This window comes from Luteolibacter rhizosphaerae (assembly GCF_025950095.1).
GTDB classification, from domain to species: Bacteria; Verrucomicrobiota; Verrucomicrobiia; order Verrucomicrobiales; family Akkermansiaceae; genus Haloferula; species Haloferula rhizosphaerae.
Window position 1 is genome coordinate 1 of record NZ_JAPDDR010000008.1, and the last position, 114,506, is coordinate 114,506.

Here is a 114,506-nt window from a genome sequence, read left to right on the forward strand (position 1 = left end):
GCTTCAAGCGGGTCTTCCAACTGACGGAGAACGTGGACCCGGACAAGGTGGAGGCGCGCTATCGCAACGGTGTGCTGGAGGTGCACGTGGGCAAGAGCGAGGTATCCAAGCCTCGCGTGATCCAGGTAAAAACCGACTGAGGAAAACACAGGGGGGCCCCCTGGCGGGCCGGGGTGGCCTCCCTATCCATCCCCACTTTGCCATGAAAAAGCAAAAACGTGCACCCTTGTCCGCCGTGCGGGACGCGATCCGCGAATGCCGCGTGATCCGGTTCAGCTACGAAGGGCAGAGCTACACCGTGAAGCCGGTGGAGCTGGGACGCTCCACGGGAGGATCCCTGATCGTGAAAGCCTGCGTGAGGGAAGGGCCAGCAGATGGCCTTAGGGGCTGGGCAAACTTCTACTACTGGAAGATCCGCAGCCTTGAAATCCTGCCGGAGCGGTTTGATCCCGGGACGGGGCCGGAGTCTCTTCACCCGGTGGCCGCATAAGAGGACGGAACAAAAGGGCGGAGCAATCTTTCCGAGCGAAAACGATGAAAAACAACGGATTCAGTGAGGTCATTGCCTCCGCCCAGCTCCGTGCCAGCGAGCGCGAGGCTGGGAAGGCGGCGCAGAGGGAAAGTCTGGGCGAGGCCATACGCTCCAAGCACGAGGTGCTGCACGGCGTGGTGCACCGAACCCTACTGGAAGCATGGCGAGGACTGGAGGCTGCGGGCGTGAAGGCGACGGTGAACACGGATGCCAACCCGCGAGGAGAGTGGCAAATCTCGCTCAAGCTGCTGGAGAAGCCGGAGGCCCCGCGCCTGGTGTTCTCGGTGATCACGGGCTTGGCCGCCCACTTGGTCTGTAGCCGGGAGGGAGCGGGTGCGCAGGGCGAGTTGGATTACCAGATGCTTGATGATGCAACGCCGGCGGAGATTGCGCGGATCGTGGCGGACTATCTGGCGGAAGTGCTTGGATAAAAGGGATATTAGCAACGACGAGCACCATATGGGAACACCGCGAAAGCGCGCCCTTTCAATGATTGTGCCCGCGAAGACGGGACCCCATAGGTCATGTGTGGACATTTTCGCCGAAGCGGAGGGTTACCTCGAACTTGGAATGCATGCAGAGGCCTGGGAGTCTCTCACGGCATTGTCTGGCGACGTTGTGAGCCATCCGCGAGCTCTGCGCGTGAGAATGTTCTGCGCCTTCCAAGCCCGCCACTATCGGATGGCGGAAACCCTCGCGCTCATGCTCTGCTGTGCCGGCAGGGAAATCAAAGCGGCGGCGGGGGTGATTCTGCACCAGTTGGCGGCGATCTATAACATCGCGGGTAATCAGCGGCAGGCGAGATTACTTGCCAAAGCTGCGATTGAAGCGGACCCGCGGCGGGAAGGCTTGATACGGAGCGATCCCCAGTTTCCGCCGGACTTCGTCGAAAAGGCTCTGCGGTGATCTACGCAAACGCGTCAAGGACACTTGTCACTCCGCCCGATTCGGTTTGTAGCTGCAACGGCATTCTCCCGCGCCGCTACACCTCATACTATGGCTATTCCGGAAGAATGTCGCAATCTGATCGTCGCTGCCTCTCAGTCCTTTTTGCTCGCCATTGGTATGGAGGACGTCTCGCTCCTCGAAGGACTATCGGACGGGCGGAGACTCCACATTTCGGTGACAGTGCTGCCGCCCATCGACGAGGACAGCAAGGGCGCACTTGCGATGAAGCCTGAGCACTACGAGGAAAGCGGGATGGCGACGCGGGTAAGGGTGAATGGGGGTTGCTAAGTTGGTGGCTTGCCGGCTGGCGGCCAGCATTCCCGTTCGTCTGGATCGGCGAGCGGGATTCAGGCGATGGAGATGACCTTTAAGGCACTTGTCGGGGGAAGTATCTCCCAGAACTCCTTACCCTCCGCCCGGCTCCGTGCATTCTTGTGTCTTGAAGTCCCGGTGTCCCATGTTCGACATGATCCTCTCGCGTGACCCGGCCTTGCCGCGGTTGGCCGCCTCCCAGTAAGAGTCGTAGCTGTGCCGGGTGATGTCGTGGCCCCAAGGAACGAGTTGCTTCCACTTCGCTTCATCGGCGAGCGTGGCACCGGGTGTGGTGTAGTAGCCGTAGATGAGCCGCCGCCGGCGTTTGGCGAAATTGTCGGGCACGATCGGCCCCTTGCGCCTCATCCACGATCGTAGCCAGGCGCGGAGCGGCTTCTCGATCTCCACGTAGCGATTGGGGCCGTCGTTGGTTTTGGTGACGTCAACCTTGATGTGGCCTTCCTTCCAGTCGATGTGCTCGAAGCGGAGAGCACGTGCCTCCGAATCCGGACGCAGGCCGGCGAAGTAGCAGATCGCGAAGTACGGGACCATCTCTTGATCGTACTCCCAAGCAGTCAGCAGGAGCTTCCGGACGTCGGCGGGAGCTGAGACCGGTTTCTTGCGCTTTCCGTCGTTGATGCCGGGGAGATCGTCAAGGGGATTCCGCGGATGGGCCTTCTTGGCCGCGGCTAGTTCGAAGAGCGACCGGATGCCGCCGAGCTGCTGGTTGTAGGTCTCGGGGCCCGGCTTCGCGGTTTTGCGCCAGCCTGCCAGCCATTCGCCAAAAAGCCTCGTCCATGCCGGAGATCAAGTTCTCCTCGATTTCGTGCAGACGCTTGCGGAAAGGCTTCCACCGCTTGCCATAATACTGACTCGACCAATTAGGTCGGTGGTCGCTTTCAAATGCGTCCAGCAGCAGCACCAGCTTCGGCGACTGGCTGGCTTTCTCCATTTCGGCGAACTTCACCGTGCAAAAGTGATCCAAGCCGTGAAAGCCGAACTCGATGGCAGACTCGTTCCACTTCACGGCCGCTTCCATGAACTCGGCACGGATGCCCTTGGCCCGGTCTTTGAAGTTGTCTTTGGCCTCTTTCAGCCGCCGGGCGTGCTCCTTGGCTTCCTCCTCGCCTCCCCGCTAAAAATAGATCCGCTGGCGCTTCCCGTCCGCCGAGAGGCCGGCGGGGACGTTGAGCACCCACTTGCCGCGCTTGTGGTCGTAGCGGGGAATGAGCTTCGGAGTGCGGGCCATGAAGGCAAATGGCGCGGAAACGGGCAGGTTTGCTAGCCAAATTCGGGCGCATTCGGGCGAAATTCGGGCGCAGCCGGAAAACGAAAATGGCCAGCAGAAGCTGGCCAAGTCGTTGAGAGAGAATGGAGCGGGCGATGAGATTCGAACTCACGACATCCACCTTGGCAAGGTGGCGCTCTACCACTGAGCTACGCCCGCGTCGCGAAACGCGTGCGCGGTTTCTACACGGGGGCCGACGATCGGCAAGAGAAAACTTGCATCAAAATTGAGTGGGTTTGAGGAGGGCTCGGTGGAACGCGTGTTCCACAGAAACGGCAGCCCCTGAAATAATTCGTCCGCACACGCTATGTGTGCGGACTACGTGGCGAGCAGATCGCTCGCGGTCCGGGTGACCCGGAGAAAGCTGAATCTAATCCAAGGGAAACTCTCCATCCTCGCCGATGCCGATCCAATTCAGGCGGCCGAAAGCGCGGAAGATCGCCGGAGTCAGTTCGTCGCCGTCGTCTTCAGCATGCTCGACGGTGGCGGAGCTGGTGAGACCGCGCATCGACTCGATGCTGATCACGGTGCGGTATCCTTCGAAGTGGATCCAATCGCCCCAGTTCTTCGACTCGTGGCGGGGGAAAAGCTTCTCCTTTCGAAGCGCTTCGACGACTTCTTTGATGGTGCAGGGATCTTCGGATTCGGGCAGTTGCAGGACAGTTTCCATGTGGCGGGCGGGAAGCGTGCAGGGGATTATTCGCGAATGGAAGCTTCGCATAGCCGGGAATACAAGCCGCCTCTTGCGAGAAGGTCTTCGTGTTTTCCGCACTCCACGAGTTTTCCGTCCTGTAGCACGCAAATCAGGTCGGCTTTGCGGACCGTCGAGAGACGGTGCGCGATGACAAAGGAGGTGCGATCGGCGCGGAGATTCTCGAGCGCTTGCTGCACGAGACGTTCGGTTTCGTTGTCGAGAGCGGAAGTCGCTTCGTCTAACAGGAGGAGCGGAGGGTTCTTCAGAAGGGCACGGGCGATCGAGAGACGCTGCTTCTCTCCACCGGAGAAGCGCACGCCGCGCTCGCCGGCCACGGTGTCGAGCTTCTCCGGTAGATCTCGTACAAAGGGTGCGGCATTCGCGTTATCGAGCGCGGCCCAGATCTCGTCATCGGTGGCGTCCGGTTTTGCGAGTCGCAGATTCTCGCGCAGGGTGGTATTGAAGAGGAAGCTCTCCTGGGTCACGTAGCCGGTGTGGTCGCGCAGCCATTCCTTCGAGAGGGTTTCGATCGGATGGTCGTCGAGGAGGATGCGGCCTTGGTCGGTTTCGTAGAAGCGGGTGAGAAGATTGAGCACCGTGGACTTGCCCGCACCGGTGGGTCCCACGAGGGCGACGGTCATGCCGGGCTCCGCAATCAGTGACACGCCTTGGACCGCAGGTGAATCGGGATCGTAGGAGAAGCCCGCGTTCTCGAACACCACCTTGCCCTTGAACTCGGCGGGGCGCTCGCCCTCGGTGAGATTTGTTTCATCCGGCAGGTCGAGGATATCGAAGACGCGCTTCGCAGCGACCTTGCCGCTCACGTAGAGCTGGGTGAGATTGTTGATCCGCGAGATGGGATCGAAGAGAAAGCCCCAGGCAACCAGGAAGGCCATGGGTGTGCCTTTCTCCATCTTGCCCTCCAGAACCCACCAGGCACCGCAGGCGAGCATGAGGATGATGCCGGACTCTGCGAGCAGGGAGACGCCGGGCCAGACGAGGGCTTGGCCCTTCATCACGCGCATGTGCTTTTCTCCGACATGACGGCTGGCGGCATCGAAGCGATCGAGCGCTTCCGGCTCCACGGTGTAGGCCTTGATCTGGCGGATGCCCGCGAGGTTGTCGTGCAGCAGGGCGTTGAGTGCGGCGGACGCTTCGGAGGATTCTCGCCAGCGGGGTTCGGCCCGCTTTGAGTAGATGGTGGTGATCAGCCCGATGATCGGCAGCGGGGCCAGCGTGACGAGTGCGAGCTCCCAGCTATTGTAGAACATCCAGCCCGCCATGATCAGGAACTGAAGGACGGCAGGGATGGCTTGGTCGATCGTTTCAACGATTACCCGGTCGGTGGAGGGGACGTCGCTCGCTACGCGGGACATGATCTCGCCGGAGGAGTTCGTATCGAACCACTTGATCGGGAGACGCTGGAGTTTGTCGTAGAGTTTCTTGCGGAGGTCGTGGATCAGGCGCTGCTCCAGCGCGTTGTTCCCGTAGGTGCGGAGCATGAAGAGCGTCTGGCGCAGCAGGATGGCCCCGATGCCGAGGGAAGCAGTCTGGAAGAGCAACTCGCGGCGACCCTTGTCCATCACCTCGTCCACCAGCACCTGAGTCACGGTGGGGAGCACCAGTACGAGCACGGTGCAGATGACCGCCATGACCAGCGAGGTGGCGGCCCGGCCGGGATAGTGCAGGGCGAGGGAGAAGACGCGCTTGAGTACGGCCATGTTGTCACCAAAAAGCGCCCGGAATTGCCATCATGCAAGGAAGATGCTTCGCGTCCTGAGATTCCCGTGTTAGGAAGAGAGTGAAGCCCCATGCCTCGAACCCATATTCTCGCGCTCGATCAGGGCACGACCTCCTCCCGTGCGATCGTATTCGATCATGAGGGGCGGCAGGTCGCTGTGAGCCAGAAGGAGTATCCGCAGATCTTCCCGCAGCCGGGTCAGGTGGAGCACGATCCGCTGGCGATTTGGGCGAGCCAGTGGTCCACGGCAGTGGATGCGATGGGGAAAGCCGACTTGGAACCGCAGGACATCGCGGCCATCGGGATCGCGAACCAGCGGGAAACCACGCTCGTCTGGGACCGGGACAGCGGCAAACCGGTTTATAATGCCATTGTCTGGCAGGACCGGCGGACGGCAGGCGAGTGCGCGCGCTTGCGGGCCGAGGGGTTGGATCAGCTTTTCGCGGAGCGCACCGGGCTGCGGCTAGATCCCTACTTCTCCGGGACCAAAATCCGCTGGATCCTGGAGAACGTGGAGGGTGCGCGGGCCAAGGCTGACGCGGGCAAGCTGATGTTCGGCACGGTGGATAGCTGGCTGCTGTGGCGGCTCACCGGACGGACCGTGCATGCGACCGATGCGACGAATGCCTCCCGCACCCTGATCTACGATATCCATCGTGGCGATTGGGACGATGAGCTGCTGGGAATCCTCGGCATCCCCCGCTCGATGTTGCCGGAGGTGAAGGACAGCAGCGGGATTTTCGGCGAGTCGCAGGAAGGCATCCCCATCGCGGGGATCGCAGGCGATCAGCAGGCGGCGCTTTTCGGCCAAGGTTGCTTTTCGCCGGGAATGGCGAAGAACACTTACGGAACCGGTTGCTTCATGCTGATGAACACCGGCTGGGAAGCCGTGGCCTCCACCAACAATCTACTTACAACAGTGGCTTGGCGGATTGGCGGGAAGACGGAGTATGCCTTGGAAGGCTCGGTCTTCATGGGCGGAGCGGTGGTGAAGTGGTTGCGTGATGACTTGCAGTTGATCCGCACGGCGGAGGAGTGCGAGCAGGTGGCCGCCACGGTGGCGGATAGCGGCGGGCTTTACTTCGTGCCGGCCTTCACCGGCCTCGGTGCCCCGCATTGGGATCCCTACGCGAGGGGCGCGGTCTTCGGAATGACGCGCGGAACGAAGCGGGCGCATTTTTGCCGCGCCGCGCTCGAATCGATCGCATTCCAGAGCGCGGAGTTGGCGGGCTGCATGGTGAAGGATAGTGGCATTCCGCTGAAGCGCTTGCTGGTGGATGGCGGTGCCGCGCGCAGCGACCTGCTGATGCAGTTCCAGGCAGATCTCCTCGGCGTGGAGGTCATGCGGCCCAAGGAGGTCGAGACCACCGCCACGGGAGCGGCGTGGTTGGCCGGTCTCGCGGTTGGTTTTTGGACAAGCCGCGAGGAACTGCTGAAGCATCAGGAAGCGGGCAAGGAATTCCATCCCTCACGCCCCGGGGAAGACATGAGCCGCATGATGGACGGCTGGAACCGCGCGGTGGAACGCTCGAAAGGATGGGCCGATGATACGCTCTGAGCATCTCGCCGCGCTGGAGTCGGAAGTGTTCGACATCTGCATCGTGGGCGGCGGCGCCACGGGCTTGGGTGCGGCGGTGGATGCCGCATCGCGCGGACATCGTGTAGCCTTGGTCGAGCAGGCGGACTTCGCGAAGGGAACGTCATCGCGTTCTACCAAGCTCGTGCATGGCGGAGTGCGCTACCTAAAGCAGGGGAATATCCCGCTGGTCATGGATGCCCTCCACGAGCGCGGGCGGATGGCGCGGAATGCACCGCATCTGGTGCATGATCTGGCCTTCGTGATTCCCACCTATCACTGGTGGGAGGGTCCCTTCTACGGGATCGGGATGAAGGTCTACGATGGGCTGGCAGGGAAGCTGGGATTCGGCGCCAGCCGGGGGCTTTCGAAGGAGGAAACCTTGGAGCAGATCCCCACTATCGAGCCGGAGGGGCTGACGGGAGGAGTAGTCTACCACGACGGACAGTTCGACGATGCACGCTTGGCGATCCATCTCGCGATGACGGCGTCGGAGCATGGCGCCAAGCTGGCAAACGGGGTGAAGTGCACCGGCCTCGTGAAGGAGGAAGGAAAGGTCCGTGGCATCGAGGCCAAGGACATGGAGAGCGGGCGTGCCTTCACGATCCGCGCGCGCAGCGTGATCAATGCGACGGGTATTTTTGTCGATGACCTGCGGCGCCGGGATGAAGAGAACGCGGAGAAGATCGTGGCCGTGAGCCAAGGCGTGCATTTGGTGCTGCCGAAGGAGTTCCTGCCGGGTGATGCCGCGATCATGATCCCGAAGACTGCGGATGGCCGCGTGCTTTTCGCCGTGCCATGGCATGACCGCGTGGTCGTCGGCACCACCGATACACCCTTGTCCGGGCGGTCGCTCGAACCTCGTGCCCTGCCGGAAGAGATCGCTTTCATCATGATTCACGCGGCGCGCTATCTGACGCGCGATCCGGGGCCGGAAGATGTGTTGAGCGTCTTCGCGGGCTTGAGGCCGCTGGTGAAAGCGGGGAGCGGATCGAACACGGCAAGCTTGTCCCGCGATCATACGATTCTGACATCCGAGAGTGGCTTGATCACCATTACCGGTGGCAAGTGGACGACGTACCGCAAAATGGCGGAGGATGTGATCAACCGGGTGGAGGAGGTGGCTGCCTTGGAGAAGCGGCCCTGCCGTACCGAGGATCTGCGGATCCACGGCGCCACGAATGAGGAAATCCCGGAAGCTCATCTCCAGGTGTATGGGAGCGATGCCATTGCGATTCGCGGAATGGGCGAAACCAGCAAGGTCCATCCGGCGCTGGAGCTCACGGTGGGCGAGGTGCGCTGGCACGCACGAAAGGAAATGGCCCGGAGCGTGGAGGACGTACTGGCGCGGCGAAGCCGGAGTCTCCTGCTCGATGCGAGGGCCTCGATCGCGGCGGCTCCGACGGTGGCCCGGATTCTGGCGGAGGAACTGGGGAAGGGGAGCGCTTGGGAATGGGCCCAGACAAGCGATTACACCGCGTTGGCCCGCGGCTACGTCTTTGGCGATCCGTCGAGCACCGGGTGATGTTGCCTCGTGCGGTTATGCTCTGTTAGCGTGAGCGCGTGCTGATCCAGATCTGGGAGAATGTGGGGACCTTTGTGTTCTGCGTCTCGGGAGCCATCGCCGCCCGGGAAAAGGCGATGGATTGGTTCGGCATGTTCGTGCTGGCCTTCCTGACCGGGGCTGGCGGCGGGATGATCCGGAGCGTTTTGATCGGGGATGTGCCGCCGTTGTTCCTGAAGGATCCTCTGACCTTCATTCTCGCGATGGCGGGAGCTGCACTCGCGTTGGTGGGGGCGAAGTGGTGGGCGAAGTTCCACCGGATCGTGTCCTTCTTCGATGCGATCGGTATCGGCCTGTTCACCGTGGCGGGCATCCGGATCGCGCAGTCGCACGGCTTGCCATGGTGGTCCTGTCTCGCTCTCGGCGTGATCAGCGCGACTTTCGGCGGCTTGCTTCGCGACGTATTGCGGAACCAGATTCCGCTGGTGCTGCGGAAGGAGATCTACGCCACCGCCTGCATCATCGGCGGTTTGGCCCTGTTCGGTTTGGATCGGCTCGGTCTACACGAGGGCGTGGTGCTGGGCGTCACGACGGGGATCATCGTCAGCATCCGCCTGTTGGCGATCCGCTATGCAATCCACCAATCGGTCGGCTGAGGATCAGCTTGGGCTCAGTTCGCTCGAAAGATCCCTGATCGGACGGATCCAGTTCGGATCGCATTCGGCGACCCTGAGGTTCTTCTTTGCCGAAATGAAGAAGAGAGTGGTTTTCTCGGTGCCGTACTTGTAATCCACCCAGCCGTGCGTCTCGGTCGCAAGCAACCGGTTATGAAGGACGATCGCGAGGTTCTCCGCAAGCTGGACCAAGCTGTAGTCGAAGTTGTCCGGGTTGCCGTCGGAAGGTGGGTAGAGCGCCTCCGCATCGGTCCAGAGCGAGATCTCGTCGCAGATCGCGGTCTCCTTGTCGAAGCCGAGTATCATCCCCCAAGTTTGTTCAAAGATGGAGCATTCGTCATCCTCGTTCCAGCCGTAGCCGTTGAAGTCCCTGCCGAAGTTCAACGTGAGTAAGTCGTGGGACCGGATGAGCTTCGCGAAGTCGTCGAAACGCCCGTCGAGATACTCGGTGTCGACCGAGAAAACCCTGCTGCGGGCCCATAGCGCCTTGGCAAGGTTCAACGTGCCGCGGTTGTCGCTGTCGAAGTCAAACTGACCGGGATGAAAACCGAACTGCGCCATGGTCTCGCGCAACATGGCGGCAAACTCGGGCGTCAGCGTCGTCGGCGGGATGGTGAAGTCCGCGACGAGGCGTTGGTAAACTTTCGGCATGGGCTTGGGGATCAGGCACCGGTGCCGAAGAAGTGTTCGAGTGCCTCCGCACAGCCTTCGCTATGGGTCAGCAGGCAGACGTGCCCTCCGCCTTGGCTGACGTGGGCTCGGATGTCGGGCACGGCATTCGCGGGGCAGGCGAACATCGCCGCCACATCCGGGCTGAGCATCTCGAAATCGTTGTGGCTGTCGCCGATCGCGAAGACGCGGTCCGTGGCGACGCCGAAGTGACGCGCCACCTCTGCCAAGCTACTGCCTTTCTGGTAGTCCTTGTGGCCGAAGCGGAGCCAGATGGAGTTCCGCTGCCAGCCCAAGTGCGGAGTGTTCGCGGTCAGCGCTTGGACACGTTCCATGATCCACGCCATCTCCTCCTCGGTGCGGGCGACGAGGCCGGCCGGATCACCCGGCTGTTCGATCCAGGTGGCACCGGTGTGCTCTTCCACCTCGTTGCGGATGGCATCGAGCACGTCCTGCACCTCGGCGAAGAAGCGGGCGAGATTGGCCTCGCACTGCTTGTTGTAGGGCTCGTGGGAAACCCAACGGCCTTTCTCGTTCGGTAACCAGACCTCGCGCTCGCGGGCCACCACCCAGTCCGGAGCGAAAGGAAAACGACCGTCGACCAAGCCCTCTGCGACGTGGCCGATCGAGCGCCCGGTATTGATTCCCCAGAGCGCGCCATGCTCGCGGCGCAGGCGTTCCAGATTCTGGAAAAGGCGCGGACTGACTGGAGGATTCTCCGCCGGGTGGTAGAGCGTTCCGTCGAAATCGAAGGAAAGGATCGCTCCAGGGCGGGCAGGGGAATCAAGCGGCTGCACCCCCCGGGGATAGCTGCGGCACGGGCAGGGTCAAGGCCGGGTGCCTACTCTTCCTCCACCGGTTCGGCGCGGAGCGGTTCCAGCTCGGAGGCCTTCGGGGGTTCTTCCTCAACGGGTTCTGCCTTCGGGGGATCTTCTTCCACCGGCTGCGCGCGCGGCGGGGCAGGGGCAGGGGCAGGGGCAGGAGTTGGCGCTTCATCCACCATGCGGGCCTTCGGAGTCGGCTCGGGAGTGCTGGCCGGGGGCTCTTCGTCCACCGGCAGGGCACGCATCGGCTTCACCAGCACCGGGTTCGGTGGAATAGCCGGGGGCGGAGCCGTCTGAGGCTTGGTCGGGGCTTGAGCGGTGGTTTGGGCCGGGGGCGTCGTGCGGCGCATGCGGATCTCCACGCGGCGGTTCGGCGCTTGTTCTTCCACCGTGCCGGTCGTGACTAGGGGTTTGCCCATCCCGTAGCCGCGCGGCACGATCTTAGCCCCTTCGAGGCGAAGGGTGTTCACCAGATACTCCCGCACTGCATTCGCACGGCGGCGGGAGAGATCGAGGTTGTAGGCCTCCGAGCCGTAGAGGTCGGAATAGCCCTCGATCCAGCAATAGAGATTCGGGTTCCGGTCGATGATCAGCGCGAGCTTCATCATGCCGACGCGGGCGCTTTCACGGAGTTCGGCGCTGTCGTATTCGAAAAGGAGGTCGCTGGGCAGCATCGTTTTCTTGCCCACCAGCACGTCCGGCGAGAGCCCGGCCATGTCGTCGAGGGTCACCACGCCATCGAGGCTGCCCTGCTGGACCAAACCTCCGGCGCCCTTTTTGAGCAGGTCTTCGGCGAAACGGTCGAGATTCGAGTCATCGGCCACACTGGCGCCGGGATCCACGATGACCTGGGAGTCCGCGGCCAGCGGCAGGGTGTCGTCCGTGCGGCCGAGCTCGGGCAGAGAAGTATCCAGATCGATGCCCGCGGCGGGATCCACAACCACGCCCTGCGGATCACCCTCCATCGCGGGATTCTCCAGCCTCACCGCGAACTCCGGCTCGGCCAGATCCGGCTGGATATCCAGCTCGGTGTTCTCCGGGAGCTTGGCGAGCATGTCGATCTCCTCCAGCAGGTTGGCTGCGGGTGGTGGCGGTTCTACCACATCCTCCGGCACGACCAGATCCTGATCGGGCGGCAGCACCTCGACCGGCTCCAGATTGATGTGCTCGGTGACGATCTCTTGGGCCGGCATCGTGCCCTGCGAAATCTTGATGTGGCTGAGCGCGAAGAAGGCGGCCACGTGCAGGATCACGGCGACGAAGAACGCCGCTGCCACCCACCAGCCCATATTATCGGGGCCGGGAAGGCGCATCGGGGTCTCGCGCGCGGCGCGCCATCCGTAGCTGTTTTCCACGGGCGGACTATACGCCCGGGACAAGCGCTGACAATCACCGGCTTGCGGAACAGCCTTGCCGCTTGGCACCGGGTCTGCTCGACTAGGGTGTCATGCCTGCCAAAAAAGCTGCGAAGAAAGCGGCCAAGAAGGCCGCCTCCGAGGCCCCCGCCAAGAAGGCTGCGAAAAAGGCCGCCAAGAAAGCGACGGCCAAGAAGGCCGCCAAAGCGAGCGAGGCCACTCCGCCGGACGTCGCAAAAGCCGCTTATTTGAACTACAAGAGCCGGGAGGAGCAGGGGATCTATGGGGATCAGCTCGGAGATTGGCTGGCGGCGGAGAAATCCGAAGACACCTGACCCGCTTTGCGCTTTTCCGCGGGCCGCCGTCCCCTGATGGTCGCGCCCGTGAATTGCAGCTCTCTTGGTATCGGTCTCGCCGGTCTCGGCACGGTGGGTTCCGGCGTGGTCCTGGCCCTTGAACGCAATGCGGGCCTGATCTGCGACCGCACCGGCGGCGTGGTGAATCTGGAAGTGGCCAAGGTGCTGGTGCGCGACTTGAACAAAGTGCGCCCGGTGAACTTGCCCGCAGAGAAGCTGACGACCTCTTGGCAGGAGCTCGTCGCCGATCCGGCGGTGGACATCGTGGTGGAGCTGATCGGTGGCACCACCGATGCCTATGAGATCGTGTCTGCGGCCCTGAAAGCCGGGAAGCCGGTGGTCACGGGGAACAAGGCCCTGCTGGCCGAGCGCGGGGTGGAGCTTTTCGCTCTCTCCAAGGAGCACGATGCTCCGATCCATTTTGAAGCGGCGGTGGCCGGAGGCATTCCGATCATCAAGACGGTGCAGGAGTCCTTCATCGGAAACCGCATCCATTCGATCACGGGGATCATCAACGGCACCTCGAACTACATCCTGGAGCGCATGACGACCGCGGGCTTGGAGTTCTCCGCCGCCCTAGCCGAGGCACAGGCGCTGGGCTACGCCGAGGCGGACCCGGCGCTCGATGTGAATGGCTGGGATGCCGCGCACAAGGCGATCCTGCTGGCCTCGCTGGCCTACGGCTTCCCGATCGACCCGGCGCAGGTGCATGTGGCCGGGATCGAGCAGGTCCGGCCCATCGACATCGAGTTTGCAACCCGCCTCGGCTACGTGGTGAAGCTGCTGGCGGTGGTGCGCGAGCACCCGGGCGGCGAAGTGGAGCTGCGCTTGCAGCCCTCTTTCATCCCGAAGAGCCACATCCTGGCCAGCGTGCACGGCGTCTTCAACGCAGTGGCAGTGCATGGCGATGCTGCGGGCGAATCACTCTTCTATGGCCGCGGGGCCGGCCAAGATCCGACCGCCTCGTCCGTGGTGGCCGATCTCGTGGAGGCGGCGCGCTCGCTGCGCCAGACCACGGGTCATCGCGGCTTCCTGCCCTATCGCGAGAGCGGCGTGCTGCTCCCGGTGGAGGATACGGAAACCGCCTACTACGTGCGCTTCGATGTCACCGACCGCCCCGGCGTGATCGCCGAGGTGGCACGGGTCCTGGCGGATGCGGGCATCGGCATTTCCGGCACCCATTCGCCGGTGAAGCCGGACCAGCCGGACGCGGCCTTCCTCGATATGGTTTTCCTGCTCCACACCTGCCGCTTCGGCCTGCTGCAGGAGACCCTCGACAAGATCGAGGCTCTCGACTGCATCAACAGCAAGCCGGTGGTGTTCCGGATCGAAAAGCTCTGATCACAGCATCCGGCAGGGCGTCATACCCTCGCGGATGCTGCTCCACGGAGCTTGCGAGGAAACGTCCTTGGGGTCCTCGGCCTGGTCTTCCGGAGAAGGAAGGACGGCCGGGGAGAGGATGGCGTGGAAGACGAGCGTCTCGTCGAAGGGATTGTAGGTGGCGTGGACCACTCCGGCCGGGAGATGCGCGATCTCGCCGGGCCCGAGGATGCGGTATTCATCGCCTACCCATTGCTCGGCGCGGCCCGAGACAACGTGGATGATTTCCTCACGGTGGGGGTGGAGATGGAAGGGGTGACAGTGCCCCGGCGGCATGGTGGCGCGGACCATCAAAAGCTTCTCGGCGGGAACCAGGTCCGGACGGCAGAGCCACTCGTTATGGGTCCAGGCATTGGTCTCGCAAATGGGCTCGCCGGTCTGGACGAATCGCTTCTTGGTCTCGCTCATGGGTTATCTGATCTGCACTTCTACGTTTCCAAGATGGCGCGACAAGCACCGGAAGCGCAACTGAGGATATCTGAAATCCACATTTCGCGAGCTTGATTGGCGGCGGGATGGGAATAGCTTGAGGGGATGCCTGTAGCCACTCTGCCCGATGTGACCCGCAGCCACGTGGTGCGGGGCGACGAGCAGGATGATCGCGGATGGATCCGCGAGAGTCCGCTCTGTCCTCTCCTCGCGCAGCATCACATCGCCCATGTGGGGGTGCTGGAGGCTCGCGAGCCCTTCGGGATTTCGCGTCCCGATCAGTCCGGGACTTTCATGCTGGCCTGCTTCGGAGGCAGCGGCTTGGTGCGGGCGGACGGGCAGTGGAAGAAAGTCTCGGCGGGGAATGCCTGCCTGCTGCCGCCTTTCGTGACGAATGCGATGAAGGCGACAGGGAGCGAGCCATGGCGGATCTGCTGGGTGCGCTACCGGGAATCGCGCGAATCCAATCCGGTGGTCTCAGCGGCTTCGCCGGTGCTGGGAACCTATGACCCGATGCCTCTGCTACACGCGATCCAAGGTCTGCATGCGGAGATGAAGGGCAGCGCGACGCCAGCGGTGCAGCACCTGTGGACCGAGCTGATCCAATCGTATGTCTTGCGCTTCGCCCAGCCGCATCAGGCGGACTCGCGTCTGTGGAAGCTTTGGGAGTCGGTGCAGAAGTCTCTCGATCATCAGTGGACCTTGGAGGAACTCGCGAGCCGTGCCTGCGTGTGCAAGGAGCACCTCCGCCGCCTCTGCCGGAGCGAGCTCGGCCGTAGCCCGATGCAGCATGTGACCTTCCTGCGCATGCAGCACGCGCGGCATCTGTTAGCCACGACCGATGAGAAGGTCGAATCGATCACCCGCGAGATCGGCTACACGAACCCGCACACGTTTTCCAATACCTTCAAGAAGTGGATCGGCTGGCGCCCTTCGGAGCACCGGCGGTGAATCCACATGTCCGTATTCCTTCTGCTGTCCGCGCGAGGAAGTCCTTCAAACCCACGTCTAGGGAGCCAATGTCAGCGGCTCTCACCTGTATCATGAAACCCCGATCTATCCGTCGCTCGCTCGAATCATTGGCGATGCTTGCCGTTCTGAGCGGCTCTGCCTTGGCCGCGCCTCCGGAACTATTCCAGCAGTCGAAGGAACCCTTGATCTCCGGCACGACCGCGAGTGCGGCCCTGCCGGGCGATGCGGAGCTGGCGAAGGCGAAGGTGGTGTTGCTCACGGGCGGAGCACCTTGGAGCGCGGCAGATCGCCAGCGGCTCGAAGCTTACGTCGAGAAAGGCGGCGGCCTCGTGCTGGTTCATGATGCAATCCCGGCATCCGGATGGGTGGAGGGTGAAGTGAGCCGCTGGTCCGGCGTGGTGCCGCTGTTCTTCACCCCTCCCGGGCGGGAGGATGCGGTAAGCAGCGGGATCTCGAATTTTGATATCGACGACGAGATGATCTACGGCCTGCGCACGCCGCAGGACGCGAAGGTGCTGGCTACGACATGGACGCCTAACAGAAAGCACCTGAAGGGCACCGATCCTCAGCCCTACGTCTACGGTGTCTCGCCGATGGTGTGGTCGCAGACCAAAGGCAAAGGTCGCATCGTCTTCTTCGTGCCGGGTAAGAACGAGGCGACATGGAAGCATCCGGCGATCCGCACGATGCTACGTCGCTCGGTGGCATGGGCTTCGCAGAATGACAAGGTGGACGAATGGTCGGAGAAGGATGACCTCGCCGCGCTGGTCTATCCTCCCGGCGGCCCGCTGGCACCGCAGAAGGCTGTGGATACCCTGCAGATTCATCCGGAGTTCAAGGTGGATCTGGTCGCTGCCGAGCCCCTGATCTCAAAGCCGCTGAACATTGATTGGGATCATCGCGGGCGCATGTGGGTGGTCGAAAGCCTGGAGTATCCCGAGGGCAAGCGCGGTGGCGGCCCGGAGTCGATGCACACCGTCTGGCAGCGGGACACCCCGCTCGACAAACCGGCGGCGACCGATCGCCCCGGTCGCGACCGGATCTCGATCCTCGAAGATAGCGATGGGGACGGCGTGATGGATCGCAAGCAGGTCTTCGCCGAGGACCTCGATCTCGCGACCAGCTTCTGCTTCTACAAGGATGGCGTGGTCGTGGCCCAGCCGCCGCATATCTACCTGATCCGCGATACGAATAATGACGGGAAAAGCGATCGTCGTGAGATCCTCTATACCGGCTTGGGAACCTTCGACACCCACGCGGTCCTGAACAATCTGCGCTGGGGCCTGGATGGCTGGATCTATGCCACGCACGGCTACTCCAGCTCGAACAAGGTCACTTCAGGCGACGGCAAGAAAGACTTCGGAGCGATCGGTTCTGGGGTCATCCGCTTCCGTCCGGATGGCTCGGCGATCGAGATGTACAGCGCGAAGAGCGGCAATTGCTGGGGCGTGGACATGACTTCCGAAGGCGAGATGTTCTTCACCCAGCCGACTTCCGGCGACTTGGTGATGCACGTGCCCGTCTCCGACAAGTTGATGGCGGCGGGCGGCATGGCCCGCGATCCGTCCTGGCAGGTGATGGTGCACCTCCGCCCGGTGAAGCCGCTCATGAGCTGGGAGGAAATCGTGGAGAACCAGCCGAACGACGTGATCGGTTCCTTCACCGCGGCCTGCGGTTGCGCGGTCTATGAGGGCGGAGCTTGGCCCGATCAGTGGACGCGCGGCTACTTCACGGCCGAGCCCACAGTTCACATCATTCACCATGAGGCCTTGAGCGTGGACGGTCCGACCTTCTCCGCCGCCAAGACGCGTGAGGAAGAGTTCTCCGCCACCCGCGACTTCTGGAGCCGCCCCATCGACACCCGCGTGGGTCCGGATGGCCAGCTCTACGTGATCGACTGCTACAACCAGGCGATCCTGCACAACGATCCCCGCGGCCCGATCCATCTCTGGAATCATCAGGCTGCGCGTCCGGACCGCGACCACTTCTTCGGTCGTATCCACCGCTATCATCACAAGGATTCAAAGCCGCTGCCGAAGGCCGATCTCACCAATCTCGAAGGCTGTCTCGCCGCCCTCTCCCATCCGAATCGCGAGATCCGCTTCCGCGCCCAGCGCATGATCGAAGAGGGCGACCTCAAGGCCGCTGCCACCAAGCTGGCGGGTGCCAAAGGCGTGACCAAGCTCCACTCGCTCTGGATCCGCGCCGCCGCCGGTGTGCTGAGCCCACAGGAAATCACCGCCGCGCTGGAAGATCCGGATACCGCCGTGCGCGTCACCATCGGTCGTGTGATCGGCGCCTATCCGAAGCTCGTGAACGCCGATGTGGTTGCCACCGTGGCGAAGCATCTGCCTGCCGAGAACGATTCCCGCGTCCGCCTGCAATGGCTGGCGGGATTGCCGGAAGATGCCGTGCTGTCGGCGGACGTTCTGGTTGGCCTGCAAGCGAAGGCCGAAGACATTTGGACTCGTGCCGCGATCGGACGCCTTGCGAAGAACCGCCCGGCCGAGGTGCTGGCCACCGCGCTCGCCGCGCCGGCCCCGGAGAAGCAAGCGCCGCTGGCCGCGCTCCTCTTCGATGCCTTCGGCAAGGATGGCAAGACCTTGGCCTCGATGCTTGAGGCGATCGGTCAATCCGGAGCGAAGGGCACCGCGATCGCGACTGCCTCGCTGCGCTCCTTGCGGAACCGCGAACTGCCTGCCGATGCGAAACTCGATGAAGTGCTCGCGAAGCTGGCGGCAAGTCCTACCCCGCAGATCGCTGCATCAGCCCTGCCTCTCGCGGCGGCGCGCTGGAACGAAGCCGAGGCCAAGCAGAAGCTGCCGCCCCTGACGGACAAGTTGCTCGCGGCAGCCCCGAACGATCCCGAGGTGCTCGGCCCGCTCGGTATCCTGCCCGCCTTCGATGAGAAGCTGGAAAAGGCGCTCGCCGCCGCGGTGTCCAGCGGTGATGCCGCCCTGCGCGGACCGGTCTTGGAGGCCGTGGTCAGCAATGGCTCCGCCGATGCTGCCGCTCTGATGATTGAAGTGCTTCCCGCTCTGGCCACCACGGACAAGGCCCGCGTGATTGAAGCCGTGCTCGGTCGTCCCGCCTCGGCAATCCTCTTGGCCCAAGCTTTGGACAAGGGTGACATCACGGTCGCCGTCGCGGGCACCCAGGTGCTCTCCCGCCTCGCCGACCATGCGGATCCCGGCGTCCGTGAGAAATCCGCTCCCATGATCAAGCGCCTGCGCGGTGCGGTGGAAGCGAAGGACGCACTGATTACCCGCCTGCTGCCGGAGGTGAGCAAGCCGGGCAACGCGGAGGCGGGCAAGGGCCTCTATGCCGCCTGTGCGGTCTGCCACGTTTTCCATGGCGAGGGCGTTACCATTGGTCCGGTCCTCGAAGGCATCGGCGTGCACGGGGTGGAGGCGCTGCTGACCCACATCGTTGACCCGAATCGCGAGGTGGAGCCGAGCTACCATGTCTGGAACATCTCCACGAAAGACGGCCGCACCCTCGCGGGCTTCATCAGCCGCGAGACCGAGGGCAGCATCTTCGTGAAAAACGCCGCCGGTGAGACCGAGGTGGCGCGCGACCAGATCGCGAACCGCACCGATACCGGCAAGTCGCTCATGCCCGAAGGCTTCGAAGCGCTCGGGCCCGAAACCCTGCGCGACCTTATCACCTATCTCCGTTCCGGTGAGCAGCGCTTCCACACCGTGGCTTTCGGCAAGGCGGCGACGGCAGATGGCAGCCGCGGAGTCTATATGTCCGCGGAAACCGCAGGCGATCGCGTCGGCCTGAAGCGCTACGGCATGGTCGAGGAGCGCGGCGTTCCTTTTCAGTTGCCCGATCCTGCCACCACCTCCGGTGGTAAGAACGTGATCGTCCTGAAGGGCGGCATGGAGCCCCGGTCTCTGAGCCAGACGATGCCGAAGCAGGTCGAGATCCCCGTGAATCTCGCCGCGGGCCGCCTGCACCTTCTTGGTGCCGTGGCAGGCTGGGGCTTCCCGGTGGCCAATGACCAGGAGCCCTTGGTGAAGATCGAGGTCCGCTACAGCGATGGATCTACGGAGAATGTCGTACTACGGAACGGCGTGGAGTTCTCCGATCACGTGGCACGGGTTGATGTTCCGGGCTCGGCTTGGACCGATCTGACCAACCACGGCCAGATGCGCTACCTGTGGCGCGATCTCAAGAAGCCCTCCGCCACGATCGAGAAGCTCATCCTGACCAGCGCCGACCGCGGTCCCGCCCCGATGATCGCGGCGATCACCTTGGAATCCGCCGGCAAGGACGGCAAGATGGCGGCCGCCCCGGCCGAAGGCGGTCCTGTCCCCGGCAGCAATGCAAGCCTGTCGGACAAAGCCACGCCGGGAACCCTGCGGGTGCTGCTGGCCGGTGGTGGCAGCTCGCACGACTTCGGCCAGTGGTATGATCGCGAGGACCAAGCGATTCTGAAAGAGGCCGGCGGCATCGTCAGCATCTACACCACCAGTCCGGAGACCGCCGCCGAGCAGCTCGCCAATACCGACGTCCTGCTCTTCAGCTCGAACGACGCCGGCTACTCGAAGAGCAAGGCCTTCCGCGAAGCCTTCGAGGCCTTTGCGAACCGCGGCGGCGGCATGGTGCTCCTGCATCCGGCCACTTGGTACAACTGGGTGGACTGGGCGCAGTACAACATCTCCTACGTCGGCGGCGGTTCCCGCGCCCATGACCCGCTGGGTGAGTTCGGTCTCACCGTGCTCAAGCCCGACCATCCGGTGGTGAAGGGCCTGAATCGTGACTTCAAGATCCACGACGAGCACTACCAGATCGGCATCGATCCGCGTGCCCGCGTGGAGGTGCTGATCGAGACTTCGGTGTCCGGGCAGACCGGGAAGAAACATCCCTCGGTGTGGACCGTGACCCACCCGAAGGCGAAGATCGTGTGCATCGCCCCGGGCCATGACGAGGCCGCGCATAAGCATCCGGACTTCCGCAAGCTGCTGGTAAACGCCGTGAAATGGGCCGGGGCGAAATAGCGCCAAGGCGGTCCAGCGTGGTTTCGTGACCATTCCGTTGATTGAAGAAATTGCACGGATGCGCAGTATCAGAGGTTCATGAATCTCTCCTCGCGTCCGCTGTTTCCTCTCGATTCCCCGCGACTGAAACGCCGCTCATTCCTGGGTGCTTCCGGCTCGATGCTGGTGGCGCTCGGGGCCAGCCGGGCATGGGGGAACGCCCCGGTGGCGAAGGAGCGTCCCTCCTTCCAAGCCTATCCTTTCCAGCTCGGGGTCGCCTCCGGTGATCCCTCCGCGGATGGCTTCGTGCTGTGGACCCGTCTCGCGCCGGAGCCCCTGCAGGGCGGCGGCATGCCGGATCTCCCGGTGTGGGTTCACTGGCGCGTGGCGGAGGATGAGGCGATGACCAAGGTGGTCGCCAAGGGCAAGGAAGTGGCCAGCCCGGATTGGGCCCACTCCGTGCACGTGGAGGTCACCGGCCTGCGCCCGGACCGTTGGTATTGGTATGAGTTCCGTGCCGGTGCCGAGATCAGCCCGCGTGGCCGGACCCGCACTTTGGAGAGCCCGGACCGCGCCGCGGCGGAGACCTCGATGCTGAAGATGGCCTTCGCCTCTTGCCAGCATTGGGAGGCCGGTTTCTTCACCGCCTACCAGCACATGCTCGCGGAGAATCCGGACATCGTCTTCCACCTCGGCGATTACATTTACGAGGGCCGCGCGAAGGAGGATCAGATCCGCAAGCACAACAGCGCGGAGATCGTGAGCCTGACCGACTACCGCAACCGTCACGCCCAGTACAAGAGCGATCCCTCCCTGCAGGCGATGCACCGGAATGCGCCTTGGGTGGTGACCTGGGATGACCACGAGTTCGACAACAACTGTGCCGGCGACTGCTCGGAGGAGAAGAACATCGATGTCACCGCCTTCCTCGCCCGCCGCGCGGCTGCCTATCAGGCCTACTACGAACACATGCCGCTGCGTGCGGCCTGCGTGCCGAAGGGCCCGGGGATGAAACTCTACCGCAGCGTCCGCCACGGCAGCCTCGTGGATTTCCACGTGCTGGACACCCGCCAGTACCGCACCGATCAACCGAACGACGACGGCCTGAAAGCGCTCGGCACCGCCGCCATGGACCCGAATGCCACCCTCCTCGGCAGCGTCCAGAAGGAGTGGCTGCTCGGTGAACTCGGCAAGTCCCGCGCGACATGGAATGTCCTCGCCCAGCAGGTGATGATGGCCCGCGTGGACCGACATGAGGGCGAAGAAGAGCGCTGCAGCATGGATCAGTGGCCGGGCTACGAGGTCGAGCGGCAGGCCCTCCTCAACGCCTTCTGCCAGATGAAGGTTTCCAACCCGATCGTGCTCACCGGGGATATCCACACCCACTGGGCGAACGAGTTGCCCTGCATCCCGGGCCAGCCGGATTCGCAGATCGCGGGGGCGGAGTTCGTTTGCACCTCCATCACCTCGGGCGGCAATGGCAAGGCCCAGCCGCCCTACATGGATCAGCTCAAGTCGGAGAACCCCTTCGTGAAATACCACGCCACCCAGCGCGGCTACGTGAGCTGCACGATCGACAAGGGCGTCTGGCGCACGGACTTCCGCACCGTGGATTTCGTCACCCGCCCGGGTGCGAAGCTCCACACACCGGCATCCTTCGTCGTGGAGAGCGGGAAGGCCGCGGTCGTCCCGGCCTGACGCGACAGGGGCTAACTTGCGGTTTGCGTCGCGGGGAGGCCCGAGCCTAGCCTCTCCGCATGTCCGTGCCGCGCATTGTCGTCAAAGTCTTCCTTTACCAGATCACCCCGCAGATCTGGCGGCGCTTCTCGGTGCCCGCGTCCTTCACCTTCCTGCAGCTGAATGACGCGCTGCAGGATGCGATGGGCTGGGAGAACAAGCACCCGCACGAATTCCGCCACGGCTCCGGCAAGAACTTGAAAGACGTCATCGGCCCGGTCGGCTTGGCGGATCAGGTGCCGAAGGGCGGTGAATTCCAAGACGAGACCAAGGTCACGCTGGCCGACTTCATCGGCAAGAAGCGCCTGCCGATGCGGATGCTCTACCGCTACGACTTCGCGGAGGACTGGCTGCACGAGATCGTGCTGGAGAAAAAGGAAGAGTCCGAGGAGACCGGCCCGATCATGATCGACGGCGCGCGTGCCTGCCCGCCGGAAGACTTCGGCGGCGCCTTCCAATACATGGAGGCCCTGACCGGCCAGATCGGCTGGTACCGCGGCGAGTACGATCCCGAAGCCTTCGATATCAAGGAAGTGATCTTCGGCGGCAAGAAGCGGAATCCGAAGAAGCGCAAGCTGCTCTAAGCCCGCTCAGGGAGCGAGGGTACTCTCCAGGCGGAGAAAACCACGACCGCCGGGCGTTACCGGGATCCGTGCACGGTAGAGCCCGTCGCTGCCGATGGTCGGCGCGGGCGCGATCCGCGTGAAGGGCGCAGCAAGTCCCGTCGAACTCGTGGCTTGCAGCGTGAAGCGCGTCGAGCTCGGCAGCCGCTTCGGATAGGCCAGTTCGAGTTGCGATCCTCCCGATACCCTCGTGCTGGCGATCTGATCTGCGTCAGGAAGGGTTGGGTTCAGGCCAAGCGCGAACTCCGCACCGGCCTTGATGCCATCGCCATCAGCGTCGCTGTTCTCGCCTTGTCCGCTCAGGCCGAAGCCCGTCATCCAGTTGGCGAAGCTCATGTCGATCTGGACGGCGGATTTGCCCAGCCTGTTGCCGAGCATCTCGGTGGCACTGAGCGGGGCGATGCCGGTCTGATAGCGTTTGTTGAAGCCGCGGATGATCTCGTTCGCGATCACCAGTTGGGCATTGGTGTTCGGGTGGAAGTTCGCGCTGAACTCGCCATTCAACCACAGGTAGTCGAGATCGCCGGTGGCGGTGCCGGAATTCGCAAAGGGAATCCCGTGAATGCCGTAGGAGCTTGAGTCCAGCAGTGAGAGGGTGGGGGTGAAAATGTCCGCGAAGCCGCCGCCCTTTTGCTTGGCCAGTGCCTCGAGACGGGCGTTCAAGTCCTGCAGCATGGCCGTCACCCGCGGCGTCTTCACCGGATCGGTGGGGCAGGTGCTCTTGATGTCCGGCGTGATGCCGATGTGCGGGACCGCCACGACCAGCAACTGGATGTTCGGGTTCTTGGATCGCACGTGATCGAGGACCGCCGTGGCATCGGCCATGAAGTCGTCCACGAAACTGCCCACCGGGTTGCCCTCGTAGATCGATTGGTAAACCCCGCGCACGTCATTCCCGCCGATGAAGAACACCAGCCGCTCGGCATTACTGGTGATCTGGGTGTTCATCTCGGTCACGTTGAACTGGTTCGCTTGATTGAAGTTGGAGACCAACGGATTGCCCAAGGCGTCGGCCAGCGGCGCGAAGTCCGGATCCGCGGCGAGAAGCTGGAGGAAGGTCTTCTGACCTAGGACGAACTCCCGCAGCTGATCCACTTTCAACCCGGGAATGGCCCAGTTGAAGCGGTTGCGCAGGAAAAGGGTGTAGGTGTTTCCGCCGAGGAGGGCGAAGCTCAGACGGAAGGTCACCCGCGCGCCTTGGTCGAAGTGGGCATTGCGATAATTGGTGGAGCTCAGAGTCTCGATCCAGTTGCGCACCGTCGCGGGCATGTTGTCGCCGTAGGTGCCAGCGGATGATCCCGCCGCGGGCGGCACGGTGATCCGGAAGCAGAACTCGCCCTCGTAGCCGTAGGTCAGGGAGTCCCCGAGAGTGACCACTTGGTCGGCGGCTTGTAGCGGAAGGTGCAGGCCGAGCATCAGCGAGAGCAGGAGGGGGAGTTTCACGCGATCATGCATAGCTTTTGGTTCCAGCGAGTCCAGCCCCCCGGCTACGCGGAAACCGGACCGAATCGTCATGGACGCCGCCTTGCTTTTCCCCGAGCCTCCCGGGCATGGCCCATATCGGCGAGCGCGCCACCCTTACCATTCTCCGCGAGCAACCCTTCGGACTCTTCCTCGATGCCGGGGACGAGCTGGGCGAGGTGCTGCTGCCGCGCCGCGAGATGCCGGTGAAATGGCACGTGGGGGGCGAGGTGGATGTCTTCCTCTACCACGACTCCGAGGATCGCCCGGTCGCGACCATGAAGCACCCCAAGGTGATGCCTGGGGACTTCGCTTACCTCGAGGTGCTTGCGGTGACCGGTGTCGGCGCCTTCCTCGATTGGGGCCTGCCTAAGGATCTGCTGTTGCCTTTCCGCGAGCAGAAGGAGCGGCTTGAGGTGGGCAAGTCCTACGTCGTCCATGTGCATGTGGACCCGGCCAGCGGCCGCATCGTCGCGACCCGCCGCCTGAACAAGTTCCTCAACCAGACCAAGCCGGACTATAAGGAAGGCCAGGAGGTGGAGCTGATGCTCTATGGTAAGACGGAGCTCGGCTACAAGGCGATCATCGAGGGCAAGCACTCCGGCGTTCTCTTCGCCAATGAAGTGTTCCGCCGCTTGCGTGCGGGGGAGAAGACCAAGGGCTATGTGGTGCAGGCCAGACCCGATGGGAAAATCGATCTCTCGCTTTATCCTCCGGGCCGCGCCCGCATCGATGACCTCGAAACCCGCATCGAGGACGAACTCAAGCAGCGCGGCGGCTTCTGGGCCCTCAGCGATTCCAGCCCGGCGGAAGAGATCCACAAGGCTCTAGGCGTGAGCAAAAAGGCCTTCAAGCAGGCGACCGGAGCGTTGTTCAAGAAGCGCAAGATCGCCCTCAGCGACGAGGGGATGCGCTTGGTCGAGTAGCTGCGGTGACAGACTTCCCCCGCGCGACCGGAAAGATGGGCGGTATCCTGCACGTCCCGTCCTTCCGATCCCATGAAAGCCGTCGCGTTGCTCCCTTTCCTCGCCCTCGCGTGTCTCCATGCCGAGGAGTCTTATCCGGTCGATCCCGCCTCGCAGCGGCAGGAGGGTGTGCCGAAGGGGGTGACCACCAAGCACAGCTTCAATGCCAGCAAGGTCTACCCCGGCACGGAGCGCACCTACTGGCTGCATGTGCCGGCCCAGTATGATCCGGCCAAGCCGGCCTGCCTGATGGTCTTCCAAGACGGCGGCGGCTATGTGAACGAGGGCGGCGCGAACAAGATCCCGATCGTCTTTGATAACCTGATCGCGAAGAACGAGATGCCGGTCACCATCGGCCTCTTCATCGATCCGGGCGTGGTGCCCGCACCGAACGATCAGGCCCAGCCCCGCTTCAACCGCAGCTACGAATACGACGCCTTCAGCGGGGACTATGCGAAGTTCCTGATCGACGAGCTGATCCCTGAGGTGGCGAAGAACTACAACCTGAGCACCAACCCGGACCACCGCGCGATTTGCGGTGCTTCCTCCGGTGGCATCGCGGCCTTCAACGTGGCATGGCAGCGACCGGACGCCTTCCGTCGCGTCTACTCGATGATCGGCACCTTCGTCGGCCTGCGGGGTGCGGACGAGTTCGAGACATTGGTCCGCAAGACCGAGCCGAAGCCGATCCGGGTCTTCCTGCAAGACGGCTCGAACGATCTCAACATCTATTGCGGCGATTGGTGGATGGCGAACCAAGCTATGCTTACCGCGCTGAGCTTCTCCGGCTACGAGGTGAATCACAAATGGGGTGAAGGCCCTCACTCCCACCAGCACGGCGGCGCGATCATGCCGGAGGTGTTGCGCTGGTTGTGGAAGGATTTCCCGAAGCCGGTGACCGTGAACTACGAGGCCTGCCGCGGTCGGGCGAAGGACATGCTCATCCCCGGACAGGATTGGCAACTCATCAGCAGCGGCCACGGCTTCACGGAAGGGCCGATCGCGGCGGCGGATGGCAGCGTCTACTTCACCGATATCCCGAAGAGCACGATTCATCGCGTCGCTCCCGATGGCGGCGTTTCGGTCTTCCTCGAGAACACGCAGGGAACCAACGGTCTCGCCTTCGGTCCGGATGGACGGCTCTACGGCTGCCGCACGGGCAGCGGTGAGATCGTCTCTTGGGACATCGCCACCAAGGACGAAAAGGTCCACGCGAAGGACATCAAAGCAAACGATCTGGTCGTGGCGAACGATGGAACCATCTACGCGACGGAGCCGCAGAAGAAGGCCGTGTGGATCATCCGCCCGGGCCAAGACAAGGTGATGGGCACCGACCGTTGCAATGGCGTGAACGGTGTAACCCTCACCCCTGACCAGACCCGCCTGGAGATCGCTGATCCGGGCGGCCGCTACATCTGGTCGGCCACACGGGCGGCGGATGGTTCGCTGACCAATGTTCAGCCTTACCATCATCTGCACCTGCCGCCCGCCGATCCCGATCCGCGGAGCCGGGCGGACGGTCTGAAGGTTACCCGCGATGGCTGGCTCCTCGTTGCCACCGCGATGGGCATCCAGGTCTGCGACCAACCCGGTCGGGTGAACCTGATCATCCTGATGCCCGCGGGCTCTCGCGCTCCTTCCAATCTCTGCTTCGGCGGGCCGGAGCAAAAGACCCTCTACGCCACCGCAGGGGACAAGGTGTTCAAGCGCGAGACCAAGCTCACGGGAATCCGTGCCTGGGAAAAGCCCGTGATGCCGCCCAAGCCCGGCCTCTGATCGCGCCCATCACTTCGCCGCCTCGATCGCCGCGACCCGTTCCTTGATCCACTTGCTCTCCGCTTCCATGCCATGCTTCGCGTGGAAGCGATCGAGCAACCCATAGCGCTCCAAGGGATCGAAGCGAACGGCGTGGTAGAGCTTTCTCAAACACACCGGGCAGAGCTCCATCGGCGTGGAGTCCGCTTCCTCCAGATGGTTCGCCCCGTTCATGTTGCACTCGTAGTGAACGCAGTGCCGGATCCCGAACATGTGCCCCATCTCGTGGGTGAGGATCTTCGCCGCACGCCGTAGCACCAAGTTGCGCGTCCCTTCGTCAGCTTCGCCGCCGTCCCATGAGGGATGATAGCGCGCGAAACTGAAGACCCCCGTTCGTTCCCGGAGCGAGGCCTGCCCGAAGACGAAGTTCCATGCCTCCTCCGGATAGAGATCGGTCATCGTGACCGCGATCATCGCATAGCCATCGGCAGGAAGCTTCGCCTTCAACCAATCGAGGATGTCGGTGCTTTTCCACTGCTTCTTCGCGGAGATCCGGTTGATGCGCTCCGTCGCAGGGACCTCCTTGTCCCCGATCACCGGAAGCATGCCAACCTCCAGCGGATGATAGTAGGCCGCCGTGTATTCCCGCAGCAGATCCAGATCGGGAGCGATACCCTTCTCGAAGTTTCCAATCGGCAGGATATAGAGCTTCCTCCGGCGTCCGTTCGGCAGATTGGGACGCGATGAGATGTATTGGTTGAAAGTCTGTCCGTCCTCCTGATGGAGGGTAAGCCAATCGTTGAAGGCCGGCTCCTTCTTTGCTTGGAACTCACCGGTGTCGCTAAACACACGTCGCAGCTTCGGATCGAGCGAGACGAGCGATCCCACCGCCGCGGTCCGGGCTTCCTTGTTAGGTGATTCGAAAGCCGCGAAGGCGAAGCTGCCGAGCGCGACGAGCAGGGGAATCAGGGCGCGGAACTTCATCGTCCCATCCCAAGCGAACATCGCTGGCCTTCCAAGCCGAAAGGATAATCACGCTCAGCTTATCGCTTCCGACCCGCCCGCCCTTTCTTCGGATAGCTCACCTTGTCGCGCGGCGCGGCCGCCGCAGGTGTTCCCGATTTCAGCGCCGCGATCTGGTCGCGCAGGTGTGCTGCCCGTTCGAATTCCAGCTTGGCGGAGGCATCGAGCATCTCGCGCTCCAGTTCGGCCAGCACCCGCACCTTGTCATAGGCCTCCTCGTCCTCGGCCACCATCGAGCGATTCAGCTTGTCCGCGCTGTCGCGCTGGTTCGAGTAAAGCTGCAGGCTCTCCTGCACCGCACGTTTCACGCTCTGCGGCGTGATCCCGTGCTTCTCGTTGTGCTCCATCTGCCGGCTGCGGCGATACTCCGTCACATCGATGAGCCGCTGGATCGAATCGGTGACCTCGTCGCAGAAGAGCACGCACTGGCCGTTCAGGTGCCGCGCTGCCCGTCCCGCCGTCTGGATCAAGCTGGTTTCGTTGCGTAGGAAGCCCTCCTTGTCCGCATCGAGAATGCAGACCAGCGAGACTTCCGGCAGGTCCAGTCCCTCACGCAGCAAGTTGATTCCGACCAGGATGTCGAAAGCCGCGGCCCGCAGCTGCCGCAGGATCTCCACGCGCTCCACCGTGTCGATGTCCGCATGGATATACCGCACCTTCAGCCCGGTGCCCTGCAGATACTCGGAGAGATCCTCCGCGGTCTTCTTCGTCAGCGTCGTAACCAGCACACGCTCGCCTTTCTCCACCCGCTGGCGGCAGAGCTCGATGGTCTCGTCGATCTGGTGCTTGAGCGGTCGCAGCACCAGCGTGGGATCGAGCAGGCCGGTAGGCCGGATGATCTGTTCCACCACCAACGCCTTACCCGAGCGTTCCGGATCGAAGTCCGCAACCGGCTCGGCACTGCCGCTCGGCTTGACCCGCATCTGCTTCAGATCGATGTGCGTGAAGCCGCGGTCATCGCCGCGTCCCTTCACCGGGATGTAGCGCTTGTTATCCGGGCGCGAATTGACGATCTCGAAGGGCCCCGGCGTCGCGGAGACGTAGAGCCGCTGGTGAGTCATCTGCATGAACTCGTCGAACTTCAGCGGCCGGTTGTCGAGCGCGCTGGGCAGGCGGAAGCCGTGATCCACCAGCACCGTCTTGCGGCTCTTGTCGCCCTCGAACATCCCGCCGATCTGCGGAATCGTCGCGTGGCTCTCGTCGATCATCAGCAGGAAGTCGCGCGGGAAGAAATCGAGCAAGGTGTGCGGTCGCGATCCCGGCGGGCGCCCGGTCAGGTGCCGCGAGTAGTTCTCGATCCCTTGGCAGAAACCCATCTCCTGCATCATCTCGATGTCGTAGTCGGTCCGCATCCGCAGCCGCTGGGCCTCGATCAGCTTGCCCTCCTTCTCGAACCAAGCCACGCGCTCCTCCGCCTCCTTGCGGATCTCCACGATGGCGCGCTTCATCTTCTCGCCCGGCGTCACGAATTGCTTCGCCGGGAAGAAGGTGTGCTTGTCCACCCGGTCGATCGTCGCGCCGGTCAGCGTGTCGATCGTGGTGATGCGGTCGATCTCGTCGCCGAAGAACTCGATCCGCACCGCCGTCTCGTCGAGGTAGGCCGGATGCACTTCGACCACGTCCCCGCGCACCCGGAACTTGCCACGACCGAAGGCGATGTCGTTCCGCTCGAAAAGGATCGCGACCAGCGATTGCAGAAAGTCGTCGCGGCGGAGCTCCTGCCCCACCCACACCGGCACCATCATCCCTTGATAATCGTCCGGCGATCCCAAGCCGTAGATGCAGGATACCGACGCGATCACAATCGTGTCCTCGCGGGTCAGTAGTGAACCCATCGAGGACAGGCGCAAGCGCTCGATCTCGTCGTTGATCGACGAGTCCTTCTCGATGTAGGTATCGGTTCGGGGAATGTAAGCCTCCGGCTGGTAGTAATCGAAGTAGGAAACGAAGTACTCGACCGCGTTGTGCGGGAAGAAGTTCTTGAACTCCGAGTAAAGCTGAGCCGCCAGCGTCTTGTTGTGGCTCATGATCAGCGTCGGTTTCCCGATCTGCTCGATCACGTTCGCCATCGTGAAGGTCTTCCCGGAGCCGGTAACCCCGAGCAGCGTTTGATGGGTGTTTCCCGCGCGGATGGACTTCACCAGCTTGGCAATCGCCTGAGCCTGATCGCCTTGGGGGGAATACTCGCTGTTCAGTTGGAATGCCATCCGGCCCCCTGTCTAAACCCGGAATCGGGTTGCCGCAAGGGCACTCGCACGGAGGCCTAGGACTCCCTTGCTTCCGCGGAGTGCTCCCTCTGCCAAGCAACGATTCTGGGATGGATGGCCGCCAGATCATCGTCCTTCAGAGCCATCTCCAGGAAAGTTTTCTTCTCCTCCGCGGGTAACCGGGAAAGCAGCGCGAGCGCTTCCTCCACCCGGCCTTGCACACAGGCATAACAGGCCAGGTTGTAGTGAATCAGCAATTGCTCAGGGTGCTGCTTCTGCCCGCGTTGCAAGATCGCCTCCGCCGCCGCGATCGAGTCCGCCCGGCGCGTTGCGAAGGCTGCTTGAATCCACCATGCGGGATCTCCGGGATCCTGCTCCAGCATCGGCAGGCAGACCTCCATCGCCTCGCGCCACTGGCCCATGCGGAACATTGCATCCACACGCAGATGCAGCACCACCCGGCTCTCTTGGGCTTCCTGTGGCAGAGCGTCGAGTTCCTCCATCGCATCCTCCGCCAAGCCGAGCTCCAGATAGCCGGTGACGCGCAGGAAGGAGGCAGCGATCTCGTCGTTCACGGCAACCAGATTCCACGCTTCGGAACCGGAGAAAAGTCCCGAAGCGGGAATCTCATGTCGAGAGGAATTCCGCAGCCCGCCGCTCGGACCAGTATTCATCCGGTCCGCCGCTGAAGCCGCAGTGACCCCCATCGGCAGGGATCTCCAGATGAAAAGTTCGGCTCGCCTCCGCTTCCTCGCGCGGGAAGCAACCGGGTCCTAGAAAGGGATCGTTCGCCGCATTCACCAGCAGGGCGGGAATCGTGATCCGCGGCATGAAGGGTCGCGAGCTCGCCCGCGCCCAGTAGTCCGCGGCATCCCGGAATCCGTGCAAGGGTGCCGTGAAGCGGTCGTCGAACTGCCGGAAGTTCCGCACCCCGCCGATTCCTGTTAGATCGATCTCGCCGGGAAAGTGCGGCTGCTTCTCCGCCAGCTTCCGCCGCAGCGAGCGCAGGAAACGGTCCATGTAAACCCGGTTCGTCCGCGTCGACAGACGCCGCGAGGAGCAAGCCAGATCGCAAGGCACCGAGAATGCCACCGCCCGATGGAGTCGCGGCGAGACTGGTGCCCGTTCGCCCAGATACTTCAGCGTCATGTTACCACCGAGACTGAAGCCAACGAGATCGATCCGCGCGGCCGGGTGCACCCTGAGCGCATGAAGCACCACCTCATGGAGATCGTGGCTCGCTCCACTGTGATAGAACGGCAGCAGGCGATTCAGCTCGCCGCTACAGCCGCGATAGTTCCACGCCAGCACATCCCAGCCGCGCCGCTGGAGCGCTGTCGCCATGCCTTGGATGTAGGGTGCCTTCGAGTCGGCCTCCAATCCATGCGAGAGGATCGCCAGTCGTTCCCGTCCTTGGGTGGACCAATCTAGGTCGAGGAAGTCACCATCCGGAAGTTCCAGCCGCTCGCGCCGCGTCGTTATGAATGGCATCCGTCGGAATAGCGCCGGATGAATGGTCTGCAGATGCCCGCCCGGCAGATAGGCCGGTGCACGGTAGGCGGATTCGAGCAGCGGCACACCGCGAGTATGGAGCCGCCCAATCCCATGACAAGAGCGGCGGAGCCGCAGATTCCGCGCTTCGCACTACCCACGACCGATCCTTCTGCTACTTCGCGGCATGGCTTTCACCCTGCATCCCCGGCTTGAAGCGGGCGGATTCGATCTCGGAACCTTGCGCGGCTGCCGCGTGCTGCTGAAGAACAACGCACTCTTCCCATGGATCATCCTCGTCCCGGAAGTGGAGGAGGGGATCGAAGATCTCCACCAACTCGAGCCGGAGCGATTCCGGGAAGTCACCGGGCTGATCCGTGAAGTCTCCTGCTTCGTCTCCGATCACTTCCAGCCGGACAAGCTGAACGTGGCCTGCATCGGCAATCAGGTCCGCCAGATGCACATCCACATCGTCGGGCGCTCGCCGGGAGATCCGGCGTGGCCCGGGGTTGTGTGGTCTTTCGAGGGCAAGGAGGCTTACACCGAGGATGCGATAGCCGCGGTGAAGCGAGCTTTTGCGGACCGCTTCGTCTGATAGCTCACTTGCCGGCGACCAACGGATTGGCGGTCACGGCATCGCCTTCCTTGAGCATCGCGTTCGGGCTGATGATCACCACGCTGTCCGCCTTCAGGGCGGCGGAGGTCAGCTCCATCTGCGGTCCGAGGTTGCGGCCCGGCAGCACGTCGATGAACTTCACCTTGCCGCCTTCGACCACGCCCACCGTGGACTTGCCTTCTCTCAGCACCAGCGCGTTGTTCGGTAGCAGGAAGGTGCCGGGAGCGGGCGGCAGCTTGAAGGTCACCGTGCCGGTGAGGCCGGCGGGTAGGCTCAGGTCCGCGTTGTCGAGCAGGAGCTCCACACGCATCGTGCCGGAGCTGGTGTCGAAGTAATTGCTCGAGCGGGTCACCTTCGCCGGGAAGGCCTTCCCGGGCAGCTCCGGGAAGCGCACGGATGCCTCGGTCTCGCTCGTGAGGCGCAGGCCCACATCCGGCGTCGCGGCCACCGCGAAGCGCAGCTGGTTCAACCGCGCGAGATGGAAAGCCCACTCCGCGGTCGTGGCGGAGTCGCCCCGCACGAAGTCACCGCGATCGATGCGGCGCGCCACCACGGTGGCCCGGAAGGGAGCCCGCACCACGGAGAACTTCTGCAGCTCCTCCAAGCGCCTCACCTCCGCAAGCGCCATGCGGACCGCGGCTTCCAGTTCGGCGGCGGATGCTTGTCGTTGTTCGGACTCTTCCTGCGAGACCGCCTTCGCCTCGGCCAGTCCGGCGGAGCGCTTCGCCGTGCTACGGGCGATCTCGGCACGCGCTACCGCCTGCTCCACCGCGGCCTTGGCCGTTTCCAGTTCCTGCTCGATTTCCGGGATGTCGATCACGGCAAGCGTGTCGCCCTCTTGCACCCGGTCGCCGATGTCCACCGGACGCTCCTTCACCGTGCCGGTAGCGCGGGAAAAGATGCGCGCCTGTTCGACCGGTTCGGTGCGGCCCGGGAGTTCAAAGCTGCGGGTGCCCGGAGCCGGAGCAGGAGCTACGGTCCGGACCGTGGCCGGTTCCTGCGCGCTGGCAGCGGCAATCATCAGGATGGGAACAAAGCGGCGGATCATGGCAAATGGAAGATGGATGAAAGGCGTGGGGAAAAGCTCAGGTCAGTTCGGGCAGACCTTCGGGTTCGATATCGGAGTCGGATTCCGTTTCGGTTTTCTGGGCACTCTTGGCCGTCAGACCGCGCACGAAGGCAAAGGCCACCGGCACCACGAAAAGCGATGCCATCGTGCCGAAGACGAGACCGCCGATCACGGCGCGTCCCAGCGGTGCATTCTGTTCACCGCCTTCCGCATGTCCGAGCGCCATCGGGATCACGCCGAGGATCATCGCCAGCGCGGTCATCATCACCGGGCGCAGACGCGTGGTCGCGGCTTCGATCGCGGCATCCATCGCGGTCTCTCCCTGATCGAAGCGATCACGAGCGAAGCTGCTCACCAGCACGCTGTTCGCGGTCGAGACGCCGACCACCATGATGATGCCCATGAGGGCGGGAACGCTGAGCGGTGTGCCGGTGACCCAGAGCCCGAAGAGCGCTCCGGACACGGCCACCGGAAGCCCGCTGATCGCGACAAAAGGCAGGGTCCAGGATTGGAAATTCACCACCATCACCAGGAAGACCAGCACGGCTGCCAGACCCAGGCCTCCGATCAGCTCGGAGTACGCGGAGTTCATCAGTGCCGCCTGCCCAGTGAGCTCGATCTTGTTACCCGGCTTCTGCTGTGCGCGCAGGCCGGTAGCGGCCACCGCATCTTTGCCGTCGAGTGCAGGCTTCGCCTCTTGGCCGATGATGCCGTTCAGCTCCTTGGTCAAGCTGCCGAGGTCGCGGCCATCGGCATTTGCCACCACGGTGAAGGTCGGTTGCAGCGTGGTCCGCGAAACACTTGCAGGTGAGCGCTTCTCGACCACCGTCGCGAAGGCGCGCAAGGGCACCGGGAGCCCGCCCCCGACTGAAGGCCGGATCGGCAGGTTCAGCAGCTGCTCGACGGAACCGAGGGTCGAGGGTGGAGCGATCACCTGCACGTCGTAGGAGGCACCGGTGGTAGGATCGGACCAATAGTTGGGCGCGATCGAGCCACCGCTGCCCAGAGCGGCGAGCATCGCGTTCGCCGCATCTTGCTGGGTGATGCCGAAGGTGGCGGCGCGGGAGCGATCCACGCGGATGGCGTAGCCGGGTTGATCGAGCACCTCGCGCAGCGTCACGTCCACCGCGCCGGGAACCTTTGAGAACTTCTCGCGGAGTTCCTTTGCCAGCGCCAGGTTGCCGGGAACATCACGGCCCATGAAGCGGACTTCAAAGGTGGTCGGCGCACCGGAGGCCAGCGTCTGGCTGGTGGCGTCTGCAGGACGGAAGAAGGACTGCACCTCCGGGAATTTCTCGGCGAGCATCTCGCGGATCTTGCGTTCGTAGCCCGCGCTGGGGCCGTGCTCACCTTGGAGCTGCACCAGGATCTCGCCGTCCGCGGAGCTGATCGAGGTGGTCTCCACCCATGCTTGGTTCACGGATGACGGCGCACCGATGTTCTCCACTACGAACTGCAGCTCCTCCTTCGGGATGATACTGCGCACCTCGCGCTGGATGTCCGCCATCACCCGGGCGGTATCCTCGATGCGGATTCCGCTCGGGATGCGGACGAAGAGACGGATAAGACCGGCATCGGTTTTCGGGAAGAACTCACGGCCCGAATTGAAGGCGGAGAACACACCGATGGACGCAGCAATGAAAATCGGCACCAGGATGAGAACCTTCCAGCGCATCAGGAACTTCAGGATGCCGCCTTGGAACTCCGCCACCTTGTCCACGCCGTGCTCGATGCCGTGGTGGATTCTCGAAAGGCCGCGCGGCGGCAGCCCCGCCCGCTTTTTCTCTGCGCGTGCTTCCGCCGGCAGGATGATCGAGGCCAGCGTCGGCACCAAGGTACGGGCCAGGAGATAGCTCGCGATCATCGCGAAAACCACCGCCAGCGCTAGCGGGCGGAAGACATAGGAGGCGGTGCCGCTCAGTAGGAAGATCGGCAGGAAGACGATACAGATCGAGATCGTGGAAACGAACTCGGGGAAGGCCACCTCCTTCGCACCGTCGATGATCGCCTGACGCACGTCCTTGCCCAGCGATATCTGCCGCTTGATGTTCTCGATCTCCACCAGCGAGTTGTCCACGAGGATGCCGATGGCCAGCGCGAGACCGCCCAGCGTCATCAGGTTGAAGGTCGCACCGACCAGGCTCAGGCCCACGATCGAGCACAGCAGCGCCAGCGGGATCGAGGTGAGCACGATCATTGTTGAGCGCCAGGAACCGAGGAAGAGCAGCACCACGGCCGCTACCAGGCCGCCGACCAGCAGGATCTCATGCTCCACACCCTTCACCGCCGCACGCACGAAGACGGATTGGTCGAAGATCGGCTCGATCATCATCCCCGGAGGCGCGGCTTTCCGGACTTCGTCCATGCGCGCCATGATCCCGTCGATGATGTCCACCGTGGAAGCATTCCCGAGCTTCAGGATCGAGATCATCACCGCGTTCTGGCCATTGAGGCGGGCGATGTTGGAGCTCACGGCCTCGCCGTCCCGCACGTTTGCCACGTCGCGCAGCAGGATGGTGCGGCCATCGACCGAGCGCAGCGGCAGATCGAGGAAAGCCTGGATGTTCTCCGGGCTGGCATTCAGCTCCACCGGCAGCTCGCGGCCACCTTCGCGCAGCGAGCCGGAGGGCAGCGTGAGATTCTGGCGACCCACCGCGGTATTCACTTCCGCGGCGGACATGTCGAAGGCATTCAGTGCTTCGGGATCCAGATCCACCATCACCTGACGTGCCGCGCCGCCGTAGGGCAGCGAGATCCGCATGCCCGGTATGCTCTGGAGCTGGGCACGCAATGCCAGACGCGCGTAGTCGAAGAGTTGCCCCCCGGTCATCGTGTCCGAGGAGATGACCATTTGCACGATCGGCACGCTCGAAGGACTGGTCTGAACGATCAATGGCGGCGTTGTCCCCGCGGGCATCCGTCGCAGGATCGTTTGCGATACACCGGTAGACTGGGCCAGCGCCGTGTTGATGTTCACGTAGGGCTGGAACTTCAGCTTCACCAGGCCGATGCCGTTCGAGGTTTCCGAGCGGACTTCCAGCAAGTCGTCCACGTTGTTCATCGTGGCGATCTCGGAGAAGGAGGTAACCTTCGAGGCCATCTCCGCCGCGTTCAGGCCGTTGTAGGACCACACCAGCGTGATCTCGGGGCTATCCACCTTCGGCAGGATGTCCGTCGACATCTTCCGCGCAGACATGACCCCGAAGAGCAGGATCAAAATGCCGAGAACGCCGATGGTATACTTGTAACGGAGTGCAAAGAGAACGATCCACATGACTTTATCGGAGTCCCGCGCCCCTCGCAGGGGCTTGATTTGACGAAGCACCGGATGCCCGGGACCTGTGCGGTATTCCCGAATTCGTCCGGCGCCAGGTCTTTTCCCGGCAGCGCGTTTCGCGCCACCTTAGTTCGATAATCATCAAACGTCGCCGTCTTTTTGGTTTGAAACACTTTGTGCTAAGAAATGATGTTACTCGGTGTCACGTAGCCAGTGCCGATCATGAAACCCGCTCTATTTCTTTTTCCTCTCCTCTTCGCATCCGCTCTTGCTGAACCGGAAGCTCTCTTTAATGGCAAGGACCTCAGCGGCTGGACCGCCGATGTCCCCGAGGCCGACAAGAAGCCGGACATCAAGCCGAGCTTCATCGTGCGTGATGGCAAGCTCGTCTCGCTCGGCACGCCCCTCGGGCATCTCGTGACCGATAAGGAATACGCGAACTACCGCCTGACCGTGGAGTATCGCTTCACCGGTCAGGGCGGGAATTGCGGCGTACTGGTCCACAGCTCGAAGCCGCGCATGCTCTACGGGATGTTTCCGCAATCGATCGAAGTCCAGATGCAGTCAGGCAATGCGGGAGACTTCTGGTGCATCGGCGAGAACATCGACGTGCCGGACATGGAAAAGCGTCGCCCGCACAAGGAAGGCCAGAAGTTCGGTGGCGGTCCGGAGGACGCGCGGAACATCAAGAACCTCACCGACGGGTCCGAGAAGCCCCTCGGTGAGTGGAACACCATGGTGATCACCTGCAAGCAGGACACCATCAAGGTGGAGGTGAACGGCACCGAAGTGAACTTCGGCAGCAAGGCCACCGCGGAGAAGGGTAAGATCGCCCTGCAAGCCGAAGGCACCGAAGTCGAATTCCGCAAGGTCGAGCTGGAACCGGTGAGGTGAGACCACGGTTCACCGCGATCGGGTGTTTTTTGCTGGTGCTGGGAGCGGGCTGCAAACGTCCTGCTCCGGCACCGGCCCCCGCGGTGTCAGTCACGGTGTCCGAGTCTTCCTTCTGGGTCTGGCATCGCTCCAGTGATTTGAGCGACGGCGAAATCGCCGCCTTGAGATCGGTCGCTGCACCCCGCCTCTACTGGCAGATTGCCGAGTTCGGGTGGCGTGATGGCAAGTGGACTCCCCGGTCTCTGGGGAAACCGCCGGAACCCTTGCCGGACGGTGGTCCCGTGATCGTTCCGGTCGTCCGCCTCGATCCCGGGGCGGACAGCCTGCTCAAGCCGGAGGCCGCCGCATCGCTCGTCCGTTGGCTGCGTTTCCATTATGGCGATGCCCCACCGCGCATCCTCCAACTCGATTACGATTGTCCGCTGCGGCTGCTTCCCCGCTATGCCGGGTATCTCTGGGAGCTGAAGTCTCAGCTCGGTCTGGAAGAGATCTCGGTCACCGCCTTGGCTTCGTGGATCGATTCACCGGCATTGGCGGATCTTGGAGAGGTCGTGAGCGAACTGGTACCGATGTTCTACGACATCGCTCCGGATCCTCCTGATCAGGTGAGCCGTGGAACTTTCGTTCCCATGGCGGGTGCGGAAGCGGAGAAATGGATCGGACGCTGGAAGGCTTGCCGGACTCCGTGGCGGGCGGGTCTTCCGAATTTCGAGCGGCTCACTCTGTTCGAAAGTGATGGCAATCTTGTAGGCCACCTGCGGCAGTGGAGTCCTGAATCGCTCGCCGCCTCTTCTCTTTTCGAACCGCTCGATCAAGCTCCGGGCCTTGCCTCCTACCGCGTCATTCGTGCCGGTTCGCTTGATGGCACCGCGCTCGAACCCGGACAGATCCTCGCTTGGCGCGCACCGGGGGAGGACTCCTTGCGTCGATTGCTCGCGGCCTCCACTTCATCCGGGTCACGCGGCATCGTGTGGTTTGCCCTGCCCGGGCCCGGGCTGCGGGCGAGTTACTCGCCCTCCCATCTCTCCGCGCTTTCAAAGGGCAGCGAGTTGCTTCCGTCCCTCCGCATGCGCATCGATGGGGATGGTCGCGTGGTGCTCCGGAATGATGGGCCTGCAGATCTCTCGATCAAGCCGGGTGAAGCACCGCACCGTTTGGTTCTGGAGGCCAATCAGCCTCATACCTTCAAGGCGCGCGGGCCGGGCCGATTCTTCTCGCTTGAGCCGCACCCTGATTCAGCTCTCTCCATCGAATTTTCGCAAAGAATCGCGTTATCTTTTGTGGAGCTCCGCGTAGGATCGGAGATCGCAAGCGAATCGGGCCTGATCCCTTCCAGGGAAGGCCGCGAACTCCGGTGGTCCCTCGACGACTCCGCACCCGTACCCTTCGAATGAAACGCCGCGTCTTGCTGTTGACGCCTCTCCTCATCGCCTGTGGACCTTTCTTCTATCAGGCACCGCCTCCGCTCGAAAGCTATCCTCAGCGTATCCCCGGAAAAGGCTGGAGCGAGGTCCTCGAAGACTTCCGCCCTCTCGCGCCGGATGCCGCGAAGGAGTCGGAGCTGATCGAATCCTGCGTCGTCTTGATCGGGGAGCTGCCCTCGCTGGGCTCCGCCGAATGCCAGGCACGCATCGATGGAATGATCGCTCGCAATCGCGAGGGCGTCTTCAGCGCGAGAATCGCGGATCTTCTCAATGAGTTCCGCGAGTTGGCTGCCGACGATTCCCTGAGTGCTCCCGTCGCCACTTACCTGACGGAGCGCATCGAGCAGATCCGCACCGGGAGCGCGGATGCCACTCCGGCACCGGTCCGGAACTGGAATCAGACTCCTGATGAGTTTGCTCAAGCCGTCGAGGACCATCGGGTCCGGCAGGAGGCGGTGCTGACCCGCATGGATCTTGCGATGAAGGAGGCTCCTCCCGCCTTGCTGCCGAATTACGGGATTCGCCGCGCCCGCTACCTGTTCGATTGTGGTGACTATGCTTCGGCCCGCGCGGCCTTCGCGGATGCTGCCGTTGCCTTCCCGCGTCACCCGCGAGTCGAGATCGCCCGCTTCATGGTCGGGCGCTGTCTCCTTGAAAGCATGCGCAAGCAGAGGGCCGTCCTCAAGCCGCCCGGCCTTGGGAGTCCTGAAATGAGAAAGCTTCATCAGGAGGTGGTGGATTCCTTCCAAGCCTATCTCACCCAGTATCCTCAGGGCAGATTCGTTCCGGATGCCTACGGCTGGCTCGCGGCGGCGGAGGTGGAAGTAGGCAATCATGCCGCTGCGGTCGAGTTGCAGCTACAGCGCCTTGAGAGTCGTCCCTCGCGCGAGATCTTCCGTTCGGTTTTGCGCGAGTGCGATGGGCTTTTTGCCGCATTGCTCGCGGCTCCGGATGCGTCCTCCCACCGGGATTTCCAGGGCAATGCCCTGCCGTGGAGGACTCTTGCGAAGTACCCCGAAGTCGCCCGCATATTTGTCTATCAGGCCTTGGACCCGCTTGCCCGGTCGGGCTTCCCCGATCCACACGAGAATTTCACCAGCGATGCCAGCACCTTGGACTTCCTCCATCGCCGCGTCATCTCTCCGCGGCGCTTCACGAAGTCCGCGCTCAAGCAGCTTGGCGCGGCAGTAGCGGGAGTTCCTGGCAACAGTCCCGATCCGTTTATTCTCCTCGTTCTCGGCTGGGCATCGATCATGGAAGATGAACCCGGCCAGGCACTCGTCCTCTTCGGCCGCGCGCTTGCGAACCGCAAGTCGGATGATCTGCTCCAAGGCCGGGCGGTGGCTCTGACCGCATTGGGCCGTCACCGTGAAGCGGCGGCTGCCTATGGCGAGCTGATGGAATCCTTCCCCGCGAGCATTCTAGCGAAGCCTGCGGGCTTCGACCGTGCCACCGCCAGGTATCGCGGTGGCGAGGCGGGCGAAGCATTCCTGGACATGCTCGGGCTCGTTTCGGATTCCTACTCGGAGGATGCCGGACCCCGTCTGCATCCCGAGTTCGAACCGCGCCAATGGCTCGATTCCATCGCTCAGTTCGCTCCCTTGGATGAACTGGCGAAACCTCTGGAGCGTCTCGCCCCGGAGGAAGATGGCGCACGCTTGCTTCGCGCGGTGGTCCGCGGCCGGGCCATGGCGGTGGGCCGTTTCGATCTGGCCCGCCGTCATCTGGATCCTCCTCGCGCGGAGGATGATCGCGGGTGGATCTCGGTCTTCTATCTTCCCGACCGCCTCCATCTCGATGAAGCGGCTTGGGAGAAAGACGTCGCACCGCTGGCCGCCGCCCTTCAGCGCCTTCAGCAAGGAGACGGAAACGAGGCCGCCCTGCAACTTGAGGTCGGTCGCGCATGGAAAGCAGCCCGCGGCAGGCTCACCCTCCCGCTGCAGCAATTGTTCGATTACGCCCGCAGCGAGGGCGAGAAGCTGGATCTGCTGCGCCGCCGCAATGCCGCATTCCTCCGCATCCCCGCGGATGCAGTTGTGAAGGAACTGGATTCCAGGGATGAACTCCATCACGCCCTCCGGCACTTCCTCGCCGCCGCGGATCTCTCGAAGGATCCGGCGATTGTTGCCCCGGCGCTGGAAGAGGCGAACGAAGCCCTTTTCCGCCTCGCGGAGTTCTCCGAGTACCGCTTGTCGCGTGCCATCGAGACGGACGCAGCCGCCCTCTCTGCTCGCGCCGTGGAGCGCCTGCGCCATGAGTTCGCCGATCGCGCTGAAGCAGGCCGCGCCATTTCTTGGACGTTCACCCCGCCGATCATGCTCGGCCGCTGGATGCCTGGGGACTACAACGCGGCGAATTCCGCCGAAGCGATCTTGGCATCAGTGGCATCCCGACAAGGCGCCTCCGAGCAACTCCTCTGGTCCCTCTCCTCTCTAACAGCTCGGGACGGCCGCGATATCGGCGACATCCGCCGCACCCTCCGCGAATGGCGCGCGGATTTCGCTCGCAAGCGCCCGGGACTGGAGACGGATGAAATCAATCGCATTGGCGACGACTTGGATGACCTCTCATCCGCTGCCCTGGCACCGGGCATCACCATCGATCTCTTCCAGCGCTATGCCGAGCTGCGCTTGTCCCGCGGCGTCCCTCCCGCCGCTGAGGGCGAGTGGAAGCCGCTCGCGGCCCATCTCGCCTTCCTCGACCGGATCCGCGAAGTGGAAAATGAAGACGGATGGATGAGGCCCAACGGCAACACCATCGCGTCTTGGGAAGAATACCTGCGGATGTTCCCGAACGGTCCCAAGTCCCGCTCAGCCTCCTTCCGCCTGCTTCGCCTCAAGGTCCGCGAGATCGCACCCATACCTCAAGTCCGGGCCTTCTTCTTCCCGGAAGCCCCGATCCCCGGCGGCTACAAGCACTTGCTCCGTCCCTCGTCCGCTGTTCCCGAAAAGGTGGCCGCGCTGGAAGCCGAACTCGCCGCCCATGCCGCCCGCTACCCGGATCGCTACGTGGCGGATCTTGCCATGCTGCGTGCCGCCTTGGCTGCCCACCGCGGCGACTACACCATCGCCTTGGAGAATCTCAGCTCGGTTCTCGCCGATCCTGATCATCCCGAGCTCCGGATGGATGCCGCGCTCTACTTCTCCGAGATCAGCCTGCGCATTCTCGATCTCTCGGACCGCGCTTCCGTGATGGACGCCTTCCGCAAGGCACCCGCGGCCATGCCATGGCTCGAAAAGCTGGTAAATGGCGATACCTGCCTCTCGCGCCTTCGGCCGCTGATGCCTTGCTTGGACCAGTCCTGACCGGATTATTTCCCTGCCTGAATCGCGGTCGCATTGACCACGAGCAGATCGGCGGAGGAGCCTTCTGCGACCTTGCCGGTGACGGTCACCTTGGCGAGGTGGTCGAGCCCGGCCACGCCTTTCACACCCTCTTTCAACGGGCGCCCCTCGGCATCCACGATCTGCACGGTCGCCGTTCCCTGCTTCTTCTCCTCCGCAGGTTCGCAGCACACATCCCAAGGCGTGTCGCACTTGTCGCCCGGGATCTCGTCGCAGGAAGTCAGCAACTCCGGATCACCCAGGATGAAGACCGCTCGACCCTCCACGAAGGGCGAGGCATTCCCCATGATTTTGCCGGAGATCGTGATGGTATCCCCCGGTTTGGCCGTGGTCCGCACGGTATGGATGGCTTGGGCCGTTCCGCTCGGTGCGGTGGAAGTGACCTTGGTAACCTCCGCGCTCGGCGCGGCGGGTGCTGCGGTCGGGCTGCCGGAGGATGCGGCTGCCGCCTCCTTCTTCTCCCCGCAGGACGCGAGCAGGCAAGTGGCGAGGGCGATGGGAACAATGGCTTTCATATGGTTCGATTGGGTAGGGTTGAATGAGATCAAGTGGAACGAAGAGCTACGGGAAGCGCAGGCTTCAGGCAGCGGATGGCAGGCGGGATCGCCCCGACGAGACCGAGCAGGAATCCGGTCACGATGCCCGCCACCGCGACCTCCGGCCCGATCTCCATCGTAAAGGTGCCGATTGAAAAGGGCACCGCCACACCGTCCAGCAAAACGATGGCAATCACCGAGCCGAACAAGGCCCCGCAGAGACAGGCTAGAACGCTTTCCTGCACCAGGCTCGCCAGCAGGGACCCCCGGCCGAAACCGATTGCCTGTAGCGTGGCCATCTCCCGCACCCGGGAGGCGAAGGCGGCGTAGAGCGTGTTGATCCCGCCGAAGATCGCCCCGGCGCCGATCAGCGCGGCGGTGATCCAGGTCATCGCCCGCAGCGGCTGGAAGAAGGAACTAAGGCGAGCATAGTAGTCGCTCTCCCGCAGCGCGCTCAGCTCCAGGTCCAGACGTTGCTTTGCGAAGAGGTCCGCCTCCACGAAGTCCGCCGGATCGCTCAAGCGCAGCGTCACGCAGGAGACGGTATCGCGCTTCGCCAGCACCCGCAGATCGCTTAGCGTCGCCCACAGTTCGGACTCCAGCACCGTGCCCGGTGCCGAGAAGATCCCGGAGATCGCCAGCTTCTGTCCATCCAGCACGATGAAACTCCCGAGCTTCAGGCTCTCTGCGGTGATGCCGAGTTTCCTCCACGCCAGACGGCCCACCGCCACCTCGCCCGCACCGGGAAACTTGCCTTCGGCGATCCTCACCTCCGGATGGACTCGCAGCGCCTGGGGCGTCACACCCCTCATCAGGGCCTGCACGCGTTTCCCGTCTGCTAGATCCACCGGCGCCATGTAGTGAATCTCCGTCGATACGGCGCGCACCCCGAGTGCCTCCGTGATTCCGGGGACCGCTGCCTCCGCGATTCCTGCGGCCGCCTCGCTCACCTCGCTGCGCTGGATGCTCTCCTCCGAGCCCGCGCCCACCAGGATCACGTTGTGCGGCGAGCCGGAAGCGGAAAGCACCCGCTTCATCCCGGAGTTGATCGCCACCGCGGCCATCACCAGCAGCACTACCAGCGCGCTACCGCCGATCGTCTGGAGTAGCCGGCCCTTCGAGCGGAATAGATTCCGCACGGCATAAGTTAGAGGTAGCATCTCAGTTCCTCAGGTTCTTGACGATAGGTTGGCGGATCGCCTGGAAGGCGGGCCAGAGCGAGGCGAAGACCCCCAGCAGCAGCGCCGCCACGATGCCGCTCGCCACCACCAGCGCATCCGGCTGGACCGAAAGCGTCTGCCCTTCGTTCCCCATCGTGATGTTCTGCCATTTCAGGAATCCTGCGGAGAGCGCCACACCGGTCACGCCGCCCACCAGGCCCAGCATCCCTCCCTCGCTCACCACCAGACAGGCGATGGCACGCCCCGGATAGCCCAGCGTCCGCAGCACCGCATTCTCCTTCACCCGGCCGCGCACCACCAGCAGCAGCGCATTCGCCACCAGCGCCGCCACCGCGATCACCGCGCCGACACCGAGCCAGCGCGTGAACCCGATCAACTGGATCAGCTGTGCCGCAGACTCCGCGAAGAAGGCCTTCTCCGGCCGCGTGTCGGTCGGCTGCGCATCGGAGTGGAAGCGCTCGTCAATCGCCTTCGCCACCGGGCCGAGATCCTTCGAGGCATTCACCCGCACATTGAACTGCGTCACGGTGCCCAATCCCACCTTCGAGGCTCGCTGCAGGAAGGGCAACTTCACGTAGGCCACGTTGTTGTCCTGTGCGAAAGGCGAGCTGATGATCGCGGAGACAGTCACCGTCACCCCCGCACCATCGAAGCTGTCACCCGGCTTCAAGCCGCGCCGCTTCGCGAAGACCTCGCCGAGCAAGGCTCCGTCCCCGCGATCCTTCCACTGCTGCATGCTTCCTTCCAGCACTTGGATCTCCGGCGCGAACTTCTCCAGTTGATCGTCAGGAACCCCGCGGAACGTGATCACATCCAGCGATGCCCCGCAGTTGTTCACCACGATCTGCACCGGGATCACCTCGCGCACACCCTCGATCCGCCGGATCTCATCGGCATAGTGCTCCGGCAACTGGCTCGCCGAGGGGCAGTAGCGATTCTGGCGATACACCACCAGCGTGGTATCGGCCGCCGTCTCCTCCGTCGCCTTCGCGAGCGCCCGCTGCAGCGTCTCTACCGCGGTGAAGAGGAACATGCCCGTCGCCACCCCCAGGATCGTCAGCAGCGAGCGCACCTTGTGCCGCGTGAGCTGGATCCACGAGAGACGTAGTAGATTCAGGATCGCACTCATGACAGGATCAGCTGGCCTTTCTCCAGATGCAGCGTTCGATCGGCAGCCTCCGCCGCCTTCGGATCGTGCGTCACCATCACGATGGTCTTGCCATGATCGCGGGAAAGCTGGCGCAGCAGGTCCAGGATCCGGGTCGCGGATTCACGGTCCAGGTCGCCCGTCGGTTCGTCCGCTACCAGCAGCTCCGGGTTCGCCACCAGCGCCCGCGCGATCGCCACCCGCTGCTCCTGCCCGCCGGAAAGCTCGGATGGCGTGTGATGCATCCGGTCGGCCAGACCCACCAACGTCAGTGCGGATTCCACCCGCTCGCGGCGCTCCTTCTTCGACATCGGCGCGAGTAGCAGTGGCAGCTCCACGTTCTCGAAGGCGCTCAGCACCGGCACCAGATGGTAGAGCTGGAAGATGTAGCCCACATGGTTCGCCCGCCACTTCGTCAGCTCGCGGCGGTTGAGCTTCGCGATCTCGCGCCCGCCGATCACCAGCGAGCCCTCCGTCGGCGAATCGATCCCTGAAAGCAGGTTCAGCAAGGTCGTCTTCCCGGATCCGGAGGGACCCATCAGCGCGAGGAATTCACCCCTCGCCACCTCCAGGTCGAGCTTTTCCAGCGGGGTCACGATGGTGGTACCCTTGCGATAGCTCTTCGAGAGCGCGCGACATTCGATCATGATCTCCTTCATGGCAGCTTCGGGTTAACGCGTTGGCCCTCGCGCAGGCCTTGGGGTGAAAGGACGACTTGTTCTCCGGGGCGCAGTCCGTCCGCGATGCGGACCATCCCCTCGCGTGATTCGCTGCTGGCTTGCACCGCCCGCTTCGTCACGCGCTTCGTTTCCGGGTCGCACACCCATACGCTGCCGCCATCCACCGCCTCCTGCGGTGCCCATGTCGCCAGCGCACCGGCCGCAGCCGGCGTGGTCACGCTGCTCCCGCCACTCATGAATTCCACCCGGGACAGCATCTCCGGGCGTAGTTGCTCGGTGGGCTTCTCGATCCTCACCTTCGCTTGCAGCGTGTTGCGTTGCACATCCGCCTCGCCGGTGATGCGGGTCACCTCACCTTCGAAGATCGTGTCCGGCAGCAGGCTACAGCGCACCTTCGCCTTCTGCCCCACGCTCAGCTTCGCCGCATCCGCCAGTGGCACATCCACCCGCACCTGCAGCTTCGTGGGATCGTACAGCACCGCGATCGTCGAACTGTCGGGGTCATCCATCAGCAGCATCTTCTTCTGCCCCGGTGCCGCCGCCAGCCGCAGCACCCGGCCCGTGATGGGGGAGGGGATCCTCGTTCGGGAAAGCGCCAGCTTCGCTTGATCCACCGCCACCGCCGCCACCTCGATCTGGTCCGCCTTCGCTTCGGTCTCCAGGTTCACGCGGTTGATCTCCGCTTCCAGTTCCGCCGCCTCGGACTGCGTCGCCAGATGCAGCGAGCGCTCGCGTTCATACCGCAGCCGCGCGGATACCACATCCGCCGCGGAGATCGCTCCCTTCAGATCCTTGATCCGTGAGTAACGGTCCTCCGCCTCGTCTTCGGACGTCTTCGCCGCCGTGATTCGCGTAGCCATTCCTTGCAGCCGCTTCTTCAGCGTCTCCACCATCGCCCGGTGCGCTGTGCATTCGGACTCCAGCGCCTTGTGGCTGCGCTCGGCAGAGGCCAGCACCAGCTTCGCATCGCTGTCGATCAGGGTGGCCAGAGCCTCGCCTTGCTTCACCGCCTGACCTTCCAGCACGTGGACCTGATCGATCACGCCGTCGATCAGCGCCGTCGCCTTCGTCGGCAGCGGATCCGGTTCGATCCACCCGCTGGCCTGGAACAGCATGCTGCCCCCGCTGCTGGTGTTGGTCGTCGTAGCGGTTTCCTCGCTGGCCGTGGCCAGCACGGTCGCCGTGGAGACATCGGGCGCAGGCAGCAGCCGGTCGCGGAAGAGGGCGAAGAATAAGAGCGCGAAGCACGCAAGCAGGCCGACCGGGATGATCCACGCAGGCACCCTCGGGGCTGCTTGGCTCTCCGGCTCACGGCGGGTGAGGGAATCGAGAGATGGGGTCATAAAAGGAATCGGGAGAGATGACACCCCGGTTAAGGGGCGGTAAATCGGCCGCACAAAGGCGCGACCGGGCAACGGCTCAAGGCCGATGCTTCACAGTCTCCAGACTCCAAGAATCGCCCGCTGTCGGCAGGGCTCGTCGGGACCGCGGATCGGCGTCGCCGCGGCATAGCTTTCCGTCGGCACGATCGCCACCGGTGGCAGCAGGAAGGGCTGCGGTGGCAGGTCCACCGCCATCAGCGGCGGCACCCCCTCCGGCGCGCCGATCGGTGGCGCATCCGGCAGTTCGTCCACCTGCACACAGCAGTGGGAATCGTGTTTCGTCTCCTTCTTGCACTTCGAGCAGCAGGCCTTCTCGCCTGCCGCTTTCAGTTCGTTCTCGATCAGACAGACGCGCACGGGGGCGGCTGCCAGCGGGACCATCATCCCGAGGCATGCCAGCAGGAACGCTGCAATGACCCGTCGCATCACGAAAACAAATCTCATCAGTGGGAGTTCAGGGTCAAGGGGATATTCCCCCGATTCCTGCCTGCCGCGGCCCGATAGCCGCGGCAGGTCGCCATCATCGGATCAATGCAGGTGCAGTTCGAAGCGCTCGGTCACCGCCTTCGCGTCGGCTGCCGTCTTCACCACCAGGATCATCGGCACGTGCGCACCGGCAGGCAGGGCCTTGTCGGAGATCAGCACGTTGGCATCCGCATCCTTGCCCTTGGCGAAGGCCAGCTTCACCGGGGCGGAGCGCTCGCCGCTCGTGCCGCTGATCGTCTGCGCCTCGATCGGCAGGGTCTTCTTGTCCTTGTCGAGGAACACGATCCGGGCCTTGCGCTCTTTGTCCACGACGACTTCGAGCGTGAAGCCGCCCTTGGATTCGACCAGGTGGCCGCCGTTAGGGCCCTTCTCGGCATGCTCGTGCCCTTCCTCGTCTTCATGCTCGTGATCGTGGTCATGCTTGGCATGCTCCTCCTTGCTCTCCTTGGAGTGGTCGTGATCGTGGTCATGCTTCTCTTCGGCGAAGGCAAGCGGGGTTCCGATCAGGGCGAGCAGGATCAACAGTTTCGGTTTCATTGGTCTTGGTATGGGGTTGTCGGTTTTCGGTTCAGACGTGTTTATCGGTGAATTCATTCAGTGGGTGGCAGGGGCATGAAGCGCCAGGGCCCGCTCCGCGGCTTTCTTGCCGAAGAGACGGAACACCGCCGGCGTCACGGCGAAGTCGAGGAAGGTCGAGGTGATCAGACCGCCCACGATGCAGATCGCCACCGGGCTCAGGATCTCCTTCCCCGGCTCGCCCATGGAGATCACGAAGGGAATCAGCGCGATCCCCGCGGAGAGCGCCGTCATCGTCACCGGGACGAAGCGCTCCAAGGTGCCGCGCTGGATCATGCGATCCGTGAATCCCTCGCCCTCATGCTTCATCAGGTGCAGGTAGTGCGAGATCATCATGATCCCGTTCCGGGCCGCCACACCCCCTACGGCGATGAAGCCCACCAGCGTGGCGATGCTGATGTTCCCCACGAGGATCCAAGTCAGCCAGAGGCTTCCCATCAGTGCCAGTGGCAGGTTCAACAGCACCTGGATGGCCAGCATCAGGCTCTTGAAGTAGCTCCACAGCAGCATCACGATCACCACCAGGATGACCGTGAAGAGCACCGCGATCCGTTCGGATGCGGCCTTCTCCGCTTGGAATTCTCCCTCGTAGCTGATGAAGGTTCCCTCCGGCAGCTTGATCTCCGCCGCGACCTTCTCCTGGAGCTGGCGCACCAGTTCGCCCGCATTCCGCTGGGTGGGCGTGATCGAGACGATGTAGCGGCGCTGCGTGTTCTCGCGCATCACCGAGCTGGGCCCGGAGGCTTCGCGGACGTCGGCCACGAGCTTCAGCGGGATGTTGCGACCGGTCTTGGTGTGGACCGGTAGCTCGCGGATCTTCTCCGGATCGTTCCGCCACTCCAGCGGCAGCCGGATCGCCAGGTCGATGGTGCGCTGGTTCTCCCGGAGCTGGGAGATGGAGGCACCACCTAACAGCATCGAGAGTTCCGAGTTCAGTTCGCCGGGCGTCACTCCGTGGGCGAGGGCCCGCTCGCGGTCCAGTTCGATCCGGAGCTGCGGGATCGGTGCCTGCTGGTCCAGCTTCGCATCCTCCAGTCCCGGGATCGTCTTCGCGATCGCCTGGATCTTGGTGCCGATCTCCGTGATCGCCGTCATGTCCTGGCCGAAGACCTTTACCGCGACCGGTGCCGTCACGCCGCTCAGCAAGTGGCTGATGCGGTGCGAGAGCGGCCCCGAGAGAATGCTGAAGGTGCCGGGCACCGTCTTGATCCGCTTGCGGATGTCCTCGAGCACCTCCTTGGTACTGCGGTCGCTGACGTCCTTCTTGAAGTCGATATCGAACTCGGCATTCGAGATCGGCACGACGTGATCGCTGCGCTCCGCACGCCCGATCCGGCGGCCGATGTGGTTGACCTCCGGCACCTGCCGGATCTGGTTCTCCACCGCCTTGGCGAGGTGTTCCATCTCCGCCAGCGAGGTTCCCGGCGCGGCTGCGGTGGTCACGATCACGGTCTCCTCATGGAAGGCGGGCAGGAAGTCCTTGCTCATCTTCGGGTAAAGCGTGAGCGCGAAGGCGAAAAGAATCGCCACCAAGGCAATCACGATGGTCGGGTGCCTCAGGCTCACGCGCAGCAGGGTAGCGCTCAGGAGCTTCTTCATTCCTCTGACCAGAGCGCCGTCCGCATGATGGGCAGGACCCTTGGGCCGCTCTCTGAGCAAGAGCGAACAGAGCACCGGGATCGCGGTGAGGGACACCACGAAGGAGGCGATCATGCTGACGATCGTGGCGATGGCGATCGGCGCGAAGAGTCGGCCCTCCACGCCGGCCAAGCCGAGCAGGGGCACGAAGACCAGCACGATCAGGACCGTCGCGTAGAGGATCGAGTTTCGCACCTCTCCCGAGGCTTGGGCGATCACCTCCAGCTTGGGCAGGGGATTTGCCAGATTGGCATTCTCCTTCAGTCGCCGGAAGACGTTCTCCACGTCCACGATCGCATCGTCCACGACCATCCCGATCGCGACCGCGAGCCCTCCCAGGGTCATGCTGTTCACGCTCATCCCGAACCATTTGAAGGTAAGTAGCGTGATCGCGAAGCTCAGCGGCATCGCCATCAGCGTGATGAAGGTGGTCCGGAAGTTCAGCAGGAACAGGAACAGGATGATCACCACCATCACCGCCCCATCGCGGATCGCTTCCATCAGGTTGTTGATCGAGCGGTCGATGAAGTCGCGCTGGCGGAATAGGATCGTCGCCTCCACGCCCTCGGGAAACGAAGGCTGCAGCTCCTCGATCGCCGCCTCGATCTTTTCCGTGAGATCGACGGTGTCGAAGCCCGGGGCCTTCACGATGCTCATGATCACCCCGGGCGTGCCGTTCACGCTTGAGTCGCCCCGCTTCGGTTCGGTGTCCCATGCCACTTTCGCGACATCGCCGATGCTGATGGGGCGTCCGTTGACCAGCTTGACAACCGTCTTGGAGATGTCCTCGAGCTGGATGGTCATCGCCAGGTTGCGCACCATGATTTCTTGCGAGCCGGTATCGATGAAGCCACCGGTGGAATTGGTGGCCGCCTCGCGGACGGCTTGTTCGAGTTCTTCGATCGACACGCCGTTCGCCTGCATCCGGAAGGGATCCGGTTGGACTTGGGCCTGCTTCACTCCGCCACCCATGTTCAAGACCTCGGCCACGCCGGAGATCGACTGGAGGCGCATCCGGATGTTCCAGTCCGCGATGGTGCGCACGTCCATCGGGGCTGTGCTGCCATCCGGGCTGCGGACACCGATGAGCAGGACTTCACCCATGATCGAGGCGACCGGGGTCAGATAGGGCTCGGTGCCCTCCGGTAGGGACTCGCGGGCGCTCTGGAGACGTTCTTGGACGAACTGTCGCGCCTTGTAGATATCCGTGCCCCAGTCGAATTCGGCGAACACGAGGGAGAGCGCGATGTCCGAGGTGGAGCGCAGCCGGTTCAGGCCAGCGATCCCCATGAGCGAGCTTTCTACCGGTTGGGTTACCAGGGTTTCGACTTCTTCCGGCGCGAGGCCGGGAGCCTCGATCAGGATGGTGACAGTCGGCTTCGTAAGGTCGGGAAGGACTTCAACCGGTAGCTCCCGCCCGGTCTTGAAACCGGCGGCGAGCAGGATGATGGCAAGCCCGATGATGATCGCCCGGTTCCGGAGCGACCAGCGGATGAGTAGGTTCAACATCGGCTCAAGCTTGTTCGGTGGTTCCGTCTGGACCCTTGCGCTTGGTGATCGAGGTGATCACCAGCAACACCGCCAAGACACCGGTGGAGATCATGAACAGCAGCTCGCGGCTGCTTACGCTGCCTTCACTGCCGTGATCATGTCCCGCTTCTCCACCGCCTTCGGCCTTGGCCTTTGCGGCAGCCGCTTGCTCCGGCGTCATCTCGGAGCCGTCTTCGTTGTGGGTGTGGCCGTGGGCCGCATCCATGGCTTCTTTCAGCGAGATCCCCCCGCCGCCCCCGGCAAAGCCGAGGGAGTAGGAACCACGGGTCACGACCTCGTCGCCGGGGTAGAGCCCGTCAACGATCTCGACCCGGTCCCCGCTGGCCTCTCCGACCTGCACGTTCACCCGGTCGAAGGCGTTCGCGAGGGTCACATGCTTGACATAGACGTGCCGGTTGGCCGGATTGCCTTGGAGCGCGTCCTTCGGCACGGAGAGCACGTTCTCGCGGATGCCGCTGAGGATCGTGAACTCCGCCCGCATCCCGGGCCGCAGGATGCCATCGGCATTCGGCAGCTTGAAGTAGGCGTCGATCGTGCCGCTCTCCTGGTCGGCCGCCGTGCCGAAGCGCAGCAGCTCGCCTTCGAACTCCCGTTCTCCAAGCGCCGCCACCTTGATCTTCGCCTTGGCTCCGGGCTTGATCGATCCGGCCTGATACTCCGGCACCCGCGAGACCGCATAGACTTCGGAGAGATCCGTGATCTCTAACAGGGCCTTGTCCGGCTCCACCGGATCGCCCAGCCGCGCGTCGGAGTGCATCACCAGCCCCTTGATGGGAGAGGAGAGCGGGATCACGGGCGGCGGATCACCGGGTTGGCGGCTTTCCACCTTCGCTATGACTTGGCCTTCGGATACCGTGTCGCCGGGGTTGACGTTCAGTTCGACCAGTCGCCCGGAGATACGGCTGCTCACCGCTCCGGTGCGACCCGGGATCACCTCGACCCGCCCGAGGGCGAAGGCGCTTTCCTCGAAGGTCGATTCCTCGACCGTGACCGTCTCGATCCCGAGGTTCTTCACGCCTTCCTCGGTCAGCAGCACCGTCCCGGCGCCGGGTCCCGCTGCCTTCAGCGCGGAGTAGGGGAGGCACAGCGCTCCCAGCATGCAATAAACGGAAAATTTCATCTTCTAACAGAAAGGGTTCAGGGTTTCGCCAGCGCCGATTCGTAGCGCACGCGGGCGAGGTGGAATTCACGCAGGGCGTCCAGTCGGGCGGCCATCAGTTGGACCTGCTTCTCGCGGGTCCGGAACACGGTTTGGATCTCACCTTGTCCCTTCTTGTAGGCCTCCTCCGCCGCCTTTGCTTGCTCGTCCGCCAGCGGCAGCAGGCCATTCTGCGCTTCGCCCAGGAGCTTCAGCCACTCCTGCATTTCCGCCTTGGCCGCCTCCGCTTCCAGGCGGATGCCGCGGGCCAGGGCGCTGGCTTCCTTCTCCATGCGTTCGTGCTTGGCCTTGGCCTCCTCGATCGCCCCCTCGTTCTTGTTCCAGAGGGGCAGGGGAAGGGTGAAGCGAAGGCCCATGATGCCCTCGCGGTCGTAGCCCTCCGGTGCATCTTCCGAGCGTTCGGCCCCGAAGAAGACCCCGGCCTCCACGTCCTCGTAGCGCTTCGATTGCTCGACCGCCACGTTCTGTCCCGCCGCCTGAGCTCCCAGCACCGCCGCCTGGAAGTCGGGCCGCTTCGAGGGATCCACCGCGCTCGCCGGCAGACTCGCCTCCGGCAAGCTCCCGCCTACATGCAGCGGTTCGTTCGGCCTGACCCCGAGCAGCGGCTTGATCTCGCCGATCGCTGCAGCCTCGCTGGCATCCAGTTGGCGCATCTCCAGCGTCAGGCTCGCCGCCTCGAGCTTCGCCTGCCCGGCATCGAGCGGTGATCCCTCGCCCTTCTCGGCCACGCCGGAGAGGAACTCCGCGAACTCCTTGGAGAGCGCTTCCTGGTCCTTCAGCAGCTCGCGGCGCTTCCGCACGGCCAGCACCTTCACGATGCCTTGCCGGGCCTCGGCGATGAGTTGGCGCTCGACCTCGCGGACCTCCGCCTGCGCCACCTTCACCTCGGTTGCGGAGACGTTCTTTTCCAGCCGCAGCCGGTTGGTCACGGGGAAGCGCTGGGAGAAACCGATCTCCAGCGAGCGCTCGCGGTAGCGGGGATCATGGGACATCTCGATTCCCAGCTCGGGATTCGAAAGTCGTCCGGATTGCGTCTGGCGGCCCTGCGCTTCGCGGATGCGGAGCCGGGCGGCGGCCAGACCGGGATTTTGGGCGCGGACCCGGTCTCCCACGCTCGCAAGCGAGATGACGACGCCGGGTTCGGCATGGCCCATGGAGATCGCGGCACACCAGGCCGCGATGGCACGGGGAATAAAACGGTGCATGGATGAAAGGGAGCCGTCCCTATGTTCAAAGACACGGGACGGATGAATCACTTGGAAAACCTTTGAAGGAACTCCGCCGGCCGACAAAGGGGCCATGGCGGATGGACGGCGGGCACACGGGCCGGCCGGAGCATCGGAATCTCGATGCTCAGATCAAAGGCGGCTTATCCAAGGCGAAGACCGGCTCGTCGGGCTTCAGCGCGGAGTGCCATGCGACATCCACACGGGATCCGCCCGGAGGCAGGATCGTGTAGCGGAGCAGCTCGTCACCGGCCAGCGCTCCCGTATGGCAGCAACTGTTCGCGTGATGGTGCTCGTGCGGTCCCGGAGGGCAATCCGGGCCATGGCCGTGATCGTGGCCATGGGAATCCCCGCCGCCCTCTTCGTCGTGACCGCCGTGGTCATGATCGTGGCCGCAGCTGTGCTCCATCTTCGGCTCCGAGTGGACATGGTCCATCGCGAGCACGCGACCGCAGAGCCCGGCGATTACGCCGAACACCAGCAGCCATGAAAGCCAACCGCGCACGCTTCCGAAGAAACTCCCTTATATCTATTCTGCAAGCTGAAACCACCGGCACCCGGTCCCGAAGATCCCGCTTCCCTCCCTCCGTCTGTCTGCCGAAGATCCGGCGATGCCTGTCGCCGAGCCCCAGAAGGAACTCCGCTTTACCCGTGCGGGACAGGCCCTCGTCTTCGCGATTCTCGCCGCCGTGCTGGTCATGGTCGCCCTCGTCTTCTTCCTCCTCGCCCCCCACCGGCCGGACCACCCGGTCCTGCCGCACCCGGCTTGGGGTTTCCTGCCGCTGGCCCTCGCCCTGCTGGCCGCCCGCCTCGCCTGGCACTGCGCCCGCCACGCCTACATCCTGCTCAGCCCCATCGGCGTGGAGATCTTCCCCTTCTTCCGCCCGGCCGCGAACATGCAGGTCATCCCATGGGCCCAGATCGCCGCCGCCGAAGTGGGCGACAAAATGCTCACCCTTCACTTCTCCGCCGAGAAAACCGCCGGCATCCACCTCGCCCTTTCCCCGATCGCCAAGGACCGCCGCGAACTCCTCGCCAAGGCGATCCGCGGCCGTCTGCCGTCATAATCCGATGTTCGGGTTGGACGTCCGGTCCCCGATGTTCAATTTCCCCGCATGCGCCCGCCATCACGACAGATCCTTTCCGTAGAAGAAGCCTTCGGCCAGCAGGGCTGGCACTGCGAGGCGGTCGAGGGCAAGGACGTCCTGCGCGCGGTCTTCACCGCCCACCACACCCGCATCGAGATGATCGTTCAGGCCTACCCGCCCATGAACGCACTCGCCATCATGGGTGAAATGCCCCTGCCGCTGGACGAGGAACACCAGCCCTACCTGCTCGAACTCCTCGCCCGCGCGAACAAGACCCTCAACCTCGGCGGCTTCGAATACGACCTCGACCGGCAGCGCCTCGTCTTCCGCATCACGAACCTCTTCGACAAGGAGCGCTATGATGCCGACATCGTCTCTTCCATGGTCCACTGCACCGTGGCCGAGATGGACCGCATCGCCCCCTACGCCTCCACCGTCATCCGCACCCCGGAAGATCTTCTCGACGATCTCGACCTCAAACGCCTCCTTCAACGCGAAGACTTCATCCCTCCCGTCCCGGGAGATGAGGACGACCTGCCCTGACCGACCGCCACCATCGCCATGAAAGCCATCTGCCTCCTTCTTGCCTCCGCCGGAATCGCTTGCGCTGCCGATGCCGCTCACCCCGCCGATGCCTGGGAGTTCACCTTCGAGTCCGGCTACCTCTGGAACATCGGCTCGAACACCGATATTGACTACGAGATCGCACCCACCCAGCTCACCTTCCGCAGCCCTACCGTCCTCGATTGGTTCGCCGGGGCGGATGGCTCGCGCCTCGTCGTCCGCAGCCGCTTCTCGCTCCTCGGCGAGTCCATCGTCGAAGGCCCGGAGGACTACTACATCGGCATCAATGGCGCCCCCTCCATCGAATACTGGTTCCCCGATCAGAAGACCTCCGCCTTCTTCTCCATCGGCGGCGGCTTCGGGTGGACGAATTCCACCCGCGACCCGGAAGGCCAGGGCCAGGACTTCACCCTGAACTGGTTCTCCCACCTCGGCCTGCGCCGCGAGATCTCGCCGAACCTCTCGGTACTAGGCGGGGCGTACTTCATCCACCACTCGAACGGCGGCCAGACCGACCCGAACCCCGGCATCGACGCCCTCGGCTTCACCCTCGGCCTCGGCTGGCGCTTCTAGTCATTTCCCCACCACGGGCCACCCGTCCTTCCACTTCAGCGGCAGCATCCGCAGGTCGGATCTCCCCCTGCGGTCCTTGTCGTAGAAGTGGTGCACCAGCATCTCCTTGCCCTTCTCCGCGAAGATCGAGGCATGCCCCGGCCCGATGAACCGCCCTTCCGTCGCGAGGAAGGCCGAGCCCCCGCCATCCTTCAGATCTACCCCGTCGCGGTCCACGTAGGGCCCCCTCACATCCCTGCTCCGCCCCACCCGGATCTCATACGTGCTCTCCACCCCGCGACAGCACTTCCCCCAGTTCACGAAGAGGTAGTAGTAGCCGCCATGCTTGTGAATGAACGGCGCCTCGATCTCCGGATACATCGCCAGCTTCACCGGCTTCGCCTCCTTCTTCGCCAGCCCCGTCTCCGCATCCAGTTCGATCAGGAAGATCCCTTCCCAGAACGAACCGAAGCTCATCCACAGCTTCCCTCCATCCGCAATGATCGCCGGATCGATCGCATTGTAAGGATCACCCCGCCGCGAACGGATCACCACACCCTCGTCCTTCCACCCGTAGTCCTTCGCCGTCGGATCCAGCGTCTTCCCGCTCGCCAGCCCAATCGCCGAATGCTGCGAGCCGAAGCTCGATACCGAGTAGTAAACCAGCCACCGGTCCTTTACCCGGATCACGTCCGGCGCCCACAGATGCCCCTTGTTCTCCGGCACCTCCGCCTTGTGCCACGCCGGTAGCGCCGCGAAGACCGGCCCCGCCTTCTTCCAGCGGCCATCGGCCTCCCGCTTCAGGAGATGCACTCCCTGTCCCGTGCTCAGGCACCACACCCCGCCGCCATCTTCCACCACCGTCGATGGATCATGGATGCGCGGATAGTCGCCACCCTCCCACCCCTGGGCCACGACAGGCCGAATCAAACCGAGCACCAATCCCGGCAGCAAAAGCACGAATCGCATCCCTTGGAAACGCCACGCCCGGCCACAAGTTTCAAAGATGTCGGAATGCCTCTCGCGGAGAGTAACGACAAATGTCGTCAAATTCTCTCGACGATGACGACATTTGTCGTCACTCCTTCCGCCATCGATGAAGTCCCTGCCTCCTCTCTCTCCAGCCGAGCAAGCGCTCATGGACCTGGTCTGGCAGCGCCAGCCGGTGTCCGTCGCCGCCCTGCTCGACCTCGTGAATGCCGACCGCGACGAGCCGATCACCCGCAATACCCTGCAGACCCAGCTCACCCGCTTGGAGGCGAAGGGCTGGCTCCTGCGCGATGAGGGCGAGCGCATCCGCCTCTACCGCGCCGCCGTCCAGGCGAAGAAAGGCCGCGGCAAGATCCTCTCCGAGCTCAAGCAACGCCTCTTCAGCGGCTCGGGCCTCTCCCTCGTCCGCTGCCTCGTGGAAGAAGGCGGCCTCAGCGATCAAGAGATCAAGGACCTCAAGGCCCTCATCGCGAATCACAAGAAAGGAGGCAAGCCATGACCCTCTCACCCTATCTCATGACGGTGGCCCTTCACGCGCTGTTGCTCTCAGCGGCGGTGGCTCTCTTGCTGGCATGTTTCCGCACACCCGCTCGCCGCTCCGCCCTCGCCTTGGCGGGAGTGATCGCCGTCGCCATCCTCCCTTGGTTTTCGGCACTGCTTCCCACTCATACACCGGAGCCATCGGCACCGCTCCCACTACCCTCCACCACGGATTCGGGCTCATGGCGTGTCTTCACGATTCCCGCCGATGACTTCACGATCGCTCCGACCCCGGACGCGGGATCCGCACCCTCGTTCACCCTGCCATCGGCATGGACTCTCGCCGCATGGGCTTGGCCCGCCGGCAGCGTCATCGCCCTCCTCGCAATCGCCTGCAGCCTCTTGAAGCTCCACCGCTGGAGCACTTCGTTCCGCGAGCCCCGCTCCGATGAAGCCAGCCTCTTGGCTTCCTCTCTCCCTCCCGGTCTTGCGCTCGGACAGATCCGCCTCACCGCGGTTCCGTGCAGCCCTTGCGTCACCGGCTTCATCCGCCCTCTTCTGGTCATTCCTTCTGCTCTGTTAGATTCTTCATCCGCCCGCGAGCTCCTTTGGATCCTCCGCCACGAGCAAGGCCACCTCATAGGTCACGACTCCCGTTGGACCCTCCTCATCGCCCTCTCTCGCGCCCTCTTCTGGTGGAATCCCTTCATCCACCATCTGGCCGGGCACTGGGCTGCCGCCCGCGAGGAAGTCTGCGACCTCCACGCGGAGACCGCGGAGCGCTCGGGTTACGGCAATTTCCTGATCCGCTTGGCCACCGCCTGCAAGGGCTCGCATCGCCTCGCCGCCCCCATGGCCAGCGGAGCCAAGCGCCGTCTGCGTAAGCGTCTCGTCTCGTTCCTGAATGCTCCGGAAACGATCAGCCTCCGGGTCGGTCGCCCCTTCATCGCCATCCTTGCGATGGCCTTGCCCGTCCTCGCCCTTTGCAGCTCCTGCGTCCATATCGGCGGGAAGAAAGAACAAGTCGCCACCTCGTCCGCCGGGATGCCGCCGCTCCTGCTCGAAGCCGGCAAGGATAGGAAGGGAAGCATGCCGAACCTCATGGTGAAGCTCAGCAACAAGGTTCTCGCCACAGCCACGCCGCTCACGTTCAACGGTGTGGTCCTCGACAAGAGCGGCACGGTCCTGACCTCGTTAGAGCTGCAGTTGTTGATGAGACAAGCCGCCACGATGCGCGGAGCCATGCTCCGGACTTTCCCTGCCATCTCCATCAGAAATGGCGAGAAGGCAGTCATCGAGATGATCCGCGAAAAGCCTCCCGTCCCCGGCGAGGAAAGGATCACCGCCGGCTGGGAACTCAATCAGACCATCCGCTACAACGGGAAGTCCCTCAGGCTGGGCAATCACATCCGGTATGCCTTCGTTCCCGATAAGCAGTTCTCCTTCTCTTCGCAGTCGCCCGATGGGAATGAAGCCCCGTTGAGCAAGTCCGATTGGAACAAGCTGGAGGTCATGACGGCAGCCACGGAAGCCAAAGTCCCGGAGAGCCATGCGGTGATCACCTATATGGGCGAGGACTCCTCTGGCCTGCACACCATTCTCATTACCGAGGTCATTCCCATCGATCCCACGGGGCGAACGGTCGCTCGCTATCGCGATGCCATCTACTCACCCCATCCGCGCGAAACCTTGCCCGGCAAGGTCCGTGTAAACGCCGCGCTTCTCAGCGGACCCTCCCTGAGCTATCTGGATACCTCGCTCAAGGATGTGAACCGGATCTACAGCCCGGATATGATGGCCACTCACATTGTCGGCATCTTCACACCCTGGCAGTGGCGTCTGGTTAAGAAGGATCTGAAAGTCGAGGACCTCGGCCCCGCCACCTTCTCGGCAAATATCGAGCACCAACCATGGGAGAAGCTTCCGGAGCTCATGCTCGCGGCCCGGCGCTACAAGAATGACGAGGGCTTGGTCTCGCTCGACATTTCGGTGAAGGAACCCGGAGAGGTTCGCAGCGGTCGCTTCATCCGTCAGGCTCTGAATGTCTCCACCGGCACCACTGTCATCTACCGCTTCCCTTCCTTGGAGGGCAAGATGCCCCGGCACCTCGCCCTCACCGTTGAGACCGTTGAGTAGCGGCTCCATCGTCCGGTCGGGAGCCTGTGCCGCCCGTTCTTTTTCAGTCCCTTGCATCTGGGCTCTGGACTCTTGTCGCGCGGCGCTCTACTCCCTGCCCCGCCATGTCCGACACCGCGCAACCCCAATCCACCGAAGCTGAACTCATCGCCGTCCGCCGTGAGAAGCTCGGCAAACTGCGCGAACTCGGCGTGGACCCCTACGGCGCCGCCTTCGAGACCACCCACACCCCCGGCGATCTCCGCTCGAATTTCACCGAAGGCCAGCAGGTCAAGGTTGCCGGCCGCATCACCGGCCTGCGGAATATGGGCAAGTCCTGCTTCTTCCACGTCGGCGATGTCCTCGGTGCCATCCAGGGCTACCTCGCCGTGAAGGAACTCTCCGATCACGACCGCGAGATCTTCGATTGCCTCGACCGCGGTGACTGGGTCGGCATCGAGGGCGAGACCTTCCTCACCCGCACCGGCGAGCCCTCCATCAAGGTCTCCGGCTTCACCGTCCTTTCCAAGTCTCTCCGTCCCATGCCCGACAAGTGGCACGGCGTCGCGGATCGCGAGATCAAATACCGCAAGCGCCACCTCGACCTCATGTCGAATGAGGAGAGCGCTGCCATCTTCGTCACCCGCTCGCGTATGCTCGCGGAGATCCGCGCCTTCTTCCACGAGCGGGGCTACCTGGAGGTCGAGACCCCCATGCTGCAGGACATCCCCGGCGGTGCCGCGGCGCGTCCCTTCGAGACCTATCACAATGCCCTCGGCATGCCGCTCACCCTGCGCATCGCCCCGGAGCTCTTCCTCAAGCGTCTCCTCGTCGGCGGCTTCACCAAGGTCTTCGAACTGAACCGCAATTTCCGCAACGAAGGCATCTCCCGCCGCCACAATCCCGAGTTCACCATGCTCGAGGCCTATCAGGCCTTCGCGGATTTCGAGATCATGGCGGACCTTGTCGAGTCCCTCATCTGCCACCTCGCGGAGAAGTTCTGCGGCACCTTGCAGATCGAGCACAAGGACGAGGAGGGGAATGTCACCCGCACCATCGATCTCCAGCGCCCTTGGAAGCGCGCGGATTACAACGACCTCGTCGCCGCCGCTGCCGGTCAGGACTTCTTCACCATCACCGCGGAGCAGCGCCGCACCCGCTGCGAGGAACTCGGCGTCCAGATCTCCCCGGAGATGGAAGACCACGAGGTCATCCAGCAGGTCTTTGAAAAGCTCGTCGAGGAGAAGTCCTTCAATCCCTGCTTCGTCCAGCGTGTCTCCAGCGAGTTGGTCCCGCTCGCAAAGCTCAGCCCCGGCGGCAAGACCGTGGAAGTCTACGAGCTCGTCATCAATGGCCAGGAGATTTCCCCCGGCTACTCGGAGCTCAATGACCCCGATGTCCAGCGCGAGCGCCTCGAACACCAGTCCGGCGAGGAAACGCAGAAGGTCGACTACGACTTCATCGAGACTCTCGAGCACGGCATGCCTCCCGCCGGCGGCATCGGCATCGGCATCGATCGCCTCATCATGATGCTCACTGGTGCCCCCACCATCCGCGACGTCGTCCTCTTCCCCCTCCTCAAGCGCAAGGAAGGCTGATACCGGGTGCGCATACACCAAGGAGAGCGCGCGTCTCGCACGCTTCTTACATCGCGCACAGATGCTCGCCCCCAAGGGTAAGTAGTCCCGCCTTCAGGCGGACGAAGCCGTTCTTCTGCGCCGCACCCCCTCTGTAGCGGAAGGACTCTTGTCCTTCCGGCTGCTCGCGTCCACCCCTTGGAAGGCCATCTTCTTCCGTCAACCTGTCTTCCCTAAAACCCGCGCCCCCCGATACCGCGAACTTCGCGCAGCCGCCCCGGGAGCGCGGACTTCAGTCCGCATCAAGGAGAGCGCGCGTCTCGCGCCTCCTACATTGCATATAGATGCTCGCCACCAAGGGTAAGTAGTCCCGCCTTCAGGCGGACGAAGCCGTTCTTCCGCGCCGCAACCCCTCTGTAGCGGAAGGACTCTTGTCCTTCCGGCTGCTCGCGTCCACCACTCGGGACGCCATCTTCTTCCGTCAACTTGTCTTCCCCCAGACCGGCGCCCCGGGACCGCGCACTTCGCGCAGCGAAGAGGTCCGATTGACGACTTCAATCTTAGTCGGACAACTTCAGTCCGCATCAAGGAAAGCGAGGGTCTCACGCTCTCTCACCGCCCACACCCAGAGTGCGCCTAACAAACCCACCCCCATCCCCCGACACTCCCCTCACTTCTCCCTCTTCCCCGCCTCATTCTCCGCCTCGCTCCACTCGAATTTCGGCAGCTTTGCCCGGTCCAATCCCTTCAGGTGCGCCTCGCCCTTCCGGCTCGCATCATCGGCCCGCACATAGCTCCACTTCTTGTCGCCGAAGATCTCCTCGCACAGCTTCGCCACCCCCGGATCATACTCCTTCAGCTCCGCCCGCGTGTTCACATGGTTGTGGATCGCATCGTTCTCCCGGTTCGTCCCGAACCACGATTGCACCGCCTCCGCCCAGTACTCGTAGTGGTTCTCCGCTGCGTAGCAGTTCTTCCACTTCCCCTCCTTCAGCGCCGCATCATACGCCGCCTTCAGCCGCTCGTCGAAGCTGCTGTCCAGCGAGTTCACTCCCATCTGGTGGATCGCATGCGCGAACTCGTGCACCATGATGCTCTCCGTCGAATACGGATCGCCCGGGCAGCACAGCAGGTTCTCCTCCCCGCAGCTTACCGATGGCCGCTCGTGCGTCGCCCCCAGTCCCCGGGCCCGTCGGTTCCAGAATTCCTTCGGTGTTAGATCGGAGTGCTCCGGCACATCGCAGGTCCGCTCGCCCGTCGCCATCACCGTCAGGCGCACCTTGTTCTTCGCCATGGCGGAGAGGATGTCGTCCCGCCCCTCCAGCATCGATTTCACCAGCACCGCCGCCTCGCTCAGCGCCGGATCGCTCACCTTCGCGGAGGACACGATCGGGAACTCACCCGTCATCACCACCTTCGCATAGAAGGGCGAGAGCTTGAACTCCTCACGGATCTTCTCCGGAATCGGCGATTGGATCTCCTGTGCCTGAACCACCAGCGATTCGATTGCGAAGAATGCGAGCCATCTCATCCTCCCATCTTCACGAAAATCCCCGCCTCAAGCCAGAAGCTCTCGCGTCACTTGCCGAACCTCCAGTCCCCAGTCCCCAATCCGTAACACTATCAGGCACATCAGGCATATAAGGCAGGGACCGCTCTCCGAGCGGTCAGGCTTCTGGCGGCCCTCCTCCCCCAAACTCCACTCCTCATCCCACGCCCCCACCGCCGTTCAAATTTTGCGCCCTTCTGCGCTTTTTCGCGGCAAGAACTCTCACGCTTTCCACCTCACAATCCCGCCTTTCATCCGTGGAAATTCGTGGTTCCTCCTCAAGCCACCCTCAACCTCAACTCCCGCGATACCTCCCGCCCGAATCCCTCGATCTTCACCCGGTCCGCATGCACCTCCACGATCGAATACGCCGTGTTCTCCGGGTGATGCAGCATCGAGCGGAAAGTCACATACGGGATTCCGTTCTTCTCCGCGAAGTCCCCGGCATGGTTGTGCCCGTTGAACCAAGCCATCACGCAGGGATGCTTCTCCAGCAGCGCCATCACCTCCACATGATTCCACATCTGGTGCATGTCCGCGGGCGCCAGCGGATGATGCCCGCACACGATCACCCGCTCCTTCGCCGCATCCGCCGCGGCCAGCTCGCGCTCCAGCCACGCCATCTGTGTCGCGGAGAATCCACCGTTCCAAGGCTTCGCCCCTGCGGCTCCCGCTGCCTCTAGCCCTGCCAGGATCTCTTTCGCCCTCGCCGTCTCCACGGAGGCGGCCGCATTCCGGTACACCGAGACCTCGTTCGTGTCCGTCATGATGAACCGGATCCCCCTGCTACGAAAGCTGTAGTAGTCGTGCGGCATCTCCAGCGTCGAGACCACCCGGCCCTTCTCCCCATCGGCCACATCGTAGTCGTGATTCCCCAGCAGGTGATACACCGGGTGCCCTAGCCCCTTCATCAGCGGCAGCATCACATCGAAGGACTTGAAATCCCGGTCGATGAAGTCACCCAGATGCAGCGTGAAAGCCAGATCCTTGCCATGCAGCTCTTCCACCGCCCGCTTCAGCTTCTCCGGTGTCGAGCGGTAGTGCCGCTCACCCTTCGCCTCCGCATCGGCATACTGAGCATCCGTGATCAGGCCGAAGCGTAGCAACGGCGGCGCTCCTTCCTCGGCTTTCACGATGCCGGGCAGTCCCCCGGCGATGGCGGTGCTGGTGAGGAAACGGCGGCGATTCATGCAGTGACCGGGGTCTTGAGCATTTGCTCGTAGCGCCGAATGTAATCCGCCGCCGTGGTCTCGTGATTGAATCTTGCTGACGATTCCGCCATCACCCGCGCTGTCTGGCGTGCCTTCTCCTCGGCCGGCAGCGCGTGGAATCTCAGCGCTTCTTCAATCGCCCAGCGCAGCCCGTCCGCGTTGAAATGCTTGAAGAGGAAGCCGTTCCCGCGGTTCCCCGGCACATCCAGCGGCTCCACCGTGTCGTGCAGCCCGCCCGTATCATGCGCGATCGTCAGGCTGCCATACTTCGGCGCGATCATCTGTGGCAGACCGCAGGGCTCGAAGGAGGACGGCATGAAGATGAAGTCGCTGCCCGCGTAGGCCAGGTGAGACAGCCTCTCGTCGAAGTCGTGCACCGCCACGCTCGCGAAGAGGTTGTGCATCTTCACGATGTTCTTGAAGTGCTTCTGGAAGCTCCCGCTAGCGACCACCGCGATCTGCATCCGCTTGTTGGAGACCAGATCGAAGAGGATCTCCGTGAGCAGCTGGCAGCCCTTCTGCACCGGATCGAGTCGCGAGGGCCAGTAGAAGAGCGGGATGTCCGGATCACCCTCCAGTCCCAGCCGCTCCTGGATCTCCAGCTTGTTCTTCCTCTTCCCTTCCGGGTGCGTCTGCGGCGTGAAGTGATGCGTCAGGTAGCTATCCGTCTCCGGATCGAAGCCGGCATCCGGTGCGTTCAGGATCCCCGTCGCGCAGTCGGAGTGAACCTTTCCGCGCAGCTCGTTGCGGATCGCATCAGGAATGAAATGATGCCCTCCCTCCACGATCTCCTTCAGGAAGGTCGGGCTCACCGTGTTCACATGATCGGCCGCGAAGATCCCGCTCGTCAGCAGGTCGACCGGGTTGTTGCCGCGGCTCTCCTCGTAGGTCCAGGGCGCACGGCGGTAAAAGAGATGCTGCCAGAAGTCCGCAGCATCGATCCCGCGGTCCTCGATCTGGGCCAGCGTCAGGTGCTCCGAGTGGATGTTGTGCACCGTGAACAGAGAGGCGATCCCGTGCCGCTTCGCCACCGCCGGGATCAGCCCGGTCATCCAGTCGTTGCAGTGGATCAGATCCGGCCGCACCTGTGGGATCGTGTGGTTGATCACTTCGCGCTGGAAGGCCAGCGCGATCAGATGGTTCTCCGCACCATAAACGCTGGAGCGGTGATAGAAGACTCGGTCTTCCGCCAGGTGGATCCGCTGCTCCGGCAGCGCCCGGCTGACTTTCTCGAACTCGTTGTCGAACACGCTCGCCACATCCAGATGGAACATCCGGCGGTAGTTCGGCAGCGCCACGTGGACGTCGGCCCCTTGGTCATACAGCGCCTTCACCAGTGAGGCGGACACATCGGCCAAACCACCCGCCTTCGCGCACATGCGCTGGGCCAGGTTGCCCATGCCTTCCGGCAGGTAAGTGATCTCCGGGGTGACGACGAGAATCCGCGGACGACGGGGAGGGTTTTGAGACATAGGCTTTTCCGGGTTTCCTCAAATCTAGCCCCTCGCTGGCGGAGATTGCAAGAAACGGCGAAATAATCTGCGTTCGCCGCACAGCCTCAGGCACCTCCGTCCGGGAAGAGCGCCATCAGCACCACGTCGTCATAGATGCCGTCCACCAGCCGTCCGCGCTTCTTCACCCCTTCTTCCACGAAGCCAAGCTTTCGATAGAGCTGCATCGCCGCCTCATTGGAGGAATACACGCTTAGCTCGATCTTCTGCAGGCCGTTTTCCCAGCACCGCTCGATCGTCGCCTCCAGCAGCCGCTGCCCGATCTTCTGGCCGCGATAGTCCTTCAGTAAGCCCATCCCCAGTCTCCCGATGTGCGCCCCACCATGTTCTCCCGGGATGGCATCGCACCATCCCACGATCCTGCCCTCGTCCTCCGCCACGAATTGCGCATGCCCGGCGCTCACATTGCCGTTCACGAACTGTTCCACATTAGCCAGCGGTGGCCCCTCGATCGTCGCAAGATAGCGGCGCTCCCGGCACACCTCACCCAGCGTATCATGAAATCCCGCCGCATCGGCGGATCGGATCAGGCGGATCGTGATCATAGTAGCACTCGGATCATCAGCGTCCTATCAGATCCCTTTAGCCTCTGGGAGCGCGAACTTCGCGAAGCGAAGAGGTCCGGCTGACTACTCCAATCTTAGTCGGACAACTTCAGTCTGCCCGAACCCACCCTCACCGCCCGCCAAAAGGGTACGTAGTCCCGCCTTCAGGCGGACGAAGCAGCTCTAACATCCCACTCCACCCATCGTTGCGGAATGACTTCGTCATTCCGGCCGGGCGCGTCCCTCGAAAAGGCGCCGCCTTCACCGCTCCATCTCTCCAAGGAAGCCCCAGATAAAAAGCAACACATCCTAATCTGGGATCACTCACCTAACAGACCAACACCCCCAAACCCCGCCAAGGATTCACACATTAGCAATCACTCCGAAATCCCACGACAATCCCCGCTCACCCCAAGCCAACAATCCTCCCAAGACGAGACCCCTTATCTCTTCTCCAAATTTTGCGTCCTTCTGCGCATTCTCGCGGCTAGACCCAGTAACCCGCCCCCCTGCCTCTCTTCACCGCCCATCCCAAAAACTCCCCTCCTTCACCAGCGAATCCTCAAACTCCCGGATCACCCTCAAGCCCTCCTTCAGCTCATCCACCCGCCCCGCCGCCCGGTCGATCCGCTCCGGAAAATCCTCCTCCACCTGAAACAACAAGGGCTTCTCCTTCGAAGCCTCGAACCCGTGGCCCGTCTTCAACTGCGAGATGATCTTCGTGTGAATCTTCCACGGCCCGAAACGCGCCGCGTTCACCTCCTTGCTGTCCGCATAGATGAAGCGGAAGTCCTTCACCATCCCTTGAAGACCCGTCACCCCGAGCAATCCCCGCACATCTCGCCCATCCATCGTGCGGTCCTCCGGCACCTTGCCCCCCGCCAGCATCATCACCGTCGGGAACACATCCAGAGCCGAAGCAGGCTCCCTCACCACCGTCTCCTCCGGAATCGTCCCCGGCCAGCACCACACGCCCGCCACGCGTTGCCCGCCTTCCCACGTCGATCCCTTCCCGTCGCGGAAGGGTAGGGCGGAGCCCACCAACAATCGCGCCTCATCATACACCGGATGCCTCGCCGTATCCTGATACAGGATCCACGGCCCGTTGTCGGAAGTGAAGATAATCAGCGTGTTCTTCGCGATCCCGCTTTCTTCGAGCGTCGACCGGATCCGCCCCAATTGATGGTCGATCTCGCTGATGCAATCGCCATACCGCCCGCGCGGCGACTTCCCCTTGAACTCCTCCGAAGCATGTACCGGCAGATGCGGCATGTTCGGCGTCATGTAGATGAAGAATGGCTGCTCCTTCTTCTCCCGGATGAAGCTCACCGCTGCATCCGCATAGCGCTTCGTCAGGCTTTCCTGCACCGACACCTTCGTGTCGATGTCCTCCTCCACGATCTCGTAGCCGGGAATCGGATTTCCTTTCTCCGCCGGACCTTGGATCAGGTTCGATCCCGTCTCGTAATCGTTGGACACGTTCGTCCCCAGCCAGCGATCGAAACCGTGGGCGAGGGGAAAGGCCTCCGCTGTCATCTCGTTGGCCGCGTTCGGTGTGCCTAGATGCCACTTGCCGAAGATCGCCGTCGCATAGCCCTGCTCCTTCAGCCCTTCCGCGAGCGTCAGTTCCTTCACATGCAGATGTCGCTTCGTCTCCGGCCCGATCGCCCATGATGGCAAACCGGAGCGCAGATGATTCCTACCCGTCAGAATCCCGTAGCGGGAGGCCGTGCAGGCCGCCGCTGCGGAATAGAACTGCGGGAAGTTCGCCCCTTCTCGCACCATCTTCGTCAGGTTCGGCGTTGCGATCACCGGATTGCCCGCATGCGCGAAGTCTCCGTAGCCCGCGTCATCCAGCAGGATCACGATCACGTTCGGCTTCTCAAAGGCTGGCCGCGCCGCCAGCACGAGGCCCGGCACGAGGAGCAAAAAGGCGAGAAACGATCGCATGGGTGGCTTTAGACGCTTTCAAATGAGGAAACCTGTCAAGGGTGCCCCGGGGCCCGCCTGAGATTCAGAGCGCCGCAGGCTTGCCCCTCGCAGTTTCAAGCGCTTTGCTCCCCCGGCCTTGGCGGATGAGGAAAAAAAGCAGAGCCGGTGGCGGCGGATCAGCGTCTTCGGCGATTTGCCGACGCGCCTGCTCATGCACGGCCTGAAGTCCGCCCCGTGGTTCCTTGAGCCCGTGCTCATCCCGCCTTGGACCCTGCTCTTCTTCATCGTCGCCGGCGAACAGCGCCGCGCCGTGATCGGCAACCTGCGGGCCCTCTTTCCGCAGTGGTCTTACCTGTGCGCCCTCGCCGGAGCCTTCCGGGTCTTCCTGAACTTCGCCTCGACCTACGTCGATGCCCTGCGCTGTGAGACCGGCACCGGCGATGTCGATTGGGTCATCGACGGCCTTGAACATTTCGAGGACCTCCGCTCGCGGCAGGAAGGCTGCCTGATTCTCACCGCGCACATGGGGAACTACGACATGGCGGCCCCGCTGTTCTCTTCCAAGTTTGGCCGCACCGTCCACGCCGTCCGCGCCCCCGAGCGCGAGCCCGAGATGCAGGCCATCCGCGAAGCCGAGCAAAAGGAGAAGGAGCGCCTCAACCCCTACTTCAAGACCTGCTTCAACACCGGTGGCGACATGCTCGGCGTGGAACTCGCCCGCTTCCTCAACCAGGGCGATGTCGTCGCCGTCCAAGGCGACCGCGTGATCTTCGAAGTTTCTCCGATGGAAGCCGAGGTCGAGCCCGGCCTCCACATGCGCCTGCCGCGCGGCCCGCTTTATCTTGCCCGCATCACCGGCGCGGCCACCTTCCCGCTCTTCATCATTCGCGAGGGCTGGCGCCGCTATCGTATCCAGGTCCATCCGCCTCTCGATCTCCCGCCGCGTGTCCGTGGCCGCGGTGAAGACCCGGCCACCCCCGTTTGGGCCGGTGCCATCCTCGAGACCGTGCGCGGCCACTGGCAGCAGTGGTTCGTCTTCGAGCCCGTCCTCCGCCGCGATGAAAGGGGGCCCGCATGAACTGGCCCCGCCTCCCGGAAAAGCTTTCCCGCAATCGCGCCGTCACTCCCTTCTTCCGCGCCTTCGGCGGTCGCCTGAAGGTTCCCCCCGGCGATGCCGTGCGCATGTCCGCTCAGGAAGGCCTTCACCGCCCGGAGCGCATCGCCCTCTCGCTCTTCGTCCCGCTCATGGTTGCCGCCATCGTGCTGGACCTCCTCTGGCGTCTGGGCGGGCCCATGGTCGCATGGATCGGCGTCCTGCCCGGCACCTTCCTCTTTCTGCACCTCATGGCCTTCGGTCTCGGCGGCCGCACCTCAGGCCTCCAGTGGGGCCGTTGGGAAATGGCCATTTCCTTCTGGGCCGTCTGGCAACTCTGGTTCGCTGGCGGCACCGGCGTCGGCCTTTTCGTTCTCCTTTGGGGCTTGTTCATCCTGTTGAACTTATGTGGCATCATGGCCCTCATCTGGCAGGCCCTCATGACCCGCCAGCCCTTCCTGACCACCAATTTCCGCTGGTTCTTCTTCGTCATCCTCCACACCCCCGCCTGCTGGATGGCCGGGAAGTGGGGTTTTCCCGGCCTCTTCGCCGGCCTCATCCCACTCGCCCTCGCTTGGAGTCTCGGCACCTTCCTCCCGAACTCCCGCCTCTTCGGTCCCATGGTCTCCCGCGTCGAAGGAGACGGCCCTCTCATCACCATCGACGACGGCCCCGACCCGGAAGACACCCCGGCAATCCTCGATCTGCTCGATGCCCACGGCGTGAAGGCCGTGTTCTTCGTCATCGGCGAGAAAGTCGCCGCCTACCCCGATCTCGCCCGGGAAATTGTCCGCCGCGGCCACGAAATCGCCAATCACACCATGACCCACCCCGCCGGCAGCTTCTGGGCCGCCGGATCGCTTCGCACCCGCCGCGAGATCGCCGGTTGCAGCCGCATCATCGAGGAGATCACCGGCGTCCGCCCGCGCTGGTTCCGGGCTCCCGTCGGTCACCGGAATTGGTTCACCCATCCCGTTTGCCACGAACTCGGCATGGAAGTCGTCGCATGGAAGCGCCGCGCCTTCGATACCGTCCGTTCGGATGTTCCGGGCATCGTGAGCTGCCTCACGAAGAACATGAAGGACGGCGACATCCTTCTTCTCCACGAAGTCACACCGGTGGCGAAGGAAGTCCTATCCGGCGTGCTCGACTCGATGCGCCGCTAGCTCTCAGGCCACCTCCAGCACGATCAGGTGATTGTTGAAGGGAGTGCCTCCCCACAGCGGTTCGATACGCACCTTGCCGTGCTTCGATAGCACGCGCTCGAAGTCCGCGGCAGTCGGATAGTGCGTCGGAGCCGCCTTCATCCACGCGGTCACTTTGGCCAGCAGGTCTCCCGCCACCGTCACCTTGAAGCGCCAGGATTCGTCCTTGATCGCGGAGCGGATCACCAGCTTGCCGCCGGGCGCCACGCGGGAAGCCGCGATGTCCAGCAGCGTTTCCTGCTCCTGCGGGGTGAAGAACTGGAGGATGTCCAAAATCGTCACGTTGCCGGAATGCTCCGGAAGTCCCTCCCGCGCGTCGTGGGTGTCGAAGCTGATTCCGTTATGCGCCAGCACCGATACCACCCTGCGTGCCGCTTCGATTTTCCGGGGATCATAGTCCAGCCCGTGGATAGGGAAATGCAGTCCCTTCTCCCGCAAATAGAACGCGAGCAGACCCATGCCGCAGCCTAGGTCCAGCAAGGGCATCTTGCTGCCGTCCAGTTCGTGAAAGACCGCCCCGTAGAGCGGATCGGTCTTCACTTTGGAAGAGACGTAGGATCGCGCCCAGATCCCGGGAAAGGGGGCGGAAAGCTTTTTGGCAAGTTGGGCGGTCACAGGACGGGTGGACTGTAGGAAAGGAGCGGGTTTTCCCCGCGCAAGGCAAGCCAAGGGAGGCGGATCAGGAAGCCGAAGAACAGGCGCGTGTGCATCCAGGTCAGCAGCGTGTTGTCCCGCAGATAACGGAACTGCGAGATGCCTCCTTCCTCCTTGGTGAGATATCGCACGGGTGTCGGAAGATTCACGATCGGCACACCCCGCCAGGCGAGCCTCACCGCCACCTCCGGATCAAAGTCGAAACGCCGCGCGAAACAGGTGCTCTCGAAGACTCGCACGAGTTCCTCTGCGGGATAGAGCCGCATGCCGAAGAGCGAGTCGTCGATGCCCCAGCCCATGGTTTCGAGATTCGCCCAGAAGTTGGAAACCTTCCGGCCGTTCACCCGCAAGGCTGGCGCCGATGCATCGAAGACCGGGCGACCGAAGACCGCCGCTTCCGGATGTATCTTGGAAATTCCGAAATAGCGTGGAATCAGATCCGCCGGGTGCTGGCCGTCCGCATCCATGCACAGCACGTGAGTAAATCCTTCCGCCAGCGCGGCACGCGTGCCATGCAGCACCGCCGAACCCTTGCCCGCATTCTTCGGTAGCACCTCCACCCGGAGACGTGGATGATTCAACAGGGGCTCAAGCAGGGCAGGGGAGCCGTCGGTAGATCCGTCGATCACCACCCGAACATCGACATCTTGTTCCAGCGCCGCCGCCACCGTGGTCGGCAAGATAGGTCCCGTATTGTAGCTGGGAATGAGAACAAGGGGACGGGACACCGGCATGCCCGGGTAGAGTGAACGCCCGGAGGCCCTCGGTCCAACCCCGAATCCGCGCTGCAATGCCACTTATGGTTGTACTGGCAGTGCAAGACGCGCGATCGTGCCGCCGTCTTCGCGGGGTTCGAGGCTTACCCAGCCGCCGTGCAGTTCAGCAGCTTCCCTCACCAGGGTCAGTCCGAGACCCGTACCCTTGCGCCCCGAGGCATGATGGCGCAGCGAATAGAAGCGGTCGAAGACGCGGTCGGTGGCGTAGTCCGGAATACCCGGCCCGCGGTCGGAAATCTCGATAAACGCGGTGCCGTTCTCACGCCGCAGGGCGATATCCACGGTCCCGCCGGCCGGTGAGAAATCGATCGCGTTTTCCAGCAGGTTCGTCACCGCGGAACGCAGGATGAAGGCTTCACCTCGCACGGGCACCGGCTCGTAGGGAAGCTCCACTTCGAAACGAACTGCTGCTAACTCCGCCGGCGGTTGTCCCTGCTCGACGGCTCGCGCGACAATCGGGCTCAGGTCCACGATTTCCGTGACATCAAGGCTGCTCCGACCTTCGAGGGCGGAGAGCTCGAGGAGACGGTTCATCAGTCGCTCGGCCCGCACCGACTCGGAGCGGATGTTGCCCAGGAAGCGCTGGCGGTCGGCTACCGGCATGTCCTCGCCGAGAAGTTCGGCCGCACCGCGGATCGCCGCGAGCGGACTCTTCATCTCGTGGGTCAGCGTCTGCACATAGCGCTCGGCGTAGCGGCGGCCTTCGAGCGCTTCGCGCATCGATTCCAGAGCGCGCGCCAGCGTATTGACTTCCTTGCCTGCGCCGAGCTTCGGCAGCGGCGGGCGTTTGCCTGATTCGATCTCGCGCGCATACTCGGTCAGGCGACCTACCGGCAGGTACTGCCAGATGAAGACCGCGGTCACGAGGAAGAGGATTCCCGCGCCGATCAGGCCGGTGCCCCAATAGATACTGCGGCGCCTGGCATCCACGATCGGCAGCACGTCCGCCTGCGGTTTGTAGACGGTCAGCACGCCGAAGGGCTTGTCGACAGTTCCGACCAAGGCTCCGACATGGAGCACGGAAGAATCGGGATTGTCCTTGTCCACCCGACTGCTGCGGGCGCCGTACTCGCCGCGCAGCGTGAGCGCCACGTCACGCGAGCCTGAAAGATTCAGTCCCTCCAGCCTGCCGCTCGAATCGAAGATGACCTTCCCTCGCGAGTTGGTGAGATAGGCCCCCAGTCCCACATGGTCCTTGAGATGACCATGAATCAGCGCCTTGAACTGCCTGTCCTGCGCTCCCTCGAATCCCTTGCGGAAAGTTTCCTCGTCGAAGCCACCCTTCTTCAAGTCCTCCTCTACGAAGGTCGCCAGCAGTTGGGCCACATCCACCATGGCCTCTTCGGTCGCCTGATAGGTCTGGGGCTCCACCACCGAAAGCTGTTGCCGCAGCAGCAAGTACAAGCCTACCCCGATGATGAGGGCGATGATCAGGAGCGTGACCCGGGTAAGGCGCATCGGTGGCTTCGCGAGTGACTGCGCCGCTTAGGGGACGAAGAGGTAACCGAGGCCACGGCGGGTCTGGATGTGATCTTCCGCACCTGGCTTTGCGACCCGCAGCTTGGCCCGGATCGATTTGATGTGGGCGTCGATCGTCCGGTCGGTCACGGCGCCGGGATCCGCCCAAGCGTGGTCGAGAAGTTGGTCGCGGGTCAGCACGCGGCGGGGATTTTTGAGAAAGACCAGCAGCAGCTTGTACTCGTGGGCGGTCAGATCAAGCTCGGTCCCGTGGCAGTGGATCCGCATGGCGGAGGGGTCGTGATGCAGCGGGCCGGCGCTCTCCCCGGCGGGGGCGGGGGTGCCGTTCGCGGCCGGAGCGGTTCCTGCCGGGGCGGCAGTGCTGGCGCGGCGCAGGATCGCCCGGATGCGGGCCACGATCTCGCGCGGGCTGAAGGGCTTGGTCACGTAGTCATCTCCGCCCAATTCAAGTCCGAGGATTCGGTCGACTTCGCCATTCCGCGCGGTCAGGAAAAGAATCGGGATGCTCGAGCTTTCTCGCAGTTTCCGGCAGACATCCAGACCGGTCATATCGGGGAGGCCGATGTCGAGGATCGCGAAGTCGAAGGGCTTCGAAGCGAAGGCATCCAGTGCTTCCTGCCCTGTCAGGGCGTGGTGCACCTCGAAGCATTCGGTTTTCAAGGCATAGACGAGAGTATCGGCGATGGCAGGTTCGTCTTCGACGAGCAGAACGTTCATGGCAGGATGGTAAGGGAAAAACGCAGCCGGGGAAATGGACTTAGAAGGGCACGAAAGCGGGCCGCGACAGAACCTTGGGTAAACGGCTGGCGAGGAGAATCCAAGCCGCGAGGATGGCGATCGCCAGCGGAATCGCGTCCGCTTGGTCGACCCGCCCGGAGGCGTATGCGATCCACGAGGTGGAACTCAGAATCCAGAACAAGCTGCTTGGCACGGGCTGATTGGAAATCAAGCGCATGCAGGGAGAGTGAAGGTTCCGTGAAATCGCAATTATTGCGTCTCGGATGCCTGCTTTTCGTGGATTTTCGCCATTCCGGGGACGTCGGCGCTCAGATCCTTCAGGTCCACTCCGCTGAAGCCCAGCCGCCGGGCTTCTTTCAGCAGCCATGCGATCCTCTGGGCCGCTGCCATCGGAGGCAGTCCTTTCGTTCGGATGTTCGAGACGCAATTCCGCTCTGCATCGGTATTCCCGGGTCTCGGGGTATGAACCAGATAGGCCCCCAAGCTGTCCGGTGAGCCCAATCCCGGCCGCTCTCCGAGGAGTATCAGAGCTGTCCGCGCTCCCAGCAGATCCCCGATTTCATCCTGCAGTGCGACCCGCGCGAAGGGTGCGATCACCAAGGGGGCGATTTCCCACCCGACGAGCAGCGTTATCAGCACGGCGACAAAGGGAGGCCCATGCCGGTGGGCCGCTTCCGCAGACAGACCGTCGGAAAGGATGATGACGAGATCGAAGCCATCCGCCCGGCGAAGCGCCGAAAGCTGCCCGGCGGCATCCGGCGTCAGGCACCGGCCTAAATCCGGGCGCTGGAGGTAGGTTGCTCGATCCGGCGCTTGGGAGGGAGCTAGGATCGAAGACAGACCCCGCTCCTCCAATTCGGCTGCCAACCCCACAGGATCGAAAGCTTGGTGAACTGCATCCCGGGCCCGAGCGTGGGAAAGCCGGAAGTCGAGCAACTCGCCATGCGGCACCGAGCCGCCACTACGTCCAAGCGCTACACGGGCCTCAGTCCATTGTCTTAGCGAATCTGAGAGTTCTCCGCTCATGCCGTGTCGAGTAGTCCCAGCCGGGCCGGCGCATCCGCGAGGGCGGGGGAGTGATCGAGAAGCCTTCCCCGCTGGTCGGCGATCCCGGCCGTCTCCAACCAAGCCTCGAACTCGGGTGCGGGCTTCTTCTTTAGGACCTGCCGCAGGTAATGCGCGTCGTGGAAGGACGTCGATTGATAGCCGAGCATGATGTCATCCGCTCCCGGAACGCCCATGATGTAATTGCAACCGGCCACCCCGAGCAGCGTGAGCAAGTTGTCCATGTCATCCTGATCCGTCTCCGCATGATTCGTGTAGCAAACGTCGCAACCCATCGGCAGGCCCAGAAGCTTGCCGCAGAAGTGGTCTTCCAGTCCGGCGCGGATGATCTGCTTGCCGTCGTAAAGATATTCAGGGCCGATGAAGCCGACGACCGTGTTCACCAGTAGTGGCGAGAACTCCCGTGCCACGGCGTAGGCGCGCGCTTCCAGCGTCTGTTGGTCGATGCCGTGGTGGGCATTCGCCGAGAGCGCGCTGCCTTGGCCGGTTTCGAAATACATCAGGTTCGTGCCGATCGTTCCCCGCTTCAGCGAGAGCGCGGCATCATGGGCCTCCCGCAGCAGGGCCAGATCGATGCCGAAGCTTTTGTTCGCCGCTTGCGAGCCGGCGATGGATTGGAACATCAGATCAATGGGAGCCCCTTCCTCGATCGCCCGGATCTGGGTCGTAACATGGGCGAGCACGCAGGATTGGGTGGGAATCCCGTAGCGTGAGATGAGATCATCCATCAGGTACAGCAACTCGCAGGTGGTGCCGACTTGGTCAGTCGCGGGATTGATGCCGATCACCGCGTCGCCGCAACCCATCAGTAAGCCGTCTAACATGGAGGCCGCGATCCCCCGCAGGTCGTCGGTGGGGTGATTCGGCTGCAAGCGCACCGAGAGCCTTCCTGGTAATCCGATGGTATTGCGGAAGCGGCTGATCGCTTGGCATTTGGAGGCGACCAGGATCAGGTCTTGGTTGGCCATGATCTTGCTCACCGCCGCCACCATCTCCGGGGTCAGTCCCGGGGCCAGTGCGCTGAGGGCGGCGTGATCCGTCTCGTAGGCGAGAAGCCAATCACGGAACTCGCCCACGGTCATGCCGGATATGGGGCGGAAGGCCTCGGCATCGTGCCGGTCGAGTATCAGGCGTGTGACCTCATCCTCGTCATAGGGGATCAGGGGATTCTCGAGGAAGTGGGCAAGGGGCAGGTCCGCGAGGAGATATTGTGCGGCCACCCGTTCTTCAGCGGACTCTGCCGCCAAGCCCGCCAAGACATCACCGGAGCGATGAGGGGTCGCTTTCGCCATCAGGGTCCGCAGATCGCGAAACTGATAGCCTCGACCGGTGATGGTGGTGGACCAGGACATCCGTGCCATACCATAGCATCGCCCGGGCCGTTTAAAGGGAGAACCTAGGTGAAACTCCACGCATCCATGTCGAAGACCACGGTCACGTCTTCCGGCAGCGTGGTCTTCTGGAGGACCTGCTGGACATGGCGGGTTAGCGGACGGGCCTTTGCACTGCGCAGCATGAGCTGAAAGCGGAACTGTCCGTGCGATCTCACCAGCGGGCTCGGCATCGGCTCTCCCAAGCTGATCCCCGGCGGACAGTCTTCTTTCAGACGCCGGTGCAGTGTTTCCAAAGTGAACTCCGCCCGGCGCTCGTGAGTCGAGCGGCTGGTCAGCATCGCGCAGTGAGCGAAGGGGGGGAACTCGAACTGCCTGCGGAACTCCAACTCCTGTTCCGCGAAGCCATCGAAGTCATGGTGCCGCGCAAACTGGATCGAGGGCGAATGCGGCGTGAAGGTCTGCACGATGACTTCTCCCTCCAGGTCACCGCGGCCGGCCCGTCCTGCCACCTGCGTCATGAGCTGGAAGGTCCGTTCGCCGGAGCGGAAGTCCGGCACGTGCAGGCCGATGTCCGCATTCAGGATGCCGACCAAGGTCACGTTGGGAAAGTGAAGTCCCTTCGCGATCATCTGGGTCCCCACCAGCACGTCGATCTTCCGTGCTTGGAAGGCATTCAGCAGGTCACGCAGCGCGTTCTTCTTGCGCATGACATCCGCATCGATGCGCGCGATCTTCGCCGCGGGTAGCACCTTCGCCAAAACCTCTTCCACCTTCTGCGTGCCGAAGCCCTGCAGGGCGATCGAGGGGTCCCGGCACTCCGGGCACTTCTTCGGCACCACCGCCTGATGCCCGCAGATGTGGCACATCAACCGTTCATCCTCGCGGTGGTAGGTCAGTGAAATCGAGCAGTGCGGGCACATACACACGTGACCGCAGGAAGGACACTGGAGCGAGCGGGCGAAGCCGCGGCGGTTCAGGAAAAGGATCGACTGCTCCTTCTTCGCGACCCGCTGCTCTAGCGCCACCCGCAGGCGGTCCGAGAGGATTGCCATCCCGCCCTTGTGTTTCTTCGACTCCAGGCGCATGTCGAGCACCCGGATCAAGGGGAGTGATTGTCCGTCCGCGCGCTTGAGCATGCGTAGCAAGCGGTACTTCCCTTCGAGTGTGTTCTGGTAGGACTCCAGCGATGGAGTCGCGGAGCCGAGAATGATGGGGCAGCCCTCCAGCGAGGCCCTCAGCACCGCGACATCCCGGCCGTGGTAGCGCGGGATCTGGTCCTGCTTGTAGGAATTCTCATGCTCCTCATCGACGAGGATCAGCCCGAGATCCGGCAGCGGCGCGAAGACCGCGGAGCGAGCCCCGATCACGATCCTCGCCTTGCCCTTGCGGATGCGGTGCCACTCATCGAATCGCTCGCCCTGCGAGAGATTCGAGTGCAGGACCGCCACTTGGTCCTGGATGTCCGCGAAGCGCGAGCGGAAGCGCCGCACCGTCTGCGGGGTCAACGAGATTTCCGGCACCAGCACCAGCACGGTCTTGCCTAGGTCCAGCGTTCGCCGGGCCGCTTGCAGATATACCTCGGTCTTCCCCGATCCGGTCACGCCGTGAAGCAGGATCGGCTGCCGCGGCGTGCCATCGGGGGCTTGCAGCAACTCCAGGATCACCGCCAGCGCCGCCTCCTGCTCCTCGTTCAGCGGGAGAGGAGAGTCAGGCAGGATCTCTTCCACGCCATCCGCCTCGGGATCGCGCCGCACCTCCTCCTCGATGAGTCGTACCAGCTCTTGCTTCACCAGCGACTTCACCGAGGCGGAAGCCCCTTCACCGAGATCCGCGAGGGCGATCTTCCTGTCGGGCGAGTGAGCGAGGATGGCCAGAATGGCGGCCTGCTTGGGTGCCCGCTTCGTGATCTTCGCCAGCACTTCGGGATCCGGATCCTTGTCCAGAATCACGGTCTTCCGCACCTTCGCGGAATTGTCCTCCGTGCGCACCGCTTCCGGCAGCAAGGCCCGGATCACGCTCTCGATACTGCATCCATAGTAGTCCGCGATCCAGCGCCCCGCCTCCAGCAGCTTCGGCGTGATTAGCGGGTCGGGGTCGCTGAGCGAGTGCAAGGGTCGAAGCGCGAATCCCAGATCGCCGGGAGTTTCGACCAGATCCAGCACCGTGCCCTGCGAGGTTTTGTTCCGCAGGGGCACGCGCACGCGGCAGCCCGGCACGACCGGCAGGCCGTCGGGGATGGCATAGTCGAAGACGAGCTCGGAAGGTCCGTCGATCAGGACACGCGCGGCGGGCATCTGCGGAAGGATTGGCCATCCCGTCACGGACGTCTACACGCGATCCGCCTCAAGCCGGATCTTGCTCTGGGCGCCGGGATGTTCCATCTATCCGGGATGATCCGTTGGACTGCCCTTCTCTCCACCCTGCTTCTTGCTTCCTGCTCGGACGCCGGCAAACAGGCCAAGTATGAGCCGATGGAAGGAGACATCCTCTTCCAGTCGCTGCCGAACGAGCCCGGTCTCGATCTTGTGGACGCTATTGAAGGCGCGACCGAGTCACCCTATTCCCACTGCGGCATGGTCACCAAGGATGGCGAGGAATGGGTCGTGCTTGAGGCCATCGGTCCGGTGAAGGAGACCCCGCTGCAGGAATACATCCAGCGTGGGCGCGACCACAAGTTCTGGGCTTACCGCTTCGAGGAGGACAAACGGAAGCATATCCCGGCCGCGCTGAAGGCGATGCGGGAAGACATGGGCAAGGAATACGATGCCCGCTACCGCTTCGACTCCGAGAACATCTACTGCTCCGAGCTCATCTTCCGCGGCTGGAAGGCGGCCACCGGCGAGGACTTGGGCAAGGTCGTGAAGCTCGGTGATCTCAAGTGGGAACGCTACAAGCCGGTGATCGAAGCGATCGAAGGGCAGGGGAATCTTCCGCTCGACCGCGAGATGATCACCCCGCGCGACATGGCCAAGGCAAAGGGACTGAAGCAGATCTATCCCTGATTTGCCCGCGGGCCCCGGCGATGCAGGCCTTTTGAAGTTGCCGCAGCGCATTCGTGAGCTATGCTCGGGCTTTCCATGCAGTCTTTCACCGTCATCAAATCCGGCACCGGCATTCGCCTCGCGGCGAAGCGCGGTCAGGGTTGGTGCGGTCATCGCATGGCTGCCTTCCGGGTCTGACCGGGCAAGCTCCTTGATGCGGGACTATCCCCGTGCTTGCCCGCCCTCCTTGTCACCCGTTTGCGCATTCCGCCCGCGGCACTCCACCGTCCGGGCCTCAACCGATTTATGTCATGAACTCACCACGCCTGTTGAACGAGGGCGATCTTTCGCGTCTCGCAAGCCTTCTTGAAAACCGCCTCACGACCGAACACCGGAACCAACTGCTCGTCTTGCTCGGCCAAGCGGCATCCACCCGCGATGCCGCCGAACTCGAATGCCGCGTTGCGCTCGGCGACCGCATCACCCTGGTCTCACCGCTCGATTCCCGCGATTGGTACAAGCCGGAGATCGTCCTGCCGGATCAGGTCGATCTGGATGAAGACATCATCTCCGTGATGACGCCGGTCGGACTCGCCGTGCTCGGTCGGCGCATCGGCGACCGCGTTTCCTGGGAGACTCCGGCGGGAACCCGCTGGATGACGATCACGGCGGTGCACAAGCACGTGCTCTCCTAAGGAGCTTCAGTCCCCATCCCACATCTTCCGGAAGCCGTTCTTTTCGCGGGTGGCTTGTCTGACCAAGCCACTGGCGGAAACGGCTCCGGGAGTCGTGATGTCGAAACCGCACTGCCCCAGCGCCTGCGCCGTCCACACGTTGCAGATGCGGGGGAAGTAATAAGAGTAGTTGTCCGGGCACTGCACGAGGCGCCCCTTGCCCCAGCTCGAGGGCGCGATCGTGATCGGGGTCCCGTCCGGATTCTTGTCCGCGCAAGCGTTCAGGAATGCGGCGAGCGCCGGGCCGTGCGAGCGCTCCACTTTCGCCAGATAGCCGGTCTGGTGGTGGCAGACTTCCGGAACCTTCCAATCGATCGGGATGACCTCCATCACCGAATCGGAAGGGGTGCAGAGAGCGCGGAAAACCTGAACCGGAGAGAGCCAGCGCTTCTGCGTGTAGGCGGTCTTCTCGCCCCAGCTCATGGTCACGAAGTCCGTCTTCGGCACCTCCGGCGGCATCACGTAGCCGGATTCCTCCAGCCACTTCCGGTCGAAGACCAAAGCGGTGTGGAGGTTATCGGAGAGCAGGTAGAGCTCCACGCCCTCGTCGGCCGCCACCGGCACCGTACGGGTCTTCACCCGCGTGGCCAGATGTTCCGGCTCCGGCAGATGCATCGTGCAGGAGGCCAGAATCGCCAGCGGGAGCAGGAGAAGCGAACGGAGCAGGAACATGGCGGGAAACGGGATGTTGGCCCGTCGGCAGCCTGTGTCAGGGCGTGCCGAAGGAGCAGATGTATTCGCAGGGCGAATCCGTCACGCGGATCGTGAATCCGCTATTGGCGGCGACGGTGAAGGAGGAACCGGCGGCGACCGCACGGGTCTCGGTGGTGCCATCGATCACCACTTCGCAGGCACCGGCAGTGATTTCCATCACTTCCGGGTCAGCGGTGCCGAAATGATACTCGCCCGGGAAGATCACGCCGAGCGACTTCTTCCGGCCGTCGGCCAGGATCAGGCTGTGGGAGACGACCTTGCCGTCGAAGTAGACATTGGCTTTGGTCGAGACGGAGACGTTGTCGAATGAGTCGGGCATTTTAGAGAATATCGAGGAGTTCCACGTCGAAGACGAGCATGCCGGCAGGCGCACCGGGAGGCGGATTCTCGCCATAGGCCAGCTTGGCCGGGATCCAGAAGCGGCGTTTCTCACCGCCGACCATGAGCTGCACGCCCTCGGTCCAGCCGGGGATGACGCGGTTGAGCGGGAAAACGACCGGCTCGTCGCGGATGACCGAGCTGTCGAAGAGTTCGCCGTCCGTGGTCCAGCCCGTGTAGTGGACTTCCACCTGATCGGTTGCTTTCGGGTGGCGGCTGCCATTCCCGGGGGAGAGCACCTTGGAAGCCAGCCCGCTCGCCGTTTTCACGGCATCGGCCGGCGGCGCGGCCACGTCTTCCGGCACCGGCGGCGGCTCGGGAGCCTTCTTGATGTCGAAAAGCTCGACGTCGAAAACCAGCATGCCCTTCGGTGCTCCGCCGCGGGGATTCTCCCCGTAGGCAAGGTTCGCCGGGATCCAGAAGCGGCGCTTCTCGCCGGTCACCATCAGTTGCAGGCCTTCGGTCCAGCCCGCGATCACTTGGTTCAGGGCGAAGGAGATGGTCTTGCCGCGATCCACGGAGCTGTCGAACTGACGGCCATCGGTGGTCCAGCCGGAGTAGTGAACCGTCACGGTGTCAGCTGGCCCCGGCTTATCGGAGCCGTCCCCTGCTTGCAGGACCTTGGAAGCCAGACCCGTCGGGCTGGTGATGGCATCGGCGGGCGCGGCTTTGACGTCTTCAGGAGCGGCTGGCATGGCGGGGGGAGCCTTGGCCCGCGATCGCCTGACTGTCAATCCGCCGAATCTAAGGCCTCGTCCTTCGTGCTTTCTGCAAGCTTCCGGTCGATCAGGAAGGGGCCGAACGGCAGCAGCGAGGCGATGAAAGCGATCGCGCACTTCTTCCCGCTCAGGGCCCGGGCGCCCCATGCTTGGAAGAGTACCAGCAGGAAGGCCATCACCAGCACCCCATGGATCATGCCCACCATGCGCACGCCGGTGACCCCCATATCCTGCATGCCCAGGCCCTCAGCGCGCTTTAGCACGGAGAAGACGAGCAGAATCAGGAGCGAGATGGCTTCCACCATGCCCACCGCGCGCACGCGGCCGACCGGATCGCGGAGATCGGGAATTGTCATGACGGCGGGGAGGGGAGCATGCCGGTGCCGCTTGTCAATATTGCCTGCCGCCTCCGTTTCAGCAAGAATGCGGCCATGCCGGAATTGATTCTCTCCCCCACCGTCATCAAGGCGGCCGGTCAACCTCCCAAGAAGATCGAGGAATTCTTCGGTCGCGTGAACTCGGGCGACAGCTCGGTGAGCATCGCCCGCATGACCAGCCCGACGGGTTGGGTTGAGCCGGGACAGACGCCCGAGTTCGACGAGTATACCGTGGTCCTGCGCGGCTGCTTGAATGTGGAATACTCGGACGGCGTCATCGAAGTCCGGGCAGGCCAAGCCCTGATTACCCGCGGCGGCGAGTGGATCCGCTACAGCACGCCGGAGGAAGGAGGCGCCGAGTACATCGCCGTGTGCCTTCCCGCCTTTTCGCCGAGCACGGTGCATCGCGACGAATAGAAGGGTAACAGGGCCAAAATCGGCCATCAAATGCTGGTGGCATCCGGTTGTGCCACATGTTAGGGATCATGGAATTGTGTCGATTTTCGGCACCGCTTTTCCAAACCCATGAATCCCCGCTTTTTCCTGTTGCTGCCCCTCGTAGCCCTCGATTCCGCCTCCGCTGCCGGCTTCCAGCTTCAGGAGCGTTCCGCCTCCGGGCTGGGTCGGGCTTTCTCCGGAGAGGCTGCCATGGGAGACGACGCTTCCGTACTCGCCTCGAATCCCGCCGGCATGATTCTGCTGCAGGACGAGTGGTCCTTCGCGGTTGGCGTCAGCGCCATTTTCCCGGAGGTGGAGATCTCCGGGACTTACGCTCCCCCCGGGGCTCCTCCCGGTACCAGCATTCCCGCGAATGGCGGGAATGTCGCCGATGATGCTTACATTCCCTACCTCTACCTCACCAAGCGTCTGAACGATGAGTTCGTCTTCGGCTTCGGGAGCTACACGACCTTCGGGCTGAAGACGAGTTACCCCGTCGGATTTCCCGGCAGGGCCATCGCGGATTTCAGCGAGCTGGTTTCCTACAACCTCAATCCTTCGCTGGCGTGGGAGATCAGCGAGACCTGGTCTGTCGGCTTGGGTTTCGATGCCCTTCGGGCGGATGGGAAACTGAGCTCCTCGACCACCTCCACCCTGCCGCTGCTCGATCTAGCCGGGGACGATTGGGGCTATGGGTTCAATGCCGGAGTTCTCTTCAAGCCGGCCGAGCATACCCGCCTCGGCCTGCACTACCGCTCGGCCATCGAGCTGGAACTGGAAGGGCGTGCCGTGTCCGTGGTCCCGGCTTTCAACGGTCCCGCCACCCTCGCGGTCGAGCTGCCCGATAGCGTCGAGTTCAGCGCCGTGCATGATATCGGCGCGTGGTCGGTGCATGGTGACGTGATGTGGACGAACTGGAGCAAGTTCAAGCAGCTCGCCCCTTTCATCATCGGCGCTCCCGCCCAGCCGCCCGCCACCCCGGAGAATTGGGATGATTCCTGGCGCTTCGCGCTCGGCACCACATGGCGGGCCACGGAGACATGGACCTTCCGTGCCGGGGCGGCCTATGACCGGACTCCCGTGCCGGATGCCAATCTCACCCTGCGCATTCCCGATGCCGACCGCATCTGGCTCACCGCCGGGTTTTCATGGGAGTTCACGCCCTGTTGGACCTTGGATGCAGGCTACGCTCACATCTTCGCGGACGACGCCTTCATCAGCGAAGGCAGTGCAGCCACCGGCTTCTTCCGTGGCGAGGCGACGGGGTCTGCGGATGTGATCTCACTGGGGCTTTCGGGACGCTTCTGAGTCCTGAAAGATGGACGCCTTTTCCCATCGCCATCGCCGGGGCGAATCCGCTAGATTCCTTGGCGGATGACACCCCGCGTCAAGCAAACGGCCTCGATCACCATTGGAGAGTTTTTCGAGCGCCACGCCGGTGCCCTGTCGATGACCCTGCTGGGGGAAAAACACGGCTTCGAGCGTCCCATCAGCGAGCCCGCGCCGAACCGTCCCGGTCTCGCGCTAGCCGGGTTCTTTAGCTATTTCGCCAAGAAGCGCATCCAAGTCCTCGGTAATTCCGAAATCTCCTACCTCAAAAAGCTCACCCCGCAGATGAGCAGCGAGCGCTTCCGCCGCATGTGCGAGCGGGATATCCCGGGGATCGTCGTCTCGCGTGGTGCGAGCCTTTGCAAGGAGCATATGGAGATCGCCGCGGAGCACCGCATCCCGGTCTTCGGCACCACGCTGGTGACCATGAAGTTCCTGAACGCCGCGACCCTGCGGCTGGAGAACGAATTCGCGCCAAACGTCACCATGCACGGTTGCATGGTGGACCTTCGGGGTATCGGCGTCCTGATCATTGGCAAGAGCGGTGCCGGCAAGAGCGAGACCGCCATCGGCCTGATCGAAAAAGGCGGAGCCCTCGTCGCGGATGACATGGTCCGCATCAAGTTGGCCAATGGCGAGCTCACCGCCTCCGCCCCCGCCCTTTCCCGCGGCTATCTGGAGATCCGCGGCATCGGCATCGTGAACGTGGCGAACCTCTACGGCCTCGCCTCGATCCGCCCGGAGAAGCGCCTCGACCTCGTGGTCACGCTCATCGCCTACGCCGATCAGAACGAGATCGACCGCCTCGGCCTCCAGCCGAAGTCCTACGAAATCCTCGGCCAGCAGGTCCCTCACGTGGAGGTCCCCGTCGCCCCGGGCCGCGATACGGCCCGCATGGTGGCCATCGCCGCGCTCGACCAGCAACTCCGCCGCCTCGGCTACAACATGGCGGATGAGTTCAACCAGCGCCTCCTCCGCCACATGGCAGGAGAAGTCTAAAGGCAAATGACGAATGCCGGATTTCCGAATGAAGGAAATCCCCGGATCTTCCCGAGCACTTCATTCGGCATTCCCTCGCAGAGGGCCTCATTCTTCTTCAAACTTCCGCCCGATCAGATCGGCTAGCGCTTCCAGCGCGGCATCGGCATCGGAGCCTTCGGCAGCCACGCTGATCACGGAGCCGTGACCGGCGGCCAGCATCATGAGACCCATGATGCTCTTGCCGTCCACTTCCTCGCCATCTTTCTCGACACGGACTTCCGAGGAGAACCGGCTCGCCGTTTTCACGAATTGAGCGGCGGGACGGGCATGGATGCCGAGCTTGTTCTGAATGGTAAATTCGCGTTGCGCCATCGGCATGGTGTGTCGGACGGGCCGCAGCGTAGGAGTATGTCCGCCTCTCTTCCAAGGGATTTTTTCAAGGCCGGAGAATGGACCCCGGTCGGGCGCTCCAATTTTTGTTCTTTGAAGCCGTGGCGCTCCCCCGCACCATGCGCTCAAGAATGTCCAAGTCCGCGCCTCAGGAAACCGTGCTCCAAGGGACTCCGGTCTCGCCAGGGATCGGTATTGGCCCGGTGCATGTAGTGGCTCGCGGCTTTTCCGCCCCGGAAGTTTACCACATTTCGGAAAGTGAAATCCCGGTGGAGCAGGAGCGCTTCCGCGTCGCCCTGGAGGAAACCAAGGCCCAGCTCGACGAGTTGCAGCAGACGATCAAATCCCTTTCGGGGGAGGAGGACAGCCGGATTTTCGAGGCCCACCTGATGGTGCTGGAAGACCGCGCGATGCTGGACCGCGTGGCGGAGGCGATCAAATCCCGCCGCCAGAATGCGGAATTCGCCTTCTACGCGGTGATGCAGCATTTCCTGGAGGCCATGCGCCGCGTGCCGGACCCGTACCTGCGGGAGCGCACCGTCGACTTGGAGGATGTCTGCCAGCGCGTGCTGCGGAATTTCTCGGAGGAGGCCCCGCGCCACTCGGCCCCGGAGGAAAAGCACATCCTCGTCGCCTACGATCTCACCCCATCGGACACCGCCGCGCTCGACCGCCGCCATGTCCTCGGCTTCGCCACCGAGCTGGGGAGCGTGAATTCCCACTCCGGGATTTTGGCCCGCTCGCTCGGCCTGCCTGCGATTGTCGGGATCGAGGACGCGGTGTTGGATATCCGCACCCTGACTCCGGCCATTCTCGACGGTTACTCCGGCCGCCTGATCCTCAATCCCACCGAGGATACCCTGAAGCGCTATCAGGAGCTACAGGAGCGCAAGGAGAAGGTCCGCCAGGATCTGGAGGCCCAGCGGGATGCCGCCACCGCCACCACCGACGGCCGCACGATCACGCTTTCCTCGAATATTGAGTTCCTCGACGAACTCGCCTTGGTCCGCAACAGCGGCGCGAAGGGGGTGGGTCTCTACCGCACGGAGTTCCTGCTGCTCGATGGCGAGGACATGCCGGACGAACACGAGCAGGCGGAGGCTTACAAGAAGCTCGCCACCGAACTGGCCCCGCATCCGGTGATCATCCGCACCCTCGATGCCGGTGGCGACAAGCTGCCGGTCGAGCCGCTCACCGAGCCGGAGCCGAATCCCTTCCTCGGCTGGCGCGGCATCCGGGTCTCGCTGGATCGCCCTGGCATGTTCAAGGAGCAGCTCCGCGCGATCCTGCGCGCCAGCGCCCACGGCAAGCTCGCGGTCATGTTCCCGCTCGTCTCCGGCCTCGGCGAAGTCCGCCGCGCGAAGGATTACCTAAAGGAGTGCATGGACGAGCTGGCGAAGGACGGCGTGCCCTTCGACGAAAAGCTCGAAACCGGCGTGATGATCGAGGTGCCGAGCGCCGCGGTGATTGCGGATCTCATCGCCCCGGAGGTCGACTTCTTCTCTATCGGGACGAATGACCTGATTCAGTACACCGTGGCGGTCGACCGTGTGAACCATCACGTCGCCGATCTCTATCGCCCCACGCATCCCGCCGTCGTGCGCCTCATCAAGCGCACCGTGGATGCCGCCGCGAATGCCGGCATCTGGACCGGCGTCTGCGGTGAGATGGCCGGCGATATTCGTCTCACGCCGCTGCTGTTAGGCCTTGGGGTGGAGGAACTTTCCGTGGGACCGCATCAGGTTCCCCGCGTGCGCCGCGCCATCCGTGCACTGAGCCACTCCGAGTGCTCTGTCATGGCGGAGCAAGCGCTCATGACCGGTATCAGCCAGGAGATCATGGACGCGACCATGGGCATGGCGAAGCAGTATTACCCGGAGCTGATGGATTGAAAGGTTGCCTGCGCGGTTCTTCGGGCAGTCGGAACTAAGGCGGCTCGGCGGCGGTCTTTCGCAAGGCATGCACCCATGAGAATCAGGCCTGCAACTCCGGAAGACGCCAACGCTCTGACGGAGATCGCTTTCGCCGCGAAGAGGCACTGGAACTATCCCGAAGATTGGATCCGGCGTTGGCAGGATCTCCTCACCATCACGCCCGAATATGTGCTGGAGAACCGGGTCTTGGTCGCAGTGAGCGAAGACGAGGGCGAGGTGATCGGCTTCAGCGCGGTGAGCTTGCAGGGGGAAGTCGCGCTTCTGGATCACCTCTGGGTGCTGCCGGCCTTTATGGGGAAAGGCGCGGGTCGAGCCCTGTTCTCGGCCGCGGAACAAGCGGCTCGTGAGAGTGCTGCAGTCCGCATGACCATCCTCAGCGATCCCCATGCAGAGCCCTTCTACCTCCGCATGGGAGCCGTCCTCTGCGGCAGGGAATCCGCCAGCATGGATGGGGAGGAGAGGTATCTACCTCTGCTCGGGAAAGCTCTTTGAATCGGGATGCTCGGGATCGTGAGAGCTCGCTATCTCACCATTGGATTTTTCGGAATCTGCCGGTCGCCTCTCGGCGGCTGCGGCACTTCCTGCGGTTTCGTTTGTTCCCGTGCCGCCCGCTGGCCCTCGAAGTTTTCTAACAAGCCGCTCAGCCGCTTGAGGTCCTCTTGGATCAGTTTCACCTCCTCGCCATTCCCCGCTTGCAGCACCAGCGTCTCATATCCGGCTTGAACCGTCTGGAGATCCTCCAGTGTCACGGCATTCACCTCGTCCGCCAGAAGTTGCCGGTGCCGCTTGAAGGCTTTTGCCTCTTCGGCCACCTCGGGCATTTGCTCCAACTCCGCGATCTTTACCTTAAGCGTCTCGGGCCATTTTTGTCCCGCCACGTTCACGTAGGGTCGCTCGCGGAACTCTAACAGGCCGCGCCATTGTTGTAGAGGCGGGAGCGCTCCGATTTTCGCATACTCCGCCTGCAGCGCCTTCTCGTCCCGGGTGCCGCCATTCCGCAGAGCGAACCATTCCTTCAGGGCAGGGGAGCCGGTCTTCGGGAAATCGTGCCCCAGATCGTTCCAAGTCTCCATCCGCACCTCCGCGCCCAGCTTCCCGAAGAACAGGCGGGCCTTCAGGGCGAAGGGATAGGTGCCATCCTTGCGACCTACCCCGATGAACAGCGGAGTTCCCGGCTTCAGCGGCACCGCCTTGGGCTTGATCTCGCTCATATGCCCCGCCCCCAGGATCACCGCGCCAGCCAGCGAGGGATCGGCTTGCAGGAACATCCCGCTCATCCAGCCGCCCATGCTAAAGCCCGAGACATAAACCCGCTTCGGATCCAGTCCCTTCGTCTGTGCGAGTTGGTCGCGCACGCGGTGCAGCACGGCGATCTCCCTCTGCAGGTTTTCCGGCGTGTAGGTGAATGGCCCGGGTTTCGTGTATGTCATCCCGACCACGATCCAGTCGTTCGGCCCCGCATGCTCGCGGAATACCTTGGTCGTCGGGCGGCCATTGGAGCCGTGATAATAGAAAACCGCGGGATATGACTTTCCCGGGTCGTGGTTGGCCGGCAGCGAGAGCTCCACCGGGATCGGCAGGCCCTCCACCTTCAGCGGTTCGGCCTCAGCCAAACCGATCAGAGCGACGCCTATCGAAAGAATCCTCAACATGCCGCGCATGCTGATTTGTCCGTGGCTCCCTCGCCAGCCGATTTGCGGGTAGGCCTCGCCTTCAGACCGGCGGATCGCCGAGGATCCACTTCGCCTTCTTCGGATTCGGGTGCCGCCGCAGCGTGGCGAAGTCGTCGATCAGCCCGGCCTTGGGGAAGTAGGGCTCCGCGGACTCGCCCTTCGGCAGCTCGATGTTGATCTCCAGCTTGAACAAATCGTCCTCGCTGCGGAACGCGCTCATCTTGCCCATGAAGCCCTTACCATCGAAGGTTTCGTACTCAACCGTGGACCCGGGAAGTTCGCAGAAATCGCTCACTCCCGGCGGCAGGGGAATCCAATCCTCATCCAGGAGCTCTTCTTCGGCGACCTCTTGATCTTCGTCTGGCACAGGCCGAGAGTGACAACTGCGGAGCGAATCGTCAATGAGGCCCGCCTGTTGCTCTCTGGAATTGTCTCGCGGTCGCAGCCCTTTCCCAAGTCACGAAAAAGCCGGACGGTTTCCCGTCCGGCTTTGCGTTAATTGAGTCTGCAGCGCGGGCTCTTAGAAGTCGCCCATGCCGTGGTCGTGGCCGTGGCCACCGCCGCCGGCGGGCTTCTCTTCCTTGATCTCGGTGATCAGGGCTTCCGTGGTGAGCAGGAGACCGGCGATCGAGGCGGCGTTCTGCAGGGCGGAACGGGTCACCTTGGTCGGGTCGACCACGCCGGAAGCGATGAGGTCTTCGTAGGTGTCGGTGGCGACGTTGTAGCCGTGACCGGCCTTGTTCGTCTTCACGTTCTCGACGATCAGAGCACCTTCGCGGCCGGCGTTGGCAGCCAGCTGGCGGAGGGGAGCCTCGATCGCGCGGGACACGATGCCGGCACCGGTCTTCTCGTCACCTGCCAAGCCGAGGTCGCCGATGGCGGCCTGGGCACGGATCAGGGCAGTACCACCGCCGGGGACGATGCCCTCTTCCACCGCAGCGCGGGTGGCGTGCAGGGCGTCTTCCACGCGGGCCTTCTTCTCCTTCATCTCGGTCTCGGTGGCGGCACCGACGTTGATAACGGCCACACCGCCGGCGAGCTTGGCGAGGCGCTCCTGGAGCTTCTCGCGGTCGTAGTCGCTGGTGGTTTCCTCGATCTGGCGGCGGATCTGATTCACGCGGCCGGTGATGGACTCGCTGGAACCGGCACCTTCAACGATGGTGGTGTTTTCCTTGGTGATGGTCACGCGCTTGGCGGTGCCCAGGTCGGAGAGTTCGACGCCCTCGAGCTTGATGCCGAGGTCTTCGGTGATGACCTTGCCACCGGTGAGGATCGCGAGGTCTTCCAGCATCGCCTTGCGGCGGTCGCCGAAGCCCGGAGCCTTCACGGCTGCGATGTGCAGGATGCCGCGCAGCTTGTTCACCACCAAGGTAGCCAGCGCTTCGCCTTCCACGTCTTCCGCGATGATCAGGAGCGGGCGGCCGGTCTTGGCCACCTTCTCGAGCAGCGGCAGCATGTCTTTCAGCGAGGAGATCTTCTTCTCGTTGATGAGCAGGTAGGCGTTGTCGAGGGACACTTCCATCGTCTCCGCGTTGGTCACGAAGTACGGGGAGAGGTAGCCCTTGTCGAACTGCATGCCTTCCACCACGTCGAGGGTGGTTTCGATGCCCTTGGCTTCTTCCACTGTGATCGTGCCGTCCTTGCCGACCTTGTCCATCGCTTCGGCGATGATGCTGCCGATGGTCTCGTCCCAGTTGGCGGAGACGGTGGCAACCTGGGCGATTTCCTTGGTGTCGTTGACTTCCTTGGAGATGGCCTTGAGCTGGGCCACGATGGCCTCGGTGGCCTTCAGGATGCCGCGCTGCAGCGAGATCGGGTTGGCACCGGCGGTCACGTTGCGCAGGCCTTCCTTGTAGATTGCTTCCGCGAGCACGGTCGCGGTCGTGGTGCCGTCACCGGCGATGTCGGAGGTCTTGCTGGAGACTTCGCGGATCAGCTGGGCGCCCATGTTCTCGTAGGGGCACTCCAGTTCGATTTCCTTGGCGACCGAGACACCGTCCTTGGTGATGGTCGGGGAGCCGAACTTCTTGTCGAGGATGACATTGCGGCCGGCCGGGCCGAGGGTCGCCTTGACGGCGCGGGCGAGTTTCTCCACGCCGCGGAGAAGCGCCTGGCGGGCTGCTTCGTCGAATTGCAATTGCTTAGCCATGATACTTAAAATTTAGATATTTCGAGGATTGAGGGAGTGATCGCCAACCGTCATCGGTCAGTGCTCATTGGGAAACAGCCGTCTTCAAGATGCCTTCCACCAATGATAAATGACTTCTGACCAGTGACTATCAAGCGACGATGCCGAGGATGTCGGACTCGGAAATGATGAGCACTTCCTGGCCGTCGATCTTCACTTCAGTGCCGCCGTATTTGGAGATGAGGACCTTGTCGCCCACCTTCACGGTGAACTCGAGCTTGTTGCCCTTCTCGTCCAAGCCGCCGGTGCCGAGGCTGAGGACTTCGGCTTCCTGGGGCTTCTCCTTGGCGGTGTCCGGGAGAACGATGCCGCCGGCGCTGACTGCTTCGGCGTCGAGGCGCTTCACGAGCACGCGTTGACCGAGTGGTTTGATGCTGGCCATGTGGTTGCTTTGGTTTGGTTTGCGTTGTTGGTTGAGAGACCGCGCCGTGCGGAACGGCGGCGGAAAGTGTCTGAAATCTGTCGTCTTTCGAGGGGTCACGGAAATGACGCCCGGCGAACCGGGCGTCAATACCGTCAATCGGGTGCTTACTTATCCACGACTTCCGCTTCCACGACCTTGCCCTTGGCTTGGCGTGGCTCGGAGGACTGGCCGCCTTCGGCGGGCTCCACGTCCACATCGCCGCCGCCCGGGTTGCCACCCATCGCGCCCTGCGCTTGCTGCGCGGCGTTGTAGAGTTCCTGCAGCGCGGACTCGAGGGTCGAGGTCGCACCCTTGATCGCGTCGATATCGTCGCTCTTCAGGGCGTCCTTCACCGCATCGACTTTCGCTTGGATACCGGACTTGAGTTCGGCCGGGGCCTCGGCAGGCAGCTCGGAGAGTTGCTTCTCCACGCTGTAGACGAGGTTCTCCGCCTTGTTCTTCGTGTCGATGGTCTCGACACGCTTGCGGTCTTCTTCGGCGTGCGATTCGGCTTCCTGCTTGGCGCGCTCGATTTCTTCCTTCGAGAGGCCCGAGGAACCTTGGATCGAGATCTTCTGCTCCTTGCCGGACTGCTTGTCCTTCGCGGACACGTGCAGGATGCCGTTCGCGTCGATATCGAAGGTCACTTCGATCTGCGGCTCGCCGCGGCGTGCGGGGGCGATGCCATCCAGCTTGAAGTTACCGAGCAGCTTGTTGTCGCTGAACATCGGGCGTTCGCCTTGGCAGATGCGGATGTCCACCGCAGGCTGGTTGTCGGAAGCGGTCGAGAAGACCTGCGATTTTTTCGCCGGGATGGTCGTGTTGCGCTCGATCATCGAGGTCGCACGCGAGCCTTCCGTTTCGATCGAAAGGGTCAGCGGGGTCACGTCGAGCAGGAGCACGTCCTTCACGTCGCCCTTGAGCACGCCGCCTTGGATCGAGGCGCCGATGGCTACCACTTCGTCCGGGTTCACACCGCGGTGAGGCTCCTTGCCGGCGAGTTCCTTCGCCACTTCGATCACCTTCGGCATGCGGGTCATACCACCCACGAGGACGAGTTCATCGACCTGCGAGCTGCTGACACCGGCTTCCTTGAGGCAATCGCGCACCGGCTTCTTGGTGCGCTCGAAAAGGTGGTCGGTGAGCTGCTCGAGCTTCGCACGGGTCAGCGTGAGCTGAATGTGCTTCGGGCCGGTCTGGTCCGCCGTGATGAAGGGCAGGCTGATGTCGTAGGACTGGCTGGAGGACAGGGCGATCTTCGCCTTCTCCGCCTCTTCCTTGATGCGCTGCAGCGCGTCGGGCTGGGTGGACAGGTCGATACCTTGGTCCTTCTTGAACTCGCTCACGATCCAAGCGATCAGCGCGTTGTCCCAGTCGTCACCGCCGAGCTGGGTGTCGCCATCGGTCGCGAGCACTTCGAAGACGCCGTCGCCGATCTCCAGCACGGAGATGTCGAAGGTGCCGCCGCCGAGGTCATACACGGCGATTTTCTCGTCGGACTTCTTATCGAGGCCGTAGGCGAGCGCGGCTGCGGTCGGCTCGTTGATGATGCGGCGGACGTTCAGGCCCGCGATCTCGCCGGCAGCCTTGGTCGCGTTGCGCTGGGAGTCGTTGAAGTAAGCTGGCACCGTGATCACCGCGTCGGTGATGGTTTCGCCCAGCTTGGCTTCGGCGTCGGCTTTCAGCTTGCCGAGCACCATCGCCGCGATCTCCTGCGGAGAGTAGGTCTTCTTCTCGCCGCCCACTTCCACTTCGATGTGCGCGTCGCCATTCGCGGCGGCCACGATCGTGTAGGGCATCTTCTTGTCGGCCTCGGAAAGTTCCGAGAACTTGCGGCCGATCAGGCGCTTGGCGGAGAAAATGGTGTTCTTCGGGTTGGTCACCGCCTGGCGCTTGGCGGCCTGGCCGATCACGCGCTCGCCGCTCTTCGTGAATGCCACGATCGAGGGCGTGGTGCGGGCGCCTTCCGAGTTTTCGAGCACGACGGGCTCGCCGCCTTCCATGACGGCCATACACGAGTTCGTCGTTCCGAGGTCGATACCGAGAATCTTTGACATGTTGAGGGTGGGTTGGAGGTTTGGTTCGGGCTCCGCGAGAGAGCCGCGGAAATTGCTGGCCCCCTCTTCGCAAGCAACGTGCCACCCTGTTAGCCGGGTGTTTCAAGCCTTATTGCAGTTGAGTTTGCTCGTGTCATCCCCTCCAGAGGTGGGTGGGCGAAGGGCTCCGATCGCGCCAGAATGTCGCCCGTAGCGAGGACAATCTGACACACCGTGTCACACCTGCCCACTTGCGGAATCGGGGCTTTGAAAACTCCTCTGAAACTCTTCAGAAAATCGGGTTGCCAAGCCCGCGACCTCCCCCTAGGGTGCGCGCCCTTCCGCTTAAGGGCAGGTGTCAGAGTGGTCGAATGAGCACGCTTGGAAAGCGTGTGTGCTAGCAATAGTACCGAGGGTTCGAATCCCTCCCTGTCCGCGGAAAGTTTTCCCCTTGTTTTGAGAGCCGATTTGCTCGGCCATTCTCGCCAGACCTTGGCGTTTCAGGGAGGGACGAGAGCCCTTTTTGAGCGCAGCGAAATGGGTTTGAATGCAGGAAGGAGCTTCGCGACCTCTCTTTATCGGCACAGCCGCAGCTTGGCATGGACCGGAGGTCAATTCCTCCCTGTCCGCGGAAAGTTTTCCCTTTGTTTTGCGAGCCACTTTGCTCGCTCCGCGACTGCGGTTATTGGTGCTGCTTCCTCTTCATGAAGAGGGAAGTGCCTTCGAATCCTCCATAAATGGATAGGTAGGCGGGACCGGATTCTCCTGCTATCCAGACGATTGGCGGCGTTCGATGTACCGGCGGAGTCTCCACGCCACGGCCCTTCGGGCGCCCACCAAACCCAATTTCCCGAGTCCGTCCGGCACTCGATCCATTAAACCCGTGGATCGCTTGGCGCATCGCTTCCGTTCGCCGGGAGCGCGGCTTGTCTTTGGGCTCGGTACGCCATCTCCGGAAACGAATCGGCATCCAAACCCTAAGCCACAAACCTCGTGTTTTCCTCTCCTCTTGTCTCCCGTCGGGCGCTGCGTCTCGGTCTGCCCCTCCTCGCGATAAGCACCGGGGCCTACATCTGGACCCAAGCTCCGCCGGTTTCTCCCGAGGCGGTCCAAGCTCCCGCAGTGTCTTCGGTTCGCCATCAGGCGCCACCGTCGCCGGAGCTTCCAGCTGGCGCGGAAATCCCCGGCAAGGCGCCGGAGGCTCCTGCTGCCACCACTTCCCCGGCCCCATCCCTGCAGGCTGCCGCTCCGCTCACCCGCGAGATGGATCTCGCTATCAATCCCTATGCCGCCGGCTTGAGCGCCCCCGGAAAATCCAAGCGGGCTTGGGACACCAAGTTCATCGAGAGCTTCCAGCGCTCGAAGGACGGCGATCCCGTCCGCTTCGAGCTCACGAACGGAGCCATCGCCGAGGGCATCGTGCGGATCGTCCAGTTCGATCAGGGCAGCGTCTTTTACGTCTCCGGCGAACTGAGCGCCCCGGAGCAGGGCAAGTTCTTCTTCCTCACCCCTCCCGCAGGCGGCAAGGCCGGCAAGGCGGTCGGTGTCGTGGAATTTCCCGCGAGTGAAACCGCATATCGCGTCGAGCCCACCGGAGCCGATGGCGCTCCGGAGCTCTGGCAGCGCCGCTTGGATGAAGTCGTCTGCATGCGCGGCGCGGAGGCGGATCCTGCCCTGTTAGATCATGCCACCTGCTCTTGCGGCAAGCCTCACGACATCGTTCCCCTGCGGCCCGACCAAGTGCCGAACTATGTGCCCGAGCACAATGACGAGATCATCTCCCTGCAGAGCTACCCCGGCTCACCCGCGGTGCTCCTGCTCGATTTCGCGGGTGGCTACACCAATAGCTGGGGCGGCATCGCCTATGCCCGCCCGAATGTCAGCAACGAGGTGATCAAGGACGTCTGGAAGCGCGTGGCGGAGGACTTCATGCCCTTCAACATCAACGTCACCACCGACATCAATGTCTTCCTTGCGGCACCCGCGGCCAGCCGCCAGCGCTGCTGCTATACCACCACCCCGGTCACCGCCGCCGGTGTTGCCTACTACGGCTCATGGAACTGGGGGAACGATACCGTCTGCTGGTCGGTCTACAATGTAGGCAAGGCCGCCGCGGAAGTCGGATCGCACGAAGTCGGCCACACCCTCGGCCTAGCCCATCAGGGGCAGACGGGCGGCGGCGAATACTACGGCGGCCATGGCGGTGGCGAAACCGGATGGGCACCCATCATGGGCGTAGGCTATTACCAAGCGGTCACCACTTGGGCGAAGGGCGAGTATACGAACGCCAACCAAGGTCAGGATCAGTTGCTGACCATCACCACGACCAACAACAACGTCGGCTACCGCGCCGACGATACCGGAAGCACCCTGGCCACCTCACGCTACCTCGAGATCTACACCGGCAACTCCGTCTCTGCCGAGGGCGTGATCGAGCGCACCGCTGATACGGATGCCTTCCAGTTCACCACTACCGGCGGCACCGTCAATCTACGGGTCGATCCCGTGGCACCCGGAGATTGGGGGAATCTCGCCACCATGGCCACGCTGGCGGATGCATCGGGCAATGTTCTCTTCACCGCCAATGCGCAGGAAGATGTCTCCTCGACGATCAACGCGAACCTCGCGGCGGGCACTTACACCTTCAGGGTCACGGGTGTCGGCAAGAACGATCCGCTTACCAACGGCTTCTCGGACTACGGCAGCCTCGGCTACTACTCCGTCTCCGGCACCGTGCCGGGAGCCCGTCAGCCGACGCGCCTGAGCGTCGATGAGCGTGCACCTAACAGCACGGTCGTCGGTAATATCCCGGCCACCAATCCCAATAACAGCCCGCTCACCTATACCATCGCCTCCGGCAATACCGGGGGCACCTTCGCCATCAGCAATGCCGGTGTGGTCAACGTGGCGAACAACACCTTGCTCGATTATTACACCTTGGCTGCGAACCCCGCGTTGTACGCCGCCCAATTCGAGCTCTTCGTGAATATCGCGAACGTGAACAACCCCGCACTTTCGGAGACGAACCGTCGCGTTGTGATCGCCGTGGAGCAGCTCTATGCGCCGAAACCTACCGGGCTCATCGCCACCTTGGATAGCAGCCTGCGGATCCGTCTGGAGTGGGCGCAGAGCTATGGTGCCACCGGTTACAACGTGAAGCGCTCGACCACGCCAGGCGGTCCCTACGCCAGCCGCGGCACTGTCACCGGCATGAGCTTCTCCGACAGCGGACTCACCCAGGGAGTGACCTATTATTACGTGGTCACCGCGGTGAATGAGAATGGAGGGAGCAACAACTCCGCGGAAGCCAGCGCGGTTGCCTTGCCGGTTGCGGGCGGCTTCGAGTCGCCGCGCTTGGCCGCCGGCACGTTCCGGTATGCGCCCGCCGGGGCTACCGCCGGTTGGACCTTCGGCGGCAGCGCCGGGAATGGCTCGGGCCTCGTCTCGAACGGCAGCGCCTTCGGCAACCCCACCTCTCCGGAAGGCACCCAGGCCGCTTTCGTGCAGTCAAGCAGTTCGATCTCCCAAACGATCTCCGGGCTCACCCCGGGCACGCTCTATACCATCAACTACCTCGCCGCCCAACGTGGCGGGCAGAGCGGGCAAACATGGGATCTCGTCATCGATGGGAATGTCATCAAGTCCAACACGGCGGGGCCTGCCAGCTACACCGCCCACACCGCGACCTTCACCGCCACCGCCGCTCTCCATACCTTGGCCATCGTCGGGACCAATACCGCGGGCGGGGACAACACGGTTTTCATCGATAACCTTCAGATCGTCGCGGCGGGCCCCACCATCGCGAACTTCAGCTTCGAGTCTCCCGGCCTCGGCGGTGGCTCGGGTGCTTATCAGTACAATCCCTCGGGTGGCTCCTGGACTTTCGGTGGCTCCGCCGGAAACGGCACGGGCATCGCGGCGAATGGCAGCGCCTTCGGCAGCCCGGCCGCGCCGCATGGTTCTCAGGTCGCCTTCGTGCAGCAGAATGGCACGCTCTCCCAAGCTCTTTCGGGCTTTACTTCGGGCAAGGCCTACACGGTCAGCTACTTCGCCGCGCAGCGAGGGGGCAGCTACGGCGGGCAGACGTGGGATGTGAAGATCGGCAGCAACGTCATTCAGTCGAATGGCGTGGGCAGCACCAGCTTCACCAGCTACACCGCGAGGTTCGTCGCTTCTTCCTCGACCCAGACCTTGTCCTTCGCCGGCACCAATTTGAATGGCGGCGATCGCAGCGTGTTCCTCGACAACGTCAGCATCAGCCCGAGCGATGCGATTCAGCCGGTGGTCCCCGGCCTCGCCCTGACAAGCCCTGCGAACAACACCGTCTTCGCCTCGAATGCTCCGGTGAATCTTACCGCTTCGGTCACCGCGAATGGCAATGCCATCAACGCCGTCCAGTTCTTCGTCGGCAAGACCCTGATCGGCCAAATCAACAACGCGCCCTACACCTGCGCGTGGAGCAATGCCAGCGCCGGGAAACACACTGCCTTTGCCCGCGTGCTGTTCAATAATGGTAGCTCCGAGGACTCCGCGCCGCTCGTCTTCGTCGTCGCGAATACCAATCTCAACCTCGGCTTCGAAACCCCGAATCTCGGAGGGGGCCACCAGTACGCACCGGCCGGGGCTTCGTGGACCTTCTCACAGACCGGCATCGCCTCGAATGGCAGTGCCTTCAATAGCCCGGCCGCTCCGGAGGGAACGCAAGTCGGCTTTGTCCAGTTCACCGGTACCACTTCGCAGATCATCACCGGCTTCGTTCCCGGCACGAACTACACGGTGACCTACTCTGCCGCCCAGCGTTCGGGCAACCAGCAGACATGGAACGTGAAGATCGATGGCGCGGTCATTCAATCCGCGAGCGGCGGCAGCTCCTCGTTCGCCAATCGCTCGGCCAGCTTCACCGCTTCAGCTGCCTATCACGCTCTTGCCTTTGAAGGCACCAATCTGGCCGGGGGTGACAACACGATCTTCATCGACAATATCAGCTTCAATCCGCCTCTCCAAAGCAATCAAGGACCGGCCTTGGTGGCGAATACCTCGCCCGCGACGGCGACCGATGTGGTCGGCAGCGAGGTCAGCTTCACGGCGGCCTTCGGCAGCCAGCTCCCCACGACTTACCAATGGCAGAAGATCGTGAATGGTCAGCTCACCGATATTGCCGGTGCGACCACTCCGACCCTTACGCTGGCCAATCTCCAGTTGGCGGATGCCGGTTCCTACCGCCTTCAGGCCACTAGTGCCGCAGGCGTGTCGGTGAGTGCGGCCAGCACGCTCACGGTCGCAAACGTCCCGGCAGCGGTGGACAACGTGATCGTCAGCCATGCGGCCCAGACCGGACTTGGCAGTTCCAGCCCTATCTTCTCGCCCACATGGGAGGTGATTCCCGGTAGCCTGATCGCCACCAAGGCCCCATCGGAAGCCGGTAGCGGGAACTTCACCAACAGCACGAACGTGCTGACCAACGGCAGCGTCGGGCGATCCACCTTCGGCTCGGGTGGCGCCACTGCTACTCAAGTGACCGCTGGCGGTGGCGCGGGCCAGTCGCTCACTTACACGCTCGGCACCTCGCCCGGCGGCTACAGCCTTTTTAGGATCGTGGTTCACGGCGGCTGGCCGGATGCTGGGCGGGACCAGCAGGCATACACGGTCTCCTATGCCACCGTTGCGGCGCCCACCACTTTCCTTCCGCTCGCGGAGGTGAACTACAATCCAGCGAACCCAGCCGCCGTCCAGTCCGCGACCCGCTCGACCTTGGTCTCTTCGACCGGTGGCCCGCTGGCCACCGGGGTTGCCGCTCTCAGGTTCGACTTCACCACGCCCTCTCCCGAGAACGGCTATTGCGGCTACACCGAGATCTCGGTCTACGGCAGTTCGCAGGAGCCTGCGGTGCTGATGCACACTTCACCTGCAACCGCTACGGAAGTCGTGGGTGGGCAGGTGACTTTCACCGCCTCGATCTCCGGTGCCACTCCACTGTCGTATCAATGGCAGAAGGTCGTGAACGGAACTCCGAGCGATATCGCCGGTGCCACCGGTCCCTCTCTCACGCTCTCCAATCTGCAGGCCGGAGATGCCGCCAGCTACCAGCTCAAGGCCACCAACTCCCAAGGCACCGCCACCAGCACGCCGGGCAAGCTGACGGTGAACAATGTGCCTGCGGCCGTGAACAACGTGATCACCTCGTTGGCCGCGCAAACCGGCCTCGGGGGTAACACTACCTTCACCCCGAGCTGGAAGTTGATGGCGGATGGCAGCCTGATCGGTGGCCTCGCTCCATCTAGTGCGGCGGGCAATTTCAGCCTGAATGGAAATGGCAAGAGCACGGCGGCCCTCACCACCATTCGCAGTTTGTCCATCAGCCCGACCACCGTGGGGGAGAACAGCTTCAACTACCTGAGCGGCGGGAATGGCGGCGGTGCCGGCTCCTCGGTGGTTTACACCCTTCCTGCCGGGGGTAATGGCCATACCTTGACCAAGATCATGGTGCACGGCGGTTGGTCGGATGCCGGTCGCGATCAGCAGGCCTACACCCTCTCTTACTCGAAGGTGGCCACGCCGAACACCTTCGTCACCTTAAGCTCGGTCAACTACAACCCCACCAATACGGCTGCCGTCCAATCCACGACCCGCTCGACCCTGACCGCGGCGAACGGCGTGCTTGCCACCAACGTGGCCGCCGTGAAGTTCGACTTCAGCACCCCGGGTTCGGAGAACGGCTGGGTCGGCTACGCGCAGCTCGCGGTCTATGGATCGCCGACGCTCTCGTCGCCGATCAACCTGACCGCTACTCCGGGAGATGCGCAGGCGACATTGAGCTGGGCCATGACCCCGGGCGCTTCTTCTTACAACGTGAAGCGCTCGACCGTGAATGGCGGGCCTTATGCCACGATCGGCAGCGTCTCCAGCCCGGGCTTCCTGAACACCGGACTCACCAATGGCACCCCGTACTACTACGTCGTGACGGCGCTCAATGGCTCAGAGGAAACCGGTAGTTCCAGCCAGGTGTCCGTCACGCCGGTGGCGGTCGGTTACGAGGGCTGGCTTGATGACTATCCTTCCATCACCGGTCCCGCGCGCGGGGCCGCTGCCGATCCGGATGGCGACGGCATTCCGAATGGCATCGAGTTCCTGACCGGCACCTCGCCTGCGGAGGCTTCCAATGCTGCCCCCATGTCGAACACCATGGACGGCTCCGGCAATCTCGTTCTCCAGTTCAAGCGCGTTGATGCAGCGAAGGCCTACGCCGTCACTGTGGAAAGCGCGACCGGCATCGCCGGTCCTTGGACATCCATTGCCGTGCCGAATATCGCTACCAGCACTCCCGCCATGACCGTCATCGAAAACGGCAATGCCGCCGATGACATCACCGTTGTCATTCTCCGTGAAGGTCAGCCGAAGAAGTTCGCTCGCGTCCGGATTGCCATCCCTGTCGCTCCTTGATCGACGGGGATCACTCTACCATCGAACAATGATGCTCACCACGCGCCCCGGAGGCCACGGGAAGCGAGCAAGGAAGCGCTGGGAATCCAGAAATTCCCGGCGGTCAACCGAATGGGGAATGTGATTCGCTTCTTGCTGTACAAACGGCTTGAGCCTAATACGCGACGATCGCATTCATCGAAATGAAGCTCCTGATCGCCTTTCTTCTTCTCGTGACGTCGGCAATTTCTGCTTCACAAGGGAATGGTCGCGCTGCGAACGAAGTTGTCATTAATAGATACAAGCTTTCGGCAGTGACCGGAATCGGCAGTCATGCGATTTCAAGGTATCTCAAGGATCCCCATCCGAAACGCCGCTGTGTATTGATTACCCTCGGTGCTGAATTTTCGGCGGACTTCGTCTTCTTCGCGCAAACCGACCAGCAAACCTTCTTGGAAGTCATCTGCTTCACGCCCCGGACCGACGGTAACAAGGAATGGGCAGGGCGCTTCGTGAAGTTCGAAGGAGGACCTAAAGACCAGTTTCAAAAGCTTCGCGAGCTTTTGTCCACGGAGGCGGACCTCCCGAAAATAGATTGGAAGGAAGAAGGTCTCGTCTTGGGTGGAGACCAATTGAATTTCCAAGTGGGGGAAGGACCCAAGATCGGATGGGGTGAGCTGACTCCCGAGTTTCTTTCCAAACACCCCGAGCGCCCAAAGCGCCTTCTGGAATGCCTGAAGATTGCCGAAGATCTGGCTGGGATCCCGTTGCCACACAAGCTTGATTGAATTTTGCTTGGACCCCTCCCCGGGGACTTGGCCTCGCCCATTTGCTATCAACTCAGTCAGCTCCTGACCAAGAGTTCCGGAGCATCCTTTTACCCTTCCGCTGGCATGGGAGCTCTGGCGTTGCGAACCATTACGTGAGAGTCAGGAAAGAATGTCGCTTAGCCTGCCCCGCAAGCGCGGAAAGTAGGTTACGACGACACTGGTAATTCTAGGGTTCGTGGTCTGGAGGACTTCACCAGTACTTGTTATTTCCGCTCAGAACGAATTTGGTTTTTTTTTATCCGACCAAACCAGCGGAGTTAAGTACGTTAATTTCTCGGAAGATCGGCTGATGCCCTCGCCCCTGTCAGGGCTTCGGAATCACCCAGCTCAAAGCCGCATTGTGGCTGGCCACCGCATACGCGATCCCGTCTGCAAACCCCGGCAGCTCCTCGTTGTAACCCGGAACCGTGAGCACCCAGCGCCCCGGTTCGTCGCAGGTGAACTTCAACACGCCCTCGGCATCCGTCTTCAGCGGGGTATGGCTGCCATTCGGCGCATTCAGCCGCGCCTTCGTCTCCGGCAGCGGCTTGCCTCGGAAGAAGACCTTCGCCTCGCCCGGATTTCCGGTCGGAACGATGTCCAGTGTCAGTGCCGGCTGCCCCGCGACCTTGTCGCCACCGGCAGGCAGCCAGCGGCTGTAAAAGATCGGCCGCCGCGCCGGCTTGCCGCCGAAGCTCATCACCGGAAAGACAGCTTCTGCCACCAAGGCTTGATCCGGCTTCGTGCCGCCCAGCGTGTAGTGATCCGGTTTCTTCACCGATTCCAGCGGCTTGGCATTCTCGGCCACCGGCAGGATTACACCGACTGGTTTCCCCAGAGAATCGAGATGCCCCGGAGACTTCTCCACATCACCATCCAACTCGCCGAAGCGGACTACCAGCGCTCCCTCCGGGCCCGGCTCCACTCACACGGAGTGGGCCAAGGCAGGGGAGGCAAACAGGCAACCGGCAAACATGCCGAAGCTGAGGAATCTTTTCACAAGCCCGGGTGATCGAGGTTCAGGAATCCTTCTTCAACTGGGGCAGCACGCCCGCATCGATCGCCTTCTTCGCGGCGGCTTCGGGATCCTTCTCCCAGCGCTGCTTGGCCTTATCGTTGAAGAAATAAACCTTCTGGCCCTGATATTCGACGAACGGGCTGGAGGGGGAGATCAGACTTTTCTGGTGGATTGCGCAGTAGCGTTGCGGCAGCAGTTCGATCGTATCGAGCCCGAGTTCCTTTTCCTTCCCTTTGAATTGCGGCAGTAGACCCAGTTCCGTGGCGACCTTCACGTAATAAGCCGCCACCTTCTCGTCGGCCTCCCAAATTTTGCTGCACTTGCCGCAGCATAGGGCCACGGGCACGCCCTTGAATTCGACCTCGTTATCCTCCTCCACCTCGTCCTCGGTCATCATCGGGCACTTGTTATTCGCCGGAGCGTCCGCGGCGAATGCAAAGCCAGCGGTAAGAAGCGAAGCACCGAAAAGGGCGGCGCGCAGAGGAAACAACGGGGACAAGAGGCGGATTTTCATGATGATCGGGAGCCAAGGCAGAGCGGCTCGTCGGAGAATAACCCGGCTACCCGCTATTGGTTTCCCGCATGCTTGCGGAAATTTGGCGCTAGCTTGCCAACGCTGGCGGCGGAAGGCGTCGCGGACGATGATTGTCGCGGCCTTTTGCGCTTCCATCGCCGCGGAAACTCCGGTCGGATGATAGGGAATGAACCCTCACGACACGGAGACTCGCTTGCCGAGGCGTAGACGAAGAAGAATCTTGGCCTTGTCCGGGGTGCTTCTTGCCCTCGTGGCGTGGAGGGCCTGGCCGCTCGTAGTGATCTCCAGCGAGCTTAACTTGAAAGGTGCCGTGATCGCGGTCATGCCCTCCGAGTTCTTCACCCCTCCCGCGCGAAAGCCCGATGAAATCCGCTCGGGGATGGCTCATCCCGGCTTCGATTTCCCGAAGCTGGCCGTGCAGGCGATCTTTTGTCCCCGGTCGATGAGGAGAGGCCATGCTTTCTGGTGCAATGACCCCGCGCTTTCGAATGCGAAGGCTGAGGAGCTATCGCAAATCCTTTCCGATCCGGCGACCTATCAACCTTGGCTCGGAGAGAAAGGCTGCGGAGGGTTTCATGCCGATTGGTATCTCTGCTGGGGCAGCGGCGATGATCTGCATGAAGTCATACTCTGCGAAGGCTGTCACGAAGCGCTCATCTACTACGCAGGCGGATTCATCCGCTGCGACCTCGACAAGAAGGCTTATGAGAAAATCGTGGCGATCACCGCAACGCGGAGCGAAAGTTGAGGCTCGGCGGGAGCGAGGTTTGCTTCCCGCCGTTCGCCATCACACACAGACCGGGCACTCGTTGATCTTCTTGAAGAAGTCGTTCCCCTTGTCATCCACGAGGATGAAGGCCGGGAAGTTCTCCACGCGGATCTTCCACACCGCTTCCATCCCGAGTTCGGGATACTCCACCACTTCCTGGCTCTTGATGTGTTCCTTCGCCAGTAGCGCTGCAGGTCCGCCGGCCGAGCCGAGGTAGAAGCCGCCGTGGGCCTTGCAGGCATCGGTCACTGCTTGGGAACGGTTGCCCTTCGCCAGCATCACGCGCGAGCCGCCGTGGCTCTGGAAGAGATCCACATACGAGTCCATGCGTCCCGCCGTCGTCGGGCCGAAGGAGCCGGAGGGATAGCCCGCCGGAGTCTTCGCCGGTCCGGCATAGTACACCGGATAATCCTTGAAGTAGTCCGGCAGGTCGCCGGTCTCGTCGAGGCGCTCCTTCAGCTTCGCGTGCGCGATGTCCCGCGCGACGATGATCGTGCCGCTCAGCGAAACCGCCGTGGTCACCGGATACTTGCTCAGTGTCGCGAGCGTCTTCTCCATCCCTTGGTCGAGATCGATCTCCACGCCCTTGAACTTCCAGTCGCGATACTTCTCCGGGATGAATCGTCCCGGGTTCTTCTCCAGCTTTTCGAGGAAGATGCCGTCCTTCGTGATCTTCGCCTTCGCCTGACGGTCCGCCGAGCAGGACACGCCGATGCCGACAGGACAAGAGGCTCCGTGTCGCGGCAGGCGCACCACCCGCACATCGAGCGCGAAATACTTCCCGCCGAATTGCGCGCCGATCCCGATATTCCGTGCCGCTTCTAACAGCTCCTTCTCCAGCTCCAGATCGCGGAAGGCCCGGCCCTGCTCGTTGCCGCTGGTCGGCAGTGCATCGTAGTAGCGGGTGGAGGCCAGCTTCACCGTCTTCAGGCAAGTCTCCGCGGAAGTCCCGCCGATTACGATCGCCAGATGATAGGGCGGGCAGGCAGCGGTGCCGAGCGAGCGCATCTTCTCGACACAGAATTCCTTCAAACGCTTCGGATTCAGCAGCGCCTTCGTTTCCTGATAGAGGAAGGTCTTGTTCGCCGAGCCGCCGCCCTTGCTCACGAAAAGGAATTTGTAGGCATCGCCTTCGGAGGCATAGAGGTCGATCTGCGCCGGCAGGTTCGTCTTCGTATTGACCTCCTGGTACATGTCCAGCGGCGCGGTCTGCGAGTAGCGCAGGTTCTCCTCCTGATAAGTCTTGTGGATGCCCTTCGAGAGCCATTCCGCATCGTCCACCCCGGTCCAGACCTGCTGGCCCTTCTTGCCCACCACCGTCGCGGTGCCCGTGTCCTGGCAGGCGGGCAGGATTCCCTTGGCCGCGATCTCCGCATTCTTCAGGAGCATCAGAGCCACCATGCGGTCGTTCTCGGTGGCTTCAGGATCGTCCAGAATCGCGGCCACCTGCGAAAGATGGCTCGGCCGCAGCGTGAAGTTGATCGCCTTCATCGCCTCGTTCGCCAGCAGCGCCAGCCCTTCCGGCGCCACCTTCAGGATCGGCTTGCCATCGAATTCCGAGACCGAGACGTGCTCGGTGCTGAGGCACTCGTACTCGGTCTCATCGGCACCGAGCGGGAAGGGATCCTGATAAACGAAGTCGGGCATGCCGGGAATCCTAGGCAGGCCCCGCGCCTCGTCCAGCCCGGCAAACACTCAAAAAAATCCCCGCCGCACCGGAGTGACGACGGGGATCTCTGGGGAGAGAATGTTTGATTCGGACTAAGCCCGGCGGCGCCGGCGAAGCCCCGCCAGCAGCCCCAGCCCGCCCAGCAAGGCTGCAGAGGGCTCGGGCACGGTCATCCAGATCCGGTCCTGATCGGCCTCGTTCTCCGGATTCGCGTAGAAATAGGTGATCCCGCCGACATCGATCCACGAGCCGTCGCGGATGTTCTCCAGGAAGCTCTCCGCATTGTCGCGGGTGCTGGTGATCCGGGGATCGGAAAGCGCCGGCTCCACCCGGAAGGTGCCCGGCAGAGCACCTTCGCTGTCGATCGAGAGATCGCCGGAGGTCTCGTGGATGATCTCCCACAGCGCTACCTGCATGCCGCCCGCATAACCCACCAGCGCGTTGAATTGCAGCCCCAGTTGGCCCTCCGTCTGCTCCGACCAATCGTTGCCATTGGCATCGATGTAGGCGTCCAGCATCTCGATGAAAGTCGGCAGCGTGTGCGAGAACAGCGCCCTCACTTGGTCCTGCTGGCCGCTGCCCAGACCGGAGCCGAGCCCCGATGTGACATTGAATGCCGAGAGGTTGTTCGCCCCGGTCAGGAAGTCCGCGCAGAAATCATACACATACCCCGGTCCGTAGCCCGGAATCGTCCGCAGGTTTAGCCCCGCCAGCTGCGGTTGGGTCGGATCGGATCCCACTAGGAAGGGCACATCCTCGGTGTAAAAGGAGTTATCCGGATTTCCGGGTGTGATGGTCTGGGCCGCGCAGGGCAGCAGCGCCATGCCGAGCAGGGCGGTAAAAAGCAGGGGGTGCTTCATCGGGGTGCGGGCTAATACTTAAGAAATCCTAAGTAAGCCGCAAGCCTTGATTTTCCTACATCCGCCCCTCATCTGCATCGATGTAGTCGAAGAAGGTCACGATATCCGCCCGGTTCTGGAATCCGGATTCCGCCTTCCGCAACACGAGCTTCTCGGCCAGATCATCCCGGAATCCCCGCGTCCGGATGAAAGACTTCCACCACGCCACCTCGCACTCCTGCCGGGTCGTCCCATTCTTCTTCGCCCAAGCCAACGCCTCCGCATCGCTCACGCCCGCATTCACCTGCCCGGCCAGCGCCGCATAGTCCACGCCTAGGAATTGGCAGGTCCACAGGTCCATCCCTCCGCCCACGTTAGCATGATACTGCGGATGCAGCTTGCCTGCCGCCAGCAGCCGCACCTTGTGGCACAGCCGCGGGAAATACGGCATTCCCTCGATCTCGTCGCGCGGGCTGCGGGGTGTCTCGTAGGATTCGCTCACCGCGGCAGGGTGGGGGACCTGCCGATCTTTTCAAGGCAGGCTTGCGGACTCGCGGAGCACGGCGATGGTCCCGCATGGCCACCGATCCCTTGGCACAAGGCATCCTCGATCTCCTCGCCGCCCGCACTCCGGAGGCCAGTATCTGCCCCAGTGAGGTCGCCTGCGCCACCTTTCCGGATCACTGGCGCGAGAACATGGAAGCCGTGCGAGCCGCCGCCCGGCATCTCGAAGCCGCCGGTGAAGTGGAGATCCTCCAAGGCGGTGTCGTGGTGGACCCCGACACCGCGAAAGGGCCTATCCGCATACGACGGAAAACCCGGTGATCGCTAAAGCTTCCTTTGCATTTCCGCTCCACCCCCTAAGATGCGAGCATGAGATTCAAGGGAGCCCTGACCGCCATGTTCCTCGCGGTCCTGCCAGCCGCCGCGCAACACACCGTCACCCCGCCGAGCCCGGTGCGCCTGCCCATGTCCACCGTCTTCAAGGGCGAGGCGAAGTTCCGCGCCATCGTGAAGCAGGCCGAGCGCGAGAACTGGCGCCAGCTTCCCATCGGCGCCCGCACCATCCGCGCCGCCCGCGCCATGGTCGGCACCCCTTACGTGAACTACACCCTCGAGGTCGACGACAAGGTCGAGAACCCGGTGGTGAACTTCAACGGGATGGACTGCTGGACCTACTACGAGAACGCCTTGGCCTTCGCCCGCATGCTCCGCTACAAGCCCGGCCCCTACACCCCGCAGGACATGCTCCACATGGTCGAGCTGGAGCGTTACCGCGGCGGCCGCTGCACCGGCGGCTACCTCAGCCGCATGCATCACTTGGAGGAAGTCTTCTACGACAACGAGCGCCGCGGCTTCGCCACCAATATCACCCCGCGCCTGCCCGGTGCCCAGCGTCTCCGTCGCGAAATCCGCGAGATGACCGTGCAGTGGAAGAACTACCGCTACCTCCGCAATAGCCCCGGCTTGCTTCCCGAAATGGGCCGCATCGAAGCTGCCGTCTCCAAGCTCCCCGTCTATCACGTCCCGAAGAACAAGGTCCGCAACGTCGAGCAATACCTCCAGGATGGCGACATCTGCGCCATCACCACGAACTGGCCGAACGGCTACACCTCGCACGTCGGCCTCATCACCCGCATCAATGGCCGCGCCATCTTCACCCACGCCACCTCGGATCGGGACAAGGGCCGGATGACCATCATCGACCGCCCGATCACCGACTATCTCAACCAAGGCTCGAAGCACGCCGGCATCGTCGTCGTCCGTCCGAAGGACCTCCCGCCCTCGAAATTCTGGCAGCGTCCGGTGGCGACGCGATAACGTCTTCATAGGATAGAAGCGGATCGCTCTCTCCCTTTGTCGAAATATCTCCAAGCTAACTTGGGTATACTGGTGAGTTGATTTTACTCTCGCCGTATTCGGGCGGTGGTGGCAGCGTCATATAATGATAGCGCCCCATCCCCTCCGCGCGTGCGTCGTGGCATTGTCCCTGTTGCTTCCTTGTCACATCGCTTCCGCGCAGGCGGACAAGAAGGAAAAGCCGCCGCAGGTCGGGGTGAAGGACGTCTCGATCCATCCTTGGACCGCGAATCGCCGCGAACTCAAGATCGACCCGAAGACGAAAGGGATCTTCGACGAACATCGCGTGAGCGTCACCTCCGGCAAGCAAACCCGCATCCGCATCTCCGGGAAGATGAAGCATGCGGGCGGCGATCTCGAAGGCTCCCCGGTCCTGCATCTGGGCAAGATCGCCCTGATTCCCATCTCGGAGCGCTCCGGGACCATCAAGGTGGGAGAGCCGTCCGCCTCCGATAACAGCAATTATCTGATCCTTCTCGAGGACAATTCGGAAAAGCTTAAGACGGAGATCCTCACCCTTAAGAAAAACGCCACCTATACTTGGAGCGTGGTGAACGAAGATGGAAAGATGGTCTACAGCGTCTTCTCGGAGGGAGAAAAGAAGTGGTCCCTTTCCGCATCGGAGAAGGATGTCAGGTCATTCGGGATCGGCGCTTGGACACGATTCGAGAATCAGAAGACCGAAATCGACTTTGCTATTGATTAGGTTCTTGGCGGAGGCCGCGGTGACCGCTTCTGCCGGGGAGTCCCCGGCTTGCCAAGCTCCGGGACACTGCCAGATTCACGGAGCATGCCATCGCGGTCATCCATTCCGCTTTATGCCGAGATAGCCGACTACGCCGGCTGGCTCGGCATCCAGTCTTACGGCGATCTCGCGCAGTTCGGTGTCATCCAGCTCCGCGGTGGCGGATCCCTGCACACGCCGCCCCACCGCCGCGGCTTTTTCCTGCTGGCCTTCGGCGAGCACGGCGGCGTCATTGAAGTGCTCGCCGCCGCACCCGAGCAAGTCATCGAGTTCCCCGGCAGCATCTTCCCGAACCGCGGCGTGAAGCTCACGCAGCTTATCCTTTTCAAGCGCGAGCTCGTCGAAGCCGCGCTCGCTTCTCCTCATAACGAGTTTCCCTTCTTCTATTTCGACCGCCCCACAGTCTGGACTCTCAAGGGCGAGGAGACCGAGAACTTCCGCCTCCAGATCGAGCGCCTTGCGGCCATCTCCGGGAGAAACTCTCCCTACCAAACCGCCCGCCTCGCCGCCACGCTTACGGCCCTGCTCTACGATCTCCGCGAGAGCCACGAGCGGCGCACCGCCTCCGTCGCGAATTCCGATCTCTGCCGCGACCTCGTCTGTCGCTTCGATGACCTCGTCGCCGAGCATTATGCCGCCCGCCATTCCGTGGAGGATTACGCGCAGCTACTCAATGTCACTGCCGATCACCTCGGCGACGAGATCAAGAACCGCACCGGCCGCAATGCCCGCGACATCATCGCCGCGCGCATCCTGTTAGAGGCGCGCCACCTGCTCTCCCACACCCCGCTCACCATCGCGGAGATTGCCGATCGCCTGCACTTCTCGGAGCCCACCCACTTCACCCGCTTCTTCAAGCGCCACAGCAAGCAGACGCCCCGCGAATACCGCGACAGCCTCAAGTCCCTGCCCGCATCCCAGCAGGAGAAGATCGCCTGAGGTCTGCGATCCCGGAAATCGGTCACTTCTCCCCGGCAGCCGGTTACCGGATCGCCCGCCTTTCCTGCGACAAGGGTGGCGTGAAAACGAACCGCTACTCGATCACTGTTCTCGGACTCGGCAAGATGGGCGTCACCCTCGTCCGCCTCATGCTCGAAAAGGGCCACCGCGTTACCGTCTGGAATCGCTCCGCCGCCAAGGCTGCCGATCTCGTCGCCGCTGGTGCCACCCTCGCCGCTACTCCCGCTGAAGCGGTGGCCGCCGGTGATCTCATCCTGATCTGCGTGCACGACTATCAGGCTTCCGCGGAGATCCTTGGAGCCCGGGGAGTCGCCGCCGCCATCAAGGGCCGCCTCCTCATCCAGCTCACCACCGGCAGCCCGGAGGACGCCCGCCGCGGCGGAAGCTGGGCCGCCGAGAACGGAGCCGCCTACCTCGATGGCGCGATCCAGGCCGCTCCCACCCAGATGGGCCAAGCGGACACCCTCATCCTCGTCTCCGGCGCAAAGCATGCTTGGGAGAGGGGACAGGATGCCCTCGTCTACCTCGCCGGTGGCACCACCTACCTCGGCGAGAAGATCAGCGCGGCCGCCGCCATGGACCTCGCCACGCTTTCCTACGTCTATGGTGCCACCCTCGGCTTCTTCCACGGCGCGCTCATCGGCGAGGCCGAGGGCTTCGGCGCGGAGGAATACGGCGCCATCGTCGCCAAGATCGCCCCGGCCTTCGGCGAGTTCCTGAAATACGAGGGCGGCGTGATCCAGAAGGGCGACTTCCGCGTCAGCGAGAGCCCCATGTCCATCTCGGTGGAAGCCACCGAGCGCATCTTGAACACCGCCCGGGATTCCGGCATCAATACCGAGATCCCGCAGTTCTTCGCCGGCTTCTTCCAGCGCGCCGCCGCCGCCGGGTATGCCGATGAAGAAGTCGCCTCCATCATCAAGCTCCTCCGGAAGCCGGCGGGGGCTTGATCAAAGCTTGAATCCGCGAGCGATGCGCGGGGGCTTCACCAGCCCCTTGCGCATTGCTTCTTGTGCCCGGGCCGGACCTTGCTGTCGCCTCGGGGCTCGCCGAGGATCGGCGTGTCCACGATCCCGCCCAACTTCACGTGACCCAGCCATTGTCGATCGCGTCGATGCGCGAACTCATCCTCGCGGCCGATCCCGGGCTTTCAGGGGCTTCGTTCACCGTCCTCGAAGATGGCTGGGACAGCGTGGCCGTCGACGTGGGCAATGAGTATATCTTCAAGTTCCCCCGCGAGCCCGATGCTGCTTGGTCCTTGGAAAAGGAAGCCCGGCTTCTTGAGGTTCTGCGCCCGCACCTCAGCATCCCTATCCCGGCTCTGGAACTTCTCCCCGGGCCTCCCGTCTTCTCCCGTCACCGGAAGATTCCCGGCAGCCACCTGTTGGAAGCGGACTACGCGAAGCTCCCGGAGTGCGCCCGCCATGCGCTCGCGGAACAGTTGGCCACCTTCTACCTCCAGCTTCATCGGCTCGACCCGCAGCCACTTGTCGCCGCAGGCGCCACCCCGGTACCCGGTTGGCCGGAGGCCGGTGAATTGATCTTGGATCTGGAGACTCTGTTAGACGGCCCGCTCTTCCGTGCCGCCGCGGACGCGTTGCGCGCATGGGAAGCTCTTCCTCTCGATCCGCGCGGATCGGTCTACGGCTTCTTCGATGGCCATGGCTGGAACATGGCCTTCGATCACGAACGGCAGGTGCTCAATGGAATCTTCGATTTCGCGGACTCCGGCTTCGGCGATCTTCATCGCGAGTTCATCTACACGGACCTCATCCACCGCGACCTCACCCGCCGGGTGGTCGGATACTACGAGTCGCTCGCAGGCTTCCCCTTGGATCGGAATCGTATCGATCTCCTCAGCGGCGTCCTATGCCTCTCGGAGCTCGCCGGAGAATCCGGCCACCCCACCCACGGCCCCCTGATCCGCAGGAACGCAGAAACCTGGCTCAGGCACCGCCTCGACCGTCCGGGAGAGTTCTGAGGGGAGTCATCGACAGCAAGGTTCCAGCTGTCTCGCAAGCTCCCGTCCGTGTATTCCGAGTATTCCGTGGTTCTCCCTGTCTTCCAAATTTCGCGGCCTTTCGCGTTTTTCGCGGTCCAATCTCCCTCCCCGTAAACCAACCCCTCCCGATCTACCCTGACTCGCACCCCTCCCATAAACCCAATTCGCGTCCATTGGCGCCCATTCGCGGTTAAAAATCAAAGCTCCGTCCCGTCTCCCGGCCTCCACACCGCCGTGAAACTTCCAAAAAATCCCAAGTTTGGGCTTGCACGGGTCTTCCCATCGGGTATTCACCGCGCCCCGAATTATGGCTAAGAAGAGCTGGATCGCACGCAACGAGCGCAAGTCGCGCACTGTCGCCAAATACTCCGACCTCCGTCACAAACTGAAGGCGGAGAAGGATTACATTGGCCTGACCATGCTGCCGCGTGACGCCAGCCCGACCCGTCTGGTGAACCGTTGCGAGTTCTCCGGCCGCCGCCGCGCTTTCCTCCGCCGCTTCCGTCTCTCCCGTATCAGCTTCCGCGAGCTCGCCTCGAACGGAATGATCCCGGGCGTGACCAAGTCGAGCTGGTAACTTGGCTCGCCGTCCGCTACGGTTGACGGAAGGCGGTAACCGCTCGACCTTCCGTCTTTTCGATGCCCATTTACGAATACCTTTCCGAGAACCCCGAAGATCCGGAGCGATCTTGCCGCGTTTGCCGCAAGGGGTTCGAACTGCGGCGCCCCATCGACCGCCCTGCCCTTGAGCAGTGCCCCCTGTGCCGGAATACCGTGCGCAAGGTGATCTCGAAGGTGAATACGCCGCGCATCGCCAAGCCGCTGTCCGTCAGCGACGCGAAGTCCGCGGGCTTCACGATCCTCGAAAAGCGGGATCAGGGCGTTTACGAAAAACTCTAAGGCCGGGATGAACTTTCTTCCCGACAGCCTTGTTTTTGCCTCTTCGGAGCTCCGTACCGACTGGCCGACCGGTGGCGAGACGGTGCTCTATATAGCGGGCATCTTGTTCTTCCTGCTGCTGAATGCCTTCTTCGTGGCCTCGGAGTTCGCGATCGTGAAGGTCCGTCCGAGCCAGCTCGAAGCTGTCTCCAAGGAGAAAGGTGCTAGCACCGCCCTGCACGTCGTCAGTCATCTGGATGGCTATCTCTCTGCGAACCAGCTCGGCATTACCATCGCCTCGCTGGCGCTCGGTTTCCTGGGAGAGCCCTTCGTGGAAGCGCTCGTCTCCCCGCTGCTTTACAAGCTGGGGATGCCCGTGACCTGGGAGCTTTGGGGCAAGACCCTCAAGCCGATCTCGGCTGTTTCCTTCCTTCTGGCCATCGCCTCCTTCACCTTCCTGCACGTGGTGATCGGCGAGCTCCTGCCGAAGTCGATCGCCATCCGCAAGTCGGTGGCCACCACCCTGCTCCTCGCAGGGCCCCTGCACGTTTTCTACAAGTCCTTCCACTGGGCCATCCGCGTGTTGAACGGCACCGCGAACTGGATCCTCAAGAAGGTCCTCGGCATCGATCCGGTCGCCGAGGGCGAGCACATCCACTCTTCCGACGAACTCGCCCTGCTGGTTGCCGAGAGCGAGCGCGCCCAGGAAGTCACCGAGACCGAGCGCGAGATCCTGATCAATGCCTTGGAACTCAATGAGCTTTGGGTGCGAGACGTGATGACCCCCCGCCAGGAGGTGGTGGTGCTCAACTCGGACGAGCCCTTCGAGAAGGCCCTTGAGATCGCGCGCCGCACCAAGCACACCCGCTTCCCGCTGGTGAAGGGCGGCCATCTCGACAACGCCATCGGCCTGATCCACATCAAGGACATCCTCAAGCTGGTCGGCAGCCCGGACCCGGACCTCATGCGCATCAAGCGCGAGCTCAAGATGGTCCCGGACACCATGCCGCTGGATATCCTCCTGAAGTTCTTCCTGAAGGAGCGCGCCCACTTGGCCATGGCGGTCGATGAGTTCGGTACCCCGGTCGGCATCGTCTTCTTGGACAACGTGATCGAGGAACTCGTCGGCGACATCCAGGACGAGTTCGACAACGAGCGTCCGGAATCGAACTGGATCAACGACAACGAGTTCGTGGTCGAAGGCACCATGACCCTCAACGACCTCGCCAGCTTGGCCGAGGAACTGGAGATCGAGAGCGGCGAGGTGACCACCGTCGGTGGCTACATCACCCAGCAGCTCGGCCGTTTCCCGGAAGTGGGCGAGAGCATTGAGATCGAAGGCTGGGAGGCGAAGGTCACCAGCACCGATGGCCGCCGCGTCGGGCAGGTTCATTTCCGCCGCTTGGAGCCCGCGGGTGTCGCCGAGGACGGCGAGCTTGCAGAGGAAAAGGCCGAGTGAGTGCATATACCTCTCTCGAAGCCCTCCTGCACGATGCCTTCTGGGCCGAGGAGGGTGAGCCAGCCGAGTTGCCATTCTTGGTAGACCTGTTGCGGGAGCACCCCGGCCTTTCGCTGGAGGTAG

The 114,506-nt window shown here is 63.1% G+C and carries 103 protein-coding genes and 2 tRNA genes (1 of these 105 running past the window's edge); 49 read left to right on the forward strand and 56 right to left on the reverse strand.

Annotated elements, in window-relative coordinates:
- The 5 genes from OJ996_RS26420 to OJ996_RS15465 all read left to right on the forward strand — a co-directional run.
- Positions 1-140, forward strand: a 140-nt coding sequence (locus OJ996_RS26420; protein ID WP_345783791.1) for an Hsp20/alpha crystallin family protein, incomplete at its 5' end; no start/stop codon positions are given.
- Positions 141-202: 62 nt separating this feature from the next.
- Positions 203-490 (forward strand): WYL domain-containing protein, encoded by a 288-nt coding sequence (locus tag OJ996_RS15450; protein WP_264514526.1) that lies wholly within the window; start codon positions 203-205, stop codon positions 488-490.
- 44 nt (positions 491-534) lie between these two features.
- Positions 535-963, forward strand: coding sequence for a hypothetical protein (locus OJ996_RS15455; protein WP_264514527.1), 429 nt, complete (start codon positions 535-537; stop codon positions 961-963).
- 211 nt (positions 964-1,174) lie between these two features.
- Entirely contained in the window at positions 1,175-1,438 is a 264-nt protein-coding gene (locus OJ996_RS15460) for a hypothetical protein (RefSeq protein ID WP_264514528.1), read from the forward strand.
- 90 nt (positions 1,439-1,528) lie between these two features.
- Positions 1,529-1,768 (forward strand): hypothetical protein, encoded by a 240-nt coding sequence (locus OJ996_RS15465; protein WP_264514529.1) that lies wholly within the window; start codon positions 1,529-1,531, stop codon positions 1,766-1,768.
- A gap of 117 nt (positions 1,769-1,885) precedes the next feature.
- Here OJ996_RS15465 and OJ996_RS15470 read toward each other — a convergent pair whose 3' ends face one another.
- The 5 genes from OJ996_RS15470 to OJ996_RS15490 all read right to left on the reverse strand — a co-directional run bounded on the left by OJ996_RS15470 (position 1,886) and on the right by OJ996_RS15490 (position 5,495).
- Positions 1,886-2,344 carry a site-specific integrase gene (locus OJ996_RS15470; protein ID WP_264514530.1) on the reverse strand — a complete coding sequence of 153 codons (459 nt, stop codon included), beginning with the start codon at positions 2,342-2,344 and terminating at the stop codon, positions 1,886-1,888.
- 100 nt (positions 2,345-2,444) lie between these two features.
- On the reverse strand, positions 2,445-2,831 hold the full coding sequence (locus OJ996_RS15475; RefSeq protein ID WP_264514531.1) for a hypothetical protein: 387 nt from the start codon (positions 2,829-2,831) through the stop codon (positions 2,445-2,447).
- Between the two features lie 333 nt (positions 2,832-3,164).
- Positions 3,165-3,239, reverse strand: a tRNA-Gly gene (locus OJ996_RS15480).
- A 211-nt stretch (positions 3,240-3,450) separates the two neighbouring features.
- Complete coding sequence (locus tag OJ996_RS15485; protein WP_264514532.1) at positions 3,451-3,750, reverse strand: hypothetical protein; 300 nt, start codon at positions 3,748-3,750, stop codon at positions 3,451-3,453.
- Between the two features lie 26 nt (positions 3,751-3,776).
- Positions 3,777-5,495, reverse strand: a complete 1,719-nt coding sequence (locus tag OJ996_RS15490) for an ABC transporter ATP-binding protein (RefSeq protein ID WP_264514533.1) — start codon at positions 5,493-5,495, stop codon at positions 3,777-3,779.
- Between the two features lie 90 nt (positions 5,496-5,585).
- Between OJ996_RS15490 and glpK the strand changes: the two genes are divergently transcribed.
- Genes glpK through OJ996_RS15505 form a run of 3 tightly spaced genes read left to right on the forward strand, consistent with a single transcriptional unit; the run spans position 5,586 to position 9,251 of the window.
- Positions 5,586-7,073: a glycerol kinase GlpK gene (gene glpK / locus OJ996_RS15495; RefSeq protein WP_264514534.1), complete on the forward strand. Its 1,488-nt coding sequence runs from the start codon at positions 5,586-5,588 to the stop codon at positions 7,071-7,073.
- Positions 7,060-8,616, forward strand: a complete 1,557-nt coding sequence (locus tag OJ996_RS15500) for a glycerol-3-phosphate dehydrogenase/oxidase (RefSeq protein WP_264514535.1) — start codon at positions 7,060-7,062, stop codon at positions 8,614-8,616. The genes glpK and OJ996_RS15500 overlap by 14 nt, the downstream gene beginning before the upstream one ends.
- Positions 8,617-8,654: 38 nt before the next feature.
- Positions 8,655-9,251 carry a trimeric intracellular cation channel family protein gene (locus tag OJ996_RS15505; protein WP_264514536.1) on the forward strand — a complete coding sequence of 199 codons (597 nt, stop codon included), beginning with the start codon at positions 8,655-8,657 and terminating at the stop codon, positions 9,249-9,251.
- Positions 9,252-9,254: 3 nt separating this feature from the next.
- Here OJ996_RS15505 and OJ996_RS15510 read toward each other — a convergent pair whose 3' ends face one another.
- The 3 genes from OJ996_RS15510 to OJ996_RS15520 are packed head-to-tail and all read right to left on the reverse strand — an operon-like array spanning position 9,255 to position 12,117.
- Complete coding sequence (locus OJ996_RS15510) at positions 9,255-9,920, reverse strand: hypothetical protein (protein ID WP_264514537.1); 666 nt, start codon at positions 9,918-9,920, stop codon at positions 9,255-9,257.
- 11 nt (positions 9,921-9,931) lie between these two features.
- A complete protein-coding gene (locus tag OJ996_RS15515) occupies positions 9,932-10,735 on the reverse strand; it encodes an HAD family hydrolase (protein WP_264514538.1) in 804 nt (267 codons plus the stop codon).
- A gap of 44 nt (positions 10,736-10,779) precedes the next feature.
- Positions 10,780-12,117, reverse strand: coding sequence for an OmpA family protein (locus OJ996_RS15520; protein WP_264514539.1), 1,338 nt, complete (start codon positions 12,115-12,117; stop codon positions 10,780-10,782).
- 92 nt (positions 12,118-12,209) lie between these two features.
- Here OJ996_RS15520 and OJ996_RS15525 point away from each other — a divergent pair, with 92 nt between their 5' ends.
- A complete protein-coding gene (locus tag OJ996_RS15525; protein ID WP_264514540.1) occupies positions 12,210-12,452 on the forward strand; it encodes a hypothetical protein in 243 nt (80 codons plus the stop codon).
- A 48-nt stretch (positions 12,453-12,500) separates the two neighbouring features.
- Positions 12,501-13,814, forward strand: coding sequence for a homoserine dehydrogenase (locus tag OJ996_RS15530; protein WP_264514541.1), 1,314 nt, complete (start codon positions 12,501-12,503; stop codon positions 13,812-13,814).
- Here the strand turns inward: OJ996_RS15530 and OJ996_RS15535 are convergent, their stop codons facing one another.
- Positions 13,815-14,261, reverse strand: a complete 447-nt coding sequence (locus OJ996_RS15535) for a cupin domain-containing protein (RefSeq protein ID WP_264514542.1) — start codon at positions 14,259-14,261, stop codon at positions 13,815-13,817.
- Positions 14,262-14,387: 126 nt separating this feature from the next.
- Here OJ996_RS15535 and OJ996_RS15540 point away from each other — a divergent pair, with 126 nt between their 5' ends.
- From OJ996_RS15540 to OJ996_RS15555, 4 genes are all read left to right on the forward strand, one after another.
- Positions 14,388-15,233 carry an AraC family transcriptional regulator gene (locus OJ996_RS15540; RefSeq protein WP_264514543.1) on the forward strand — a complete coding sequence of 282 codons (846 nt, stop codon included), beginning with the start codon at positions 14,388-14,390 and terminating at the stop codon, positions 15,231-15,233.
- 92 nt (positions 15,234-15,325) lie between these two features.
- Positions 15,326-20,260, forward strand: coding sequence for a PVC-type heme-binding CxxCH protein (locus tag OJ996_RS15545; RefSeq protein WP_264514544.1), 4,935 nt, complete (start codon positions 15,326-15,328; stop codon positions 20,258-20,260).
- Positions 20,261-20,338: 78 nt separating this feature from the next.
- On the forward strand, positions 20,339-21,937 hold the full coding sequence (locus OJ996_RS15550) for an alkaline phosphatase D family protein (RefSeq protein WP_264514545.1): 1,599 nt from the start codon (positions 20,339-20,341) through the stop codon (positions 21,935-21,937).
- Positions 21,938-21,996: 59 nt separating this feature from the next.
- On the forward strand, positions 21,997-22,560 hold the full coding sequence (locus OJ996_RS15555) for a plasmid pRiA4b ORF-3 family protein (protein WP_264514546.1): 564 nt from the start codon (positions 21,997-21,999) through the stop codon (positions 22,558-22,560).
- Between the two features lie 6 nt (positions 22,561-22,566).
- Here the strand turns inward: OJ996_RS15555 and OJ996_RS15560 are convergent, their stop codons facing one another.
- Positions 22,567-24,042 (reverse strand): SGNH/GDSL hydrolase family protein, encoded by a 1,476-nt coding sequence (locus OJ996_RS15560; protein ID WP_264514547.1) that lies wholly within the window; start codon positions 24,040-24,042, stop codon positions 22,567-22,569.
- Positions 24,043-24,149: 107 nt separating this feature from the next.
- Between OJ996_RS15560 and OJ996_RS15565 the strand changes: the two genes are divergently transcribed.
- Both OJ996_RS15565 and OJ996_RS15570 read left to right on the forward strand, forming a co-directional pair.
- A complete protein-coding gene (locus OJ996_RS15565) occupies positions 24,150-24,986 on the forward strand; it encodes a CvfB family protein (protein WP_264514548.1) in 837 nt (278 codons plus the stop codon).
- A 72-nt stretch (positions 24,987-25,058) separates the two neighbouring features.
- Entirely contained in the window at positions 25,059-26,801 is a 1,743-nt protein-coding gene (locus OJ996_RS15570) for an SMP-30/gluconolactonase/LRE family protein (protein ID WP_264514549.1), read from the forward strand.
- Between the two features lie 9 nt (positions 26,802-26,810).
- Here the strand turns inward: OJ996_RS15570 and OJ996_RS15575 are convergent, their stop codons facing one another.
- Genes OJ996_RS15575 through OJ996_RS15590 form a run of 4 tightly spaced genes read right to left on the reverse strand, consistent with a single transcriptional unit; the run spans position 26,811 to position 31,588 of the window.
- Positions 26,811-27,785 carry an archaemetzincin gene (locus tag OJ996_RS15575; RefSeq protein ID WP_264514550.1) on the reverse strand — a complete coding sequence of 325 codons (975 nt, stop codon included), beginning with the start codon at positions 27,783-27,785 and terminating at the stop codon, positions 26,811-26,813.
- A gap of 38 nt (positions 27,786-27,823) precedes the next feature.
- Positions 27,824-30,010 carry an excinuclease ABC subunit UvrB gene (locus OJ996_RS15580; RefSeq protein WP_319800696.1) on the reverse strand — a complete coding sequence of 729 codons (2,187 nt, stop codon included), beginning with the start codon at positions 30,008-30,010 and terminating at the stop codon, positions 27,824-27,826.
- Between the two features lie 56 nt (positions 30,011-30,066).
- A complete protein-coding gene (locus OJ996_RS15585) occupies positions 30,067-30,585 on the reverse strand; it encodes a tetratricopeptide repeat protein (RefSeq protein WP_264514551.1) in 519 nt (172 codons plus the stop codon).
- Positions 30,586-30,637: 52 nt separating this feature from the next.
- Positions 30,638-31,588 carry a YheT family hydrolase gene (locus OJ996_RS15590; RefSeq protein ID WP_264514552.1) on the reverse strand — a complete coding sequence of 317 codons (951 nt, stop codon included), beginning with the start codon at positions 31,586-31,588 and terminating at the stop codon, positions 30,638-30,640.
- Between the two features lie 100 nt (positions 31,589-31,688).
- Between OJ996_RS15590 and OJ996_RS15595 the strand changes: the two genes are divergently transcribed.
- Positions 31,689-32,096, forward strand: a complete 408-nt coding sequence (locus OJ996_RS15595; protein ID WP_264514553.1) for an HIT family protein — start codon at positions 31,689-31,691, stop codon at positions 32,094-32,096.
- A 4-nt stretch (positions 32,097-32,100) separates the two neighbouring features.
- Here the strand turns inward: OJ996_RS15595 and OJ996_RS15600 are convergent, their stop codons facing one another.
- Positions 32,101-33,165: an efflux RND transporter periplasmic adaptor subunit gene (locus tag OJ996_RS15600; RefSeq protein WP_264514554.1), complete on the reverse strand. Its 1,065-nt coding sequence runs from the start codon at positions 33,163-33,165 to the stop codon at positions 32,101-32,103.
- 37 nt (positions 33,166-33,202) lie between these two features.
- Complete coding sequence (locus tag OJ996_RS15605; RefSeq protein ID WP_264514555.1) at positions 33,203-36,460, reverse strand: efflux RND transporter permease subunit; 3,258 nt, start codon at positions 36,458-36,460, stop codon at positions 33,203-33,205.
- A gap of 225 nt (positions 36,461-36,685) precedes the next feature.
- On the opposite strand from OJ996_RS15605, the gene OJ996_RS15610 reads away from it, so the two are divergent.
- The 3 genes from OJ996_RS15610 to OJ996_RS15620 all read left to right on the forward strand — a co-directional run bounded on the left by OJ996_RS15610 (position 36,686) and on the right by OJ996_RS15620 (position 42,086).
- On the forward strand, positions 36,686-37,357 hold the full coding sequence (locus OJ996_RS15610; protein ID WP_264514556.1) for a 3-keto-disaccharide hydrolase: 672 nt from the start codon (positions 36,686-36,688) through the stop codon (positions 37,355-37,357).
- 95 nt (positions 37,358-37,452) lie between these two features.
- The gene (locus OJ996_RS15615; protein WP_264514557.1) at positions 37,453-38,751 is read left to right on the forward strand and encodes a DUF3142 domain-containing protein; all 1,299 of its coding nucleotides are present in this window, start codon (positions 37,453-37,455) and stop codon (positions 38,749-38,751) included.
- Complete coding sequence (locus OJ996_RS15620) at positions 38,748-42,086, forward strand: tol-pal system YbgF family protein (protein ID WP_264514558.1); 3,339 nt, start codon at positions 38,748-38,750, stop codon at positions 42,084-42,086. Before OJ996_RS15615 ends, OJ996_RS15620 begins: the two co-directional genes overlap by 4 nt.
- 5 nt (positions 42,087-42,091) lie before the next feature.
- Here OJ996_RS15620 and OJ996_RS15625 read toward each other — a convergent pair whose 3' ends face one another.
- The 11 genes from OJ996_RS15625 to OJ996_RS15675 form a co-directional block, all read right to left on the reverse strand.
- Positions 42,092-42,640, reverse strand: a complete 549-nt coding sequence (locus OJ996_RS15625; RefSeq protein WP_264514559.1) for a hypothetical protein — start codon at positions 42,638-42,640, stop codon at positions 42,092-42,094.
- Between the two features lie 29 nt (positions 42,641-42,669).
- A complete protein-coding gene (locus tag OJ996_RS15630; protein ID WP_264514560.1) occupies positions 42,670-43,821 on the reverse strand; it encodes an ABC transporter permease in 1,152 nt (383 codons plus the stop codon).
- Between the two features lies 1 nt (position 43,822).
- Positions 43,823-44,971: an ABC transporter permease gene (locus OJ996_RS15635; RefSeq protein ID WP_264514561.1), complete on the reverse strand. Its 1,149-nt coding sequence runs from the start codon at positions 44,969-44,971 to the stop codon at positions 43,823-43,825.
- A complete protein-coding gene (locus OJ996_RS15640; protein ID WP_264514563.1) occupies positions 44,968-45,648 on the reverse strand; it encodes an ABC transporter ATP-binding protein in 681 nt (226 codons plus the stop codon). Before OJ996_RS15640 ends, OJ996_RS15635 begins: the two co-directional genes overlap by 4 nt.
- Entirely contained in the window at positions 45,645-47,012 is a 1,368-nt protein-coding gene (locus OJ996_RS15645; protein ID WP_264514564.1) for an efflux RND transporter periplasmic adaptor subunit, read from the reverse strand. Before OJ996_RS15645 ends, OJ996_RS15640 begins: the two co-directional genes overlap by 4 nt.
- 90 nt (positions 47,013-47,102) lie before the next feature.
- Positions 47,103-47,495: a hypothetical protein gene (locus OJ996_RS15650; RefSeq protein ID WP_264514565.1), complete on the reverse strand. Its 393-nt coding sequence runs from the start codon at positions 47,493-47,495 to the stop codon at positions 47,103-47,105.
- A gap of 84 nt (positions 47,496-47,579) precedes the next feature.
- Positions 47,580-48,074: a hypothetical protein gene (locus tag OJ996_RS15655; protein WP_264514566.1), complete on the reverse strand. Its 495-nt coding sequence runs from the start codon at positions 48,072-48,074 to the stop codon at positions 47,580-47,582.
- Between the two features lie 57 nt (positions 48,075-48,131).
- Positions 48,132-51,260: an efflux RND transporter permease subunit gene (locus OJ996_RS15660; protein ID WP_264514567.1), complete on the reverse strand. Its 3,129-nt coding sequence runs from the start codon at positions 51,258-51,260 to the stop codon at positions 48,132-48,134.
- 4 nt (positions 51,261-51,264) lie between these two features.
- Positions 51,265-52,422: an efflux RND transporter periplasmic adaptor subunit gene (locus tag OJ996_RS15665; RefSeq protein WP_264514568.1), complete on the reverse strand. Its 1,158-nt coding sequence runs from the start codon at positions 52,420-52,422 to the stop codon at positions 51,265-51,267.
- Positions 52,423-52,439: 17 nt separating this feature from the next.
- The gene (locus OJ996_RS15670; RefSeq protein WP_264514569.1) at positions 52,440-53,666 is read right to left on the reverse strand and encodes a TolC family protein; all 1,227 of its coding nucleotides are present in this window, start codon (positions 53,664-53,666) and stop codon (positions 52,440-52,442) included.
- 148 nt (positions 53,667-53,814) lie between these two features.
- The gene (locus tag OJ996_RS15675) at positions 53,815-54,192 is read right to left on the reverse strand and encodes a hypothetical protein (RefSeq protein WP_264514570.1); all 378 of its coding nucleotides are present in this window, start codon (positions 54,190-54,192) and stop codon (positions 53,815-53,817) included.
- Positions 54,193-54,298: 106 nt separating this feature from the next.
- Here OJ996_RS15675 and OJ996_RS15680 point away from each other — a divergent pair, with 106 nt between their 5' ends.
- From OJ996_RS15680 to OJ996_RS15690, 3 genes are read left to right on the forward strand one after another with little or no spacing between them, the layout of a single operon-like run.
- Entirely contained in the window at positions 54,299-54,754 is a 456-nt protein-coding gene (locus OJ996_RS15680; RefSeq protein WP_264514571.1) for a hypothetical protein, read from the forward strand.
- Positions 54,755-54,802: 48 nt separating this feature from the next.
- Positions 54,803-55,318, forward strand: a complete 516-nt coding sequence (locus OJ996_RS15685; RefSeq protein ID WP_264514572.1) for a YbjN domain-containing protein — start codon at positions 54,803-54,805, stop codon at positions 55,316-55,318.
- An 18-nt stretch (positions 55,319-55,336) separates the two neighbouring features.
- Complete coding sequence (locus OJ996_RS15690) at positions 55,337-55,912, forward strand: acyloxyacyl hydrolase (RefSeq protein ID WP_264514573.1); 576 nt, start codon at positions 55,337-55,339, stop codon at positions 55,910-55,912.
- Here OJ996_RS15690 and OJ996_RS15695 read toward each other — a convergent pair whose 3' ends face one another.
- Positions 55,913-56,860 carry an arabinan endo-1,5-alpha-L-arabinosidase gene (locus OJ996_RS15695; RefSeq protein ID WP_264514574.1) on the reverse strand — a complete coding sequence of 316 codons (948 nt, stop codon included), beginning with the start codon at positions 56,858-56,860 and terminating at the stop codon, positions 55,913-55,915.
- Between the two features lie 127 nt (positions 56,861-56,987).
- On the opposite strand from OJ996_RS15695, the gene OJ996_RS15700 reads away from it, so the two are divergent.
- The 3 genes from OJ996_RS15700 (at position 56,988) to lysS (ending at position 61,074) form a co-directional block, all read left to right on the forward strand.
- Entirely contained in the window at positions 56,988-57,380 is a 393-nt protein-coding gene (locus OJ996_RS15700; RefSeq protein WP_264514575.1) for a BlaI/MecI/CopY family transcriptional regulator, read from the forward strand.
- Positions 57,377-59,497: a M56 family metallopeptidase gene (locus OJ996_RS15705; RefSeq protein ID WP_264514576.1), complete on the forward strand. Its 2,121-nt coding sequence runs from the start codon at positions 57,377-57,379 to the stop codon at positions 59,495-59,497. The genes OJ996_RS15700 and OJ996_RS15705 overlap by 4 nt, the downstream gene beginning before the upstream one ends.
- 104 nt (positions 59,498-59,601) lie before the next feature.
- Positions 59,602-61,074, forward strand: coding sequence for a lysine--tRNA ligase (gene lysS, locus OJ996_RS15710; RefSeq protein WP_264514577.1), 1,473 nt, complete (start codon positions 59,602-59,604; stop codon positions 61,072-61,074).
- 649 nt (positions 61,075-61,723) lie between these two features.
- On the opposite strand, the gene OJ996_RS15715 is transcribed toward lysS, so the two are convergent.
- The 5 genes from OJ996_RS15715 to OJ996_RS15735 all read right to left on the reverse strand — a co-directional run bounded on the left by OJ996_RS15715 (position 61,724) and on the right by OJ996_RS15735 (position 67,819).
- Positions 61,724-62,584: a hypothetical protein gene (locus OJ996_RS15715; RefSeq protein ID WP_264514578.1), complete on the reverse strand. Its 861-nt coding sequence runs from the start codon at positions 62,582-62,584 to the stop codon at positions 61,724-61,726.
- Positions 62,585-62,880: 296 nt separating this feature from the next.
- The gene (locus OJ996_RS15720; protein ID WP_264514579.1) at positions 62,881-63,792 is read right to left on the reverse strand and encodes a metallophosphoesterase; all 912 of its coding nucleotides are present in this window, start codon (positions 63,790-63,792) and stop codon (positions 62,881-62,883) included.
- On the reverse strand, positions 63,789-65,285 hold the full coding sequence (locus tag OJ996_RS15725) for a glycogen synthase (RefSeq protein WP_264514580.1): 1,497 nt from the start codon (positions 65,283-65,285) through the stop codon (positions 63,789-63,791). Before OJ996_RS15725 ends, OJ996_RS15720 begins: the two co-directional genes overlap by 4 nt.
- Positions 65,286-65,371: 86 nt before the next feature.
- Complete coding sequence (locus OJ996_RS15730) at positions 65,372-65,869, reverse strand: GNAT family N-acetyltransferase (protein ID WP_264514581.1); 498 nt, start codon at positions 65,867-65,869, stop codon at positions 65,372-65,374.
- A 519-nt stretch (positions 65,870-66,388) separates the two neighbouring features.
- A complete protein-coding gene (locus OJ996_RS15735; RefSeq protein WP_264514582.1) occupies positions 66,389-67,819 on the reverse strand; it encodes a sulfatase-like hydrolase/transferase in 1,431 nt (476 codons plus the stop codon).
- A 118-nt stretch (positions 67,820-67,937) separates the two neighbouring features.
- Here OJ996_RS15735 and OJ996_RS15740 point away from each other — a divergent pair, with 118 nt between their 5' ends.
- Both OJ996_RS15740 and OJ996_RS15745 read left to right on the forward strand, forming a co-directional pair.
- On the forward strand, positions 67,938-68,879 hold the full coding sequence (locus OJ996_RS15740) for a lysophospholipid acyltransferase family protein (RefSeq protein WP_264514583.1): 942 nt from the start codon (positions 67,938-67,940) through the stop codon (positions 68,877-68,879).
- Complete coding sequence (locus tag OJ996_RS15745; protein ID WP_264514584.1) at positions 68,876-70,060, forward strand: polysaccharide deacetylase family protein; 1,185 nt, start codon at positions 68,876-68,878, stop codon at positions 70,058-70,060. Before OJ996_RS15740 ends, OJ996_RS15745 begins: the two co-directional genes overlap by 4 nt.
- A 3-nt stretch (positions 70,061-70,063) precedes the next feature.
- On the opposite strand, the gene OJ996_RS15750 is transcribed toward OJ996_RS15745, so the two are convergent.
- The 8 genes from OJ996_RS15750 to priA all read right to left on the reverse strand — a co-directional run bounded on the left by OJ996_RS15750 (position 70,064) and on the right by priA (position 78,439).
- On the reverse strand, positions 70,064-70,639 hold the full coding sequence (locus OJ996_RS15750) for a class I SAM-dependent methyltransferase (protein WP_264514585.1): 576 nt from the start codon (positions 70,637-70,639) through the stop codon (positions 70,064-70,066).
- A 71-nt stretch (positions 70,640-70,710) separates the two neighbouring features.
- Positions 70,711-71,487, reverse strand: coding sequence for a glycosyltransferase family 2 protein (locus OJ996_RS15755; RefSeq protein ID WP_264514586.1), 777 nt, complete (start codon positions 71,485-71,487; stop codon positions 70,711-70,713).
- Positions 71,488-71,550: 63 nt separating this feature from the next.
- Entirely contained in the window at positions 71,551-72,987 is a 1,437-nt protein-coding gene (gene creC, locus OJ996_RS15760) for a two-component system sensor histidine kinase CreC (RefSeq protein WP_264514587.1), read from the reverse strand.
- A 27-nt stretch (positions 72,988-73,014) separates the two neighbouring features.
- Positions 73,015-73,725 (reverse strand): two-component system response regulator CreB, encoded by a 711-nt coding sequence (creB, locus tag OJ996_RS15765; RefSeq protein WP_264514588.1) that lies wholly within the window; start codon positions 73,723-73,725, stop codon positions 73,015-73,017.
- A 40-nt stretch (positions 73,726-73,765) separates the two neighbouring features.
- A complete protein-coding gene (locus tag OJ996_RS15770; RefSeq protein WP_264514589.1) occupies positions 73,766-73,963 on the reverse strand; it encodes a hypothetical protein in 198 nt (65 codons plus the stop codon).
- Positions 73,964-73,995: 32 nt separating this feature from the next.
- Positions 73,996-74,772, reverse strand: a complete 777-nt coding sequence (eutC, locus tag OJ996_RS15775) for an ethanolamine ammonia-lyase subunit EutC (protein WP_264514590.1) — start codon at positions 74,770-74,772, stop codon at positions 73,996-73,998.
- The gene (locus OJ996_RS15780; RefSeq protein ID WP_264514591.1) at positions 74,769-76,163 is read right to left on the reverse strand and encodes an ethanolamine ammonia-lyase subunit EutB; all 1,395 of its coding nucleotides are present in this window, start codon (positions 76,161-76,163) and stop codon (positions 74,769-74,771) included. The genes eutC and OJ996_RS15780 overlap by 4 nt, the downstream gene beginning before the upstream one ends.
- A gap of 44 nt (positions 76,164-76,207) precedes the next feature.
- On the reverse strand, positions 76,208-78,439 hold the full coding sequence (gene priA / locus OJ996_RS15785; protein WP_264514592.1) for a replication restart helicase PriA: 2,232 nt from the start codon (positions 78,437-78,439) through the stop codon (positions 76,208-76,210).
- 96 nt (positions 78,440-78,535) lie between these two features.
- On the opposite strand from priA, the gene OJ996_RS15790 reads away from it, so the two are divergent.
- Entirely contained in the window at positions 78,536-79,147 is a 612-nt protein-coding gene (locus OJ996_RS15790) for a YiiX/YebB-like N1pC/P60 family cysteine hydrolase (protein ID WP_264514593.1), read from the forward strand.
- Positions 79,148-79,437: 290 nt separating this feature from the next.
- The gene (locus tag OJ996_RS15795) at positions 79,438-79,821 is read left to right on the forward strand and encodes a GreA/GreB family elongation factor (protein WP_264514594.1); all 384 of its coding nucleotides are present in this window, start codon (positions 79,438-79,440) and stop codon (positions 79,819-79,821) included.
- Positions 79,822-79,827: 6 nt separating this feature from the next.
- Here the strand turns inward: OJ996_RS15795 and OJ996_RS15800 are convergent, their stop codons facing one another.
- From OJ996_RS15800 to OJ996_RS15815, 4 genes are read right to left on the reverse strand one after another with little or no spacing between them, the layout of a single operon-like run.
- Entirely contained in the window at positions 79,828-80,532 is a 705-nt protein-coding gene (locus OJ996_RS15800) for a DUF2459 domain-containing protein (protein ID WP_264514595.1), read from the reverse strand.
- Between the two features lie 37 nt (positions 80,533-80,569).
- Positions 80,570-80,893, reverse strand: a complete 324-nt coding sequence (ppnP, locus tag OJ996_RS15805) for a pyrimidine/purine nucleoside phosphorylase (RefSeq protein WP_264514596.1) — start codon at positions 80,891-80,893, stop codon at positions 80,570-80,572.
- Position 80,894: 1 nt separating this feature from the next.
- Positions 80,895-81,647 carry an FKBP-type peptidyl-prolyl cis-trans isomerase gene (locus OJ996_RS15810; protein WP_264514597.1) on the reverse strand — a complete coding sequence of 251 codons (753 nt, stop codon included), beginning with the start codon at positions 81,645-81,647 and terminating at the stop codon, positions 80,895-80,897.
- Positions 81,648-81,682: 35 nt separating this feature from the next.
- Positions 81,683-82,027, reverse strand: a complete 345-nt coding sequence (locus OJ996_RS15815) for a DUF3817 domain-containing protein (RefSeq protein WP_264514598.1) — start codon at positions 82,025-82,027, stop codon at positions 81,683-81,685.
- A 75-nt stretch (positions 82,028-82,102) separates the two neighbouring features.
- Between OJ996_RS15815 and OJ996_RS15820 the strand changes: the two genes are divergently transcribed.
- The 3 genes from OJ996_RS15820 (at position 82,103) to hprK (ending at position 84,814) form a co-directional block, all read left to right on the forward strand.
- Positions 82,103-82,465, forward strand: a complete 363-nt coding sequence (locus OJ996_RS15820) for a cupin domain-containing protein (protein WP_264514599.1) — start codon at positions 82,103-82,105, stop codon at positions 82,463-82,465.
- 108 nt (positions 82,466-82,573) lie between these two features.
- Positions 82,574-83,794 (forward strand): OmpP1/FadL family transporter, encoded by a 1,221-nt coding sequence (locus OJ996_RS15825; protein ID WP_264514600.1) that lies wholly within the window; start codon positions 82,574-82,576, stop codon positions 83,792-83,794.
- A 66-nt stretch (positions 83,795-83,860) separates the two neighbouring features.
- Positions 83,861-84,814 (forward strand): HPr(Ser) kinase/phosphatase, encoded by a 954-nt coding sequence (hprK, locus tag OJ996_RS15830; RefSeq protein ID WP_264514601.1) that lies wholly within the window; start codon positions 83,861-83,863, stop codon positions 84,812-84,814.
- A gap of 87 nt (positions 84,815-84,901) precedes the next feature.
- Here the strand turns inward: hprK and OJ996_RS15835 are convergent, their stop codons facing one another.
- Positions 84,902-85,168, reverse strand: a complete 267-nt coding sequence (locus OJ996_RS15835; protein WP_264514602.1) for an HPr family phosphocarrier protein — start codon at positions 85,166-85,168, stop codon at positions 84,902-84,904.
- 137 nt (positions 85,169-85,305) lie between these two features.
- Here OJ996_RS15835 and ptsP point away from each other — a divergent pair, with 137 nt between their 5' ends.
- Together ptsP and OJ996_RS15845 are read left to right on the forward strand one after the other, a co-directional pair.
- Positions 85,306-87,078 (forward strand): phosphoenolpyruvate--protein phosphotransferase, encoded by a 1,773-nt coding sequence (ptsP, locus tag OJ996_RS15840; protein WP_264514603.1) that lies wholly within the window; start codon positions 85,306-85,308, stop codon positions 87,076-87,078.
- A gap of 75 nt (positions 87,079-87,153) precedes the next feature.
- A complete protein-coding gene (locus OJ996_RS15845; RefSeq protein ID WP_264514604.1) occupies positions 87,154-87,612 on the forward strand; it encodes a GNAT family N-acetyltransferase in 459 nt (152 codons plus the stop codon).
- Positions 87,613-87,641: 29 nt separating this feature from the next.
- Here the strand turns inward: OJ996_RS15845 and OJ996_RS15850 are convergent, their stop codons facing one another.
- From OJ996_RS15850 to dnaK, 5 genes are all read right to left on the reverse strand, one after another.
- Positions 87,642-88,772 (reverse strand): alpha/beta hydrolase, encoded by a 1,131-nt coding sequence (locus OJ996_RS15850; RefSeq protein WP_264514605.1) that lies wholly within the window; start codon positions 88,770-88,772, stop codon positions 87,642-87,644.
- Between the two features lie 61 nt (positions 88,773-88,833).
- Positions 88,834-89,160, reverse strand: a complete 327-nt coding sequence (locus OJ996_RS15855; protein WP_264514606.1) for a hypothetical protein — start codon at positions 89,158-89,160, stop codon at positions 88,834-88,836.
- A 153-nt stretch (positions 89,161-89,313) separates the two neighbouring features.
- On the reverse strand, positions 89,314-90,945 hold the full coding sequence (groL, locus tag OJ996_RS15860; protein ID WP_264514850.1) for a chaperonin GroEL: 1,632 nt from the start codon (positions 90,943-90,945) through the stop codon (positions 89,314-89,316).
- 127 nt (positions 90,946-91,072) lie between these two features.
- Positions 91,073-91,363, reverse strand: a complete 291-nt coding sequence (locus tag OJ996_RS15865; protein ID WP_264514607.1) for a co-chaperone GroES — start codon at positions 91,361-91,363, stop codon at positions 91,073-91,075.
- A 146-nt stretch (positions 91,364-91,509) separates the two neighbouring features.
- Positions 91,510-93,441: a molecular chaperone DnaK gene (gene dnaK / locus OJ996_RS15870; RefSeq protein WP_264514608.1), complete on the reverse strand. Its 1,932-nt coding sequence runs from the start codon at positions 93,439-93,441 to the stop codon at positions 91,510-91,512.
- Between the two features lie 328 nt (positions 93,442-93,769).
- Here dnaK and OJ996_RS15875 point away from each other — a divergent pair.
- The 3 genes from OJ996_RS15875 to OJ996_RS15885 all read left to right on the forward strand — a co-directional run bounded on the left by OJ996_RS15875 (position 93,770) and on the right by OJ996_RS15885 (position 101,627).
- Positions 93,770-93,856: transfer RNA gene (locus OJ996_RS15875), tRNA-Ser, on the forward strand.
- 557 nt (positions 93,857-94,413) lie between these two features.
- Positions 94,414-100,860 (forward strand): beta strand repeat-containing protein, encoded by a 6,447-nt coding sequence (locus OJ996_RS15880; protein ID WP_264514609.1) that lies wholly within the window; start codon positions 94,414-94,416, stop codon positions 100,858-100,860.
- Between the two features lie 182 nt (positions 100,861-101,042).
- Entirely contained in the window at positions 101,043-101,627 is a 585-nt protein-coding gene (locus tag OJ996_RS15885; protein ID WP_264514610.1) for a hypothetical protein, read from the forward strand.
- A gap of 346 nt (positions 101,628-101,973) precedes the next feature.
- Here OJ996_RS15885 and OJ996_RS15890 read toward each other — a convergent pair whose 3' ends face one another.
- Complete coding sequence (locus OJ996_RS15890) at positions 101,974-102,573, reverse strand: DUF4198 domain-containing protein (protein ID WP_264514611.1); 600 nt, start codon at positions 102,571-102,573, stop codon at positions 101,974-101,976.
- Positions 102,574-102,667: 94 nt separating this feature from the next.
- Positions 102,668-103,180 (reverse strand): hypothetical protein, encoded by a 513-nt coding sequence (locus tag OJ996_RS15895; protein ID WP_264514612.1) that lies wholly within the window; start codon positions 103,178-103,180, stop codon positions 102,668-102,670.
- A 256-nt stretch (positions 103,181-103,436) separates the two neighbouring features.
- On the opposite strand from OJ996_RS15895, the gene OJ996_RS15900 reads away from it, so the two are divergent.
- Positions 103,437-103,949 (forward strand): hypothetical protein, encoded by a 513-nt coding sequence (locus OJ996_RS15900; RefSeq protein ID WP_264514613.1) that lies wholly within the window; start codon positions 103,437-103,439, stop codon positions 103,947-103,949.
- 39 nt (positions 103,950-103,988) lie between these two features.
- Here the strand turns inward: OJ996_RS15900 and OJ996_RS15905 are convergent, their stop codons facing one another.
- From OJ996_RS15905 to OJ996_RS15915, 3 genes are all read right to left on the reverse strand, one after another.
- On the reverse strand, positions 103,989-105,617 hold the full coding sequence (locus tag OJ996_RS15905) for a fumarate hydratase (RefSeq protein WP_319800697.1): 1,629 nt from the start codon (positions 105,615-105,617) through the stop codon (positions 103,989-103,991).
- 114 nt (positions 105,618-105,731) lie between these two features.
- Positions 105,732-106,499 (reverse strand): PEP-CTERM sorting domain-containing protein, encoded by a 768-nt coding sequence (locus OJ996_RS15910; RefSeq protein ID WP_264514614.1) that lies wholly within the window; start codon positions 106,497-106,499, stop codon positions 105,732-105,734.
- Positions 106,500-106,554: 55 nt separating this feature from the next.
- Entirely contained in the window at positions 106,555-106,980 is a 426-nt protein-coding gene (locus OJ996_RS15915; RefSeq protein WP_264514615.1) for a DUF5069 domain-containing protein, read from the reverse strand.
- 74 nt (positions 106,981-107,054) lie between these two features.
- On the opposite strand from OJ996_RS15915, the gene OJ996_RS15920 reads away from it, so the two are divergent.
- The 10 genes from OJ996_RS15920 to OJ996_RS15965 form a co-directional block, all read left to right on the forward strand.
- Positions 107,055-107,303, forward strand: a complete 249-nt coding sequence (locus tag OJ996_RS15920; RefSeq protein ID WP_264514616.1) for a DUF3253 domain-containing protein — start codon at positions 107,055-107,057, stop codon at positions 107,301-107,303.
- Between the two features lie 48 nt (positions 107,304-107,351).
- On the forward strand, positions 107,352-108,299 hold the full coding sequence (locus OJ996_RS15925; protein ID WP_264514617.1) for an N-acetylmuramoyl-L-alanine amidase-like domain-containing protein: 948 nt from the start codon (positions 107,352-107,354) through the stop codon (positions 108,297-108,299).
- A gap of 157 nt (positions 108,300-108,456) precedes the next feature.
- The gene (locus OJ996_RS15930; RefSeq protein ID WP_264514618.1) at positions 108,457-109,044 is read left to right on the forward strand and encodes a hypothetical protein; all 588 of its coding nucleotides are present in this window, start codon (positions 108,457-108,459) and stop codon (positions 109,042-109,044) included.
- An 84-nt stretch (positions 109,045-109,128) separates the two neighbouring features.
- Positions 109,129-110,022 (forward strand): helix-turn-helix domain-containing protein, encoded by an 894-nt coding sequence (locus OJ996_RS15935; RefSeq protein ID WP_264514619.1) that lies wholly within the window; start codon positions 109,129-109,131, stop codon positions 110,020-110,022.
- An 80-nt stretch (positions 110,023-110,102) separates the two neighbouring features.
- A complete protein-coding gene (locus OJ996_RS15940; protein WP_264514620.1) occupies positions 110,103-110,993 on the forward strand; it encodes an NAD(P)-dependent oxidoreductase in 891 nt (296 codons plus the stop codon).
- Positions 110,994-111,055: 62 nt separating this feature from the next.
- Positions 111,056-112,024 carry a phosphotransferase family protein gene (locus OJ996_RS15945; protein ID WP_264514852.1) on the forward strand — a complete coding sequence of 323 codons (969 nt, stop codon included), beginning with the start codon at positions 111,056-111,058 and terminating at the stop codon, positions 112,022-112,024.
- Between the two features lie 328 nt (positions 112,025-112,352).
- Positions 112,353-112,622 (forward strand): 30S ribosomal protein S14, encoded by a 270-nt coding sequence (gene rpsN, locus OJ996_RS15950; protein ID WP_264514621.1) that lies wholly within the window; start codon positions 112,353-112,355, stop codon positions 112,620-112,622.
- Between the two features lie 62 nt (positions 112,623-112,684).
- Entirely contained in the window at positions 112,685-112,945 is a 261-nt protein-coding gene (locus OJ996_RS15955) for an FmdB family zinc ribbon protein (RefSeq protein ID WP_264514622.1), read from the forward strand.
- Positions 112,946-112,952: 7 nt separating this feature from the next.
- Positions 112,953-114,383: a hemolysin family protein gene (locus tag OJ996_RS15960; RefSeq protein WP_264514623.1), complete on the forward strand. Its 1,431-nt coding sequence runs from the start codon at positions 112,953-112,955 to the stop codon at positions 114,381-114,383.
- On the forward strand, positions 114,380-114,506 hold the 5' end (the start) of the coding sequence (locus tag OJ996_RS15965; RefSeq protein WP_264514624.1) for a class I SAM-dependent methyltransferase. 632 nt of this gene lie beyond the right edge of the window; only the first 127 of its 759 coding nucleotides appear in the window; the start codon lies at positions 114,380-114,382; the stop codon falls past the right edge of the window. Before OJ996_RS15960 ends, OJ996_RS15965 begins: the two co-directional genes overlap by 4 nt.

What these genes read in the sequence shown, in the direction of transcription:
- OJ996_RS15635 (WP_264514561.1), bottom strand. Translation starts at nt 44,971, where the DNA reads ATGAGTGCGATCCTGAATCTACTACGTCTCTCGTGGATCCAGCTCACG.
- ppnP (WP_264514596.1), bottom strand. Translation starts at nt 80,893, where the DNA reads ATGCCCGACTCATTCGACAACGTCTCCGTCTCGACCAAAGCCAATGTC.
- OJ996_RS15490 (WP_264514533.1), bottom strand. Translation starts at nt 5,495, where the DNA reads ATGGCCGTACTCAAGCGCGTCTTCTCCCTCGCCCTGCACTATCCCGGC.
- OJ996_RS15730 (WP_264514581.1), bottom strand. Translation starts at nt 65,869, where the DNA reads ATGATCACGATCCGCCTGATCCGATCCGCCGATGCGGCGGGATTTCAT.
- OJ996_RS15910 (WP_264514614.1), bottom strand. Translation starts at nt 106,499, where the DNA reads ATGAAGCACCCCCTGCTTTTTACCGCCCTGCTCGGCATGGCGCTGCTG.
- OJ996_RS15540 (WP_264514543.1), top strand. Translation starts at nt 14,388, where the DNA reads ATGCCTGTAGCCACTCTGCCCGATGTGACCCGCAGCCACGTGGTGCGG.
- OJ996_RS15770 (WP_264514589.1), bottom strand. Translation starts at nt 73,963, where the DNA reads ATGCGCTTGATTTCCAATCAGCCCGTGCCAAGCAGCTTGTTCTGGATT.
- OJ996_RS15470 (WP_264514530.1), bottom strand. Translation starts at nt 2,344, where the DNA reads ATGGTCCCGTACTTCGCGATCTGCTACTTCGCCGGCCTGCGTCCGGAT.
- dnaK (WP_264514608.1), bottom strand. Translation starts at nt 93,441, where the DNA reads ATGTCAAAGATTCTCGGTATCGACCTCGGAACGACGAACTCGTGTATG.
- OJ996_RS15895 (WP_264514612.1), bottom strand. Translation starts at nt 103,180, where the DNA reads ATGAAAATCCGCCTCTTGTCCCCGTTGTTTCCTCTGCGCGCCGCCCTT.
- OJ996_RS15680 (WP_264514571.1), top strand. Translation starts at nt 54,299, where the DNA reads ATGCCTGTCGCCGAGCCCCAGAAGGAACTCCGCTTTACCCGTGCGGGA.
- OJ996_RS15450 (WP_264514526.1), top strand. Translation starts at nt 203, where the DNA reads ATGAAAAAGCAAAAACGTGCACCCTTGTCCGCCGTGCGGGACGCGATC.
- OJ996_RS15660 (WP_264514567.1), bottom strand. Translation starts at nt 51,260, where the DNA reads ATGTTGAACCTACTCATCCGCTGGTCGCTCCGGAACCGGGCGATCATC.
- creC (WP_264514587.1), bottom strand. Translation starts at nt 72,987, where the DNA reads ATGCGCCTTACCCGGGTCACGCTCCTGATCATCGCCCTCATCATCGGG.
- OJ996_RS15580 (WP_319800696.1), bottom strand. Translation starts at nt 30,010, where the DNA reads ATGGCATTCCAACTGAACAGCGAGTATTCCCCCCAAGGCGATCAGGCT.
- lysS (WP_264514577.1), top strand. Translation starts at nt 59,602, where the DNA reads ATGTCCGACACCGCGCAACCCCAATCCACCGAAGCTGAACTCATCGCC.
- OJ996_RS15865 (WP_264514607.1), bottom strand. Translation starts at nt 91,363, where the DNA reads ATGGCCAGCATCAAACCACTCGGTCAACGCGTGCTCGTGAAGCGCCTC.
- OJ996_RS15825 (WP_264514600.1), top strand. Translation starts at nt 82,574, where the DNA reads ATGAATCCCCGCTTTTTCCTGTTGCTGCCCCTCGTAGCCCTCGATTCC.
- OJ996_RS15570 (WP_264514549.1), top strand. Translation starts at nt 25,059, where the DNA reads ATGAAAGCCGTCGCGTTGCTCCCTTTCCTCGCCCTCGCGTGTCTCCAT.
- OJ996_RS15640 (WP_264514563.1), bottom strand. Translation starts at nt 45,648, where the DNA reads ATGAAGGAGATCATGATCGAATGTCGCGCGCTCTCGAAGAGCTATCGC.
- OJ996_RS15485 (WP_264514532.1), bottom strand. Translation starts at nt 3,750, where the DNA reads ATGGAAACTGTCCTGCAACTGCCCGAATCCGAAGATCCCTGCACCATC.
- OJ996_RS15960 (WP_264514623.1), top strand. Translation starts at nt 112,953, where the DNA reads ATGAACTTTCTTCCCGACAGCCTTGTTTTTGCCTCTTCGGAGCTCCGT.
- OJ996_RS15465 (WP_264514529.1), top strand. Translation starts at nt 1,529, where the DNA reads ATGGCTATTCCGGAAGAATGTCGCAATCTGATCGTCGCTGCCTCTCAG.
- OJ996_RS15610 (WP_264514556.1), top strand. Translation starts at nt 36,686, where the DNA reads ATGAAACCCGCTCTATTTCTTTTTCCTCTCCTCTTCGCATCCGCTCTT.
- OJ996_RS15700 (WP_264514575.1), top strand. Translation starts at nt 56,988, where the DNA reads ATGAAGTCCCTGCCTCCTCTCTCTCCAGCCGAGCAAGCGCTCATGGAC.
- OJ996_RS15655 (WP_264514566.1), bottom strand. Translation starts at nt 48,074, where the DNA reads ATGAAACCGAAACTGTTGATCCTGCTCGCCCTGATCGGAACCCCGCTT.
- OJ996_RS15535 (WP_264514542.1), bottom strand. Translation starts at nt 14,261, where the DNA reads ATGAGCGAGACCAAGAAGCGATTCGTCCAGACCGGCGAGCCCATTTGC.
- OJ996_RS15555 (WP_264514546.1), top strand. Translation starts at nt 21,997, where the DNA reads ATGTCCGTGCCGCGCATTGTCGTCAAAGTCTTCCTTTACCAGATCACC.
- OJ996_RS15575 (WP_264514550.1), bottom strand. Translation starts at nt 27,785, where the DNA reads ATGTTCGCTTGGGATGGGACGATGAAGTTCCGCGCCCTGATTCCCCTG.
- OJ996_RS15885 (WP_264514610.1), top strand. Translation starts at nt 101,043, where the DNA reads ATGAAGCTCCTGATCGCCTTTCTTCTTCTCGTGACGTCGGCAATTTCT.
- OJ996_RS15955 (WP_264514622.1), top strand. Translation starts at nt 112,685, where the DNA reads ATGCCCATTTACGAATACCTTTCCGAGAACCCCGAAGATCCGGAGCGA.
- creB (WP_264514588.1), bottom strand. Translation starts at nt 73,725, where the DNA reads ATGAACGTTCTGCTCGTCGAAGACGAACCTGCCATCGCCGATACTCTC.
- OJ996_RS15795 (WP_264514594.1), top strand. Translation starts at nt 79,438, where the DNA reads ATGAACTCACCACGCCTGTTGAACGAGGGCGATCTTTCGCGTCTCGCA.
- glpK (WP_264514534.1), top strand. Translation starts at nt 5,586, where the DNA reads ATGCCTCGAACCCATATTCTCGCGCTCGATCAGGGCACGACCTCCTCC.
- OJ996_RS15565 (WP_264514548.1), top strand. Translation starts at nt 24,150, where the DNA reads ATGGCCCATATCGGCGAGCGCGCCACCCTTACCATTCTCCGCGAGCAA.
- OJ996_RS15500 (WP_264514535.1), top strand. Translation starts at nt 7,060, where the DNA reads ATGATACGCTCTGAGCATCTCGCCGCGCTGGAGTCGGAAGTGTTCGAC.
- OJ996_RS15695 (WP_264514574.1), bottom strand. Translation starts at nt 56,860, where the DNA reads ATGCGATTCGTGCTTTTGCTGCCGGGATTGGTGCTCGGTTTGATTCGG.
- OJ996_RS15455 (WP_264514527.1), top strand. Translation starts at nt 535, where the DNA reads ATGAAAAACAACGGATTCAGTGAGGTCATTGCCTCCGCCCAGCTCCGT.
- OJ996_RS15545 (WP_264514544.1), top strand. Translation starts at nt 15,326, where the DNA reads ATGAAACCCCGATCTATCCGTCGCTCGCTCGAATCATTGGCGATGCTT.
- OJ996_RS15645 (WP_264514564.1), bottom strand. Translation starts at nt 47,012, where the DNA reads ATGACCCCATCTCTCGATTCCCTCACCCGCCGTGAGCCGGAGAGCCAA.
- OJ996_RS15720 (WP_264514579.1), bottom strand. Translation starts at nt 63,792, where the DNA reads ATGAATCGCCGCCGTTTCCTCACCAGCACCGCCATCGCCGGGGGACTG.
- OJ996_RS15650 (WP_264514565.1), bottom strand. Translation starts at nt 47,495, where the DNA reads ATGAGATTTGTTTTCGTGATGCGACGGGTCATTGCAGCGTTCCTGCTG.
- OJ996_RS15510 (WP_264514537.1), bottom strand. Translation starts at nt 9,920, where the DNA reads ATGCCGAAAGTTTACCAACGCCTCGTCGCGGACTTCACCATCCCGCCG.
- OJ996_RS15815 (WP_264514598.1), bottom strand. Translation starts at nt 82,027, where the DNA reads ATGACAATTCCCGATCTCCGCGATCCGGTCGGCCGCGTGCGCGCGGTG.
- OJ996_RS15845 (WP_264514604.1), top strand. Translation starts at nt 87,154, where the DNA reads ATGAGAATCAGGCCTGCAACTCCGGAAGACGCCAACGCTCTGACGGAG.
- OJ996_RS15475 (WP_264514531.1), bottom strand. Translation starts at nt 2,831, where the DNA reads ATGGAAGCGGCCGTGAAGTGGAACGAGTCTGCCATCGAGTTCGGCTTT.
- OJ996_RS15595 (WP_264514553.1), top strand. Translation starts at nt 31,689, where the DNA reads ATGGCTTTCACCCTGCATCCCCGGCTTGAAGCGGGCGGATTCGATCTC.
- OJ996_RS15715 (WP_264514578.1), bottom strand. Translation starts at nt 62,584, where the DNA reads ATGAGATGGCTCGCATTCTTCGCAATCGAATCGCTGGTGGTTCAGGCA.
- OJ996_RS15690 (WP_264514573.1), top strand. Translation starts at nt 55,337, where the DNA reads ATGAAAGCCATCTGCCTCCTTCTTGCCTCCGCCGGAATCGCTTGCGCT.
- OJ996_RS15850 (WP_264514605.1), bottom strand. Translation starts at nt 88,772, where the DNA reads ATGTTGAGGATTCTTTCGATAGGCGTCGCTCTGATCGGTTTGGCTGAG.
- OJ996_RS15525 (WP_264514540.1), top strand. Translation starts at nt 12,210, where the DNA reads ATGCCTGCCAAAAAAGCTGCGAAGAAAGCGGCCAAGAAGGCCGCCTCC.
- OJ996_RS15600 (WP_264514554.1), bottom strand. Translation starts at nt 33,165, where the DNA reads ATGATCCGCCGCTTTGTTCCCATCCTGATGATTGCCGCTGCCAGCGCG.
- OJ996_RS15820 (WP_264514599.1), top strand. Translation starts at nt 82,103, where the DNA reads ATGCCGGAATTGATTCTCTCCCCCACCGTCATCAAGGCGGCCGGTCAA.
- OJ996_RS15920 (WP_264514616.1), top strand. Translation starts at nt 107,055, where the DNA reads ATGGCCACCGATCCCTTGGCACAAGGCATCCTCGATCTCCTCGCCGCC.
- OJ996_RS15735 (WP_264514582.1), bottom strand. Translation starts at nt 67,819, where the DNA reads ATGCGATCGTTTCTCGCCTTTTTGCTCCTCGTGCCGGGCCTCGTGCTG.
- OJ996_RS15925 (WP_264514617.1), top strand. Translation starts at nt 107,352, where the DNA reads ATGAGATTCAAGGGAGCCCTGACCGCCATGTTCCTCGCGGTCCTGCCA.
- OJ996_RS15625 (WP_264514559.1), bottom strand. Translation starts at nt 42,640, where the DNA reads ATGAAAGCCATTGTTCCCATCGCCCTCGCCACTTGCCTGCTCGCGTCC.
- OJ996_RS15605 (WP_264514555.1), bottom strand. Translation starts at nt 36,460, where the DNA reads ATGTGGATCGTTCTCTTTGCACTCCGTTACAAGTATACCATCGGCGTT.
- rpsN (WP_264514621.1), top strand. Translation starts at nt 112,353, where the DNA reads ATGGCTAAGAAGAGCTGGATCGCACGCAACGAGCGCAAGTCGCGCACT.
- OJ996_RS15670 (WP_264514569.1), bottom strand. Translation starts at nt 53,666, where the DNA reads ATGCACCGTTTTATTCCCCGTGCCATCGCGGCCTGGTGTGCCGCGATC.
- OJ996_RS15745 (WP_264514584.1), top strand. Translation starts at nt 68,876, where the DNA reads ATGAACTGGCCCCGCCTCCCGGAAAAGCTTTCCCGCAATCGCGCCGTC.
- OJ996_RS15725 (WP_264514580.1), bottom strand. Translation starts at nt 65,285, where the DNA reads ATGTCTCAAAACCCTCCCCGTCGTCCGCGGATTCTCGTCGTCACCCCG.
- OJ996_RS15835 (WP_264514602.1), bottom strand. Translation starts at nt 85,168, where the DNA reads ATGGCGCAACGCGAATTTACCATTCAGAACAAGCTCGGCATCCATGCC.
- OJ996_RS15800 (WP_264514595.1), bottom strand. Translation starts at nt 80,532, where the DNA reads ATGTTCCTGCTCCGTTCGCTTCTCCTGCTCCCGCTGGCGATTCTGGCC.
- hprK (WP_264514601.1), top strand. Translation starts at nt 83,861, where the DNA reads ATGACACCCCGCGTCAAGCAAACGGCCTCGATCACCATTGGAGAGTTT.
- OJ996_RS15935 (WP_264514619.1), top strand. Translation starts at nt 109,129, where the DNA reads ATGCCATCGCGGTCATCCATTCCGCTTTATGCCGAGATAGCCGACTAC.
- OJ996_RS15685 (WP_264514572.1), top strand. Translation starts at nt 54,803, where the DNA reads ATGCGCCCGCCATCACGACAGATCCTTTCCGTAGAAGAAGCCTTCGGC.
- eutC (WP_264514590.1), bottom strand. Translation starts at nt 74,772, where the DNA reads ATGAGCGGAGAACTCTCAGATTCGCTAAGACAATGGACTGAGGCCCGT.
- OJ996_RS15755 (WP_264514586.1), bottom strand. Translation starts at nt 71,487, where the DNA reads ATGCCGGTGTCCCGTCCCCTTGTTCTCATTCCCAGCTACAATACGGGA.
- OJ996_RS15810 (WP_264514597.1), bottom strand. Translation starts at nt 81,647, where the DNA reads ATGCCAGCCGCTCCTGAAGACGTCAAAGCCGCGCCCGCCGATGCCATC.
- priA (WP_264514592.1), bottom strand. Translation starts at nt 78,439, where the DNA reads ATGCCCGCCGCGCGTGTCCTGATCGACGGACCTTCCGAGCTCGTCTTC.
- OJ996_RS15905 (WP_319800697.1), bottom strand. Translation starts at nt 105,617, where the DNA reads ATGCCCGACTTCGTTTATCAGGATCCCTTCCCGCTCGGTGCCGATGAG.
- OJ996_RS15705 (WP_264514576.1), top strand. Translation starts at nt 57,377, where the DNA reads ATGACCCTCTCACCCTATCTCATGACGGTGGCCCTTCACGCGCTGTTG.
- OJ996_RS15620 (WP_264514558.1), top strand. Translation starts at nt 38,748, where the DNA reads ATGAAACGCCGCGTCTTGCTGTTGACGCCTCTCCTCATCGCCTGTGGA.
- OJ996_RS15780 (WP_264514591.1), bottom strand. Translation starts at nt 76,163, where the DNA reads ATGTCCTGGTCCACCACCATCACCGGTCGAGGCTATCAGTTTCGCGAT.
- OJ996_RS15790 (WP_264514593.1), top strand. Translation starts at nt 78,536, where the DNA reads ATGATCCGTTGGACTGCCCTTCTCTCCACCCTGCTTCTTGCTTCCTGC.
- OJ996_RS15630 (WP_264514560.1), bottom strand. Translation starts at nt 43,821, where the DNA reads ATGCTACCTCTAACTTATGCCGTGCGGAATCTATTCCGCTCGAAGGGC.
- OJ996_RS15665 (WP_264514568.1), bottom strand. Translation starts at nt 52,422, where the DNA reads ATGAAATTTTCCGTTTATTGCATGCTGGGAGCGCTGTGCCTCCCCTAC.
- ptsP (WP_264514603.1), top strand. Translation starts at nt 85,306, where the DNA reads ATGCGCTCAAGAATGTCCAAGTCCGCGCCTCAGGAAACCGTGCTCCAA.
- OJ996_RS15550 (WP_264514545.1), top strand. Translation starts at nt 20,339, where the DNA reads ATGAATCTCTCCTCGCGTCCGCTGTTTCCTCTCGATTCCCCGCGACTG.